The organism is Blautia caccae (assembly GCF_040095955.1).
GTDB lineage: Bacteria > Bacillota > Clostridia > Lachnospirales > Lachnospiraceae > Blautia > Blautia celeris.
Genome location: NZ_JBBMFP010000013.1, coordinates 1 through 115,343, shown reverse-complemented (window position 1 = coordinate 115,343; position 115,343 = coordinate 1). Strand labels below are relative to the sequence as shown.

Sequence of the window (115,343 nt, the reverse complement as noted above, 5' to 3'; positions counted from 1 at the left end):
TCTTTTCTACTGGCTCCAAGCCATTCTTCCCACCTACTACCAGTTCACAAAGTGAAAGAATAAAATCTGATTTCAGAGATAACGGATCGTCATCATCCGCATAATTGGTGTTAATATCCATCGGATTGATATAATCATGACTAGTTGGCGAAATACGAACAACCTGTCCATTGAATGCCCGGACTATGGGAAAATACTCGCCTTCTGGATCACAGATAATAATATCGTCCTTTGTCACGATAAAAACATTGGTAATTTCACGTTTTGCCGCAAAGGACTTACCAGCTCCCGGAGTACCCACGATCAAGCCATTCGGGTTTTTCAGTTTCTTCCTGTCAGCCATAATCAGGTTGTTAGACAAGGCATTCAGACCGTAGTAAATGGATTCTCCACCCATAAATAATTCCTGTGTCGTGAACGGAACAAAAATCGCTGTTGAAGTTGTCGTTAATGCTCTTTTAATAGGAATCCAGTTTTTTCCAAGTGGCAGACTGCTCATAAGTCCCGGTTCCTGCTGATAATCAAGCCTCTTTAATGCACAATTATATTTCTGTGCAATACCTGCGGTCTGAAATACCACATTTTCCAGTTCCTGTTTATTTTTTGCAGTATTTAAAAACACCACCGTCACAAGAAACATTCTCTCATTCCTGGATTGCAAATCTTCCAGAAGCCTCTTTGCTTCCCCTCCGTAAGTATTCAAATCAGACGGGATAATATCCATATCATATCCGGAACGAACTGCTTTTTTCTGCTCCTCAATTTTCATCCTGTTAATATCTGTAACCTTTGCTTTTACCAACTTAATCGCTTTCATCTGGTCGATGGACTGGATGTGAAGATTCACAAGCAGATTGCAGTCCATTTCCAGAAATTCCGCAAGCATTTTATCAGTCAGCTCCGGTGCCAAAATCTGCAGGTAGGATACTGCCCCGATAGTATCTCCCATCTGAAAATCTTTTCCGTTCTTAAACACAAAACTGGATGGTGCGATATAGTCCTTGGTATTCAGTCCGGTACGCAGCACATCGTCATAGCTGAACCGGAACGGAACTTTATTGTCCTGGTTGAACGTTTCATACATAATCTGCAAACGCTCCACGCCATTCAACGGATAAGCAGACACCCCTAATACCTTAAAGTTATTGAGAATATCCGTTTCGATACGCTCCAGTTTCGGTTTTGCTTCCCGGATATTGTCTGCTTCGATTCCAAATGTAAGATACTTTGTTCTGACAAGACCATTATTTCCCTTTGCCAACTGGTTTCTGAGCATCTGAGCAAACTCCATACGCAGATCATCAAAACTGTCATTCTGCTTCTTAATGCGAATCACATCTTCATATTCTGCCATATTGCTGTGATGATTGATAAAGGACAACTGGAAATGAATCGTACTGTCAAAATAGTTCAGGAAATCACACCAGTTTTCAAAAATCGCATTTTTATCTTCGTTCTGTGCCAACTGATAGTTAATATCATAAAAACGGATGGTCTTGGAATAATAACCATCTTCCACACGACAGATACCGTCTTTTCCCATTTCTCTGTATGGAATAGACTGTTGTGCGGTAATCTTCTTTTCTTTATTTCCACCACTCGTATTCCTGTTTACTTTTTTTACAGCTCCCTTTTTACCATTGGATTTTACAGAAGATGACACTGCTGGTTTCGTCTTCTTTTTATATTTATTCTCTTTTTTCGCCTGTTTCTTTGCTGCTTTTTCTTCACGAGCTGCCAGCTTTGCCTCCTGCTTTGCACGTTTTTTATCTTCTTTTTCGTGTGCCTTATGAAGTTTTGCTTCATACTTCTGTGCTTTTTCCCAGGCTCGCTGCTCTCGTCTGCTTAATTTACGTCTTGGTCTGCGGATACCCCGATGTCGCTCCAGTGCTTCATACCCTGTAACCATAGGTACTCCCTTCAAACGCTGTCTGTCCTTGACAAAATCTTCTGCTTCATCCATGGCAAACACTGGTAAACCATCAGCAGAATCTGCTTCATCTAACCACCAGTCCTCTGGATAAGAAGCATCTTTGGCATGTTCTGGCAGCAATTTATCATTTTCTCTTCTTTCCACGAACTGTACCTCCCTTCGATTTTGTTATAATTTTTCTTTTCTCATACATATTTTCCACCTCATACTTTCGCAACGGAGGACGGATAAATTTTACTGTAATCATATTTTTCAGGACTTTTTCTAAAGGAAGTCCGTCTTTCTCATACATGGCAAACAAAAAAGCCGGAAGCATCAACAAACACATTCCGGTTGCCGCATTACTTGAACCAATCAATCCTCTTGCCAGGAAATAAAATGGAAGCCCTACTGCCGCTGCAATGCCAAGACAGATAAGCTGACGTTTTGTGAGGTTCAGAATAATCTTATTTTTAACTTTCGTCAGATCTTTGGGTACTGATACAAAAGCCATTTTCTATCATCTCCTTTTTTATATTTAATGTGTGTTAAACACACTCTTTGAGAAATTGGCTGTTTTCATAAGGCTGAAGCAAAGTACAACCGTATAAGCCATTACACTGAGCAATGCTGTATGCACGTTATCTGATACCTGTATATTAGCAACCAGTACGGAATAAATGCCCACACACACCATGATAAAAAATCCCTGGAATGCCAATGCGAACAATCCTCTTAAGTAATTGCTGCCAATCTGTCCCCATTCCCGATTGCTCATTGTTGCAAACGGAATTGCACCGATTGACGAATACAAGTAAATCTCAATCATACGTCCATAAAGAATGACCGTTATAAAAACGGAAATAACCTTTAAACACAGGCTTGCCAGAAGTGTTTCCAGTGCCAGTATGACCAGTTCCCCTACTTCCATTGATTCCATTGCCGTTTCCATTGAAGTGACCACCGAATCAATATTAATTGCTGTCTGATGATTGATCACTCCTGATGCCCGGTTCACTACATTCTGTCCCACATCAAAAATTGCCATAGTAATTGTGAATGCATTACTTACGAACCAGACTGCAACCCACATTTTAAAAAAATATTTGAAGAACATCCACGTATCAATGTCATGCATGTTGTTCTTCTCTGTGAGCATGGAAATCAGCTCATAACACAGCACAAAGGTTATAATCATCCCGGCAATCGGCACGATCACAGAATCTGACAGATTCTGAATCAGACTAAATATACTGCCATTCCATCCCTGGGGCGTTTGCCCAACCTGACTTGCAATATCACCGGTTTTTTCATTTACATCGGTAAACATGTTCGTCAGGTTTGAGCTGACCATGCCTGTAAGGAGGTTACGCATCCATTCTTCTATGGACTCAAAAATCTTATCCATGCGTGTTCTCCTTTCTTACTGCCACGGCTAAAATAAATTCGCCAGTAATGGTACAAGCTGTGTACCGATTAAAACGACACCTCCACCTGCCATAAGCTGCTTGATTCCCTGTGACTTCGCACCCGGATTATCATTACCATAACCTTCCAGAAGATTGATAACTCCCCAAACTGCAAGTCCTGCTCCGATTGCGACAACGAGTGTCTGTAAAATATTAATTGCTGATGTAAAAAACGCCATAATCTATGTTCTCCTTTCGTAACTCCTGTTTTTCATTGTGATTTTTTACTGGTTACTACTCGGAGGGTTCCGCCCTGATGGGCGGTCTTTCATGCTTGTGCATATCGCTACCTCCCAAAAGGGCATAAAAAAAGAGCTATGTATGTTTTACGTTACATGCCCTGTGCCTTCATTTTCATTATTTGATTGTTCTTCCAGTTCACTGCCTTCATACATATAAAGGTCGAACTGTTCTTCCGGATCTAACCGGACTTCCATCTGATGTTTCATGTATTCTTCCACATGGAACTCATTCTTTTTATCATAATCGGATAACTGCTTATACCGTTTATGTTTTGTAATGTCAAATTTATCACTGTAAAACGGACGGACACCACGAAGCTGTAAAATACACTTGTTACCGTCCATGACTGCCAGTTCATCCCGACTCATCAATTCTTTTCCTGTTTTCTGATAGTTCAAACCGTAAGATCTGCTCTGTCCTCTTGTATCAGAAGTGTTATATAAGTCAATGGTTTCCTTACCCAGTGTTTCTGAAATTTCTTTCAGAGTGGTACTTTCCTTACCTCCCAGGAACAACATTGTGTCACAATTTCCCGTAATGGTTTCGGCTGCATCCTTGTAAATTGTCTTGAGCTGCGACTGGGACTGGAGTATAATGGAAGCAGAAATTTCCCTGCTTCGGATCGTTGCAATCAGCTTGTCGAACTTCGGAATCTGACCGATATTTGCGAACTCGTCACAAAGGATTCTCACATGATAAGGCAGTCTTCCATGATGAACATCATCGGCTCTGTCGCATAACAGATTGAAAAGCTGACTGTACATCATAGCAACCACAAAGTTAAAAGTATCGTCTGTATCCGAAATTACAATAAACAGTGCAGTTCTCTGATCTCCAATCATATCCAGTTCCATTTCATCATAAGAAGTCAGTTCCCTAAGTTCCGCAATATCAAACGGAGCAAGTCTGGCACCACAGCTGATCAAAATCGACTTCGCCGTTTTTCCTGCAGCCAGTTTGTATTTTTTATACTGCCTTACTGCAAAGTGGTTCGGCTCGTCCCTTTCCAACTCCTCAAATAACAGATCCACAGCATTTTTAAACTCTTCATCTTCTTCCCTGGTTTCACTGGCATTGATAAATTCCAGCAGGGTTGAGAAATTCTGTTCTTCTTCTGGTGCTTCATAATAGATATAACCAATCAAAGCACAATACAGCAGACGTTCTGCTTTCGTCCAGAAATCCTCGGAAGATTTTTCTCCCTCGCCCTTGGTATTTACCATGATTGTATTTACCAGTTTCAGAATATCTTTTTCTGAACGGATGTAATGAAATGGGTTATAGTGCATACTCTTGGCAAAATTGATGGTATTCAGCACCTTGATTTTATAAGGAGCCATTACCACTCTGCCATTTTTATCACGTAAAATCTTCCCATTTTTATCTTTCTTCGGTGTCCCTCGTGCTAACATTTTACCACATTCCACGATGATAGTCCCCTTTGGATCAGTTACCACAAAACTCACATTATCCGGCATCTGCATAAGCTGCGGTTTCACATAAAATCGAGTCTTTCCACTACCAGAACCTCCGATCACTATGACATTCTTGTTTCTGGCATACTTCGGTTTCTTTGGTCTGCTGTTCATGGTCAGACGTTCCGTTTGTGTCAGCAGAATATTATTCTCAAAGACCGGATCAATAAAAGGTGCTATATCCTTTTCATTTCCCCATCTGGCAGAACCATATTCCTCCCCCTGGCGAAACTTCTTTCCATTCTTTCCCTTGAAATATACCACTGCCCATATGCCAACTGCTGCGATTGTTCCCGCAACCAGACTTTTCAGCTTCATGCTTGGCAACAGCTTCTTAAAAGCTAATGGATAATTCATAAGAAGAACCATCAGCCTGTCTACTACTGTACTGCCCCTGCAATACTGATAAAGCCAGGTACATTTATTTACCACATAAAACACAACCACATACGGTATATGTAGCATAACCTTTTTTATTACTTCCACATTCGGGGGACGCACCTGAAAACCTTTCAGTTTTTTCTTTATATTTTTTATCCCACTCATAATGTTGGCTCCTTCTGCTTCTCTTTTGATTTCTCCCGTTCTCTCTGTTTGTCCTGGTTACGGGCTGTGATTGCCTGCTGTAATTTCTTACGAACAGATGGTTTCTTGGTTTTATTCAGTGTCTTTCCGGTAAACTCCCGAAATGCTGCTGTCATCACCTCCACATCTCTTGCCTTAAAGAAAACAAAATATCTTGGTGGATCTACAGACTTATCACGTTTTAGGCTGAAATCAATACCATATTTTTTTGCAACCTTTTCAAAAGCCTTAATGTTATTATCTGTAATCTCAATGTTGGAAAGTTGAATATTCTGCTGTGTCAGCTTCTTTAAACTCTGCTTTCCATGATATTCTTTATCCGGAGGTGCCTTTGTCTGCTGTTTTCTTGCTTTCTCTGCTTTTTCTTTCTCCACTGCCGCCAAAAAACGCATCATTGCCTGTTTCAATAAACGGACTGTCACTTTTCCACCAGTGATACATAACGATACGGTTTTCTCATTTACTTCTTCCTGCAATAGAATCACTCCCTTCCTGAAAATCTAAAATTCATATATTCCCTTCGTACATATCATGCTGCACCAAAGATGAGTAATAATTGCTGATGGTCAGCGGTGCATTATATAATACTGCCAACAAATACTGACGCATATTTACTACTTTACTGGTATTTTCTTTCATGCAATGCAATACGAACCGAATATGCTCTGCATCCAGTTTTAAAAACTGGCTTTTTACTACGGATAAAGGTTTTCTGTCCCCTCCAATCCGTATAAACTCCTGTTCCGAACACACCACATCTACCATTAACCCCACAATCTCATCCAACATATGCCGGTTGAAATCATCTACGATATAGTCATATCCAATGTGTTCAAGGATAATCTGCTGATAAGCATTCCTTTCAGCTTCTTTCCTTTTCACTTCACTGGCATCTGAATAGAAAGAAAGATACTCTGTATCGTTATTCTCAGTATTACTATCCTCTATATCATTACCTGGCAGTTTACACCTGTCTGCATCGGTCATTTGTACCTTTCCTGAGAAGTCATTTTGACCTGTCTGGAAGTTCTCTTTGAACCGTTCTGGTGATACGCATTTTTTTACATAGATTCTATCGGGATTTCCCAATCCCTGTCTGACTCTCGTAATCAATCCGATTCCTTTCCGGTCATCCAGTTCCTTTAACAAGCACCGGACTTTTTTTACTCCACATCCCATAAGCCCTGCTATCTGCTCCTGCGAAAAATATATATACACTTTTCCCTCCGAATCCATCCAGCGATTCTTCACAGATAACTGCATCCGGTCTAGCAATAGACCATACAACAACTTAGCTTCACAGGTCAGTTTTCCAAATACCGGACTGGTAAAGAGAATCTTGGGAATCCGATAGAACGTATACTGTTCTGCTTCCTCCCCGTAGTGATACGGGAATATGTATGTATCCTTATCCAGATTGTTTTTTCCTCTGCTCTTTTAGAATTTTAGCCATGCAATAGCCAATACAGGGATTTCTTCCATACGGACAGCCTTTGCATGGAACCCAAAACCTGTGTGCCGGATCTGGATCAGGTGGCTTTTCAGGAAGCTGATAAAAGCATCTCATCTGCCTGCATTCCTTTTTCTTTTCATTCCAGAAATAACAATATTCACAGGATTTCGGCTTGTCCTCTGCATATCTAATCGCCATCGCTTTCTGACTCCTTTCTCCTGCTCAGTTTTTCCAACATCTGATCTTCCTGTGATGCTACTCTCAGACAGCAATACATCACAAAATTAACTGCTGCAATAATTGCTACAACCGCTATAATTAATACCTGTTTCATAATACATTCTCCCTTCATTTTTCCTAGTATTAACCAGAAAGAGAGCATTTATGAATCTTTTTCGTCCATAAATGCCCTCTTAACTAACTGATTTTTATTTCTTCTTTCTTGCCACCCATACCGCTGACACTACACCTGCCATACCTGCTACTGCAAGCAGAATCCAAAGCAGCATATGTGTATCATCTCCGGTTTTCGGTGTATCTGTTACCTGTGTAGATGGTGTTTCCGGTGTTGATGTTTCTTCCGGTTTTACCTCATCTTTCATCACAACTTTCTGAATCTCTCCGGTATCTTCCACTGTGAACTTCACGTCCTCAGCTACCAGATAGCCCTCAGGGGCAGACTCTTCCCGAAGTGTATACTCCCCGATCGGAAGCATTTCAATGTAATGCGGTTTTTCCTCAGAAGTCCAGCTCTCTACCGTTTTACCGTCTTTGTCGAGAATTGTCAGTTTTGCGCCCGGCAGTTCTTTACCAGAAATATCCGTCTTGGAGATTTCCACCTTGGTCACATCGTCTTTCATCTCGATTTTCTGTGTTTCTGCGTTATCTTTAACGGTAAATGTAATGCTTTCCGCTGTCACAAAACCGTCTGCCGGTTTTGTTTCTGTCAGGGTATACTTCTGTCCGACTACCAGTTCTTTGATGATATGAGCTTCTTTGCCGGAAGTCCAGGAATCTACAACCTTACCGCTTTCATCCGTTACCTGTAACTTGGCACCTTCCAGCTCTTTTCCGTCTGTCAGGGAAGTCTTGGTAATCTCGATTACTGTCGGTTCATCCTCAAAAGTAAAGGAGTATGATACTTTTTCCTTTTCTGCACCTTCGTACTCAAATGTAAACTCCTGTGTTTCATCCGTCGTTGCAAATCCAGGTGCCGGGGAAGTTTCCTTGATATAATACTCAAAACCAATCGGTAAATCTGCTGTAAAAGTCAGTTTGCCGTCTTTATCCGTTGCCAGTTCTTCAATCACAGTATCCGCTTCCAGAATAACTTTTCCGTCTGCTCCTGTAATATCATTCTTAGCACAAAGGGCAAATACTGCACCTTCCAGTACACGATCAGAATCTTTCTCTTTTTTCACAACTTCCACTTCCGCTTTCTGGCGGTTGTTCTGCCAGTCAGCAGAGTAAGTGACTTCTGCAGTATCCTGGTCACGATATGTCAGATCAATCTCTCTTGCCTCATTATCCAGTACAAAACCATCCACTGTAGCTTTTTCTTTGACATAATATTTGCCAAGAGGAAGTCCTGATAACTTTGCAATGCCGGTATCATCCGTTGTAATGGTTGCTACCAGTTCGTCTTTTTTATAATAATCTTCACTTTCTCCGTCAGCAGATTTCACGTCCTCTAAAGCAAATACTTCAAAGGTAACATCTTTCAGACTGCCTGTTACATACTGGAATAAATGGCTGATCCATCCTCCAACAGAATCCAATGCCGTTACTTTATCCAGAAACTCTCCATTTTTATTGATGATGATCGTTCCTGCCGGCACATCATCTTTCATTTCCACTTTCTGGATTTCCCCGGTATCTTCAATCGTAAATGTGATTTCTTCTGCCTTGAGGTATCCATAAGGAGCCATTTCTTCCCTGAGAGTATAGGTTTCCCCTACAGTAAGCCGTTCAATCATATGCTGCTCACCTTTTACAGACTTCCATGTATCAACTACATTGCCATCTTTGTCCAGTACCGTAAGAGTAGCACCAGATAATTCCACGCCAGTAGTCAGATCAGACTTGGAAACCACAACTTTTGTAGGCTGATTCTTAAATACAGACGATAACTGCACGACCTTAACATCCTGTCCCTGGTACTCTGCTTTTACTTCCAGAACTTCATCTGAAGATACATAGCCATTCGGCGCTGCCAGTTCTTTGATATAATACTCTCCAAATGGCAGATCCTGTGTAAATACAGCTTTTCCATCTTCTCCGGAAACAGCTTTTCCAAGAAGTGTGTCTGCTTTCACAATCACAGTTCCATGAGCTTCCATATCATTCTTCGCATAAAGTCCAAATTCTGCCCCTGCAACTGCTTTTTCTGTATCAGCATCCTGTTTTTCCACCGAAATTTCTACCTTCTGGCGTTCATTCTCAAAAGTAGCTGTCTGCTCAATGACAGGTGTTTCCTGATCTTTGTAAGTAAAAGTGACTGTCTGTGCTTCGCTGTTTAAAACAAATCCTGTTGGCGCAGACGTTTCCACAATTTTATAACTTCCAAGTGGAAGATTCTTCAGGAGCGCTTTTCCCTCTTTATCGGTTGTAACAGTTTTTACAAGTGTTCCGGCTGCATATTCCAGAACACGGTTTCCATTGTCATCTTTCTGGAAATCAGCGGTATAAATATCCTCCGCAGCATAAATGGCAAACTCTGCTCCTTCCAGATTTTCTGTCTGATATGTAAAATCATCCTTGAATCCGTCCAGAACTTCGCCCTTTTTCACGATAGTCAGTTCTCCCTTAACTGGATGGTTCTCATAAATTGCTTCAATGATCACATCCCCGGAAGTTCCATCCATCTGATATGCAGTATTAGAATCCACTGTTACCTCATAATAATTTTTATTCAATGTGTAACCGAACGGGGCATTCACTTCCTCAATACGGTAATTTCCGATTTTCAGATTCTGCGGAAGAATCAAATATCCCTGCTCATCTGTAAAATAAGATTTGTGCTTAACCGTTGTCGGATAGGTTGTAACCTGCTCCACATACTTCTTATGATCCAGGTCATAAATCTTAAACTCTGTATTTTTCTGTAATACTGGTTTCTTAGTTTCATCATCCTGTTTGATGATTTTCAGCTTCGCTTCAAACTCATCATCCAGAAGTACTCTCCACGTCTGTGGCTGGTTCGGATTATTCTCTGTGATACGCACTGTAAAATCATCTACCGGAGTATAATTGTGAGGAGTTGTAGTTTCACGCACAATATAAGTTCCATATGGAAGTGCGATACTGCAAGCATAACCCTTTTCGTCTGTGAACATTTCTGTTGCACCATTTTCCCCGATCACAACTGGTGTTGCAGAAGCAAACTCATAGTTTCCGTCTGCTTTCTTTGTCAGGGAAGATTCCAGATATGCCGTAAATTCGGCACCTTTCAGCAGATCAGCATCTGTTTTTCCATTATTGGCTGCTTTGATGATCTGGAACGGCTGTTTCATTACCTGCTCCAGTGAAGTGCAGTCACGTTTAACCTCTGCTACCAGATCGCCTTCATAATTGCAGACCAGATCATGTTCTGTTTCGTCTGCCAGATAACCCACTGACGGACTAATCTCTTTCACATAGTAATCTCCAAGATACAAGCCATCTACAGAAGCCTGTCCATTCTTATCTGTTGTAAGAGTAGCAACCTGCTCCCCGGCTTTATAGATCACACCGGTAATACCGTCCGGATGAACAATATCATTACGAGCGTACAGTCCATAAACTGCTTTTTCCAGTGTCGCATCTCCCTGTGCAACCGCCTGTTTTGTTTCCGCATCTCTCTTTTCCAGAGAAATCTTTGCTTTGACTCTCTCATTTACAAATGTATGAGTGAATGAAACTTTCGGCTCACTGTCACTGGTATATGAGAACTTAAATGTATAAACATCTTTAGAATTTCTCAAATATCCCTGTGGTGCCTGTTCCTCTTTGACTACATAAGAAAATCCAATCGGAAGATCTGCGTTAAATGCCGCTTTTCCATCTGCTCCTGTCGTTAATTTTTCAATCAATGTGCCTTTCTTCACTACTACATTTCCGTCTGCGTTGGCAATATCACTGCCAGCATACAGAGCAAACACACCTCCAGATAACGGATTTTCGGTATCCTTGTCTTTCTTTACAACACTCACATCTGCCTTCTGTCTGTCATTTGTGAATGTCACATCAGAAAAGACTACTTCCACATTCTGTCCAGCATAGGAAAGTGTAACTGTCTTTTCCTCTCCAGCATTATAAAAGTTCTCCGGTGCCTGCATTTCTTTGACAACATAAGTTCCAAGATGCAGATTTTTCAGGATACAAGCACCGTTTTCGTCTGTCGAAAGGTTTTCTTTCACAAGATCGCCTTTGCTGTAAATCTTCGCACCATAGGCAGAGATAATATCTTCTCCTGCATATACATTATAAACAGCACCTTTCTGACGTCTGTTTTCATACTGGAATACTGTACCATTCTCGCTGACATCTGCCCCTGCAAGAACCTGTCCTTCTTTATATACAGTCAGTTCGCCAAGCTGCTCTTTATCCGGTACCGTTGTTGTCGTGGGCTTACTTGCTACCAGCTTCACATTGTAAGCGGTTGTATTTACCACATAACCTTTCGGTGCTGTGATTTCTTTCAGATATACCGTATCCTGTGTTTTTACAATCGTTGCAGAAGATTTGCCATTGCTGTCTGTTTCCGGCATTGTAGTAATCAGATTTTTGCAATCTGCATCACTGTAAATACCAAATACGGCTCCTGCAAGGTTTACATCTGCTGCTGAATCTTTCTTCATAACTTCTACAGTTGCAAGTTCAATCCAGGATACTTTAAAATCCACGTATTTTTCATCATCCACGCCTTCACCAAACACCAATGCCAGATCCTGATTTCCAGATCCTGTAGAAATCTTATAAGCTGAATAATCTTTAGTAATGCTTCCTTTCATTGTTGTAGACCAACTCTCTGCCACATCACTTACCTGTGTCAGTGGTGCTGATAGATAAAACTTCGTACCACCGCAGATTTCTACATTTGCTCCAGCTTTGCTTGTTTTTCCTGTTGACAGGTTATGAAGTTTTACACCTGCAGGGAGTTTCATAGTAATTGTCTGTAATGCATCTGCCTTAAATGTTATATCCTTTGTTCTCTGACTGTTACCCTCTACATAGGCTTTTACGTTTGCATCTGAAAAAGACATTGCCACTGATGGAATATCCGGTTGAGAAACGCAATAATTATAAAGTTTCTTTGCAAGATTCTGTGCAGTGCTGTTTGCACCTGAAAAAGCGTCCCCACTACCATTTGCATAAGATGCTGCAAGGTGTACCAGAATAAATCTGGCTCCGGCGCTTAAATTGCCGTATCCATTCTCTTCTGTGAAAAATCCATCATCTCCAGAAGCTTTTGTGCCATAATAACATACCTTAGCAAGTGCTTTTCCATCTCCCACCTTATTGATTGTATAAGTTCCACTTCCTGGTCCCGGCTTAGATGGCTGTACACAGTATGCTGTGGCAGATACATTACCAAATTTCACAGTATACTGATAAGTAAGGTAACTACCATATCCATAATCTGCGTAACGATACATGGTTCCCCTTGTAACAGAAACCTGCTGTGAACTTCTTACATTTCCTGCAGAAGCCATAAAGGTTACGGTTTCTCCTGCATCCATTGCATACAGATCAATTCCATTTGTTTCTGCCTGTTCCAGCACTTCAGGCACCGTAAGTTCAGTTTCCGTATCAACTGTGTTTTCCTGGTGCGACTCTGAATCGTCATCACTCTGCTCTGTATCTCCAGTGCCACTATCATCGTCCACTGTAATTTCAGAAGAACTCTCTGACTGCATTTCTGTTTCAGGTTCTTTTACAGTGATATTTCTGCTGATTCTGTAAGATGGATGACCACTTACCGGCTCTACCGCATATACTGCCTTGTAGGTGTCCGGTGTATGTGTATCGAAATCAGCTCCGGATTCATTTTTTGCTTCATAGAACATGATTTTTATTTTACTCTCATCCACTCCGTCAATACCAGACAGATCTACTTCCACTTCAAATTCCTGTCCATAGACAAGTTCAATGTCATTTGCTGTTACAATTTCATCTGGATCAAGCGAATCCTGTACCTCTTTTAATTCCGGATACTGCTGCTCAAACGGTATTTCTTCCGGTTCTAATTCCGATGCAGAAACAGCTACTGGCTGAACGATTACAGACGCTAATGTGGCAACTGCCATGACTCCTGATAAGAATCTTTTGAACTTCATTTTCATTTTGACTTAATCCTCTCTTTCTTCACTTATCATCGTTTTTCTTTTCAGCAGGTCTATACCTGCACTATTCAATCATTGGAACCACCTCCCGATGTTTTTGTTACTGATACCTGTACATTTCTGAAAAGATAACAGCACATGCATATAGCGGCACCTGCACGAAGCGAAGCACCGCCACATGGTATCTGCTGTCATCTCCATCAAATGGAAATAACAGTTTTAATAAGGATCAAGCATTTAAGCCGCAAGAGGCCGTTCCTTGTAAAAGTGCCTTTCATCCGTTTCCCTTTCACGTTCTCTCCGAATCCTGGCCGCTGGTTATTATGCGTAGCTGAGTTTCCGGGTATCCCCTCTTGCTATCTATATGAAATTGTCAAGGTACAAGTCCGGGCTTTTTCTTTTTGAAGAATTAACCCTTCACCTATAAAGCTCGGCAGAGGGTGTTTACCAACCCCTTTTGCAAACTTTTTTATTTTTTTCTCAGTTTCTTTTTCTCATTACTCTCTGCGAGTTCTTCTAAACTGGCTCTCAGCTTGGCAACTGCCTTATTTCTCATGTTGTTGACTGCTGCTGAACTGATTCCATGAATATCGGCATATTCCTGATAAGTCTGTTTCTCAAAATAAAGAGCATAAATAAGTTCTTTCTGCTTATCCGTCAGCATATCCATCATGTTTTCTGTCACCATCTGCTGAACAATCATTTCCTCCATGTCCGGTGCCACACTCTCTCCAAGCTGCATTTCTTCCATAGCAGAAGATAAGGAAATACAGCGTTTCTGATTGCAGCTATCCAGATTGATGCTCAGGCGATCTTCTCCTCGAAGAACAAAACGCAGATACCACTCAGCCTCTTCAAAGTAAGATTCCGTCAGATTACATCCATATCCATTTCCAGCCACAGAAGAATAGCGATAACCGGAAATATCTTCGATAGGAAATACTGTTACTCGATTCTGTGCCTGATAGACCACATATCCGTTCTTATAAACAGTGATCGTGACTACGCCTACCTCGTTCTTAATAATCTTCTGAGCAACAACCGGGTATTTCCCCTCCCGTAAACTTTTACAGCTCGGTTTCTTTTCGCCTTTCTTTGGAGATTCCACCATTTCTTTCAGTTTTCTAAGTGTCAGCATGACAACCACCTTTCTGCCTTTCGGCTCCGGGCTGTCAGCAGACAAAAAAAGCAGCAAAAAAAGACTCCGATCTGCCCGGTTTTTTTTATACCGAGCGACTTGCGAAGCCTCTCCTTGCTGCTTTATGTATCAATCAGCTATACAGGGCACTCCCTGCACGCAGATTAATCAGCGTTCATGTTTTCATTTTCTACCGTAGTGTTTTCAGCTTTATCAGACTTTTCATCCAACAGGAAACTAAAATCTCCCATTGCGTCATAGGGCTGATGTGCGATAAATTCCAGATATTCTTCTCGGCTCATAATCTGTTACCTCCTTTTTGATAATCTAATCCTATCAATTTTTTCCTCAAAAATCTGAACTCTTATGTTCGAATTGATTTTTACACCGAACAAATTTGTTCGATTCCTATCTGAAACACATAAAAAAAGCAACCATTCTATATGACATCAGAATGATTGCTTAACTTTTTAAATATATTTTTTTCATTTTAGATAGCAGCAGCTTTTAACATCAGTTCTATCTGTTGCACCATAATTTCTTTCTTTTTAACATCTTCAATATCCATAACTGAATTCATAGCTGCTTGTAACCTCCTCTCCAAATCCTCATTTTTACTACATTTACTCTTTATATTGGTAATCGCCTTCTGTTGCATTTCAGTACGATACCCTTTATTCAAATTCTGGGCATACTCAATACATCGTTCCCCCATGTCTGTTGGAATAAAAAAGTCCGCTGTCACATGGGGCATCACCTCTAACATTATTGCAATCTGAACCGAAGTTAATTCTTTCGTTCCCTTCCAAACTCTTCTGACTGTCATCGTGCTGACATCAAGTGCCGCTGCTAACTCAGTTTGATTCACTTTATTCTGTTTACACCAGCTTTTAATTTCGCTTCCAATAGAACTTAAAGTCCGCACTTCACAGTCAGATGCCATTTTGATCACCCCCTTCTAACAGATTTCGAATATTCATCTCTTAAAAATAAAGAGAATTATAGCCGGAACAAAATGACTTGCATTTCTATCCCGGCCTTCAAGATCTGTTATCCGTTTAGAAAAAGGTAGTGATTTTTACCATCTACGGTTTCATCTCATACAGTACTTCCAGAGCGAACTTTCTCTGTTTATCCTTAACACATAACTTCCTGCTGCCAGATTCTTCCCCAATCTTAGCAGAGAGTTTCCCCCAACTACCGTCATCATTTCGTTATTTGCTACTATAAAATTTTCAAGTATTTCTCTTCTTAAAACAGTTCCACCCACAACGTCGATAACAGCCTGGTCGAATGTTATCAGACGCACCGTTTCTATCTTCTTCTTTTTTTTCTTCATAATGTATTCTCGCATTCTTCTCTGTCTTCCAAGCTATATTAGCCTTAGAAATTGTATCTATTTTACATATTTTTCACACAAATTTAATATGTTTATCATCAAAAAAACTTGACTTCATTTTCTTTGCATGATATACTAATGAGCGTTGTATTTGACAACTTTTCCTATAACCATTGAAAAATGGGCATATGGAAAATAGAGCTAGAGGGAGCGAATCAACGATTGCTCAGTAATGATACATTAGTATTCGGGTTCTAGACGGATGTCTTGTACAACATGAAATAGTACTGATAAAGCCGACACCAAGCCCATAAAATCCGACTGCCAATCGGACTAGACCAGAGGGTTGATGTCGATTTTGTCTGTATAAGCGGTTTTTAGGTCTACTCCCTTGCCAGGGGAGTAGGTCTTTTACATTATAACATTACTGCCATTTATTGTCAATATGCACTATAACTAATGTGTTATGGTGCGTTTTTTTGTGCAAATTGCATTATTTGCGTGTCAATCATTTAACAGCGTAGTCCATTGCATGTTAAATATTTTTTTGTGCAATTTTTTGCGCTTTTATTATTTTCATCTCTTTCTGTTTGTGATACTATAGATTTAACCATTAATTTCTCTTTTTCTGAAAGGAGTCCTGTACCATGAACAATCAAGAAATCCTCCAAAAAATCGTCGCCTATATTGAAGCCATTATGGTCGATAAATCCATGACCTCTCGTGATCTCGCAGAGATATGTGCAAAAAAGTCAGGAAAAATGTCACCTCGAACGATTGACAAAATGTTTAAAACCCCATCTTCTACTACATTATCTACTTTGTTAAAAGTATGTGATGGTTTGGATTTAAACTTAAATGCGGTATTTCATTCCATCGAAATTGCAAAAACATCAGCAGAGAATGGGCAGCAACGTCTTGTCTATGAAATTGACAATCCCGCTTACAACGGTTATACAGGAAACTACCATGTGTTTTATCTGCCAACATCGGCTTACCCAGAAGACCATGCTGACCAGACTTTAGTACATGGAGTCCTGAAGTTGGGCGATTTCAATTCTATGCATGAATGTTCTGCAATTCTCGATATTGATTCAGGAGATTTAACTACGGAGGGTTCTCCTTTTTCCAAGCATTACGAGGGTACGTTAATCTATTCCTCTAACAGTCAGATGTTCTGCCGACTTGTTTGTAGTAAATACGGAGATATGTGGTTCATGGTTTTCAATCATGGCAATCTCAACAACAAAGAACTTGCCTGTGTTGTAGGTTGTGCTGCTACAGCTTCATCCGGACGTATCCGCCATCCAGCTATCCATCGCTTTTGTTTATGTAATATGCAGCAATATCCTGTGATAGATCCTGATACCCAATCATTAATCGAGGGGCTTCTCAGAATACAGGAAAAGCATATTATTATTAAAAAAGAAACTGTAGATACGCTTTTGAAACAGGGATCTTTTGATCCAGCCTTCCGCACAAATCTTGAAAATTATTTGAATATTGCTCAAGTATACTATGCTTTACCGAAAGGCACATTAAAGGAAGATATTCCGCTGGCAACATCAATAAAGGAACTGGCAAAATTATCTAACGTATCTTCCCTTGAAAAAACATACCATATTCTTCACGAAGATGATCGTGAGTTATCATGCATCCTGAAAAACTGCCTTACTGCTCCTACTGCACCAAAAGAGACATCTGAATCAGAATAACAAAAAAGGAGCCAGGAACATCCTTTTTTCCGAATGTTTCTGACTCCTATTAGTCCTTCGCTCAATACCAATTTATCAAACGGTTACAATATTCTTTTTTACTTCATATACAGTCAAAGAGCCATCCTTTTTGCGTCTGACCTCCGCATTATTTCCCCGATCTGTAATAGCACTGATTGTATTCAATAAATATAATGCTTTTTCTGCTTGTCCTGCTCTCTCTGTATTTTTCTGCGTATGACCTGTTTTCAAATCTGATCTCATCTCCAGTCCTCCAAGTAATATAAAATCACTCATACGGATAAGGGAAAGAAAACCGCTGATGAGTTTTGACGAGCCATCCCGAAACAGTATTTTACTGTTGCTCATCCAATAGATTTCATGCCAGGTAACAGGGCTGACCTCCTGTTTCCTTTCACATTTATGATTATACTATTAGAACATACGTTCGTCAATCTCTATTTTTCTTTTTCACGAAAATATTTGCAAAAAGGCAGCCTATCATACATCCCAGTCCATTATGAATCATATCGTCCCATTCAAATAAACCACGCATAAAAATCAACTGACTGACCTCTATTATTGCTGATACCAATATTCCTACAGCCAGAGCCTGATACCACTTCACTTTATGATTTGCAATTATGGGAAGCAGGACTCCGGCAGGTAATAACAATATGCAGTTCAGCAAATTCTCTTTTAATAACGTCCAATCATGGTAGCGAATAATATCTCTCCATGACCAGAATGGTACTAATTCATACTGACGAATAGTTCCCGTCCTGGTAAATACAGTTGATCCAAATACAATTCCCAGGAACACCACCAACGCCAATACTGCTGCTGCCTGAATTATATTCAACTTCTTTCTATGTACACACACTGCCATCGCTGTACATACCAGTATCAATACTCCTGTAAAAGCCAATATTTCATATCTTGACCATTGCTTATTATATGTTGTCCATATCTGGTAAATGTCCATTCAATTTCCTTTCTGTATCAATCAATCCAAATCTCAAGAACATCGGATACAAATAACTGGCACCGAATACTCCTAATTTTTTCGGTCCGTTTATATTTCCGTTCTTCTCTAACGTCGCTTTTAAAGCAACTTTCACACTACTTCTCGTTATAGATTTTTTCTTTCGATTAATCTGTATTTCATTTCCATTTACACCATATCGAAATCGTAATCCTTTTACCGTTGTAAAGGAATATCCTGAAAAAATTTCAATCGTACTCCACAAATATTTCTCCACACATTCCAAGGAAGCTCCCTTGCATATCTGTAATTGCTCAATAGCTTGCTTTCTTTTTCTGTACATTCTACAACGCTCTGCGTAAAGACTAAGTTCATCTACATTATAGATCATTTTGGTATATGGCAGATAGGAGTGTACAGATGACTTACTCAAACCAGTTGCTTTCATTATTTCCGGAATATTCATTCCCTGCTTTCGCATTGAGTTAATCTGCTCACTGTTTTCAGTATGATATATACCTGCAGTAATCAATATTTTTCGTGTTTTCATCAATGTAATGCCAAACTCTTCTGACACTTGCCTTAACGAAATACCTGTTCCATCAGCTATTCCCGAAGTATATGCCTCTACGATACAATTCTGGAACTGCTCCATTATTCTGTTCTGATCATACTCTGGTTTCTTTTTTGCTCTTCCCATTTTTCTTTACACCACTGTCATGATTGCTTTTATTTCTATTCTTCTCTCTCTTATATTCATCCCATGCATCCACTGCCTCTATGCCTGCCATCCATAGCACCAGGGTGTCTGCCCGAAGTGTTACTCCTAAATGCTTCAATATAAATGGTTCCGGCAAGAGCGAAAGCAAAAAAATCATCAATAGCATGTATGCTTTAAATAATTTAACTACATCTCTCCGCATACGTTTTCTCAAAAAACAATATCCCAAAACATAAAATATAATCACACCTGCTTTAAGCCATACTTTCATACTTTCTCCTTTTTTCGTGTCAATCCAATCATATTATACTAACACTCTGGCACCTGTCAGTGCCAGAGCATTCTTTCCTTATTCCACAGTAACACTCTTTGCCAGATTTCTAGGCTTGTCTACATCCAACCCTTTAGCTACACTGACATAATATCCCATTAACTGCAATGGAACAACTGCCAGACTTCCCACGAAGTGTTCATCTATCTTCGGAACATAAACTGCAAAATTTACCTGATCTTCAATCTCATACTTTCCATATGTTGTCAATCCCATCAAATACGCACCACGACTTTTACACTCAAGCATATTACTGATGGTTTTCTCGTAAAGATCACTCTGCGTCAGTACACCAATTACTAATGTTCCTGGCTCAATCAGACTGATCGTACCATGCTTTAATTCCCCGGCTGCGTATGCTTCAGAATGAATATAAGAAATCTCTTTCAGCTTTAAACTGCCCTCCAGGGAAATCGCATAATCAATTCCTCTGCCCACAAAGAACACATCATGAGCATTCGCATATTTCGCAGCAAACCATTGAAGTCTTTCTTTATCCTGCAAGATTTTCTGAATCTTATCCGGAATTGTCAATAACTCAGTAATGTAATTGCCATACTGTTCTTCTGTAATAGTATTTCTAACTCTGGCAAATTGAACAGCAAGACAATACATTGCCACAAGTTGTGCGCTGTAAGCCTTTGTCGTTGCCACTGATATTTCCGGGCCAGCAAGAGTATAGAATACTTTATCTGCCTCACGAGCAATACTGCTGCCAACAACATTTACGATTGCCAGAGTCGTTATACCTTTTTCCTTTGCCAAACGCAAAGCTGCTAAAGTATCTGCTGTTTCCCCTGACTGGCTGATGACAATAACCAATGAATTTTTATTTACTGGCATTTTTCTGTATCTAAATTCAGATGCAAGTTCCACTCTTACCGGAACATCAACTAAGTCCTCGATCACATACTGCGCTGCCACTCCAACATGCCAGGCTGAACCACATGCAACAATATATACCTGTTCAAACTGTTGAATCTCTTCTTCTGTAATCTCAACTGATGATAAATCAATACCATTATTTTTTATGACAGAACTTAAAGTATCCTGAACTGCTTTCGGCTGTTCATGGATCTCTTTCATCATAAAGTGTTCAAATCCCGCTTTTTCTGCTGCTTCAGCATCCCACTTAATTTCTGTTGTCTGCTTTTCAATCTCATCCCCATCAAGGTTAAAGAAATGAGCTTCTCCAGGTGTCAATCTGGCAAATTCCAGATTACCAATGTAATAAACATTTCTTGTATATTTCAGAATAGCCGGGACATCAGAAGCTACATAGGTTTCTCCGTCTGCCACTCCAATAATCATTGGACTGTCTTTTCTTGCTACCCAAATTTCTCCCGGATAATCTTTGAACATAAGTTCCAGGGCATAGGAACCACGCACACGAACCATCGTTTTTGCAATCGCATCAATCGGTCCGAGATTATACTTCTTATAATAATAGTCCACTAGTTTAATTACTACCTCTGTGTCAGTCTGACTGTAAAAAGTATAACCTTGCTTTAATAATTTTTCTTTAAGTTCTGTATAATTTTCAATAATACCATTGTGTACGCCAACTACTTCTGATTCTACTTCTCCAGAACCTGATCTTGTACAATTTCCAGATACATGCGGATGTGCATTAATCTGACTTGGCTCTCCATGTGTTGCCCAACGTGTATGTCCGATTCCACATGTTCCTATCAGTGCTTTTCCTTCATCTGTTTTTTCAATCAGATTGCCTAATCTTCCCTTGGCTTTAACCACCTGTGCCAAACGCTCCCCATCTCGCACAGCGATTCCAGCCGAATCGTACCCTCGGTACTCTAATTTAGACAAACCATTTAATAAAATAGGTGCTGCCTGCTGTGTTCCAGTAAAACCAACTATTCCACACATTTCAATCTCCCCATTCTTATCATTGTATTCTATATTATTCTAACAATCTATTCTTTATTTTTTTTGCAGGTGTTCCTGCAATAATAATATTGGACTCTTCAAAATTTTTTGTCACAACAGAATTAGCCCCTATAATATTGTTGTTTCCTATTTTGACATCTCCACATACTACTGCATTTGTAAATAATGTAACATGATTTCCAAGTCTTGGTTCTCTTTCGCCACCACCATTTGATACAATTGCAGAATTTACAAATAGCCTTGCATCTTCACCAACATCTCCATTAGTTATAATAGAGCCTAAGTGAACTATACATAACCCCTTTCCACAACTGTTCAATCTAACTTTCATACCATATTTAAATCTTAATCTATTTAATTTGACCAAGCTCAAATAGTACATCCATTTTTTCCCAGTATTAAGGTAATATTCCGTTTTTCTAAGTCTTTTTTGATACTTAAAAATAGCATCGTTTTCCGTTAGCGGAAATCCCCCCCCCACTAATGTTCTCTTTGGATATTTCGCACCTTCATATTTAATCCATTCTTTTAAATCCGATGCAGAACTAATTATCTCATGTTCCCATACGGTTGAAGTATCTCTTGCGTATGTTTCATTCATTTCTATGTTCATTATTTACTTCCTCCATGCAAAATAGTATCAATCCCGTCTATATAAATCCCTTGTATATACTTTATCTTTCACATCATCTAAACAATCATTATATCTATTTGCAATGATTGCCTGACTCTGCTCTTTAAATTTATCCAAATCATTCACAACCTTACTTCCAAAGAAAGTGCTTCCATCTTCCAATGTTGGCTCATAAATAATAACAGATGCTCCTTTAGCCTTGATTCTCTTCATAACTCCCTGTATAGAAGACTGGCGGAAATTATCTGAATTTGATTTCATAGTAAGACGATATACACCAATCACAACCTCTTTTTCCATAGAAGCATCATAAGTATTTTCATCTTCATAAGCATAATACCCTGCTTTCTGTAAAACACGATCTGCTATGAAATCTTTCCTGGTTCTATTTGATTCAACGATAGCAGACATCATATTCTGTGGAACATCTTCATAATTAGCCAAAAGCTGCTTAGTATCCTTTGGTAAGCAATAACCACCATATCCAAATGACGGATTATTATAATGCGATCCAATTCTTGGATCAAGACACACACCGTTAATGATCTGCTGTGTGTTCAACCCTTTCATTTCGGCATATGTGTCAAGCTCATTAAAATATGATACTCTGAGAGCCAGATATGTATTAGCAAATAACTTCACTGCTTCCGCTTCTGTAAATCCCATAATCAAAGTATCAATATTCTCTTTAATAGCACCTTCCTGTAATAATCCGGCAAATGTATTCGCAGCCTTTACAAGTCTAGCATTTTGAATATCCGTTCCCACAATAATTCTTGACGGATATAGATTATCGTACAATGCCTTAGATTCACGCAAAAACTCAGGGCTAAAAATAATATTGTCACAATGAAATTTTTCTCTAATACTTGCTGTATATCCTACTGGAATTGTCGATTTTATAACCATAATCGCATCTGGATTATATTCAATAACCAACTTGATCACAGCTTCTACTGCTGATGTATCAAAGAAATTTTTCTTACTGTCATAGTTTGTGGGAGCAGCAATAACTACAAAGTCCGCATCTTTATACGCTGATTTTGCATCTAATGTTGCCGTTAGATGCAATTTCTTCTCTGACAGATATTTTTCAATATATTCATCCTGAATTGGAGATTTTTTTTGGTTTATTAATTCTACTTTTTCTGGAATAATATCTACTGCCATCACTTCATGGTGTTGCGATAACAAAGTAGCTATGGATAATCCCACATATCCAGTTCCTGCAACTGCAATTTTCATATTCGCATACCTCCTGCTTTACACTTCTGTTTCTACTGAATTTTAGACTATATCATAAAATTCCTTTAAAATGGACGTTCCATTTTCTAAAATTTCTTTTGTCTTTTTATAATAATTTTCTGCAGTATTTTCTACATAATACGGATTAATTATTTTTTCATTTTTCCCGGTAATCTCTTTCATTGCCTGACCGATCATACTACTGTCGCAAGTGACATCAATAACACTGTTACCATGTACTCGTCCTCTTTGTCTATCTCCAATATTAATTGTATACCTTCCTAATGACGGTGTTTCAATAATTCCAGATGACGAATTTCCTATTAATGCCACAGAATTTTTTACTAAATATAAAAACGAATCTACATTCAAGTTTTCATAATAATACGCATTTTCATGTTCATCCACATAATTGAACCATGAAGAACGTATGATATCAGATTTTGTATCTGCATTCGTCCCCATAAAAATAACACTCATTCCATTCATATTTTCCTGCAATGCAGTCAATACTTCTTTCACCTGATCTTCCATTTTCACATCAGTTAGTGTTTCGGGATGAAAAGCTACAACCCAATATTTTTGTGGAATAAGTTCTTTTACTTTTTCAATTACTTTCTCTTCATCTATCTTGCAACAATTTTCTGCCCCTAATGCCCCAAGATAAAATACTCTTTTAGGATCTTCTCCCAACTGTATTACACGTTTTCTATATTCTTCTGTACTGGTAAAATGATACTGACTCATTTTGGTAATAGAATGACGTATAAATTCATCATAATTGCCATATGTAACTTCCCCACCATGTAAATGCAAAATTGGGATTCTTTGCATAGCTGCTGCAATCGCAACCGCCATCATTTCATATCTATCTCCAAGTATAATTAATAAATCAAATTTATTATTTTCAAAATAATTTCCAAAACAATCTAAAGCTGTTGCCATGCAATGCATCACATTCGCATTACTGTCATTCTCTATATTTAGCGGAATCTCCAAATCGATTTTAAATCCATCCTGTCGTATTATATCTACAGAGTGACCAAACTTATCTTCCAAATGTGAGCCTGTAACCAATACTGAAAACTCAATATCTTTGTCATTATCTAATAATCTTAAAAAATTTTTTACTATTCCATAATCTGCTCTTGAACCAGTCGCATACGCTACTCTATACTTTCCCATACTAACCTTCTTTTACTGATTTATAATAGTTTCGGCAATTTTAAAATCAAGTTCTGTATCTATATCTATACTGCGCTCTGCCGGCATTTTATATGCGTAACAATCTTCTCTATACAGATTTGTATTTTCCAAAAAAGCCTTCACATCTGCCATATAAATTGCCCCATTTATCCTATAAAACGTTTCTAATTTCTGTCTTTGTTTATTACTGTCTGCCCGCAAAAATCCGGATAACGAATTATTTTCTGGTAAAGTATTACTCCACAATGGCGAATGCTCCATTTCACAAACTGATACAACCGCTATTGCATCTTTCTCTTTAAATAATTCATAAGCTTTTTTTATATCTTCGTACTTTCGCAATGGAGATGTTGGCTGTAAAAGCGTAAATGTATCAAATACAATTCCCATCTCCTGATATTTTTTCAATACTTCTTTTACAACATCCCATGATGACGCTACATCTGATGCATTTTCTTCTGATCGATAAAAAGGTACTTCTGCTCCATATTGTATTGCAATCTCGCCATATCTTTCAGAATCCGTAGAAACCAATATGTGTGAATAAATCTCTGATTTCTTCGCTGCTTCTATGCTATATGCAATTAACGGTTTTCCATTTAATAATTTTATATTTTTATCTTTCAAGCCTTTCGAACCGCTTCTTGCAGGTATTATTGCTAAATTATTCATCTTCTCTATTCACTCCTTTACAAGAAATCAATTCATCTATTTCAAAATCTTTTTCAGCTTCTTTCCCCAACACCTCATACCAATGAATCGGAGAAATTCCATTTCCTGGTCTTTTACAAGTGATATTCTCTTCGGAAAACATTTCACCTCTCATGATTTTTCTTTTTGCTACAATAGATTTTCTTGCAACGAATATATTGCTTCGTTCAGATTCAGTCACTTCTTTCGTTTCATTTCCAAGCATAATTTCAGCTTTATGCACACCTACACACAATTCTTTTAGTTCTTCTGGTGTAATAGACGCTTTATGATCAGGTCCTGGCATAGCTTTATCTAAAGTAAAATGTTTTTCGATAAATTTAGCTCCCAATCCAACAGCCACAAGAGAAGCAACAATTCCTTCTGAATGATCTGAAAGTCCGATTTTCCAATCTGGTGCTAATTCTTGAAGCTTATTCATGGCAAGCAAATTCATATCTTCCGGCTCTGTTGGATATTGTGTATTACAATGTAATACCGTAAAACTTGTGTCTTTACTTTGTTGCAAAACATTTATTGCATATTTAACTTCATCAATCGTAGACATTCCTGTTGATAGAATTACTTGTTTATTTTGACATTCAATTGCTGCTACCCTCTGTAAATAAGGAAGATTTGTAATCTCTCCTGATGGTACTTTCCATATATTCTGACCGATTTTTTGCAAAAATGAAAAAGATTCAAAATCAAATGGCGTAGAAAAAATCTGAATATCTAAAGTAGAAGCATACTGTACCAATTCCAAATATTCAGTTTCCGTTAATGCCAATTTTTTTAACATATCTAGCTGTGAACCATTTCCATCATTTTTTTTCTGATATTCGGCTTTAGGGGCATATCTTGAAACAAGATTTTCTGGCACAAAACTTTGGAATTTAACTGCATCTGCTCCAGCTTCTTTCGCTTTTTTCATCATTTTTTTTGCCAATTCAACACTTCCATTATGATTGCAGCCAATCTCTGCAACAATTTGAATATCACTCATTTCTAATCTCTCCTCTTTATAACTCTAGCAGGTACACCTACTACAGTTACTTTCTCCGGTATATCTTTAATAATCACACTACCTGAACCAATAATTGCATTGGAACCGATTTTCAATTGACCGTTACACACAGATGAACTGCCCAAAAAAACACTATTTCCTACAATTACATTTCCATTTATGACAGAATTTGTTGATAAATGATTGTGATCACCCACTTTACATTCGTGTTCAATCAAAGCCTTTGTATTTATAACATTATTATTTCCTATCTCTGCATCAGCATTTATTACTGCCATTTTACCTACAAAATTCCCTATTCCCATTTTTGCACTGGCCGATATAATTGCTGAAGAATCAATAATATTGATTATGTTCAATCTTCGTTCTCTAATTCTGTCAAACCATAACTTACGGTATCCAACATCTCCAATAGAAACAAAATAACTATATTTTTCACAATTTAGAATATCTTCAAGTCCCGTACCCAAGATCGGTAATCCCATATGCATACCTTTTTTGTTGCTATCTATGAATCCACATAATTCATATTCTGATTTATTAATTGAATCTGCAACTGACTTTGCATGTCCACCAGCTCCTATTAAAATCAGTTTTTTCATCTAAAATCACCTCAAATCTATTTTCTAAGATACTCTCTCAGTTTATTCCAATTTTTTATACCTATTTTAACAAATGATGACACTATTCTTTTATTCATTTTTTACATATGTACATGTGGCTATCAATATAAACTTTTCCATTTAATCCACTCACTTTTATTCTATAAAATCGTTCTTTACTTTATCAAAAATTTCCTTACCCTCAAGACAAGATTGTGAAAAATAAATTTGTGAAACAAATTCCATACCATATCTCATTTCCAAAATATTTTTTATATCTCTTATCCTTTTTGATACAGCTTTACTATCCACAATCATGTATTCTGGTTCATCTAACGTAAACTGTATAAGTTTTCCTGCTTGATTAAGCTTTATACCCCCCCCCCCCCACGAATAATGGACTCTGTAATCTATATCTGTGTACACTTTTTATATTAACCATTAAATCCAATTCGGATAATTTTTCATTTTCAGGCACAATACAACAAAAAGTATCTCCCGTTTCAATTAACCATTCTTGTATTTGTAAATATGCATTATAGACTTTTTTCAAAAAATCTGCCGATATTTTCTTTTGTAAATACCAATCCAAATTACCTGGATTTTTGCTTTTTCTCTTCAAAACTCGAACATTTATTTTATGTTGATCTGTATATAAATTCATCCCCATTCTATGATTACCATCGAGAAGCCTCATATCCTTATCTACTATAAATAAAGAATTCGGATCATATCCTTTGCTTTGATATGATGTAATTAATTTTGAGAAAGCCATGTTCCCATCTTCCTCCCGATGTTTATTACCATATGCTGCCCTACTAACCGTATTTTGCCATACAAATGTTTGTTTATTATATTCTACATAATCCTTTATATCCAAATACCTCGTAGTAGCTAGAAACTGATTATGTTCTACATTTCTTCTTAAATTCATTATATCTCCAATAGAAGCACTACATGACTGAGCCGTTCTACTATCATATAAATCTACCAACATCTTTTTTATACTAAACATTTTAATTTTCTCCTCCCAATACTTTCCATTTTATACGATTCAAAATAGTTGGTTTTGCATACTTTTCTGTCCAGAAATGAATATTCGCATCTGACTTTTCTAACTTCTTTTCAAAACTCTTCTGAAAAGTATTTCGTGGCGCTGGTAATATAATTCTTGGATTATTACGAATTATTTCTTGGCTATCTACATTTCTAATTAAAAAGTACTTTTCTACTTCATTAAAAATTTTTTTTCCTTTTTCAGTCAACACTAATACCGCCGAACACCCAAGACTATCTGTAAATTCGGGACATACTTTTTCCATTCCCCACGCATCTCCTATCAATAGATCACTCATAATATTCTGTCCCTTATATTCGCAACTCAAACATCTATTTCTTTCAAACAAACCATCTGTAAAGCATTTCAAAAAGTAACCATCATTTTTTCTAAACGTTATATGTTCAGTTCCATTCTTAAATTGAAACTTCAATCCATAATTTAAGCATCCTTTTGTTTTATCTCTCATAGACACTTTAATAATTGAACTTTCACTCATTCTTTCTTCTTCAGCTAAATATTTTTTCCATATTTTACGTTCTATAGATCCATGACATACAACTGCCAGCGTAATTAATTTATCACTTTTAACACACTTTTTTACTGCTGCAACTTGACATGGGACTCCTGAAAAAAGTACTATTTTTCCCTTTTCTACAATCTGCTTGATTTGCACTATGCAATCATTTAAGTCACTTTTCACATATTTTGATCCCATCATTTTTTTGCAAATTTCTATCTCATTAGAAACAATATGTTTGGGCATAAACTTGTCATCATATATACAACCACAAACATATCCGTCCATTTCTAATACTTTTTGTGCTATTTGAAAAAAAACACCTCCTGACGAACTTACTTTTCTGATTTCATTGTTTTTGTTTTTAACTATATATCCCTCAATACAATTCAGTTCTTCTATATCTTCAGGTTTATTCAATTCAATACATACTTTTTCACATCTATTGCAATTAATACACTTTTGCAAATCAATTTCTGGATGTATGTTTTCATCAAATGATATTGCTTTGGTTGGACAAGCTTCTGCACATGCTGAACAAGAGTAACATTTTTCTTTAAAATCAAAATTTATCATATTATTTAAAACACTCACTTAAAGGAACTATTTCTGCACCATCTTTAATTACATAATTATATATTTGTTTAATTAACTTTTTCGCTTTTTCATCTGTATTTAATTGCCAATAATGAGTATATATAACAAATGGCACTTTTCTTGCTTTGCAAATATGGTACTCATAAATCAGCCGTTCATAATTATCTATTGTATATGCATTCAGTTCTTTATGCTTTCCATAGTTCATAATACCTGGATACTGTACTTTTTTTACTATCCTAAATCCCCAACGAATTATAAAATTATATATATATCTTAAATTTACTTTTCTATCTCTCACCCCAATAATGCCAGAGTAATTCATTTGAAGATCTTCTAATACTGAAATAGCTTTTTTATCAATACTATTATTAGGTGCAACAAATACTGATATATTCATACCTAACAATTTCTCTAAATGTCTTTTTCCTTTCGGTATTTCCTCTTTTAATTGACTACTACTTTTCCATTTCATTTCAGCAAGCCATTTGTTTTCACTTAGCTGATATTCATGTGAATAGCCATGTAACAATATATCAACTTTTCCCTGTTTATATTTTTTCTTTAAATATTCTAATAATTCTGTATTTTCAGCTATATCATAATATCCCATTCCAATTTCTTTTCCATATGGAAACACATCATCTCTATGAACTGGAACCGTATACGGCACAACTGAAAGAGATACACAATCATCCTCATTTAAAAAATCATATGCTCTTTGTAAATCTTTAGGTTTTGTAAAATATGATGTATCATCATCCCGAATAGCAACTTTCATTTTTTATCCTTTCGTCATCTCGAATAACATGTTTTCTAAATACTCAATCGAATCCCTTCTCTGTTCCTCCAAAATCGGAATCACATTTTTGTAATCTATAGAAATATCTTCTGCAGTCAAATTATCCATATTATGAATTATTCTATTTGATAATCCAAAGATATTTAAAGCACTATATAATCTGGAATTTTCAGATGATTCCTCTGAATCACTGCTTTTACAAAAAGAGAAAAAATTTCTTTGGAAATTTATCGAAAACATAGTTCCATGAAATGAATCTGTACAAATTAAAGCAGCCCCTCTTATCAATGATAAAAATTCTTTAGGACCTCCCCATACTTTTTTATAATCATTATTTTCCATTTCTAAATATGCTGCCGGAAGACTTATTATTTTCCAATTTGTTAATTTTTGTATCTTTTCTACAGCCCTTCTATGTTCTGATTTTTCTCCCAAAAAATAAACCAAAATATATGGCTCTTTAGGTATCTCAAACTCGCAATATTTTCCCCACTCCTTAGCAGATAATAACAATGTTGGATCTAATACACATTTAACTTCTTTTTGTGTAATACGGCTTAACAATTGCGCTCCATCCTGCTCTCTGCATGATAAAAAGGAAAAATTAGATAATTTTTTTCTATATTCCTTTTCTTTCTCGTCAGATAATGATTTTACCGCTAAGCTCGGACCATAACTGCCTTTTTTCGATTTGTTTTCAACAAATGGCAAAAAAAATGCTTCCGGCGAGTTCGCAACAAAAGGATTCCAAGTCTGGTCACTACCTACTACATATCCATCATATACTGGTGGATTTTCCATTAACTGCTGTGTGGTTGTATATTTCTTTTTTCCTACATGCAAATATGTTTTATAAAACTGTTCAAATAATTCATTCTTTTCATTTATTTTTTCTCTCGAATCAGCCAACGCTCGATATTTTTTTCTTTCTTTAATATACACTGGCATTCTTTTTATTCTTAATTTAAGCATTTCATATCTTGATAGAGAATTATCTTGTTTAAAATCTATTAACTCTGCCTGATAGCCTAGTTGTTCTACCTTTTCCTGCAAGGCAAGAGCCTGCAGCATTGTACCGTAATTATAATAATGATGATATGTAATTATTCCTATTGTTTTCATAATTTATTTCTCCTAACGATGTAAATATTTTGCTAACATTATTTTTCCTTTTCTCATTATATTAATTATCAATTTTCTATTAGCAGCAATCAAAGCAACAAGAATGATTAATTGTATTATTACAGGCACTATAGTAAATCCACCTAAACAAACTATGAATTGTACAACTAACAAGATATACATTATTGTATGTTTTAGAAAATTCACTCGTATATGTATATACCTTTTACTTCTTTGTAATCTAACTAGCCAAATAACAATGTTAGACACAAGTGTTGCAACTGCAGCACCCATTACACCAATATAAGACACTAATACAAAATTTAATATGGTATTTACGACTGCACCTATCATAGTTGAATATGAGAATATTTTAGTATCTTTTACTGCTGTAAAAATGCTCCCTAAAAAGCCAGCCAAACCACCAAAGACGAAAGAAATCATCAATGGAGGAACATATTTCCATGCTACAAAAAAGCTCTTTGCATATAAAATATGTGCAAATGGAATAGTTAATATAATTAACATTGAACAACACAAAACTAAAAAACCATTATATGCCTCATACATATCAGCAACAAAATGATCACTATCTTCTGGATCAAAATCTTTTATGGCTGATAACTGCCATGCCTGCGTAAATATATCACTACATGCAGTCAGCATAGTCGGTATTTTATATGATACCGTATAAATTCCATTCGCAGTTGCACCTAAAATCCATGTAACAATATATCTATCCGATGAACTATTAATCCACCAACCAATTTTATTAAAAATTAACGGGAACCCAAATTTTTGCAATTCCTTAACTGTAGTTCTATTTACTTTATTAAACTTAATGTGTTTATGTATTTTCAGTCGTACAGATCCCCAAGCTACAGCCATAAAGGTTCCTAGGTAATTAGCTATTAAATATCCATTTAACCCACACTTCAGCACAACCAACAAAACAACATTTAATACACATGATGCTATTGTGGTAATCAAACTCATTTCAACCATATATTGTACTTTATCAATACCTCTGGCATAATTAGTCAGTACATTATACAGCCCTGTAGACAATACCATTAAATAAAATGCAACTAAATATGATGTATTAATTTTAAAGAAAGGAATTATTCCTATTATAATTGTACAAATAGCACATAATACCATTCCTTTCAGGCAAACAAATAACCCGCTTGATATTACTTCATCGGATTCATACTCTTTATCAAAGCAAAATCTTAATATTGCACTTTCGATGCAAAGGATAATGATTGGTAATACCAAATTGGCAGAAGTACTTACTATGTCCCCGATTCCATAGTCTGCTGTGGATAAACAATTAGTATATAAAGGAACCATAAGGAATGCTATTATCTTAGGACCAAAACTACTTATCCCAAATAAAATAAAATTTTTCGATAAATATTTATATTTCTTATTCATATGAATTGCTCGTTACTCCTTGACCCAACGTCACTCTAATAAATGATGTCCTTTCTACTGAGCATAACATCACCGCAAATTGCGTTACGAAAAGACTATTCCAAAATACCGATTGACCAAATATTGAAATGATACATGTTAAAACATAACATTTACTATATAAATCTGATTCTTTCCATATATTCCAAAAAAGTTTCAAATATAAAAGCAATCCAAATACACCGTAAATTAACATACAATTTCCAATAGCATTAACAAAGCCTAAATATGAAAGATTAAGACTTAATTTATATTTACTTAATGCCACTTCTCCAGAACGCATATAATTCTCTACATTCATATATGGTATTCCTAATACTTTATAGATCAAAGGCGCAGCCCAAAATAATTGAAATCCCAACACAAGCCTAACTGAATTAGATGTATTTGTAATCGAAATATTCGTCAACTTATTTAATGCCATTGAAAAAATACTTAAGTTTGAAAATGCTCCTATACCTATTATCAAAACACCTACTATCATTAACGAATTAAAATATTTTCCTTCGCTTCTGGCACTTACAAACGCATAAAACAGCCATATTACTCCGGTCATTAATATTCCCGTTGAAGATGTTGATAATAAAATACTTATCGAAATAAATACCATCCAAATATGCTTTTTTCTTTTCATACACATGCATAAAAGTGGTAATATCCATGTACAGTAAGCAGCCGGTTCTAAAAAGAAAGAATGTGGTCTATCATAACCCAATAAATAATTTTCGCTATTTGACTGCAAAAATGGAAATATATTAATTGTAGACACTGATTGTCCCAATATATATACCTGGAAAGATTGGTAAAAAATTCCAGCCATAACAATGATTCCTATAATTTTCCAAACCCTAAATAGATTTTCTTCATCAACTTTTTTATATATACACGATAAAATTAATAAGTATAAAATTCTCTCTACCCAGAGCCCTGTATTAAATCCAGTTATAAACATCCTGAAAAAATCATGTACTATCATAAATAGAAAAAATATAAATAATGGTTTATATAAATAAAATTCTCTATATTTTATAAAATAAATAGCTACAGCAGCAATTACACAAATTAATCCTAAATGAAGACCTGCAATTTCATACTGATTGATCAGGCAAAACAATGGGATAAAAATTTCCATCAAACTTATCTTCTTTTTTCGTCTATTATTTATTCCTTCATTCATTATTTTCCCTCACATCAATAAAATCTTTCTAAGGCTTTGACTACGCCATGACCTCTTTGTACCAATTCACATATTTTTCAGACATAATATCAATCGAAAACATATTACCTATTTCAATAATCTCTTCATATTTCCAATTTTTATCCAATGCTGTCTTTAATATATCTGTAACTGATTCATTACTTCTATCTTTTACTTTTAACATTGCTTCTGGATAATATAAATCCTGGGTTGCATCTAAATCCTCAAAGGTAACGCATGGTACTCCATGCATATATCCCTCAACAATAGGCAATCCAAACCCATCATTTAAACTCAAAAATAAATTTACATCACAGAATTTCCAAAAAATATCCATTCGATCATTAAATCCGCCTAAAATAACATTTTTATGTAATTGATATTCCACAATTTTTTTTCGGACTTCTCCATTATCTACTTCTCTTCCCCAAAGCACCAACAGGGTGTTTTCAAATACTTTTGTATTTTTCAATATTTCTACTGCTTGCATTTGATTTTTGTTTTTGGTTATATTTCCCACGAAAAAGAGAATTTTCTTACCATTTTTTTTGCTATGCTGCAAATAAGCATATGTATCACTCAACTTTGGATATAAATCATTCTGATTCAAACAATCGCTATAATATTCCTGAAACTTTTCTTGCGTTAAAGTGCCTTCTTCTCGAATAAACTTTGTATCATTTTCATCGTTTTTTTTCGTTCCATTCGTAATAACAGTGATATTATTTGCTTTTTTTCCTAAATAGTTTTCTTCTATTCTGGCTTTCATACCACTACTAATTACACTAATTGGTATATTGTTTTTTTCTGCTTTTATTAAAAAATCACGTTCTATCTGCTTTTCATATACCGGTGCAGAAACCGAATCATTCAAACCAATTAAACCATGTAAAGTAACTGTATACCTTACTTTCATTTCTTCACAAATTCTAATATAGCTTTCTGTAATAGTTCCTATACCATGTATATGAACTATATCCGGTTTTTCCATTTGAATTTGTTTTCTAACATATCCACCATCTACTTCATAAAAAACATGTCTGGCTCTATCTTTTACTGTAACACCATTCGCAAAAAATGCTTTTATTCCTATTAACCAATCCTTTAATTTTGCATTAGAAAAGAACTGTCCCCATGTATGAGAAAGGATTTTAAAATTTTTTTCATTTTTTCCCTTTGTAATAACTCGTGTTAATAAAACAACATTTTCTAATTCAGCCACTGAACTTACTATATTTTGAACCATTATTCCAAATCCAGTCTTATTTTTAGTAAATTCAATTATATTGTCATCATATATATACGGAGCAATAATCATTACTTTCATTTATATCGTCACCTAAAAAAATTTGTTTTCTGATTTCAATTCATAATAATGTTGTTCGTTTCTCATTTTAAATACTTTCGCCGGATGTCCTCCTGCAATTGAACATGATGGAATATCCGATACAACAACGCTTCCAGCCTGAATAATAGCCCCTTCACCAATTTTAACCCCTTGTAAAATTGTAACATTTTGCCCAAGCCAAACATTATCTTCTATCACGACATCACCGTCTATAGTCGTTTCGTCATAAGGAATAGATTTTCCCTCATAGTTATGATTAGAGGTTAATATCAATATTCCTCCTCCTGAATGAAAATTATTTCCAATAGTAACATTTCCATTTCCTGTAACTTTCATCCCATTAAAATGACAATTATCTCCGATATAAGTCTTAGATGTAAATTTACTCCAATGGTTTATATGTAATCCCTTTCCATATTGCTTGGCTGTTTTTTTACATAGATTTGTATAAAAACCTGTTCGTATTTTTTTTATAATTTTTCCTATCATACTCTTTTCTCCAATACTTCTGATAAAAGTCTATGTTCCTTATAAAGACAAACATATCCCAATTCTTTCAATTTATTAAAATTTTCAGGATTACTCATATTATCTATTATTATTGGAATTGAATTGCATAATGCCTGATTCAATACCGTTGAATAAAGCGAAATTGCAGCACCAGATTGTAATAAAGATTGCTCTATCGAAATTTGGGTTGTATCCTCTACATCTGCAAAAGTAAATATCTTTTTAACAATATCCATATTAGAATATCTCGGATGTGGACGTATTGAAATTTTATTTCCACTCTTATATAACTGTTCTAATATTTTTGATATTTCCTTTAATACCTCTTCCGATTCTGCACCTAAATAATATGTATAATCATATTTCTGTGTTCTGATCAGCTCTCCATCGAATTTCAAAGAAGCCGGAACTTCAACAACAAACTGATTTTTATCTGCCTTCATAGAAGCTAATATTTTTCCATAGTATTCATCCCAAATATAGCATTCATCAAATTTAAAGAACGAATCTCTCATATAGTACATTTTTTCTCCATGCATGACATCTATATGCTTGATATTTCTTTGTTTACAGTAAGCTGTCAGTACTGAAGACGTAAAAGAGTATTCAGCACAAACCGCTATTGCTTCAGGCGAATATTCTTCAATGGCAAAACTATATCTTCCAATTTTAATCAAACATTTTAAAATAAACTGCCAAGAAAATGGATATCTACATATTATTCCTTTTATAAACTTTTTATCTTTTGCAGTTAATAAAGTTCCTTCTACCGGATTACTTTCAATTGCTTTATACCTTTTTTTCAAAGACTTTGGCAAAATGTTTTCCGGTTTACCATCTCTAAAAAATACCAAGTTTTTATGCTCTAGCCGATTCACCTGAACCTTTTTTCCATATTTGAACCAATAGAGAATCGCCACTGGAAATGAAACCAGATTTAACAAAAAAGTGATTCCTTTTCCATTAAACTGCATCTGACACTTATACTGAAAATACGATCTTTCAATCTCATCTCGTGGATTTCCTAATTTAGCAATGTATTTTTTTTGTTTACTGACATCATATGAGAATAATGCGTCTTGCCTTCTTTCCAAAAGAACAGCCATTTTACGCAGCATATCATTCATACCCATAATTAACTCACCTTTTTAACGTACCGCACCTTTTTCCAGCATCCATAAATTAAATTTTGTAAAGTCAAAAATAACGATACAATACTATTCTTATTATCTGCTTCCTTGAATAACTTATAGTGCCATTTTACTAATTTTAAATAGCCATGATTAGATATTGATCCTGACCGTTTTCTATACTGTGCCAGCACTTTATCATAATGATAACAGTTTGCCTTTTTGATTACTTTCAGCCACATGGCATAATCGTTATTCTTTTTAATATCTGCAATCTGTATTTTGCCAATCTTCTCCGCATCATACATTACGGTCAAACACCCCGGCCAACAATAACGATACATTCCCATTTTCGTAATCTTCTTAGGTCCGGTTACTTTCACTCCATTCGTCACATCATTTTCATCAATTTCTTCATAACTAGTATATGAAAAAGAGTATTTATTTTTTTTCATATACTTTATTTGTTCTTCCAGCTTAGTCGGATACCATAAATCATCACTGTCCAAAAATGCAATCCACTTACCCTTTGCATTTTTTAATGCTTTATTTCTTGATACAGCAGCACCAGAATTTTTTTTGTTTTTTAAATAAATAATTCGGTCATCATCATACTTCGATACAATCTCATCTGTATTATCAGTTGAACAATCATCAACTATCAACAGTTCCCAATTTTTGTATGTTTGCTCTAATACAGATTCTATTGTCTTACTAATAAATTTCGCAGTATTATATGAGGGCATTATTATTGAAACTAACTCGTTCATTACTTCAATCCTTTTAGTAGTTCTTTTGCTTCGTTCTGTTTTTTATCGTATTCTTCTTTACTTATCTGTTTTGTTTGGAGAAGATAATCCCCATAATCTGCAGCAGTTACACTACCTTCTTCTGTAATTCCCTCCTGCTTAATAAATGCTTTTTCAACAGTTTTAAAAAGAATTTTTAAATCACGCCCAAAAGAAACATGTTCAATATACTCCAAGTCATACTGCAATTTTCTATCCCATGAAATTGCATTTCTGCCACTTACCTGTGCAAGCCCAGACAATCCAGGTTTTGCAGTATGACGCATTCTTTGTTCTTCTGACATAAACACCATATCTCGAACTAACTGCGGACGTGGCCCTATCAGTGTCATCGTGCCATTTAAAATGCAAAATGCTTCTGGCAGTTCATCCAAAGAGGTAGATCTAAGCCATGCACCAAATTTTGTCAGACGCACTTCATCGGGCAGCAAGTTTCCCTCTGCATCTTTCTTATCTGTCATAGTCCGAAATTTATACATTTTAAAAATTCGTTCTTTTCCCGTTTTCGGATCAATCAGTCCAGGTCTATATTGAGTAAACAACACTGGACTTCCCAGTTTGATTCGAACCAGCAGAGCGATGATTGCATACAGCCAACAGAATACAATAATTGCCAATCCAGAGCAAAAAATATCAATCGCTCTTTTTATGTATCTTTCGTAAAATCCCATTTTACGGTACAATTTATGATTTTTTTCTTTCTTCATAAATCTCTCCTAAAACACTTCCTTATTCAAAGCAAGCCTTTATTACTTCAATAATTCTATCCTGCTGCTCTGCTGTCATTTTATTGTCACTTGGCAGACATAATCCTCTTGTAAAAATATCCATACCTACATCAGCTACTCCGCCTGCAATATACGCATTTGATCTGGCACGTCCGTTTCCATCTCTGACAACAAATGGATTCAAACGATAAATCGGCTGCATATGCATTGGTTTCCAAATTGGACGCCCCTCAGCATTAATAGATGCAATCGCTTCCAGAATTTCTGTCGGGCAAGACTTTCCTGTTTCTTTTACATAGCACACATCCTGCTCGCCACGAACCTGTTTGCACATTGCTTCCTTATCAATAATCAAACAAGACAGCCAGTAGTTTGGTTCAGAGTTTTCCATATCCATCGGATTCATAGATACTGGCAGTCCTTTTAATCCCTCTTTATATCTCTCATAAATTGCTTTCTTCTGTGCAATATGTTCGTTCAAATAAGGGAACTGACCACGCACTACGCCAGCAACTACATTACTCATACGATAGTTGTATCCAAGTTCTTCATGCTGATACCATGCAGCATTCTCTCTTGCCTGTGTAGACCATTTACGAACTTTATTTGCAGCCTCCTCATCGTCTGTCAGGAAGCAACCACCAGCACTGCCAGTAATGATCTTATTTCCGTTAAAAGAAATGGTGTTATATTTTCCAAATGTACCAGTCTGAATGCCTTTATATGTAGCTCCCATAGATTCTGCTGCATCTTCTACTAAAATGGCACCATGCTTTTTAATGATTGCATTTAACTCATCTACTTTACCCGGAGTTCCATAAAGGTGTGCAACAACCACAACCTTTGTATCCGGATAAATTTCAAATGCTTTTTCTAATGCAACCGGGTCCATATTCCAGGTGTCATACTCTGTATCAATAAATACTGGCTCTCCACCTTCATAAACTACCGGATTTACGGTTGCGTCAAATGTCATATCAGAGCAGAATACTTTCTTTCCCTCTAATGCACCATGCCCAACTTTTGGCATACCATATGCTTCAATACCTGCAAGTTTCATTGCCAGATGCAATGACGCTGTTCCTGCTGATAATGCAACTGCGTATTTGCAGCCGATATATTCACATGCCATTCTTTCTACTTCATTGATGTTCTTACCAACTGTGGACATCCAGTTTGTTTCATACGCTTCTTTCACATATTCAATTTCCGGGCCATGCATGGTTGGGCTGCTCAACCATACTTTAGACTCAAATTTTTCAAATTTATTATTTTCTTTAAACATGACTTTCTACCTCTTTTCGCCCAATCTCATTTTTTCAGAATGTATTAACTTGTTATTAAGCAATCTCTTTATTTACGTCTTCCGGTCTTTTAAATGTTGGAACAACACTCCGGAGAGCTTCTTTTGCAATTAGATCATCGCCTGTATCACACGCATCTCTAAGTACATCAATCTTTTTATAGATTTCTTCTTTACTCAGTGCATTATCTCTTTCAATGAAAATCATACTGTTGTCTGTTTTATCAAGTTCTTCTGTCTTAACTAACAGCTCCTCATATAACTTCTCTCCTGGTCTTAATCCAGTTTCAACAATTTCAATTCCCTGGACACCAGATAAACGGATCATGTTTTCTGCCAGATCCATAATCTTAACCGGCTGTCCCATATCCAGAACAAATAATTCTCCATTATTTGCAATCGCTCCACTCTGAAGAACAAGCTGTGAAGCTTCCGGAATTGTCATAAAATATCTGATGATTCTCTTATCTGTAACAGTAACCGGACCACCATTCGCAATCTGACGCTTAAACAACGGAATAACTGATCCTGCACTACCCAGTACGTTTCCAAATCGTGTAGCACTGTATTTTACTTTTCCATGTGTACTTGCACTCTGCACGATCATTTCACACATTCTCTTTGTCGCACCCATTACATTAGTCGGGTTAACCGCTTTATCAGTGGATACCATCATAAAGCGTTCTGCTCCATATTCTTCACAAAGCTCTACCAGGTTCTGTGTACCGAATACATTGTTGTAAATAGCTTCCACGCAGTTATGCTCCATTAACGGAACATGTTTATGAGCTGCTGCATTGATAATGATCTGCGGTTGGTATTTCTCAAACACTTTCTCAAGAGCTTTCCTATGTGTGATAGAACAAATTTCAATCTGCAGATCCAAACGGTTTCCGTAAGCAATCTTTAATTCCTGTTGAACATCATAAGCTCCATTCTCATAAATATCCAAGATGATAATCTTCTTTGGATTCATCTTTGCCAACTGTCTGCAAAGCTCTGATCCAATGGAACCACCACCGCCAGTAATAAGTACTATCTTGTCTTTGTAGTAAGCATTTGTTCTTTCATCAGAAACTACTAATGGTTTTCTAAATAAAAGCTCCTCAATATCAAATTCCCTAAGATGTCTCTTTCCTCCTGCTGCATACATAGTCGGATAATCATAAACTTTCAATTTGTATCCAGCATTTTTATAATATTCATAAAGAGCTTTCTTCTTTTCGGCATCCATAGATGGAATAGCAAAAATAATCTCCTGTACTTCAAACTCTCCTAACTTCTGAAGTGTTGCCTCATCTTCTGACCAAACTGGAATGTCATGAATTTCACGCCCAACTTTCTCTTTGTTTACATCAATAAATCCCCTTGGAATATAAGCTGCTTCTGAGTTATTCAAAAGTTCCTCAGCTAAACTGACTCCTACTCGACCAGCGCCAATAATTGCAACTTTGATTTTCTGAACTTCTTTTTCATTTCCTGCCTCTATACCAGAAAACATATGTAATAATGTAGAAAGAATTTTTCCTCTTGTTGTTTCCTGATTTCCGCACTTATATGCGTAGCGATACATCATACGAAGTGCTAAAGCCCCTAAGAGATTGAGGCAGACAAGCGAAAGCATTCTGGCAAATGTAATTTTTTGAACTGGAAGTAATAACTCCAGACACAGATAGGCAACAAAAGCAATAGAATCGGTAAACAGCAGCCGGATATAACATTGTATCCCACCATATCTCCATACCTGCCCATATACTTTACCAATAAGACGTGCTACAAAAATACACAGTACAGAGAGGCATACTTGTTGAAGTATTCCTGTAGTTGATAACTTATCCATTCCTCCGTACAGCACCAACAGTATTACTGCTACTACTGCATACACAATCAAATCATACCCGACCAGCATCCATCTGATATTTGGCGTACTGTTCTGCTTTGTACGATTCACGTTCATATTATTCTCATTCGCTCTATTCATTGTTTACCCCCCCCCCACGAAAATTGGGCGGGTTTCATCCTTTCATAATTCTTTTCAATTTCGTGATTTACTTCTTTTCAAGCGGTGTAAATAAAACAGTTCCCTGCTCTGTTTCAGTTCCCATTTCAAGTACACTTGTTGATTTCACAATCGTTCCAGATTTTAATGTACAGCTATCTCCAATAAAGCTATATGGCTCCACTACTGTATTAGCACCTATAACTGTTGCCTGACCGATAGTGCTTCCACAACCAACAACTGCTCTCGGCTCAACAATACAACCAGGCATTAAATTAGCTGATGGAGAAATTGTAGAATCCATATGGAATAAAACCGGAATATTATAAAGTGTTTCTAATTTCTTATTCCATTCAAGTCTTTCTGTTCCATCATCACATGCAGCTATCGCACAGTTATATTCTGGATAAAAAGTTTCTACTTCTTCCAGTTTTCCAATAGCACCTTCTCTGTCATTATCTACAAAGGAGATTTCTTCAAAGCAACCCATTGACTCTGCTATCTCTTTCACATAATCTCCATATCTTTTAGAGGCTACAATTAATAATTTTCTTCTCATTTTCAACACACTCCTCATAATTATTTATTTTTATTAGGTAAGCTCTTCAACACGACGACTAGCCTGTGAATGTTCTTATTAAAAAGATCATTCGCAGGCTAGGTCAAACCTCCTTATCATAATTTTTCAGCTTATAGTGTGGGTCAAAATAAGCATCCAAGAAACCATTCACTTTTCGCAGTTTCGCAACTTACTCGACACAACCATACAGAAAAATTATCATAACAAAATTCGACTAAGCCAGCGAAACCCTTGTAAAATCAAGGTTTTTCTTGGTTGTCCCTATTATACCGCTATCTCCGGAAAGAATATCAAGCAGCTGGGGCAGCTCATCTAATCTGTATTTTCTGAGAACAGCCCCTATTTTCGTAACACGCATATCGTTTGACACTGTTACCTGAGAACCTAATTTTTCCGCATCTGCTACCATTGTACGGAACTTATGAACCCTGAATTTTCTGCCATACTGCGTGATACGTTCCTGCCTGAAAAAAACTCCCCCTTTTGAATCTCTTGCAATCAGAACGGCAATGACAATCATAATTGGCCCTAAAATAGTCAGACCGATAACAGCTGCCAACAGATCAAACGCTCTTTTTGCAATCAAGCTCTTATTTTTCTTCTTTAAAATAACGTAATATGGACGAACTTCTTCTGTTCTCATAAAATCAGGTAATTCATCCCATTCTCTCAGCATTTTCATTACAACAATCCCTTATTAAATCCATCAAATGGAACTAACAATTTTAGAATAATGATCTATGATATAATCCACGTCATCGTCACTCAGTTTCGTATGCAATGGCAGCGTAATCTCAATAGCAAAATGATCGTATGCGTTCGGATAACATTTAATATTGAATCCTTGCTCTTTATACGCTGTCATCATCGGAAGTGGTTTATAGTGGACATTGCAGGATATTCCCTGTTCTGCCATCTTTACAATAATCTCCTGTCTTTCTTCCAGACTTATGCCCAGCACTCTGGTTATGTATAAATGACCGGATGACTGATACTCGTCTGTATAATGTGGGAGGACCTCGATACCAATGGGCTTAAAAGCATTATCGTAGCGTTCTATGATTTCTTTCCTTCGTTTTAACAATTCCGGGTATCTCTGCATCTGCGCCAGCCCAATCCCGGCAATCACATCCGTCATATTGCACTTATACCAGGTGCCAATGATGTCATACTCCCATGCCCCCAACTGCGTTTTTGCCAACGCATCTTTTGACTGCCCATGCAGGGACAAAAGCTGATACTTATGATAAATTTCTTCATCGTCTATTCCATCAATCTGCTTCCATGTAACAGCACCACCTTCCGCCGTGGTAAAATTCTTTACTGCATGGAAACTGAAATTAGAAAAGTCCGCAATGCTTCCTACCGGCTTGCCATGCCAAGTTCCACCGAAAGCGTGTGCCGCATCTGCCATGACAATCACTCTGCCAATCGCTTCCTGTATTTCATTTTCTGGATGAAACAGATGTTTTTTACTTTCTACAATTTCAAAAATCTTTTCGTAGTCACAAGGAATCCCTCCAAGATCAACTGGGATGATCACTTTTGTTTTTTCTGTAATCGCATCAGCCAGCTTATCATAATCCATCTCCAGGGAATTCTTCTGCGTATCTACCAAAATTAACTTTGCTCCCACATGGCATACAACAGAAGCGCTTGCGGTGTAAGTGTAAGCACTTGTAATCACTTCATCATCATTAGAAATCCCAAGAAGACGGAGCGTCATTTCTGCACAGGCGGTTTGTGAACCAAGACACACTGCACGGTTCACTCCACAATATGCAGCAATCTCCTTCTCAAGTTTTTTGGTTTTCAGGCCTGTTGTGATCCAACCTGAACGAAGTGCGTCCGTTACTTCTTTAATTTCTACCTCTGTAATATCAGGCGGGCTAAATGGAATTTTTTTCATAATTTTTTCTCCTCAAAATAGTTTTAAAAGAAAGTTGGTTCTGTACCGAAATCTGACTGATACTTTTGCACCCACTCGTCATCTGTCTTATACGAAGGCATTCCTGTTGACTTTATGTCAGACTGAGACTCTGCTCTATAAACCTCACCTGCTGGAATTTCCATCGGCTCCATTAACGCTGAACCTGATGGGATAATGCTTCCTGCACTAAGATTGCAAAAATCGGATACATAAGTGTTTGCGTCTACAATGCAGCCAGATGATACGACCACACTGCTGCCAACAAACGATCCTGATTGAACAGTGGCCATCGGTTCCACAATGGTTCCCTTCTGAATCCTTGCATATTTCCCGACAAAACTTCTGGGGTGAACCAAAACAGGAATGGTGTAGCAATTCTCCTCCAGTTTCATAATGTACTTTCGTCGAAGTTCCCATTGCTCCAACGCAACAACACCGAACCTGTACTCTCCAGCAAAACGTTCAATATCTGAAAACTTACCAATCGCTAAATCACTATCATCATCTAAAAAATCAATTTTCTGAAAGGTTCCCATTTCTTCTGCTATTTCTTCTGCTATTTCTTTTGCGATTGCTCCCAGAGAACCGGCTCCAATAATCAAAAGATTCTTTTCCATATCAGACTACTCCTCCCATTCTTCTCTCTATCTATCACGACAAAAAGCCTGCATCTGCTCCCAATGGGGAGTACAGACTCAGGCTCAAGTTAAACCTCCTTATCAGATTTTTACTCTTATTTTGGATTCAAAGAGTATTCAAGAAGCCAACTAATGATTTTCTGGTTTTTTGCGGCTTCTTTCCCAAATTTGTAAAAATCTCATAACAGGATTCAACTCAAGCCGCCAAAATCCTTGTAAAATCAATGTTTTCCTTGGTTGTTCCTATTATCTCTCTATCTCCAACAAATGTCATATCTCCCTTCAACACTTCAATAAGCTGCGCAATTTCATCCAGTCTACATTTTCGTACAATCTTGCCGATACGGGTAATTCTCGAATCGTTACCAACAGTAACCAACGTACCTTTTTTATCAGCCCCGTCGTACATTGAACGAAACTTATGAATCTTAAAGGTTCGACCATATTGTGTGACTCGTACTTGTCTATAAAAAACAGGGCCTGGACTATCAATTTTAATAGCTATAGCCAGAATCAGAATAACTGGTGAAAAAAATACTAGCATAATCGCAGAAACAACTATATCAAACACTCTTTTAAGCGTGAGACTCATTCTTTTCTTGCGAAGGACCTCATAATATGGCCTGATTTCTTCAATCTGCATTTCTTTAGGCAAATCTTTCCATCGTTTCATTAGATATATTCCTTCACAATCTCGCTATATTTAGCAATTACATACTCCACATCTTCCTTCTCCATCAATGTATGATTTGGAAGAGAAATCAAATTTGCATATCTGTTATATGCGTTTGGATAATTTATAATATCAAATCCTAAATTCTTATATGCTGTATGCATTGGAAGTGGTTTGTAATGTACATTACATGCAACTCCCTGCTCAGCCATTTTAATAATAATCTCATTTCTCTGTTCCGGTGTAATACCAGGAATTCTTGTGAGATACAAAAATGTCCTGTTGACTGCCAAACTTCTGTGTAATGAGAAATCACTTCAATCCCTAATAGCTTAAACACATTTTCATATGCCTGAAATATAGCCTTGCGTTCGATTAGCAACTCTGGATATCTCTCAAACTGCTTCAGACCAATCGCAGCTACAACATCAGTCATATTACATTTATACCAAGTTCCAATAATATCGTACTCCCATGCGCCAAGCTGTGTTTTAGCAAGAGCATCCTTACTCTGTCCATGAAGACTTAGCAATTGAAGTTTTTTATAGATATCCTCATCATTAATTCCTACAATTGTCTTCCAAGTAAGCGCACCACCTTCAGCAGTTGTAAAATTCTTTACAGCATGGAAACTAAATGAACTGAAATCTGCAAGAGCACCAGCCATCACACCATTTCTAGTTGCACCAAATGAATGTGCACAGTCTGCACAAATTGCTACTCTACCTATTGCTTTCTGAATATCTGTACTAGGCTTAAATATTGCTCTCTTTTTCTCAACAATTTCGTAAAGACGATCATAATCACATGGTTTTCCGCCAATATCAATTGGAATAATTGCCTTTGTTTTTTCTGTGATAGCTGCATCAACTTGATCATAATCAATATCAAACGAATCTGGAAGGCAATCTACCATAACAATTTTTGCTCCAACATGATCAATAACTGATGCAGAAGCAGTATATGTATAAGCACTAGTAATGACTTCATCACCCGGTCCAATTCCTAATACTCGAAGTGCCATTTCTGCACATGCTGTTTGAGAATTGAGGCAAACACATTTATTGACACCTATCCATTCAGCAATTTCTTTTTCAAGTTTTTTTGTACGAGGACCTGTTGTAATCACCCTGATCTAAGCGCTTCAGCAACCTCCTGGCCTTCCAATTCCGTGATGTCCGGCGGTGAAAAACCAATATTTCTTGATGTCAATATACTGTTTGTGCTTTTATTTTCCATTACTAAAACTCCTTACAACTGCATTATATTATATTGTATTAGTGTATAAACCGGTATTTTTAAAGGTAGCTCTGCCTCTTTTCGTCATTTACAATTTCGATCAAAATATCTACGTACACAACAAGTAACTCCCGACAAACCGTAGATTATCAGAAGGCTACCTGCTTTCATATCTTGTCTTTTCAGTTTTGGGTTTAGTAAAGACAATCCAGCTTACCGCCGTGATAAGCGTTTTCCTTACTTCCCACTTAGAAAAATCAAAAAGTATCAAAACAGGAAAGCCCGCAAAACCGCTTATTTCCAGTATCCTTGCTGGTTGTCCCTATTATATAATTATCGATAGACTTTTTAATTAAATCTTTCAAACGCGTTGCCGTCGAAATCAAACAACATAATACATAATTTTACACATTAGTTAAGTAAAACTACGTTAATTTAACCAAAACTTATAGTGAAATATCCCTATCCTGTTTATAAGTTGGCACTACACTTTGCACCAAATCACAAATATCCTCCCTATTCCCATAACTAGCCTTCGCCAAATCTTCCAAATCCCCCAAGAATTTCTCCAAATCAAACGGAATCGGACTCCCAATATGTATCAACTTATTCGGCGTAGTCTTCATCCCTTCCTCCGCCATTAGTTTCTCTTCATAAAGCTTCTCCCCAGGCCTCAACCCAGTATACACAACCGAAATATCCACATCCGGCTTATACCCCGACAGCTTTATCAAGTTCCTTGCCAACGTATCAATCTTCACCGGTGCACCCATATCCAGCACAAATATCTCTCCACCCTTCGCATACGTTCCCGCCTGCAACACAAGGCTCACCGCTTCAGGTATCGTCATAAAGTACCGAATGATATCCGGATGCGTAACCGTAACCGGCCCGCCAGCCTCAATCTGTTTCTTAAAAAGGGGAATCACAGACCCATTACTTCCTAAAACATTACCAAATCGAACCGCCACAAAATCTGTAGGCTTCCTATGACCTTCTTCATATTCCCCGAATTGTTCTCTGGTAGCAGCAACCATATCATAGTCTGCACCTTCATCATGCCCATTCAGATCCGGTAGAACAATCGGCTTACCCTGTTTACTCAGCCTGTCCATAGTCTGAATCACCATTTCACACAGTCTCTTGCTCGCTCCCATAATATTCGTAGGATTAACCGCCTTATCTGTACTGATCAGCACAAACTTCTCGCACCCACTCTGTAGTGCCGCACTGGCAGTCTTATACGTCCCCAGAACATTATTCTTTATCGCCTCACAAGGACTTGTCTCCATCAAAGGCACATGCTTATGTGCTGCCGCATGATAAACCACATCCGGCCTATACTCCGCGAACACACTGTTAATTCGTCTGCTATCCCTCACCGATCCAATCAAAACAACCAAATCAAGTTTCGGATATTTCCTCCTCAACTCCTGTTCAATGTCATAAGCATTATTCTCATAAATATCAAATATAATCAGCCGTTTCGGACCATGCGCTGCAATCTGCCGACACAACTCACTGCCAATAGAACCACCACCACCGGTAACAAGAATTGTCTTATTCCTTAACGCATTGAAGATCTCCTCCATGTTTACCTTAATCGGATCTCTACCCAGCAAATCCTCCACAGCCACAGCCTTCATCTTACTGATTGACACTTCCCCATTCACCAACTGGTAAATCCCCGGAAGTATCTTCATTTCACACCCAGTCTCCTTACAGATATTGAGAATATCCCTCTTCTCCTCAGCCGAAGCACTGGGAATCGCCAGTAAAATCTGGTCAATCTTATATTTTTCCGCACTCAGCAGAATATCATCCCTGCCTCCAACAATCGGAATACCTTCTATGTAACGCCCCATCTTATTCGGGTTATCGTCAATAATACAGCAAACCTTTGCCTTCACTTCACTGGCCCGGTTCAAATCCCTGATTATAATCTGTCCTGCGGCTCCTGCACCAATCAGCATCACCCGATGCAGCACGGCATCCTCTTCACTCTGTTTGTTCCTACTGCGTTCCAGTAAAATAAACCGATAAGAAAACCTAACCGCAACCGTAAACACAAACTGCAGCATTATCCCAAACAGATAATAAGAAATCGGCATTCTCTTAAAAAACAAAGTAATCCCAACGATCTGCACCAGCCCGGTAATCACATTCGCCGCCCCAACCCGGAACAGCTCACTGAAACTTGCAAACCGCCAAACGCTCTTATACAACCTAAGCGCCCAATACACCCCAATACAAACCACCGTATACCAAGGTGCAAACTTCAAAAACGCCCCCAGATAAACATCCGGAATCATAGAATATCTGCAGTCAAACCGAACCCACAGAGCCAGCATAAACGCCGCGTTCACAGCCACAACATCATACAGCATCAGCCAAAGCGCAATTGCCTGCCAATGTTCCATGAATTTTCTTTTCTTACCGGCCTTCCGCATCAGTTCTTCCTGAATCTTATCCCTCTCATCATTGGCCTCTGCTGCCTTCCATTTTCTCTCCTCGTCACCGGTCATACCAGAGCGGTTTCCCCTGCTCTCGTCATCTCCCGCATCCTTACCGCCTCGAATAAACGCTTCCTGCTCTTTATCCTCTCTCTTCCTGTCTCCGGAATTGATCTTCGCCAGAGCAAACACCATCACAAACAGAAACAGTACCAGCAGAAGCAGCAGCACAATGATTATCTGCCACATAATATCTCCCCTCGTATTTTCTATTTCTTTTATTTCTGTTATTCTTTTTATTATTACTTTGAATATTCTCTGCTCCCAAAGAGCAATTCTTCGCCGACACCAAAAGGAGCCGACCGGCGATATTCAACCGGAAACCATGCGTCACTGGCGCACAGCCTCTTGCCAGTTTCCCGGCATCTATATAAGAGTGAATATTCACACTTATTTCCGAATTATTTTCGTTTCCGCTCGAAATCTTTCTGGCATTTCACTCCAAGATTTCTGGCGCTGTTCAGGAAACGGCTTCCCTGATGTCCATTTTCACATTCAAACATAGCTCCGTTCTTCCTGATCTTCCCTCCGCAGACAAAACATCTGCTGCTCGTCCCTTCCGCACTGAGCTCCAGAACCACAATCCCGGCACTCCATGCCTTGTATTTCAGAAACTCTCTTATCCGGCTTCCCAAATACAGCGGTGAATACATCCCGGAACGATACTGCACTATCTTTGAAAATTCCTTGTCATAAGACGGAATCACAATGACCCTTGCCTCTTCCCTCACACAGAACTCCACGGTTTCCCTGCTCACCTGGTGCGCATAGTGATCAGAAAGATTTTTTAACCGCAAATAATATTTGTGGTTGGGCTGCGTCACATTATCTTTGTCCGTATAAACTCTGGACTTCTCAATCTTCTCCAGAAGGACTTTGCATTTGCTCCTGTAAGCATCCCCGCCTCTGCAGGAATACACTGCCTTCTGTTTCCCATCTGCATCCAACACACAGCACATGGCAAAAATGTCTGTGTTCGTAAACTGAACACTGCATACATTCTCCCGGTCCTTCATCCGCTCTTTCGCGTTCCTGGCATCCTCTGTCTGCTGTTTAACGGGCACGTGAAGCCAGTACTCCTTCTCCTTAAAAACAACCGTCGGAGAGAGCATCAGAGCTTCTTCCGGAATCGACTGCCCTTTTAACCTGCAGTCCATCCAATTCCACCTGTTTCCGTCCCATACCTTCAGGGAAATCCTGTTTTCCTTAAAATCCTTATACATCCCCTTAAAGTAGGTAACAGACGCATCAATGGTATCCGGTATGGTGTAGACCAGATCATCGCCGGAATTTTTATACTTTTCTGTATAACTCTTCAAACTGGCAGAGGCTTTGTTAATCGCCGAGCGCCTGAAATAGACAGGAACCCTGCCAAAAGGCAGCGGCCGCTCGGGTATTCTTCCGTCTCTTCCCGCAATCGTCAGGCGCTCTAATGCGCCCTGCATCTGAAGAACGTTCAGTTCCCAGATTTCCTCATGCTCCAGTAGCAGGTGGAAATAAAAATCCAGGACCTGTCTGTAGTATTTCTCAGTCTCTGTCAGCCACTCCGGATGAGAACAGCGAAGTTTGTATTTTATTGTCTTAATGCTGTATCCTGTTTTCATTCGTTTATTCCAATAAATGGGACATATTTTTTTAGAAATGCGACATCTAAAGACAGGAAAAAGTATTAACAAAAATAATATTCCGGTCTTTAGTCAAAACTAAGTTTAACGCTAAAAGTCTTTAAAGTCAATATGCCAAAAAATAATGGCAATTTTTTGGCTATTTTTAGTATATTCTGGACTTCTGGAAAACTTTACCGGATATAAAATGAAAACCACGGTATTTTTTCATTATTAATAGATAATCATTAGTGGTCAAAAAAATGGTCTGAATTCATTTAAGAAATTCTTAATTTTAAGGAGGTCAATATGCCAAGAAGAGGCGAAAATATCAGAAAACGAAAAGACGGCCGCTGGGAGGCCCGATATATAAAAGGGCGTGACATAGACGGCAAGATCCATTACGGATATCTGTACGGTAAATCCTACACGGAAGTAAAAGACAAGAAAGCCAAGATCATATCTGAGACTCCTAATTTGCCTATGTACACCAGCCGGTCCTCCGCCCCACCCCAGGATGACCGGATCCGTACAGTGAGTATACAGTGGAAAACACATATCCGCTATACCGTAAAGGAGAGCACATATTCAAACTACGAAGAGATCCTGGACAACCATATTCTCCCCATTCTGGGCAATATGCAGGTCAGAAAGATCACAAACCACACCATATCAGGCTTTGTACAGAGGGAACTGGAGCAGGGCATGGCATACGGCAGTATCCATGTTATCATAAGTGTGCTCAAAAATATCCTCCGATATGCCCAGGAGTTCAGCTTTTTCCCGGCTGAACCTCTTAAGTTCCCCCGTATTCCCTCAAGCAGCAGCGATATACAGATCATGAGCAGTGAGGATTACAAAAAGCTGGATACCTTCCTGCAGAGTGATATGGACTCCTTTTCCTTCGGCATCCTGCTGTGTATGTATACCGGCATCCGGGTCGGAGAACTGAGCGGGCTCAAATGGGAAGACATTGATTTCACCCGGTGCAGGCTCCATATCCGCCGCACAGTGACACGCGTCAAAAACCTGAACATGCTCATGACCGACGGGAAAAAAGAATGTTCCCGCACCCATTTAAACATCGGCACACCAAAAACAGCGACCTCCATCCGCATAATCCCTCTTCCCGACAGGCTTCTGGAACTGGCAGCTCCTCTGAAAAAAGACAGCAGATTTTTTATCCTGACAGGCACGGAAAAATGCATGGAGCCAAGAACCATACAACGACGATACGCAGCCCTGCTGAAAAAATGTGAGATTCCCCACATCAAGATCCACGCGCTGCGCCACCAGTTCTCATGCCGCTGGATCGAACAGGGTTTTGACACAAAGTCCCTCTCCGAAATCCTGGGCCACACTTCCGTAAAGACAACGCTGGACTTATACGTCCACATTCAGCCCGACACCAAGCGCAGATATATGAACCAGCTCACAAATCTGTGAAACCAACTCATTCATGGTCATCAAAGTGGTCAGAAGCCGCGAAATGCGCCTTCTGACCTGTCTTTTCCCTCTTATGTCGCATTTCTAAAATAATGCGGTTCAAAAAAGGAGCCCGCCTCCGCGCGAACTCCTGCAAATACCAATTACAACGTTACCAAAGTGAAAGCCCTCGCCGACATCTCTGCCGGCAAGGGCTTCCACTTTTTAAGACTATTCTTATTATCAACTTCAGTATCTCACACACCTGAAGTCCTTGTCAATCATTTTTCCTGTATTTTAAAGCTTCTCCAGGCATTCCACCACTTTTTCAAACTCCATGAAATGTGATGCCTTCACCAAAATGGTATCTCCATCCTGAATGATACCCGGCAGGGCCTCCAGAAGAGTTTCCTTTTTGGCAAAATGTACAATGTCTTTGGCAGGCGCCGCCAGCCTGGCTGCCTCAGCCATATCCCCTGCCAGTTCACCTACACAGATGATCTTATCAATATCTCTCGCCGCGGCATATACCCCGACTTCCCGGTGCATCTCCACCTCGTCTTTTCCAAGTTCACCCATGTCTCCCAGTATGGCCACTTTTCTTCCCAGCGCATCCTGCAGCACATCCAGGGAAGCCTTCATGGATACCGGATTGGCATTATAGCAGTCATCTACAATGGTCTTTTTTCCGGTCTCTATAATATGGAAGCGGCCGCTCAAAGACTGCAGACTCTCAATCCCTTTTTTTATCCCCTCCAGGTTCATTCCATAGATAAGACCTACGGCAGTTCCGGCCAGTGCATTATATACCATATGGCGTCCGGGAATAGGTACCAAAACCTGGAAACTCTCATTTCCTGCGTGGATACGGCAGGAAATTCCTTTTAATCCCATGCTCCTGATCTCATCCGCCCAAATCCCCTGATGGTTCATCACGCCGAAGAATACCGGCGCAATTCCGTTAACCTCTTTGACTGTGATCAGCTTATCGTCATCCCCATTCAGGACAACATGACCATCAGGCTCCAGGTAATCGAAGATCTCTGTCTTGGCTTTCAGGATACCGTCTCTGGATTTCAGAAACTCCAGATGGCACAGGCCGATATTGGTGATCACACAGGTATCCGGCCGCGCGATTTTAGCCAGGCGGTGCATTTCTCCGAAGTCGCTGATTCCCATTTCCAGGACTGCAATCTCATGCTCCGGGCGCAGGCCGAAAACGGTCAGAGGAACTCCCAGTTCATTGTTGAAATTTCCTTTTGTCTTTAACACCTTGTACTTCTGTTCCAGCACAGCGGCGATCATTTCTTTGGTGCTGGTCTTGCCCACACTCCCTGTGATCCCCACCACCGGAATGTCAAGCTGCTTCAGATAGAACTCCGCAATGTCCTTTACAGCCTGAAGAGAAGAATGCACCTTTATATAAGGAAAGCTTTTTTTTCCGATGTCCTTCTCCGTGAGGGTGCACAGGGCTCCATTCGCCATCACACTGTCAATAAAATCATGGGCATCCACACGTGCACCTTTAATAGGAACAAACAGGAACCCCGGCTCTGCTTTTCTGCTGTCCGTTACGATTCCCTGTACTTCCCGGTCCTTCATCTCTTCCCCGCCCACATATATGCCGCCGCAGGCTTTGGCTATATTTTCTAATGTCAGATTTTTCATGGCACACCTCTGGTTATTTATATTTTTTCAGGGAAACCTCGATCAGTTTCTCGCACAGTTCCGGATAATCCATTCCCAGTGCCTTTGCCTCCTGGGGAATCAGGCTTGTGGGGGTCATTCCCGGCAGGGTGTTTGCCTCCAGGCAGTACATATTTCCGTCTTTGTCCATGATGAAATCCAGTCTGCCGTAGGCCTGCAGTCCCAGTGCCTTGTAGCCCTGCTCCGCGTATCTCTGCATTTCCCTGGTCAGTGACTCGGAAATCTCCGCCGGACAGGTCTCAATGGTGGATCCGGCCTCATATTTGTTCTTATAATCATAAAATCCCTGCAGCGGAGCGATCTCAATGACCGGATAAGCTTTGCCGTCCACGACAGCCACAGAGAACTCACGCCCCTCGATAAACTGCTCCACAACCGCCTCATTTTCATAGGAAAAGGACTCCTCAAGAGCAGCCTCATATTCCTCCTGATTCTTGGCAATGCAGACACCCACGCTGGAACCTCCGCAGCACGGCTTCACGATCACCGGGAAGTCTATGTCATAGTCTGCCAGCTCGCTGCTGCATTTTCCCTTCTGCAGAGTTACGCCTTTTGGAGTGGGCACTCCCTTTGCCTCAAATACCATTTTCGTGATTCCCTTGTCCATGGCCATTCCGCTGCTCAGCGGACCGGAGCCGGTGTAGGGAATTCCCATGAGGTCGAATACGGACTGTACCTTGCCGTCCTCCCCGTTGGAGCCGTGCAGAGCCAGGAACACCATGTCTGCCGCTTTGCAGATGTCAAGTACGCCGGGACCGAAGAATTCTTTCCTGCTTTTTACGGTCTCCTCCAGTTCCCTGCTCTTTTCCTGCATGTAAACAACTTCCGCATCTATATCATATGTCTGGGGGAACAATTCCTCTCCCCAGCTTTCTTTTCCAAAATAAGCGTCTACCAGTACCGCTTTGTGATTTCTTCTGCGCAGAGCTGTGCAGATGCCCTGTCCGGACACAATGGAGACTTCCCTCTCTGTACTGCTGCCGCCTGCTAAAACAACTATATTCATACTCTTTCTCCCTTATGCAGCCATTCGGTTTCTTTGCTCTTTTTATACTAATCAATTTAAACTTTTTTGTCAATGATGATGCCGTCTAAGGACATGATCTGCAATAAATATGACACGGCATGTGCGTTACTTTTTTACCTGCAGAAATACTTTTTCACATATTCTCTCCAACATTTCTCCATCATTTTATCTATTATATCTATATTTACACCACCACTTTTATCCATATTTACCAACTTTATTACATATTTTTTCCGTCAAAAGTATATTTTGACATATAAACAGGATAAAAAGCCATATATTCTATGCATTTTTTACAGTAAACTATATGGTAGTCCAACAAGTCTGATACTGGTTGGGTCATATTCAGAATGGATACTGAAATGTATCGGGGAATATAAGGACATATGCACAAATGTGCTGTTTCCTTCCTGTCATGCATTTTTGGTATGCGACAAAACAAGGGTAGCTGAGGAATCCCGGAATGCTCTGGGGCTGGTTCCTATTTTCTGCTTAAACGCTTTGGAAAATACCAGTGCGTCTTTATATCCCACCATTTCCGCGATCTGCTTGATCGGCAGCGCGGTGGTCTGCAGGAGCAGGGAGGCTTTATTCATCCTGACACCCAGCAGGTAGTCATAGGGGGAAACGTGATGAACCTGTTTGAATATCTTTGTCAGGTAGCTGCGCGTAATGCCGATATAGCTGCACATGTCATTGACGCTGATATCTTTATGGTAATTTTGCTCAATATAGGCAGCTGCATAGTCCGCATATTCCTGCCGGTGGTAATCATTGAACTGCTGTCTGGTATTATGTGAAGTCTGATATTCCCGGATCATACCTGCCAGAAAAAGGGCAAGCTGGCTCTGGCGCACCAGGTCATTGGCATAGGTAAGCTGATGGGCTGCCAGCATGGCATCCACGCAGGCAGTCAGTGCTTCCTCCTGCTCAAAATGACCGACTCTCTGCTCAGCAGAAAAACCGGCATGTTCCAGGCATTCATACGCCCGGATGCCGTCAAATGCTGCCCAGACATAAGACCAGGGTTCTTTGGCATCCGCCCTGTATACAGTAGTCTCCTCCGGCATGATCAGAAACGCATCATGGGCTCCAAGCTCTGTTGTCTTTCCGTCTGCCGTAAAAGTGCCCTTCCCGCTTATAACATAGTGCAGAAGATATTCCTGACGGACAGCCGGTCCGTACGTATGCCCGGCCTCGCAGATTTCCCTGCCGCAGTAAGCCAGATAGAGCTCCACGGAATTCTTTCTGAGAAATTCCAGGCATTGATATTTTGGAGACTCCGTATATTTTACCTCGGTATCCTTATGTCCGCTGTCCATTCTGAATTTCCTCCTTTGCACCTCTGCATTCATAAAATCAGACTATATTTATTATAGCATTATGCATGTCCGGTGAAAAGGGTAATGTAAAGCAGTATTAAGAAAGGAGCGCAAGTATGAAAAGAAACAAGAAAGCCTCTAAAGCCCTGTCGTTCTTCATGGCACTGGCACTGACCGCCGGAAATCTATCACCTGCCGCAGTCAAAGCCGATACCATAACCGTGGATAAAAATATCCTGCAGGGTCTGATTCCCACCACAAATGCTGAGGGAGGCATCACGAATCCCGAAGCTGCCACAGACGGCATCAACTACGACAGTGATGTGGATGCCAACAACACCCGGATCGATGCCGGGGCCGAAATCGGCGGTGATGACAATGGCTATTCCCAGTGGAATCCGGTATACCTTCAGTATGATTTCGGTGATGTATACAGCGTAAAAGCTGTGGATCTGTACCGAAACACTTATCCGGCTGCAACTTCCACCTTCAAGGATGTAAAGGTAGAAGTATCAACCTCTGAGGATTTCTCAGACAGTACCATCCTCTATGGAGATCCTGACGGGGAAGACTTTTTGGAAACCGTTGATACCAAAGGCGAATCTCAGTATCTGGCGCCTGAAACAGAGATTGAAGCCCGCTATCTCCGTGTATGGGGAAAAGGCCACTACATAGAAAACACAAACAGTGCATGGAAAGGCTACAGCAGCGGCGTCCTCTTCACAGAGATCGAAGTCATCGCTTCTGTGGAACAGGAACAGCCTGCCCCTGATCCGGATCCCGGTGATGATGAGGAAATGGTAGACGCCAACATTATGACCGGCCTGATTCCTACCTCCAATACACCTCACCAGATCGTAACCGGAGGTTCTACGGTTCCCCAGGTACAGATTCTGAACCCGGAAGCAGCCACCGACGGTGTGAGATCAGGCAGTGAGGATGATTCCAACAATACCAAGATCATTGCAGGCCAGGAAATCGGCGGTAATGACAACGGCTATTCCGGATGGGACCACGTCTATCTCCAGTATGATTTCGGTAAAGTCCGGGACGTTAAAGAGATCGACCTGTACCATAACACTTATCCCAATGCGGTTTCTACCTTCAAGGATGTAAAAGTAGAGCTCTCCTCCACAGAAGATTTTGCAGAAAGCACCATCGTATCCGATACGGCTGATTATGAGGAAACCACCTCCAACAAGGGACAGCCTCAGGTTATCACACTCCCGGAAACCGTATCTGCACAGTATATCCGTATCTGGCAGAGAGGACATTATATCCAGAATACCAACAGCTCATGGAAAGGCTACAGCAATGGCATTCTCTTTAATGAAATAGAAGTCATTGCCAGCATTCCGAAATCCGAAGTTCCCGCTCCGCCTCCCGAAGAAGAAGCGCAGAACATCGCCCTGGGCAAACTTCCATACGTCCGCGGTCTGACCCCTACTAATATAGAGGCGATCACAGACGGCGCAGTGAATGACAACTATGCAGTTCACAACAGCACCGGTGAACGCTGGCTGCAGTTTGAATACAAAAACGCATATCAGATGAAAGAGATCTGCTTCAAGCTTGAAGAGGGCACCTACCAGTCCGTTAAGGTCTCCGTATCCTCTTCTCCGACAAGCGCAGGCCAGACTGTATTCCAGGAGTATAACTGGACACAGGGTCCTGACATGCAGACCATCACCCTGGACACACCGGTCACAGGAAAATGCGTGCGCTTCACAGTAAACAAAGACAACAACAGCCCCACCAAATATTCCGAAGTGGAAATCTGGGCTACGGGAAAATCCTACGACGAATCCAAACCGGAATACACCGCACCGGATTCCAAATATGATACCCTTGTATGGGCAGATGAGTTTGACGGCGACAGCGTTGATGAATCCAAATGGAATATTATTGACGGCATGGCAAACCATGCAGCCATCTACAACAAAGGCGCAGTCAGCATCGTAAAGGATGGAGACGAAAGCTGCCTGGCTATCAACTCCAAAAACTATGAATCCACAGACGCGCTGATCGACGCTGTAGGCTGGGATCAGTACGGCTCACAGGAACTGGCAGAGAAAGTCACATGGTCATCCGGCCGTCTGGAGTCCAAGAATAAGTTCTCCTTCCAGTTCGGACGCATGGCAGTCCGCGCGAAACCAAACGATTCCAAGGGTATCTGGCCTGCTATCTGGATGCTGTGCCAGGATGAGACAGGACATGACGAGATCGACGTGCTGGAATACCTGGGACAGGATGCATGGTCAGCCTGGACCACCAACCATTTCGGTATTCTGGGCTACAACAAAGGCTCTCACGGTATTGCCACCAACAATTATGAAGCATGGTGCCAGGATTTCCATGTATTTGAAGTAGAATGGGATCCGGAGGCTATCACCTTCTTTATCGACGGTAACCAGGTACACAAAACTACCCAGGCCAAAGATGACGGCAGAGACGGCATGCACACACGCCCCATGTTCCCGATTCTGGAAACACAGGTAGGCGACGGCTGGGTCGGCGATGTGGACTACAGCAAACAGGATACAAAACAGGACAGTGATTTCCTGGTTGACTGGGTACGCGTATACCAGACCGAATGTCAGGCAGTTGCACGCTTTGACGATCTGACAGATATTTCGGGCGGAACAAATGACGACTACTTTATCAGTGCATCCTCCGCAACAGACGGTCTTATGACACTCACAAAAGGAGATGCTCCTTATGAGGACAAAGACAACTTCTATTACGGCGGACAGCCAAGATACGAAGACAGCAGAGTTGCCGTAAAAGAGAACGCAGAAGATCAGTCCCTTGTATATAAAATCCCGGGTGTAAAAGACGCGCATCTGACAGCTTACTATCAGACGCTCAGCGACTATGCCGTATGGGACGGAAGCGCATGGACAGACAAAGGCAAATGCATAAGGGAAACACTGCAGAATGGCGCCTCCCTTGATTTCCGGGTATACACTTCTCCGAACGGAAAAGACTGGACTAAGTTTGAAAACGTAACAACTGTAAACAACTTCCCGGAAGCTTATCCGAGCTATGCCCGCATCACATTTGACGCTTACGGACTTCCGGAAGATACTAATTATGTAAAAGTTACCTTCCCGAATTATAAAGGTGTCACATACACTCTGAATTCAGGCGAAGTGAAAGAAGTACAGAACACAGATATCCAGCTTGCAAAGGTAACCTTCCTTCAGGATCAGCAGGAAGCGGCTGATAAATCTGCTCTGGAAGCAGTCATCGCAGAAGCTGAGGCATTAAATGCTGAAGATTATACCACAGAAAGCTGGAACAGCTTATCAGATGCCCTGACTGCGGGAAAAGCACTTATGGACGATGCTTCGGCTTTCGCTGAAGAAATAGAGGATGCTGCCGCAGCGATCCGCAGTGCCATCGACGGCCTGGAAGTTAAGCCGGAAGCAGACAAAACCGCACTGAAAACACTTCTGGACAAAGCGGCAAAATTAAAGAAAAGCGATTATACCGCTGCATCCTGGAAGACCCTTACAAAAGCTGTCGAAAAAGGCAGACAGGTTCTGGATGATAAGAAAGCTTCCGATAAAGACATTGCTGATGCAGCAACTTCTATCCAGAAAGCTATGGACAATCTCAAAAAAGTCACCAAGACAAATACTGCATCCTTAAAAGCCGCACTGGACAAGGCTGCAAAACTGAAACAGAGTGACTACACTGCATCTTCCTGGAAGAATCTCACTAAAGCAGTCGATGCAGGCAAAAAAGTATTAAATAACAAAAAAGCTTCTCAGAAAGATATTGACAAAGCTGCCAACAGCATTCAGAAAGCTATCTCTAATCTGAAAAAAGCCGCAAGAGGTGTTTGGAAACAAAATGCCAAAGGCTGGTGGTATGACTACGGCAACGGAAAATGGCCTGCAGGCAAATGGGAATCCATTGACGGCAAATGGTATGCATTTGACGCAGACGGATACATGCGCACAGGCTGGTTCCGCGAAGGAAATACCTGGTACTATCTGACAAATTCAGGCGCTATGGCTACCGGATGGGTCAAAGTAGGCTGCTACTGGTATTATCTCCACAATAACGGCGCTATGGCTACCGGATGGGTCAGCGTAAACGGTACCTGGTATTATCTTACAAATTCAGGCGCTATGGCTACCGGATGGATCAAATCAGGCCAGACCTGGTATTACCTCACATCCTCAGGCGCTATGGCTACCGGATGGATCAAACCGGGAAATGACTGGTATTATCTCACATCCTCAGGTGCTATGGCTACCGGATGGGCGAAAGTAGACGAAAGCTGGTATTATCTCACAAGCTCAGGTGCTATGGCTACCGGATGGATCAGACTGGGAAATAACTGGTATTACCTCAACGCATCCGGCCGCATGGCTACCGGATGGGTCAAACTCGGCAGCAGCTGGTACTATCTCACATCCTCAGGTGCTATGGCTACCGGCTGGATCAAAGACAGCGGAAAATGGTACTACCTGACATTCTCAGGTGCTATGGCTACCGGATGGATCAAGGTAAACGGAACCTGGTATTACTTAAACGGCTCAGGCGCTATGGCTGAAAACACATGGATTGGCAATTATTATGTCAACTCAAGCGGTGCCTGGACGAAAACCCGATAAATAAATTTTGGCAGCACCACTCACTTTCCCGGGGGAAACGGAATCCACAAAGTTCCCTTCCTCCGGGGAACATGAAAGCAGGCAGGCAGGTGAAAATTCACCTGCCTGCCTTTCTATCAGTATACCACAACCGGCACACCTTTTTCTATGTTGTTATAAATCTTCTCCGCATTGGACGGCGGCGTATTGACACAGCCGTGGGAGCCGTTGTTGATGTATTCAGAACCTCCGAAGCTGTCTCTCCAGTCCGCGTCATGGATTCCCGTGTTGGCATAGAAGGGCATCCAGTATTGAACCGGTGAGGAATAATTTTCGCCTACCAGTGTGGCATTTCTTTCTTTATACATAATGCCGTAGATTCCCGTATGGGTATCCCATCCCTGATTGTGGTTTCCTGTGACTACATCGGTGCTCACCAGAAGCTGTCCATCCTTGTAGAACCACATGTGCTGTGCCTGAAGGCTGATCTCCACGTATGTATTTCCAATATCATTGGTATCCCTCACATAGCCTCTGTAGGTATACTCAGGCTCCATGGTCTGGGACTGGCCGCTCTTTATAGCCTCAACCAGTTTGGCAGTGGTGTCATTTCTTGCGATGAGCCAGCCGTAATCACCGCCGCTGACTGTGATGGTCTCCCCTGTGGAGGTCACAAACTGACGGGGATAGCCGAAGGTGTCATATTTCTTTGCCATTTCCACCACATACTCTTTTGCTTTCTCCTCATCCAGAACCACATCACCGTTCTCGTCCGTGGTAAGCCAGTTCTTGATCACATCCTTGTTCACCACTTCCTGCCTGTCAGAGAAATCAAAGGTCACGGTAACGCCCAGATATGCATTGCTCTGGTCCCGCTGTTTGATCAGATTCTCGTCCGTGCTGTATACTGTGGGCTTCAGATAACAGTCCTCAGCCTCCAGATCCAGCTCCGTCTTTCCTCCGTCAATGGCTTTCAGGATCTGTTCTTTTACCTTGTCCTTATCCAGGGCATTTCCCATCACCTCAGGGACAATCTCATATCCCGTATCCGTATCACCCAGGTAAGCATCTGCGGGCTGCGTGATATTCGCCTCCTGGAATGCCTCCAGGGCATCCACTGCCGCGTACAGCATATCTTTGTCATAGGTCGTGGTGGCTGACATATCATAATCGTTCTGATGCGCAAATGACAGGAACCATAGAAACGGATTCTGCTTGTCCTTCAGCTCCTGGATCTTGCCGTCATCCACATACTGCATGTTCATCTGTGACGCCACTATGGATTCTGTCCTGCCGTCCCGCTCCTTTAAATGCAGGGTATAGGATGCGATCTCATCCACAATGCTGTCCTCTACAGCCTCCACGCTCTTGCCGGAGGCATTCATTCCGTTTATCTGGGAACCCAGATAGAAATGTTTGGTAAAGTATACGACACCGGCTATGTATCCAAGCACCATAAGTGCAATATATCCAATCAGTATGCCCAGTACAATTTTCTTTGCCTTCGTGTACTTACCCTTTTTCCCTTTCTTTTTTTTCATAACCTCTACCCCTTATGTTATAACTTTTTCTATCCGTAACGGTTCAGACGTCTGTTCCGCCACGTGTATCCGCCCATTGTAAATTGCTCTGCAACGGGACAAATACCTGTCCTTCGTTTTCTATTCTATTTCATTTTGATTGTCGAAGTAAAGTGTTTTATGCAAAATTCATTAAAATATCACATTTCTGTAAATTATCCGAAATTTACAGATACTTCTGTAACGAAATAGAAATACTGCTTCACACAATAAGGCAGAACCTCTGCTGTTCTGCAAAAGTTCTGCCCTGTTTTATCATACGCTATGTCTGTTCTGCAGGATTTATTCTGCCAGAAGTTTGTCTATGCTGACCAGTTTTACACTGAGTACAAAAATCTCTGTAGCAAGCTGCAGTTCCTCCGGTGTAGGGAAGCTGGGTGCAATACGAATGTTGCTGTCATGAGGGTCAACGCCGTATGGGAAGGTTGCGCCTGCCTCTGTCATCTTCACGCCCGCCTCTGCTGCCTTGGCTACGATATCCTTTGCACAGCCCTCCATGGAGTCAAAGGAGATGAAGTATCCGCCCTTGGGTGTGGTCCATGTTCCGATTCCTGCCCCGCCGATCTCTTTCTCCAGTGTGTTCTCCACTGCCTCGAATTTCGGACGCAGAATCTCCGCGTGTTTTCTCATATGCTCGTGCATGCCCTCAATGTCCTTGAAGAAGCGCACATGTCTTAACTGGTTGATCTTGTCATGGCCGATGGTCTGGATCGCCATATGTTTTCTGAAATCAGCCAGGTTTCTCGGAGAAGACGCAACGGCTGCAATACCGGAGCCAGGGAAGCTGACTTTTGAAGTGGAAATGAATTTGTACGCCAGGTCCGGATTGCCTGCTTTCTCACATTCCTCCAGAATCTCCAGAAGGAAATCCTGCTCCTCATATAAATGATGGATGCAGTATGCATTATCCCAGAAAATACGGAAATCTTCCGCTGCCGGTTTCAGTCTGGCAAAGCGTTTTACAGTCTCCTCAGAGTAGGTGATACCCTGCGGATTGGAATATTTCGGCACACACCACACACCCTTGATGGCCGGGTCAGCGCTTACCAGTTCCTCTATCATATCCATGTCCGGGCCTGTGGGAGTCATGGGAACTGTGATCATCTCTATGCCGAAATATTCTGTGATCTTAAAGTGACGGTCATATCCCGGTGCAGGGCACAGGAATTTTACTTTATCTAACTTGCACCACGGAGTGCTGCCGCATACACCGTGAGTCATGGAACGGGAAACGGTGTCGAACATAACGTTCAGACTGGAATTGCCGAAGATCACAATCTGGTCTGCGGAAACCTCAGTCATGGCTCCCAGCAGTCTTCTTGCTTCCGGAATACCATCCAGCAGACCGTAGTTACGGCAGTCAATCCCTGTTTCACATTTCAGTTTATCGGTGCTCTTTAACTCCTCCAGCATATCCATTGCCAGCTCAAGCTGCTTCTTGGACGGTTTTCCTCTGGACATATCCAGATTCAGTCCTTTTGCTTTTACTTCCTCAAATTGTTTTTCCAAATCGGCTTTCATAGCCTGCAGCTGCTCTCTGCTCAGTTCTTTATACGGCGTCATGGCTCTCCTCCTGGTAATCTTCATAATTTTAATCACTGCCCCGGTAAAGTGTTCCGTGCAGCTCTTCTGCAATTATGCTTCGTTATGTGGTATTGTATGATAGAATATGACTTAATGTCAAGAACTTCTTGCATTTTTGGTAATTTTTTCCCCTTTTTATCGGGTTTATGGTTTTTTATATGCAATTTAACAAATGAAATCCTGCATTTTCCTCACTGTCGCTTTCTTCTGCCGCTGATAAGCCCGGGCAGGAGCAGTATCTCGTGCATAAGAAGCGGAATAGCGGAAATGCCCAGCAGCCACTGCCACTCCCCAAAGGAGAGCTGCACCGTCTGAAATGCCTGCACAAAATACGGTACCTCCGTGACCATGACCTGAAGGGCAAGCCCCAGGAAAAATGCCAGTATCATGAATGGATTATCCAGATGGTTCATTCTGAGTACGGACTTATCCCTGTCACGCATTCCTATGGCGTGGAAGAGCTGGGATACCCCCAGTACGGTAAAGGCATAGGTCTGCCCGCCCCTGTGGAAGGCATAAAGAGTAATGGCGCTGATCAGCATACCGTAAAATACAGTGAACAGCCAGCCCCCATGGGCAAACAACCCTTCATTGGGGTCTCTGGGCTTCTTCCTCATGAGAGACGCCGGATCATTTTTATCAACTCCCAGGGCCAGCGCAGGCAGGGAGTCTGTGATCAGGTTCACCCAAAGGATATGACTTGCCTTCAAGGGCGTCTCCAGGGAAAGCAGGACTGCCACAAACATAGTGATGATCTCGCCAAAGTTGGAGGACAAAAGGAACAGAATGGATTTCTTGATGTTCACGTAAATGCCTCTGCCCTCTTCCATGGCCTTCTCAATGGTGGAAAAGTTGTCATCTGTCAGCACCATATCCGCCGCATTTTTTGCCACATCCGTGCCGTTTCTGCCCATAGCAATCCCGATGTCAGCGGCCTGCAGGGACGGCGCGTCGTTGACACCGTCTCCGGTCATGGCTACAATCTGTCCGTTTTTCCGGAAACGGCTGACAATCTTCACCTTATGGGCCGGGGTCACGCGGGCAAATACCCGCAGGTCTTTCATTTTTTTAGCAAAGCGCTCCTCGCTCATATTGTCCAGCTCCGCGCCGGTGACGCACTGGTCCATGGAGTCCGCGATACCGATTTTTTTGGCAACTGCCAGAGCTGTGTCTTTGTAATCCCCAGTGATCATCGCCACCTGTACCCCTGCCTTTTTCAGAGTGCGGATGGACTGGGTGACTTCTTTTCTGGGCGGGTCCATCATGCCGGCCATTCCAGCGAACACCAGGCTGCCTGTGAGGGCTGACTCGCTCTTATCTTTTACATGTTCCTTATAAGCAAGGGCCAGCACACGCAGTCCGTCCTGAGCCATTCCCTCCATTGCCATGCGGATCTTCATGCGCTGCACTTCTGTCATGGGAACCGCTTTGCCCCGGACTGCCACAAACGCGCAGCGTTCCAGAAGGTAATCACAGGCCCCCTTCACATAGACCGTCTCGTTGCTGCCGTCTCTGTGTACGGTTGCCATGTATTTTCGTTCTGAGTCAAAGGGGATTTCATAGGTACGTGGATATTGTTCCTTTAATTTCTCCCGGTTATACCCCATTTCCTCACCCATATGGAGAAGGGCAAGTTCTGTGGAGTCACCAATCTCCTGTTTTCCCAGCATACTGTTGTTGCACAGAAGAAAGCCCTCCATCAGGCGGGGAAATTCCCTGCGGCGGACTTGTGACAGAGGAAGCTTGCGGTCATCGCCGTAGATTTCCACTACCTTCATCTTGTTTTCTGTGAGGGTACCTGTTTTGTCGGAACAGATGATGCCCACTGAGCCAAGAGTCTCCACTGCGGGAAGCTTCCTTATAATGGTGTTGACCTTTACCATGCGGGCAACGCCCAGAGCAAGGACAATGGTAACCACAGCGGGAAGGCCCTCCGGTATGGCTGCAACAGCCAGGGAAATGGCTACCAGAAGCATCTGCAGAATGTTCCTGTGCTGGACAACGCCCAGAAGGAAAAGGGCTGCGCAGAGGACAACTGCCACAATGCTGAGGATTTTCCCCAGGTCACCCAGGCGTTTCTGCAGTGGTGTCAGCTCTGTCGGGGTGTCGTTGATCATGCCGGCTATCTTGCCAAGCTCTGTCTCCATGCCGGTGGCTACCACAATGCCCTCGGCGCTTCCCTTCATGGCTTCGGTTGACATAAATGCGATGTTCTTCCACTCTGCCATGGGGATTCCCTGGGACAACACGGTATCTGTCTTTTGGACCGGCATGGACTCGCCGGTGAGGGCTGACTCGTTTGTGTGGAAACCTTGTACTTTTATGAGACGGATATCTGCCGGTACCTGGTCTCCTGCCTCTATCTTGACCAGGTCTCCGGGGACGACAAAGGATGCGGGAATCTTCTTGTAAATACCGTCACGTTTGACGACTGCGGATGGGGCTGTCATTTTCTTTAAGGCATCCATGGCTTTTTTTGCTCTGCCCTCCTGGATGACGCCTACGGTGGTGTTCAGGGCTATGACTACAAAAATAATAGCTGTATCGCTGAACTGGCGGAGGAGCATGGAGATTGCGGCGGCCATGAACAGGATAAATATCATGGGGTCGTTGAGCTGTTCCATGATCATGTCCAGAATTGTCTGGTCTTTGCCTTTTTTGAGTATGTTTTCTCCGGACTGGCGGAGTCTCTCGTCAGCCTCGGTGGAGGAGAGGCCGGTGGATGAGTGGGTGTGGAAGGTTTCTTCTAATTGGGGGGTTGTAAATGATTCGTACATGGGTTCACCTCCTTGGATAATGTATGCTTGACTTTTTTGGGTTAGACTAGGTATAGTTATATAGATAAGGGGGGACGGGAGCTTGCGCGCGGGAGGGAGGGGGATGTCGTTTGCTTTCGTATGAAGCCGATTTCTACACTTTGCGGAGATTGTGCGTCTGTATCGGACTTGAAAGTCCGCTTCAGACGCACAATCTCCGCAAAGTGTAGCCTCGGAATACATACAGCAATGCAAATGACATCCCCCTCCCTCCCGCGCGCAAGCTCCCTGGTTACGATAAACTGGAGGAAAAAGAAAAAGAGAAAAGATTTTTTAGATTCTGGTTTTGCAGAAGATAGGGCGTAGTGGTTGAGGAGCTTAAGGTTTTTGAAAGATGAAAAGGGAATGGAATGCTTGTAGGGAAGAGGGCAGTTTTGAGCTGCGGAATAAAGAATAAAAGAAGATTGAGAGGATTATAGTATGTGGATTGCTGATGGATGGAAGGATTATGAGATTATTGATACTTCTGATGGGGAGAAGCTGGAGAGATGGGGGGATTATCTGCTGGTGAGGCCGGATCCGCAGGTGATCTGGGATACGCCCAGGAAGAACAGCGGGTGGAAGAAGATGAATGGGCATTATCACCGGAGTAAGAAGGGGGGAGGGGAATGGGAGTTTTTTGATCTGCCGGAACAGTGGTGTATTCGGTATGGGAAGCTTACGTTTAACCTGAAACCTTTCAGTTTTAAGCATACCGGGCTTTTTCCGGAGCAGGCGGTGAACTGGGACTGGTTTTCCAAAAAGATCCGGGAAGCCGGAAGGCCGGTTAAAGTGCTGAATCTCTTTGCCTATACGGGAGGGGCAACTCTGGCTGCCGCCGCCGCCGGGGCTGCGGTCACGCATGTGGATGCCTCTAAGGGGATGGTTTCCTGGGCTAAGGAAAATGCTGTGTCCTCCGGGCTTGGAGATGCGCCGATCCGGTGGCTGGTGGATGACTGTGTGAAATTCGTGGAACGGGAGATACGCAGGGGAAATCATTATGATGCCATTATCATGGACCCGCCGTCTTACGGAAGAGGACCTAAAGGCGAAATCTGGAAGATTGAAGAAGCGATTCATCCGCTGATCAAGCTGTGTGCACAGCTTCTCAGTGACAAACCGCTTTTCTTCCTGGTGAATTCTTATACCACCGGACTTGCGCCGGCAGTGCTGACTTATATGCTGGCTACAGAACTGAAAAAGTCCCATGGCAGGGTGGATTCCCAGGAGATCGGGCTGCCCGTCAGGGAAAGCGGACTGGTGCTGCCCTGCGGCGCTTCCGGTCGCTGGGAATGTGTTGATAAATAAGTGTTATGAGATGAATTTCAGGCCCTGCCTCAGAAAGTCCATGACTTTTTGACCGCGGAGCAGATACTCATCACCGGCGTTTTCTATATGCCGGTAAAATTCGTTGAACTGATCTATGAGTTTCTTTGAGAAAAAACGGTAGTAGCCGGATATTCCATTCTGGACAGCCATGGCAAATACGGTGTCCCGGCAGAAGTAAATGGTACTCTGCAGGTCGTCGTATCCGATATATGGATTGTTGTTTTCCAGAAGGAAAATCCGGATGCTGCTGTTTTTTTCTAACTCTTCTATGAGGTGGGTGATGTGACGAACACGCCATTCCCGCTCCACTTCCGCCTCTTTCCCGAAAATGTTGATCTTGCCGTCAAAGATATAGTCCATGAGTGTGGACTTATATACCACCGCTGTGACCGGTGCCTGAAAGGAGTTCCTGTTCATGTTGTACTGAAGAAGGGCACTTTCCTGATCCCCGGTGTATTTCCTGCAGAGCTCCCAGAGCATGTCATCGGGCAGATGGATGATATGCATGGAGCGCAGAAGATAGCGGTATTCGTTCTGCATCATATAGTCAAAGATATATTTTTCCTGGTACATTTTATGTACGGAGTATTCTTCCACCAGAGGTTTCCTGGAGATGAGGCAGGCATATGCCGCTTCGTAGTAGGCATTGACCAGAGGGAGGCTTCTTATGACCGTGGTATATTTTTCCCTGGTGAACGGCTCCTGTATCTCAGTGACAAGAAGGCCGTTCTTTATGACCAGCACGGGAATGTCCGCGTGCTCGTGGGGCAGTTCGTAGAAATCATACCGGACGGAATGGATGGCATTCAGGTACATGGCTATACAGCGGCAGTAGGCGTCTGTCTGGTTTTTGAATTTCTCCATGTCTATAAACTGGTGGATTCGGACTGTGATGCCTCTTTTCTCAAGCGCCTCCAGCTTTTTAAAAAAGTCATTTTCCTTTGTCACGTACTCCTGGAAGGGGCAGGTCACTATAATGTCCACGTCCCTCTCCGCACGGCTGCAGAGCTCATAGATCATTCCGCCCACGGCACCGGCCACAGTCTCCTGGTCCTGCCAGAGGGAGTCATAGGAAATCCGCTCCTGCACCTTTCTGTGCTCTTCCTTTTGTTCCTTCTGCTTCAGGAGCGACTGAAGAAGGCATTTTTCCAGGGCCTTTTCCAGTCCTGCTCCGTCATATTCCAGTCCCAGAACTTCTTTTATTTCTTTTTGCTGGGCTGCCTCTGTGTTGACGGCAAAGAAATGAGCCATTTTCCCAAACAGCTCCTCTGCATTTCTGGACGAGGGCAGTTTTGCACCGCTCTGCCATTTGCTGATATAGGAGACATCGTATCCCATTCTGTCTGCCAGAACCTGCGGTTTTACATTCGAGATACGAATCAATTTCTGTAGTAGTGCACTGAATTCCATGGCGTTCCTCCTCCTGATACATCAACCGGCTCTTTAATTGGAATTATATCAAATTCGTGTGATAAAAGCAATTTCACCTGTGAAATTATTGACAATTATTGACTTAAATGAAACTTTGACAATTCATTTTCCTCTGCTTTCCTTCATCCTCAGTCCTTTGTATTTCCGCCGCGCCTGGGATATGCTTGGTACATAGGGAAAATAAAGCAAAATATCTTCCCTGACAATGCTGGACTTCAGCAAACATAAAAAATGAGGAGGTAACTATTATGGGTCGTATGGAAAACAAGGTCGCTGTCATTACAGGTGCCGGCGGGGGACTGTGTGAAGGGATCGCCAGAAGCTTTGCCAGAGAAGGGGCAAAGGTCGTATTGGTGGACAAGAAACCCGTTGTTCTGGAAAAAGCTAAGGAAATCTGTGAAGATGGGGGCGAAGCTCTTGGACTGAACCTGGACATATCCGTGGAAGCGAACTGGAAAATCATTCTGGAAGAGACGCTCAGGAAATTCCAGACCTGCAATGTGCTGGTGAACGGTGCCGCCGAATTCTCACTGACAGGTGATTGGAACAGCGGACATCCCGGATTCCTGGAAAACTGGGATATTGTCTATAAGGCAAATGTTATGGGGCTTGTGTACTCTGTTCAGACCTTTGTGCCGTATTTTATCGAACAGGGAGGTGGAACTGTCATGAACTTCACTTCCTCCACGGGTATCACTTATGTGGGAAGCGGCTGCCAGGCTTACCCGGCTTCCAAAGCTGCCATCAAGATCATCACTCAGGATATGGCTGCACAGCATGCCAAAGACCACGTGCGCTTCAACTGTGTGGCCCCTAATTTCTGCTATACACCGGAAAATGATGAGATCTACACAAAGTTCCACGACTGGTTCCTGAAAGATACCCCTCTGGGATTCCTTGGTTCTGTGGAAGACGTGGCAAACTGCGCCCTTTACCTGTGCTCAGATGAATCCAAATATATCACAGGCGTATGCATTCCCATCGACGGCGGATACACAGCCTGCCATTAGGCGTTCATCACGAGGGAGGATACTTTTATGGCACAGACAAAAACTAAGAATTTCTATGGGTGGAAGATCGTAGTCTGCTGTTTCTTGATTTCCATGTTCGCCATGGGTATCATCAGCAATACCATATCCTTTTATATGAAACCCGTATGTGAGACACTGGGATGCTCTTATGTACAGTTTTCGTTCATCAATGTGGTGAGCTGCATCACCAGTATGCTGGCTGCCATCCTGCTGGCTCCTAAGATCGAAGGCGGAAATGTAAGAATGATCATGCTGGTATCCGCGGCAGCCGCCGGGCTGGGGTTCGGACTGCAGGGCATGGCTACACATATCTGGCACTTTTATGTATTATTCGGTATCACCAATCTGGGAATCGGGGGACTGACCTCCCTTCCTATCAACTACCTGATCACAAACTGGTTCAAGGACAAAAAGGGACTTGCCGCTTCCCTGGCCTTCTCCGGAGCCGGCATCGGCGGAATCTTCTGGTCCCCTGCAGTGTCGGCTATGATCGGGAAACTGGGCTGGCGGAATTCCCTCTTCCTGTCAGGTGCGGCTGTTGTGATCGTCAGTGTCCTGGCATGTCTCTTTATCCGGAAGACGCCGGCTGAAATGGGACAGGAACCTTACACCAACCGTGATTCACAGCCGAAGGAAACACAAAAAGCTGCCAGGGCACCCGCATGGGAAGGTGTTACAAGAAAGACAGCAGTGGCCTCCCCGGCATTCTGGGTCTTTGTCCTCTCCCTGATCTGCATGGGAATGCTGGCCGCAGGCGTCATGACCCAGGTTCCCACCTATTTCTCAGAGATTGGCCTCAGTTATGCGGGAATCATGGCCCTGTTCAGCGGAGTCTCTATACTCGGCAACATACTGGGCGGTATGATTTTTGATAAACTCGGCCTCATGGGGGGCATGGCATTTACCTGTATCTGCAATGTGCTGGCACTTGTATGCCTGCTCATCTCAGGTAAGAACACATTCTTTGCATACCTGTTCGCCGCAGCGATCGGTATGGGCATGGTGATCTCCATGCTGGGGCCGCCGCTTATGACCTCAGGGCTTTTCGGTACAAAAGAATACGCCAGGATCTACAGCATCAGCAACGCTTTTTTCCTGGCCGGCTGCATGATCGGCCCCATGCTCTCCAGCGGACTGCGGACAGCTACCGGCTCTTACACTGCAGCGTGGAGTGTTTACATAGCTATTTCTATTTGCTGCTTCGTATTTGCGTTCATTGCGCATGGACTGAGCAGGTCATTTAAAAATAAGGGATATACAGACAACATATAAAACAGTGATTGATTAAGGAGGAAAATATTATGAATATACCGGCTGACGAACAGATCATGAGTTTGGCAAAAGAGGTTCTGGCATTTGCAGGACACGACTACACCCCGGAACAATTAACAGAGATTCCCAAGATTCTGGCTACCAAGAACAAATATTGGTGGTGCGTGGATATGCAGCTCTGGGATATGATGCCTGAGGTTTATGTGGAACCCTTTGAATTTTATTCCAACGGGCATAAGGTTCCCGTCAAAGATATCGCTGACCAGGTAAAACGCGCCAGCACCGTATGCGATGATTCCATGGTCCCCATACATATGGGCCACAATCCCATCGTGCAGTTCACCGGTGAAAAAACAGCCCGCGTACTCACCCGTCTCAATGACTACCACACCTATAAGGATGACGATTCCACTTATGAGGGATGGGCATTTTATGTAGATGATTTTGTAAAATGTGATGACGGCGTATGGCGCATACAGACCCTGCGCCTGACTTACAGAAAGATCCTCGGCGCGCTGAGGACACAGGGATAAAGGAGGAAATCTAATGAAGCTCACACAGCCTGTTTCTATTGGAAACCTGACACTGAAGAACCGCATGGTCATGGCCCCCATGGGGGTTGACCTCGGGAATTATGACGAACGCACCAGGGCTTATTACCTGGCCCGGGCAAAAGGCGGTATCGGCATGATCCTCTGCAACACACTGGCCACACCGGAAATCGAGGGGATGTGCCCCTCTTCCCTTCTCGATGCGGACAGTTATGAAGATTTCCGGGACATGACAGAGAATGCCCATCGTTTTAACTGCCGGGTCTGCGTACAGATCCATCCCGGCAACGGAAGGATCACCACACCGCCGCCGGGAAGAGACAAACCCCTCGGTGCCTCGGCTGTACCCTGGATGGACCCCAGGGTCATCTGCGAGGAGATCACAAGAGATGAGATCCGAATCATTGAAGACGGATTTCGCAGGACTGCCCGCTATGCCAAAAAGGCCGGCGCAGATGCCATTGAAATTCACGCTTACGGCGGATATCTCACTGACCAGTTCCTGACAAAACGCTGGAATGTCCGTACAGATGAGTACGGCGGTGACCTGACCGGAAGAATGCGCTTCCTTACGGATCTGATTGAAATTGTAAAGACCGATCTGGGAGAAGATTTCCCGTTGATCGTAAAATTTACGCCATGTCATTATCTGCCGGCGGAAGCAGGTTACAGGGATATGGACGAGGGTCTTGAGATTGCAAGACGGCTGGAAGCCCTTGGTGTACATGCACTCCATGTGGATGCCGGATGCCATGACAACTGGTTCATGGCTATGCCGCCTGTATACCAGCAGGAACAGGTACTGCAGCTTCGCAGTGCGCACGCTGTCCGAAATGCAGTGGGCATACCGGTCATCTCCCATGGCCGCCTGAACAATATCTCCAAGGCAGAATATGCTCTGGAACATGGAGATCTGGATATCGTAGCCATTGGCCGCGGACTGTTAGCTGACCCGGAACTCCCCAATAAACTGACAGCCCATGAAACGGATAAGATTCGTCCCTGCATCTCCTGCAATGAAGGATGTATTGCCAGAGTCTGCGCAGGACAGAGCGTCCAGTGCGCTGTCAATCCCAATGCCGGGCTGGAAGGCGTTAATGATCTGAATCCTGCCGAGGCACCAAAGAAAGTCCTCGTTGTAGGTGCCGGCCCCGCAGGCTGTACGGCGGCAATCACGGCGGCTCGGGCCGGTCATCAGGTAGAACTCTGGGAAAAGAGGGAGCGTATCGGCGGAAATGTACTTGCCGCATCCCGTCCTTCTTTTAAAGCAGATATGGCAAACCTGCTCTCCTATTACCAGAACGAGCTGACAAGACTGCAGGTTCCGGTGAAATTCTGTATGGAAGCTGACAAGGCTGCTGTGGATACTTTGAAACCCGATGTGGTCATCTGGGCAGCCGGAGGCAGACCAATCGCTCCCGGCTCCATCGAAGGCATTCACGGAGACAATGTGTGCACAGCCATTGACGCCCTGCTCAATAATGCGCTTCTGGGCGAAAATATAGCCGTTATCGGCGGAGGCCTTGTAGGACTGGAGACAGCAGTTGATCTGACCCAGAGAGGCAAGAAGGTGACTGTAGTGGAAATGGCACCCAAACTTTTGCCGGAACCGGTATTTATGCAGAACATGATGATGATCATGGGACTGGTGAAAAAATATCAGATACCTTCACAGGTCAATACAAGGCTGCTGAAAATAGAACCTGACGGTATTGTTGTCCAAAAGGAAAACGGCGAGGAGAAAATCCCCTGTGATACCGTAGTCCTTGCCATGGGCTTCCGGCCGGATGACTCTGTATATGAGGAAATTGCCGGAGACTACAAGACTGTGAAAGTGGGAGACTGCGTATCCGCAAGAAAGGTTTATAATGCGGTACATGAAGCTTATGACGCAGTGAGAGAACTGTAATAATTGACACTTTACATACGACAGGGGAGGACTCCCGTATATGGAGATCCTCCCCTGTTTTTTGTTGTTTAATTCCGCTCCTCGCTCCATTCCAGGAAGTCACCGGTGGCGGCGTCAATCTCGAACTCATATTCCGTACCGTTGTAGTAGATATCACCTTCGTAAATCATCTTTCCGTCATCATCATCCAGCTTTATGCGCAGATCCTTCTCACTGGCTCCCTGCACCTTTGCAAGAGCTGCCGCGGATGCCTCCTCCTGGCTTACTGCCGGGTTCAGGTCTGATGCGCTGTCCTTGTTAAAATCATTTTCAATCTCAAAATCAGAGCTTAATATTTCGCCTGTAGAAGCGTCGATCTCATAATCATATTCCTTATTATCGGAATAAAATTCCACATCGTAGACCTGACGTCCGTCATCATGGTCTTTTTTCACGCGGATTCCCGTGATCTGTTCCTCCGTCACACCGGCATCGGAGAGAGCTGTCTTCCTGGCCTCATCCTCGGTGACTGCAGAGGCTGTGCCGCTCTGGGAACCCCTGCCGGCTGCCTGGCCTGCTCCATTCTGGGAATCACTGCCGGCTGCCTGACCTGCTCCATTCTGGGAATCACTGTCGGCTGCCTGGCCTGCTCCATTCTGGGAATCACTGCTGTTTCCTGACTCCTGGCCTGTTTTCTTCCGGGAACTGCTGCTGTTCCCAGACTCCTGGTCCGTTCCATTCTGGGAACCACTGCTTTCAGACGTCTGGTCTGTGCCCTGCATGGCATTCTGGTTGGTTCCCGTACCGCCGCAGGCTGTCAAAAGCGCTGCGGAAATGACTGCTGCCATCATAAATGTAATATATTTTTTTCTCATACGATAAACTCCTTTCATACTTTGTATATCCAGCGGACACATCCGCTATTCTTTGTATACGGTAAGTTTATCAGAGAAAGATTAAAAACAGATTAAAATCCTTAACTTTTTTTCTCTTTCGGAATTCGGAAGGTAAATCTGCTTCCCCTGCCCGGCTCACTTACAGCCTGTATTGTCCCCTTATGCACACTTATGATCCACTGCACCATGGAGAGCCCCAGCCCTGAGCTGCTGTTATTGTCCTGCGAGCTGTCGTTATTGTTCTGCGAACTCCCGTTATTACTCCGCGAGCTGTCGGCCCGGTAAAAACGTTCCCAGATGTGGGGCAGATCCCGGGCACTGATCCCAATTCCGTCATCTTCCACATATCCGGTAACCATATCCTCATCTTCCCAAAGCCCCATATGGATGCAGCCTCCCTCTTTCCCATATGTGACCGCATTCTGAAGAAGGTTGAGCCAAAGGCGGATCAGCAGGGTTTCATCTCCGCGCACCATGATATCGGGGCTGATTGCCGTTTCCAGCCGTATCCCTTTAGCCGCCGCGATACCTTCCATCTCCGCTGCTGCCATCTGGGAAAGCCCGGTAAAGTCCAGTATCTCCATTGTCACCTTCTCACGGCCCTGGTCTGCTCTGGACAGGAGAAGAAGCTGGGAGATCATCCGTGACAGGCTGTCTGCTTTTCTCTGGATAACCGTGATTTCCTCCCGCACCTCCCCGGAAAGCCCATCACGGGCAAGAAGGGCATCACACTGCATCAGAATAACGGAAAGAGGGGTGCGCAGCTCATGGGAAACATCCGAAGTGAACTGTTTCTCACGTTTCATACTGTCTTCAATCTGCCCAAGCAGACTGTCAAAAGTGGAGGCAAGGCGGTATATTTCATCCCTTCCCTCCCCCAGTCCGATCCTTCTGGACAGATCCTCCTCCTCCCGGATGGCAAGGACTGTCTCCGTTATATGGGCCACCGGACGAAGTGTTCTTCTTGTCATAAAGTACCCCAAAACGGCAGTGAGCACCACCAGAAGCGGAAGACAGATAAGCGCCAGGCGCAGGGTGATTCGGAAGCTCTCCTCCGCATCTGTTATGGAAATGGTTCCTCTCACCATCAGGTTCACATTCTCTTCCGGCGCATAGGACATATCAAGGACATAATATTCCACGCTCCCGGTCTTCTGTCTCCGCACCTGACCGTCCCGAAAATCCATGGACTGGTCAAATCCGTAAGGGATCTTGCCGTACAGCAGTGCTCCATCCATATCATACACAGAGAGATACACGCCGTTTTCCAACTCCAGGATATCCGAGTCAAAATCCAGCCTTCCATCTTCCCAGTCAATGTCATCAAAAGCTCCGGTCACACTTTCCCGCAGCCGGTTCTGGACAGAACTTAGTATCTCCCTGTTGCTGAGAGAAAACAGGACCGCCAGTACTGCACAGATATTCACGGTCATCAGAACTGTATAGAGAATCGTCAGTTTTTGTTTCAAAGACAGATTTTTCATATGGGTTCCCTCAGAACATACCCGGCACCCCGTACCGTATGGATGAGTTTTGGCTCAAATCCCTCGTCAATCTTCTTCCGCAGATACCGGATATAGACATCAATTACATTGGATCCCCCCGCGTAATCATAATTCCAGATATGCTGTTCCAGCTTCTCCCTGGACAGAACAATGCCCGCGTTCTGTATCAGATATCTGAGCACGGCAAATTCTCTGGACGAAAGGGTAATCTCCTTCTCTCCTCTGAAAACACGGCGGGTATCCAGATGCACATGCAGGTCCGCCACAGAGCACACGCTGCTCTTTTCCTTCTCAGGCTTCCGCAGCATGACGCGTATCCTGGCGGAAAGCTCCTCAAAGGCAAAGGGTTTTACCAGATAATCATCCGCCCCCAGATCCAGCCCTCTCACCCGGTCCTCCACGCTGTCCCTTGCGGTGAGAAGCAGCACCGGCGTGGTGTCCTTTTTCCTCCGCATGGTTTTCAGAACCTCCAGCCCATCCATCTTCGGCATCATAATATCCAGGATCACCGCATCATAACGGGCACAGGCCAAACAGTCCAGTGCCTCCTCCCCGTTGGTACAGGCGTCCACGCTGTAGCTCTCAGCGGTCAGCTTTTTCACCAGCAGGCGGTTCAGATCACGTTCATCCTCAGCGATCAATATACGCATCCTGTCACCTCTACTTTCCTATGATGTACCCTGCCGCTGCCCGGAGAACTTTCCTTTCATCTCCGTGTCATCTGCTGTACCACAGCCATCCCGCCGCAAACAGGACCTGGACAGCCAGGATAAGGGGCAGGCCCAGCCTGAATTTTTTATGCAGGGTCTTATGCCGGAAGAAATCCATGCCGCAGACAGCTCCCACAGAACCGCCAAGTACGGCCAAAAGCAGGAGCGTGGACTCGGGTATCCGGTACTTTTTATGTTTTGCCTTCCACTTGTCCATACCAAACATGGCAAAAGACACCACGTTTATGACAAGCAGCCAGGCGGCTATGAATTTTATCATTCCATCTCTTTCTCAGGTATTTTGATCTCACCTGCCAGATTTTTATAGAACATCTCCTCGATTTTCTTTCTTTCCCAGTGTTTGCCCAGTATCCACATAACCTTGGTGACAATGGCCTCTGTGCTCATATCATATCCCTGGAAAGCACCGGCCTTGAGAGCCGCTTTGCCGGTCTCATATACGGAAAGGTTGCTGCCCTCATAAGGACACTGGCTTTTCACTACAACAATCATTCCCTTGTCGATCACCAGGCGCAGCTCGTCCAGCACCTCGGAGGACAGAGTGGGAATCCCTCCCATTCCAAATGCCTCTATGATCAGTCCCCGGTACCCCTGTTCATACAGAAACTGAAATATCTTACCGTCAAATCCCGGTACCAGCTTGATGAGAAAGACCTTCTTCTCCAGCCTCCGCTCCAGAACGCAGGGGCCTGACGGGGCCGGAATGATATTTTTATAGATTTCCAGTCCCCTGGAATCCACCTCACCCACATAGGGATAATTGATACTCTCAAAAGCGTGGAAACTTCTCGTGCGCATCTTGCTGGCCCTGGTCCCCAGCATGATCTTTCTGTCAAATGCCAAAAATACGCCGGGCATGCCGCTGCCTGCCATATGGATAGCACATCTGCAGTTCTCCACCGCATCCGCCAGAGGATTTGTAATGGAGAGCTGGCTTCCGGTGATAACTACCGGAATAGGGATATTCAGCAGCATAAAGGACAGCACAGAGGAGGTGTAAGCCATGGTATCCGTGCCGTGGAAGATGACGATCCCGTCGTATTCCTTATATTTTTCATAGACAGCCTCTGCCATGGCCTGCCAGTTCTCCGGCTGGATGTTGGCGCTGTCAAGCTGGAACAGTTCGTAGAAATCCACCTGATAAAGGCTTGTGATATCAGAGATATAGGACAGGATATCTTTGCTGTTCAATCCGGGCAGCAGGCCGTTTTCGCTGCTGACACAGGCCAGAGTTCCACCTGTTGTTATTATCAGTATTTTCTTTTTCATTCGTCTTTTCCTCTTATTTTTTACTGTCCCCCCGGCCACGGGGATATATACATCCCAAAGCAGGATGGAAACCCGGCGGCCAAGGGGAATACTGCCTCAGGAATTTCATGTCTTCGGCCTGAAAACACCCCGCGGGGCAGTGATGTGGATAGCGGTCAATATATTTTAGTGTAACGTAACAACAAGCAGTTTTCAATGGATTTTATATAAAAACCATGCTAATATAGGAAAATAAAGATAAACTTATTACATTCACAACAGGAAATATCAGAAAGAATTCAGAAAACGAGGTGTATAGTATGTATGGTTCCACATTCGGAAATATATTGAAAATATCGACCTGGGGAGAATCCCATGGTGCGGGGATCGGCGTTGTCATTGACGGCTGTCCCGCAGGACTTCTGCTCTCCGCGGAAGACATTCAGGCTTACCTGGACCGCAGAAAACCGGGCCAGTCACGTTTTACCACCCAGAGAAAGGAAGCGGACGAGGTAGAAATCCTCTCCGGCATTTTTGAGGGGAAGACCACAGGCACCCCCATCTCTCTCATGGTCCGCAACACAGATCAGCGCTCCCACGATTACAGTGAGATCGCCAACTATTACCGCCCCGGACATGCGGACAGAAATTATGATATCAAATACGGATTCCGGGACTACCGGGGCGGCGGACGCTCCTCCGGGCGTGAGACCATCGGACGTGTGGCGGCAGGTGCCGTGGCCGCCAAAATACTTGCAGAGCTGGGCGTGGAGATCACCGCCTACACCCTCTCCATCGGCCCTGTCACCATTGACAAGAGCAGATTCGACAAGGAGGAGATGGGACGCAATGCCCTCTATATGCCGGACGCAGAAGCCGCGAAGAAAGCCCAGGCATATCTGGAAGGCTGTATGAAGGAAAAAAATTCCTCCGGCGGTATGGTGGAATGTGTCATTAAAGGTGTCCCCGCAGGTATCGGAGAGCCTGCCTTTGAAAAGCTGGACGCCAATCTGGCGAAAGCCGTCTTTTCCATCGGTGCGGTAAAATCTTTTGAAGTGGGCGCCGGCATCGCTGCCGCCTCCTCAGATGGTTTACATAATAACGATGCATACCGCATGGACGAAGAGGGAAATGTAAAGAAAAAGACAAATCATTCCGGCGGTATCACCGGAGGGATCAGTGACGGCACGCCAATCCTCATACGGGCTGCCTTCAAACCCACACCTTCCGTGGCTGCGGTCCAGGAGACAGTGAACCGCCAGGGAGAGAATATTGAAATATCCATCAAGGGCCGCCATGATCCTATTATTGTACCGAGGGCTGTTGTAGTGGTGGAATCCATGGCTGCCCTTGTGGTGCTGGATGCCATGCTGGGCAGTATGACCACACGCATGGATGCGGTCAAAGGTTTCTTTAAAAATCTTTAGAATTTTTTTCGATTTATACCACGTCACTTTTTAATTTTGATTCCTATACTCAGTATAGTAACAGCAGGAGGACCGCAGCGTAAGCGGCCTTCTGAACACAGGAGAAGAGATACCATGGAAATGAATCACATTTTAATCGTAGAAGACGACAAGGACATCCGGGAGGCAGTTGCCATTTATCTGAAAAGCCAGGGATATGAAGTATTTCAGGCAGGCGACGGCGTAGAAGGGCTGGAGATGCTGGAGCGGGAGGAGATCCATCTCGCAATTGTGGATATCATGATGCCCCGCATGGACGGTATCACCATGACCATGAAACTCAGGGAAAAACACGATTTCCCGGTTATCATGCTCTCAGCCAAATCCGAGGAGGTGGATAAGGTTATGGGGCTGAACATCGGCGCCGATGACTATGTCACCAAACCATTTACCCCAATGGAGCTTATGGCAAGGGTGAACTCTCAAATGCGTCGGTACAAAAGATTCATGGAAAAACTGCAGCAGAAAGAACAGGAAAACACAGATACCATTTACACCATGGGCGGGCTCGAGCTGAACGAGAGTACCTTCGAGGTGCGGGTAGACGGAGCCCCTGTAAAAATGACCCCCATGGAATTCAAAATTCTCCTTCTGTTAATCAAAAATCCTGGAAGGGTATTCTCCGCGGATGAAATTTATGAACGTGTGTGGAATGAGCGTGCTGTGAACACAGAGACGGTCATGGTGCATGTCCGCAACATCCGTGAAAAGATTGAGATCAACCCTAAGGAGCCAAAATATTTAAAGGTGGTGTGGGGAGTTGGATATAAAATTGAAAAATTCTCGTAAACTTGCAGTCGTGCTGGTGTTCCTCGTCATATTGCTGCCTTCACTGGCTATGATGATCATCCGCCCGCACTATATCAAAGGCCAGGGTAATTCTGAGCCGAATTTCAACACTTCCAGCTTCATGAGCACACTTGTGCAATCCAATTATGTGCTCTATGCGGAAGAAAAACAGAGGGAAAACCAGGCGGCTATGATCCCGTTTGACATCTTTTTCCCTTCTGCAATAAACGACAAACAGACAAAAGAGAACGAAGAGGACAAAAATTCAGGTTCCAAATCCAATACTTCCTCCCGGGAAATATCAAAGGAATCCCTGGACGAAGAGAATTTCCCCTCTTCCAAATACAAGAACAGCTACGGAGATGAATACGGAGGATACTCTTCAGAGGAAGCCATCATCGCATCCGCCAATGAGATTTCCAACTACTTCTCCAGATGGGAGCATAACTTCTCCACCCTGCGCTCTTATCTTCAGTATGAAGTGAGGGATGAAAACGGAAAAGTGATAGACTCCAACGCAACAGAGGAACTGGATCCGCTTCTCTCCCAGACAAAACCCGAGGCGCTGGATAAGAAATACGCTTTCGGCGCTATTGTCAAATATGATGAGAGCGGAAATGTATCGCAGGCAGAGTTTTTCTACGGAAAACCCGGCAACGCCACACAGCTTCTCAACGAACAGGTCCGTCAGAACCCATGTTCCAGCTTTGACGACCAATACGGCATGGATGCGCCTTTCCAGAAACCACAGGGCCGCACCTATATCTATCTGATGACAGCAGAAAATCTGGCATCCTTTATGGAAAGCTCAAACGGATATATGGAATACCTGGGCGTTGACACTTACCGCTCAACCGCCGATCTGTCCATTGTCTTCATTACTCTGCTGGGTCTGGTAGCCGCTGCAGCACTGCTTCTGCCGTTTATCAAACCCCTGCAGCTGGGAGACGAGAAAATATTCCAGGTACCTTTTGAACTGGTCTTCATAACAGCCAGCTTTGTTCTGGGATTTTCCCTTTCCATGTCCGTGAACGGCAATACCATGAGCAATGAACCGATTTACAATGTACTGCACAGCATCGGTGTACCCAAAGGGCTGGCCTCTGTGCTTCAGTATTTCTGGGGATTCATCGGATGGGCATTTATCTTTGCAGTGTGTTACTGGGCGGCAGGATGTATCAGAACCGTCTTTGTCATAGGACCGAAACGATACATCCAGGAACGGGTGATCATTTACCGCATCTGGCCCTGGGCAAAAGGCACGGTCAAAAACATTTACAACAGTATGCTCCATATCAATCTGAAAGATGATACCACAAAAGTTCTAATCAAAGTGGTACTGATCAACTTTATCATACTGGGATTTATCAGTCTGATGTGGGTCTGGGGCATCGGAGCACTGATTATTTACTCCCTTGCACTGTTCTTCCTTCTGAGGAAATACTGCAATGACCTGCAGAAACAGTATCACAGACTGCTGGACGCAACCAACCAGCTTGCCGAGGGCAACTTGAACGGTACGATTCCTGAGGAACTGGGCGTATTTGAACCGTTCCGCGGCGAGATCACCAAGATACAGAGCGGCTTCAAGAAGGCTGTGGACGAAGAGGTCAAGAGCCAGAAAATGAAAACGGACCTGATCACCAACGTATCACATGACCTGAAGACGCCTTTGACAGCCATCATCACTTATGTGGACCTTCTGAAGGATGAGAATCTGCCGGCCGAGGAGAGACGTCATTATATTGACGTTCTGGAACAAAAATCCACACGGCTGAAGCTGCTGATCGAGGATCTCTTTGAGATCAGCAAAGCGACCAGCAGAAATGTAACACTGAACATTATGGATGTGGACATCGTAAGTCTGATGCAGCAGGCAAAACTGGAGCTTCATGATAAGATCGAGGCATCCAACCTGTACTTCCGCTGGCGTCTGCCCGAGGATAAAGTAGTCCTCCCTCTTGACAGCCAGAAGACCTACCGTGTATTCGAGAACCTGCTGGTGAACATCACCAAGTACGCCATGCCGCGGACCCGGGTGTATGTGGATATGGAGAACGACGAGAAACGGGTACGCATTTCTATGAAGAATATCTCAGCCTCAGAGCTGACCTTCAACCCGTCGGAGATCACCGAACGGTTCGTCCGGGGTGATGCCTCCAGAAATACGGAGGGAAGCGGGCTGGGCCTGGCGATTGCCAAGAGCTTTGTGGAACTTCAGGGCGGAAGCCTGCAGATTATGGTGGATGCGGATCTGTTTACTGTGGAGATCGTGTTCCCGAAACCTTAATATACTAATGCAAGACAGCCATTACTGGATATCGTTGGTAATGGCTGTCTTTATCTATTCCATGATTTATTATTGCAAAACCTTTTCTTTTGTGCTAATTTAAAAAGTATTGAAAAAAAGAGCAGCTGTTTTTATGTACAGCCAGCGCAGCAAATGTGCAGACCTGATCAAGCAGCTGCGGGAAAGGACCAAAAAATGGCAGACATACTAACCAGGGCCGCTGCACTTATCTGCATGATTGCCCTGGCGTTTACATTGAAAAAGATACATATTTTGAAAAAAGAGGACTTCCGTGTGGTGTCCGCACTGGTGGTTAAGATCACACTGCCGTGTGCCATCATCAATAATTTCAGCCAGATGGATTTTGACACCTCTCTCTTTTTTCTGGTTCCCATTGGATTTTGCGGAACCCTCTTTCTGATCGGAACGGGATATTTTATGGCGAGAAAGAAAAGCCCGGATGAGAAGGCTTTTCAGATGATCAACCACTCAGGGTTCAACATCGGCACCTTTGCCATTCCCTATCTGCACAGCTTTGTAGGTCCCTCCGGGGTGATCGCCGCTTCCATGTTTGACATCGGCAATTCCCTGCTGTGCACAGGCGGAACCTATGCCTTGGCCTCCAGTGTGCAGAACCCGGATAACAGAACCACCATAGGCTCCCTGTTAAAAAAGACCTTTTCCTCCGTACCCACCCTGACCTACCTGCTCATGACACTTTTAAGCCTGCTGCATCTCAGGCTGCCGGGGGGCATACTCACCTTTGCGGGAATCGGGGCGGAGGCAAACGCATTCATGGCTATGACAATGCTGGGAATCGGCATGGAACTCACCTTAAACCGCAGACATTTTTCATCCATAACCCGTATCTTAAGTGTCCGCTACCTGGTGGCCCTCATATTCTCCCTTGCCGCCTGGTTTCTGCTTCCCTTTGACAGAGCCCTGAAAAAAACACTGGTCATCCTGCTCTTCTCACCGCTGGCATCCTTTGATCCGATCTTTACGGAAAAATGCGGGGGTGATGTGGGACTTTCCAGTGAGATCAATTCCATCAGTATTATTATCAGCATTGTGTGTATGACACTGCTTTTGATCATTTTGTAAAAAATAACGGTGAACATAGCTGCCTTCCGGGTACGCTGTGTTCACCGTTTTCATTTTCTCTATCCAACCTGAATCTGGCAGACCTTCATGGCCTCCAGTGCATTCTCATGGCTCTCTTTTGTAACTCCCGCGCAGCAGGACGCATCCACAGAGATCACTGCCTCGGGGAGCGCGGCTTTCAATATCATGGCATTTGAGATAATGCAGATATCTGTGCACAGACCCACAAGTTCAATCTCATCATACCCTTCCTTTCCTGCCAGATGCGCAAGAACCGTACTTCCAAATGTAGGCTTCTCCACCAGTCTGCATCCGGCTGCAAGCCTTTTCAGCTCCGGTATCAGCTCCCACCCTTCTGTATCCCTGATGCAGTGCGGAACGGGCAGATTCTTTCCCTCCTGGGTGTCCATGTAATTCTTCTCATGTGTATCAAGGGTAAACACCACTGTTTTCCCCATCGCCTTAGCTTCTTTGACCTTTTTAACCACATTTTCCACAATGGCTTTGGCTTCCGTTGTGCCCAGAGCACCGGTCACGAAATCAACCTGCATGTCAACCACCACTAATAACTGCTTCATTGTCCTCATCCTCCATTTCTCATATGATACCACAGAATATCCGGCTTTACCCATAAAGGGCATCCCTGTAAATATTGGCTTTCTCCTGTCCCTGCAGGATCCGAAGGGCGCCGTAGGCCAATGCCTCCAGTTCCATCTCACCGGGCATGATCCTGACCGGTCCCAGGAAATCAATATAATCGGTAATCCAGTCCGTCAGCATTTTGGAGTGTGCCATACCGCCTGTGAGAATTATGGCATCCACATTCCCCTTCAGTGCAGGGGCAAGCTGTCCGATCCCTTTTGCCACCTGATAGGCCTGCGCCTCATACAGAAGCTCAGCCTTTTCATTTCCCTGACGTATCATTTTCTCGATTTCCCGGCAGTCATAGGTTCCCAGATACGCTTTCAGTCCCCCGTCTCCGCGGATTTTCCGCATCAGCTCTGCCTTGGTATATTTCCCGCTGTAACACATGTCTACAATATAAATAATGGGCACACTCCCGGAACGCTGCGGGGAAAAGGCTCCGCCGTCGTCACTGAGGGCATCCACTATTTTCCCGTGTCTGTGTGCTGAGAAAGAGATCCCGCCGCCCATATGCGCCACCAAAAAATTCATCTCCTCATAGGACTTCCCCGCTTCCTCCGCTGCCTTTCGTGCCATTGCCTTACTGTTTAACACATGGCAGAAGCTCTGCCGCACCACCTCCGGAATGCCGGTGATACGCGAAATTTCCATAAATTCATCCGAAGACACCGCATCATAAATGTAGGCGGGAATCCCAAGCGGTGCAGCCACCGCATCTGCGATCAGTGCGCCCATATTTGATGCATGGGGACTGATGGGGCCTTTTAAGATCCTGTCTTTCATTGCCTGATTCACGGTATATCCGCCTGCTTTTACAGGAGGAAGAAGTCCGCCCCGGCCAACAACAGCGCTTAACTGTTCCACCTGATAGGAATGTGCCTCCAGACAGGCCAGAACCATATCTCTTCTAAAAGGGAACTGTTCTTCTATATCCGGATGGCTGTCCAGAAACGCAGAATCATGCTCAATGTCTTCCCGGAACATTTCCTGCCGGTTTCTGAATACAGCTATTTTCGTAGATGTGGAGCCCGGATTTACTGCAAGTATATCGTATACCATTTCCTTACCTTCCTTTACAAATGCGTCTTTTTCCTCAGCTCCTCGCCCAGGGCCCTGCCCTTAAATATAGCCAGCGCGGACAACATGAGCACCGCCCCTGCCACACACAGCACCGACGGAAGTCTCACGCCGACTGCGCCGCACAGAAGAAGAATCAGGGGGATCAGACTTCCCACGGACACTATGACCATGTAAATCATATAATGTGAGACCGGCGCCCTGGTCACGAACACCACCACCCACAAGATCACATAGACAGCCAGCAGCACAATAGGTATCCCGAAATCCACAGACCATCCTCTCCACCCTGTAATAAAATCCCAGAACAAAAAGACTGCCCACAATAGCACTGCCTCCCAGACTGCATTCTTGAACAGATTCCTGCGCTTTACGATAGCAACCGCTGACAGGATCCACATGCAGCCCACACCGGCCAGCACATAGCCTGACCAGAAACTGTGAAAACCCATGGTCCAGTTCACAGAAACCGCAGCAACACATACCGCAATGCAAACAAAAGAAAATATGCGGAATCCCATGGCCATGCGGGAGTTTTCCCTGGTGAAATCCGGGAACATCTGATTCTCTTCCTCCGGGATTCCCTCCAGATTCCCCTGGCAGAGAGGGCATTTTCTGTGGGGATTCCTGACTGTAATTTTGCAACGTTTACAATACTGCATCCTCAATCCCCTCCTTTTTCCCCGCCAAGTGCTATGATCTCCACCGGGATACCCTGTCCGGTCAGCATCCGGAAGAAATTCCGTTCAATCCTTGTATTGGCATAACCGGATGTAAAGCTGACAGTCAGCCTGTCTTTCCAGGAACACATACACAGCTCCATTTTAGGTGTGCTGGTGTAAAAGTCAAACCAGTCGATATAGGGTTCACACTCCCGGGGCATCTGTATTTTTCCGATATTGGAGAAAACGGCTGTGTCCGCGGAGGTGGAGAAGGCAGCTCCGGCCTGCATGCCCCACAGCTTGAGGGGAAGGGGCAGAATGCGCATAAAAGGATTTTTCTCCATCCGCATAAACCCGTTCATCCGGGCTGCGATGCGCTCCGGTGTCAGCTCCCTTTTGAAAAAATCCGAGGTGAACGCAATGACATCCTCCAGCTTTTCACTCTGTTCGGAAAAATTATATCCGATATCGATCCATCCAAAGAAGTTCCGCACAGAGGAGGAGGGAAAGTAACTCCTGAGATTCACAGGTATCATGAGCGCCACCGGGCGTTTTTTCTGTCTCGGACTCATATCCATGGCAACCGCGCAGAGAAAAACAGCGGTAAGGTATACGGTTATGGTAGTCTGAAAACTGCGCGCAGCCCGGATCAGGGCTTCTGTGGGCACAATTCCCTCCACAAGTCTCATCTGGCCGTATTCCAGGCGGTGATATTTCAGCTGATGGGATTTGTATTTCGGAATGTCCTTCACCAGCGCCTTGTCGGAATAGTATTTGTCAAAGCTGTCCTCTGCCATCTCCTCATCCGTGGCATCTGCCTGTACCTGGGAGACAGGGCCTGTGACCATATCCGGATATGCCTCCATCAGATAATAGTACACAAGGGTTCTGAGAAACTGAAGGGCCCCGGTGCCGTCCGTGAGGGCATGGTATGTCTCGAAATTTATGCGTTTTTTATAATACGTGACCTCAAACAAAAGATTTTTCTGGTCCCTCACATAGATCTGGCTGCAGGGCGGGCGGTATTCCTCCCTGACAACAGGCTTAAGCTCCGACTCCTCCAGATAATTCCAGAAAATGCCGCAGCGAAGGACACAGAGAAAAAGGCTGTAGTCCTCCATACACAGATCAAGGGCTTTCTGCAGCTTTACCTGGTCGATCTCTTCGGTGAGCTGACAGGAAAGCCGGAAGACGCGCTCATCCTTCTTCCCGCTGGTAGCAGGAAATATCTTTGCTGTATTCTCCAGGGTTCTCCACTTTTTTCTGCTGAAATGGGCCATTCTCTCACTTCACTTTCCATAACCTAACTTTTTAAAAATGCATTGATGTAATCATACGTCTCCCGCACAGCGGAATACACGGGTTCCAACAGGAAAAATCCATGGATACCGTCCGCGATCCGGTGCAGTGTCACATCCACGCCTGCTGCCTTCATCCGCCGTGCATAATCCTCCCCCTCATCCCGCAGCGGGTCCAGTTCCCCTGTGATCACCAGGGCTCTTGGAAGGTTTGAAAAATCCTCAGCCAGAAGAGGCGCAAAATAAGGGTTCTGCCTGTCCGCTTCACAGCTCTGGTAAAAATCCAGATAATCTGCCATGTTCTGTCTGGTCAGAAGATAATCCCTGCCGTTTTCCAGAACGGACGGATACGCATTTTCCTCACTATAATCATTATTGACACAGGGATAGATCAATATCTGTCTTTTCGGAATAAATTCCCCTCTGTCCCTGGCCATCTGGCAGACAGCCGCAACAATATTCCCCCCGGCGCTGTCCCCCATCAGGGTGATCTGGTCAGGTTCCGCATTTAAAATCGTCCTGTCTCCAAACACAGCCTTTGCCGCAGCATAACAGTCCTCTATCTGGGTGGGAAATCTATGCTCAGGTGCCAGAGGATAGTCTATAGACACTACCACATGGGCCGTGTTTTTCGCCAGGTTCCAACACACCCGGTTATAAGATTCCACGCTCTCTGTCACAAATCCGCCTCCGTGTATGTAGAGGATGACCGGATAGATATTGTCTGACATTTTGCCTGTATCAAGGGATTTATTCTTTTCCTGGAAGGCTTCGATATCCACGGTGTCGTAGGATTCCTCATTGGGAAAATAGATGCGCACAGGCACTTCCCTTCCTTCATTGTAGATCTTCGTGTCCAGTGTCCGGTAAAAGGGCTTGAAGGGATCCAGGATCTTCAGATTCATGATCCGTCTGGATTTCTGCAGGTCCAGTTTCGTCTCAGGGTCAGACAGCGCTTTCAATACCAGGTGCATTGCTTTATTCATAAATTTTCCTCTATTCTACTAATATACATCCAACCAGTGTCAGTGTCCCCGGACCGTAATAATAAAGAATATCATTTTTCTGGCACACCTCACTGACAAGCATGCCGTAGGCCTCCATTGCGGATGACTGGCGCTCCGGAAACCGGCACGGCGCATGGGGGTAAGTGCACTCCTTACAGTTTTCACAGGCCCCGTCTCCCAGAACAAGAGCACCGGGATATTCCTCACGGACCATCGCAGCAAACTTGTGGAATGCCTCCTTGTGGCGCTCTCCAAGCTCCTGCATTCCCTCTATATCAAAGCTGTCCTCCAGTTCCCCTGTTGTCTGTACGATCAGTCCTCCCGCATATTTGTGGATCTGCTCGCTGCACTCTTCCAGTGTACCGCATCCGGGAGGACAGACCCAGTTCTTATTGTAATGCTGACATTTGTTCTCCGCACATGCGCTGCGGACCTCACTTCTCACCTGGATTGTGGATGCATCCAGATCTCCTACGTGTGAAAAACCGCAGGAAAGCGCTTTTTGTTTTAATTCCTCATACTTTTCCGGCATTGTTTGCCCTCCTTTATCTGTGGTAATTTCAGACAACTGTAATGAGCAGGTTTGACCTGTATTCTTATATTGATTGTTGCAGATAATCGGGCTGGTGTCAATGTGAAATGCTATTCATTATTTTTCTCATTTCCGGCAACACTATAAAATAAATCGTAACTTTTCAGCCATCTGAACAGTTCCGATCAATCAAACCATTGGAGGCCAGAAATGAAATTATGTAAACTTATCCCCATATCCCTTGCCGCCTTTCTTCTGCTGACCGGATGCGGCTCCGGCAAATCCAACATCGAAGATTACCTGAAGGAGGAAAATGCCATCATGGGCAGGATGATGGAGGAAATGGACAGTGCCCGGAACACCGGCAGCGCTGAGCTTGACTTTCTGCACGGCATGATTCCCCACCACCAGTCAGCCGTGGAAATGTCCAAAAGTTATCTGGAATACGCCGGAAAAGGCGGAGAGTTCAAAGGCCTGGCAGAAAACATTATAAGTGCCCAGAATAAAGAGATTGATCAAATGAACACCATGATAGAACGCTTTGAGAAAGCGGAAAGCCCTGATTCCGACAAGGAGGAGGCCTATCTGGAAGAATACCGCGCCATGATGGATACACACCACAGTTCCCACACAGCAGCTGAGACCACTGACCTGGAGGCAGCATTTGCCCAGGGCATGTCCATGCATCACCAGATGGCAGTGGATATGGCAGAGATCATCCTTAAATACACGGATGACGAGGAGCTGACCCGGTTTGCCGACAATATTGTCACACAGCAGGAAAAAGAAATTGACGAAATGCAGTCCTATCTGGATAAAAATACAGACAGCGGCAGCCATGAGCACTGATTTGGTCCTGTAAAATAAGATAAGAACTTATCTGTTATTGATTTTTGATATCTCTGTGTTTGATTTTTTTGTATTATTATAAGTAATGTTACGGAATATAGAAATGGAGACAGTCTGTTTGGGAGTTAAAAAAACGACATGTAATAAGATTTCAAATAAATATGGATTATCGGGATCTTTAAATCCAAGAAAAACAATTGATTTTCCGTTGTTTTTTCTTATAACCTATGCTATATTATGTATAGAGAAAGGTTTAGCCATATCCATTTAGATGGCAGCCTTATTGGATGATTGGAGTCCTTATGGACTTCCGCCTACCTTGTTTTGGGGAACAGGGTAGGCTTTTTTATTTTCGCTTGTTTCTACTCTCTATGTAGGCAAGCAGTGCTACGACAAACAAAGCAAAAGATATCATTAATGATATAGCTTCAAAAACTGTCATTTTCACACCACCTCCCTTCTTTTCAGTTAGGGAGGCTGCAACCCTGTATATGGCTAAACCTTATTAACAGTCTATCATGGATATCGCAAACATTGCAATCTCTTTTTATACAGACAGCGCTACTGCCTCTCCTTATACTGCGTAGGCGTCATCCCCTTATTCTTCTTAAAAGCAATGCAAAAGCTGTTCACACTCTGGAACCCACAGGCATATGCTATCTCCTTTACGGGCCTGTCCGTTGTCTTAAGATAATATCCGGCCTGCTGCAGACGCACTGACACAAGGTAGGCATGGGGAGTCAGACCAGTCTCCCGTTTGAACAGTCTGAGAAAATAGGAGGCATCCAGGGATACATGATCTGCCAGCTCTTGAAGCGTAATATTGGACCGGAATCTTTGCCGTATATAGGATACTGCCCGCTCACACGGGGTCATTGACTCTGTATACGGCAAAGTATAATCAGGCAGTCCCAAAAGAAAGGACAGCATATCCGTAATATATTTTGCCATCCATATTTCCTTGTAGGTTATCTTACTTTCCAGAAGCTCCAGCATATACCTGAGCGGCCGCAGCACCTGCGCCGCCTGCCTTTCTGTAAGCGAAAAAACATTGCCGCTCTGTTTTACTATCATATCATAATAGCTTCCGGCGCATCTGCCGTCAAAATGAATCCACTCTATCTCCCATCCGCTGTCCGAGCCGTAGGCGTGGGGCTGATAACAGTCTATCAGACATGCCTGCCCCTTGCTTAAATGATACTTCCTGCCGTCAAATTCCAAATATCCTTTCCCCTCCCGCACGTAAAAAAACAGGTAGCTGTCGTATGCATTTCTGGCAATATGGTAATCCCTTTCATATGTAAAATCCCCCAGACACAGCGGATACAGCACTTCTCTGCAGGCCGCTGTGGTGGGAACACAGAAGTATATTTTCTCTATCATCTTTCTCCTCCTAAATGTCAATTTTTTTATATAGAAAGTCAACTGCCGCTGATGAAATTCTCCCTTGTTTTTTATAGAATAACTATAAGAATACACCAGGCAAAGGAGAATGTAAATGAAATATGAAATAAGCGCCGAGGACAGAAAGATCCTCCGGGAGACAGCAAAAAAGCAGATGGATTTCGCCTGTCAGGAGCGCAACAAAATCCTGAAAGAAAAATGGTACCTCCACAATGCCCTCCGGGGCGAAACACCCATGGTTGTTCTGGAGTCATGGGGATTTAATGATGAGGTCATCACTCCACGCTTAAAATGTACCGGAGAATTTGCCAGAAAAACCGAGTTTGAGCTGTACCAGAACTTTGTAAACCAGGAGCTCTTTGACGATGACCGGGTAACGCCTGACCGCTTTGAGATGGGATACCATACGGAATTCAAGCTGTATGACCTGGACATGCACAAAGAATTCGCAACCGGCAGAGAGGAGGAAGACACCTCTGGTGTCAGCATGCGTTTTCTGCCTGTGATCGAAGACCTGGAAGATGACTTCCATAAAATCAAGCCCAGCAGATTTTCTGTAGATATTGAGGGCACCGAACAGGAATTTCAGCTTCTCACAGATACGTTTGGCGATATCCTGCCGGTAAAAATGAAAATGGACTGCCTCTACAGTGTCCCCACACAGTTGATCATCCATCTCATGGGAATGGAAAATATGATGCTGAATCTGGCACAGTATCCCGATCTCTTTAAAAAACTCATGGACCAGGCCGCTGATGACACGCTTGCATACTACGATATGCTGGAAGAAAACCATCTGATCCTGCCCACCACAGAGTACGAAAGCGTGGGACAGGGAACCTTCGCATTCAACCATGAACTGCCGGACACGCCCACTGTGGACGGAAGATACCTGACACGCCGCGATGTATGGGGCTACATGGACTCCCAGGAGACACTGAGTATCTCCCCTAAAATGTTTGAGGAGATCATCTTCCCGTGCTACGAAAAAATCGGTTCCCAGTTCGGCCTTCTGTCCTATGGCTGCTGTGAACCCGTGGACAGGGTCTGGGATAACTGCATCAGCAAATTCAAAAATCTCCGCAAAGTTTCCATCTCCCCATGGTGCAATGAAGAGTTCATGGGCGAACGCCTCCGGGGAAGCAGTATCATCTACCACAGAAAACCTGCAGCTACCTTCCTCGGTGTCAGCGGCAGGGATCTGGACGAGGAGGCTTTCCGCAAATATATCCGCAGAAGCCTTACCGCCGCCAGGGGCTGTAAGATGGAAATCACGCAGAGGGATATCTATACGATTGACAATAATGTACAGAAAGCCCGGAGATATATTCAGATCATCCGGGAAGAAATTGAAAATAACTGGAAATAGATATCTGCCCGGCCAGCGAGGCCGGGCAGATATCTTTTTGCTGTATCAGTTGATTTTATAAGTACCGCACCTGTCACCATTTCCTCTGTAAACAGAAACACTGCTGCAGTCTGCATCTATTATCCATTTATCTCCTGGTTTCAGATCCGGAATATTGCTTCTGCCGCACACCTCTTTATCGGCATCCATCCATTCCACATAATATCCTCTCATCTCGTAACAGGGCAGATCCTTTCTGCATCTGATGGCAGTCCTCCCTGCCTTCCATTCTATAGCAAATGAAGCGCACTCCTTTTGCTATGATTTGTGGGAAATTTCTTCCAAAATCTGAGCATTGCTGTAATCCGGATGTCGTTCCTGCAGTTCTGCAATTCTCATTACAAATCCCTCTTCCGCATCAAGCCAATGACAGATCGTTATTGCCGTAAGTCTTTTATTCAGCATTTTACGAATGATATTGACTTCCTCTTCCTTCTTTCCTTCTATCTTACCTTCTGTCTTTCCTTCCTCTTTTAACTCTTCTAATGCCCTGCACACTGTGGTTCCCTCCTTCCCCTCATTTGTATCAATATCCTGCCCCAGCATTGTAAGTAACGCTCTGCTGGCCTCTGCAGACAATTCCTCCAGTTCCTTTCTATGGTTTTCTACATATCTTTGAAGATCTTTTTTATGGTTTCCGCATTTTAAAGTTTCCAATATCAATCTCCAATCACCCGGAAATTTACTCGGATCTATATTCCTGGGATCGATCAGATGTACTTTATATTGGGGGAAATACTCCTTTAACTCTGCCGCACCATCCGGCAGCCGGATCATCTCCTCCACTGTGAGCGGACCATCCCAGGGCCTGTCCCCATAATAGAAAACAATACTTACCACCGGCATGAGCTGTTCCCCTTTATGAAGTCCTGACAAAAACTCCGCTGGTGTTTTCAGATTTCCCGCTTTCCTGTTTTCTTTTTGTATTTTCTTCATCTGGTCTCCGTACTGAACGGAATCATATAAAAGCATGCGCACCGGCATCCCATAATGTATCTCACTCTGGTTTTCACAGATAAAAATCACATACATCGTGTGAAAATATGCCTGTTTAACCGTATCTCTTATCAAGGTTTTTTTATTGGATCTGCCATCGGCTTCCCAGGGAAGCTGATGAATCATTTCTCTCGGAAGCCGCTCTGCATATTCCGGCCTAAATACCTGTTTCCCTCCGAAAACCGCACCGTTCATAAAATCACAGAACACCTGGGGGTTATCAAAATACGGCGTAATATTATCATCCTTTACTCCCATTTTTCCTCCTTATATAATTTTCATTTTCCGGAAATCAACTGGCCGAATGGCCGGAATAGATAAATATACATGCTGCCTGTCGCGGCGATTTGTTGATTCCAGAATATCACAAAGAGGGTAACAGGGCAAATGAACTTTTTATAAATTCAATAAAAATACACGAAAACATTTTTATGTTATTATCAGTATATAATGCAACTATACATTTTGCAATACCATATTCACATATTAAATATTCCCCAAAGCTATACACCAAATGATCCTTAACAGCCCAAAATCACTGCTTTCTCGCATATATCACTGTAATATTGTCCATCAATAACCAGAATATGATATTCCTATTCAACAGGCAGGATAGTAAAATAATGGCAGAACAAATGGAACGGCGGATACCTTTCAGCCCCTCCGCCTTATCAAAAATAAAGAAGTCAAACATATGTCACAAAAATCACAAGTAAAAATCTGGGAAGCCCCCTGCGTTATCCCCACCAATAAAGTCTATCCCCCCGAAAAAAGCCCTCTTTTCATTGAAAAACGAGCCTACCAAGGCAACACCGGAAAGTTCTACCCCCTTGCGGGGCTGACAGGCCCCTGAATCTCCGGCGGGATCGAGTTCAACCGGCCCCAGCACAGAAGACACTGGTGGGGTACAAAATATACCAGAAAGAACTGATGCCTCCCCCAGCCAGCCGAGCCGCTGAAAGCGTCAAAGGACATGAAATCCCTGGAGGAACTGTATCTGGCCGCCTCTCATCTGGAGTAATACCGCCATGCCACCTGTGACCCTGCGGATTACTATCAGGAGGGACTACGGCGTGACGCTGCAGATACCCACCTGAACAACGGCTATAACCTGCTTCTCTACCGCAGGGCCACATTCATGAGAACATTGCCCACTTCCAGGCTGCCGTAGACAAACAGACCATGAAAAATCCCAATCCCTATTCCGGAGAATATTATTTCAACCTTTGCCTGGCTCTGGAGGCGGACGGGCAGGATGAAAAGGCCTTTGATTCCTAGATCCGCACCTTAAAAGCCGCTGCTGTCGGTACCGGGAAGGCGCTTGAGGAATGGAAACGGCTAATGCGCGGAAAATACGAAAGCTGCCTCCTGTGATTATTGTTTTCCGAACAAAACCGAAGAGATTCGTGTTCTGGGGACGGCCATTCAAATGCTGAACTCTGCACCGATGGCAAAATATTACCTTGGAAATCTGCTCTACGATAAAAAACAGTATGACAGGGCAGCCCCCCTGCGGGAGGGCTGGAATATGACCAACTGGCAGCAAAACTGAACCAACCTGTAGAGCAGCGGCTTGCCGTATCTGGACAGACAGGCTGATTATCAGGAAGCTATTATGCTCCTGGATAAATAAACAGAACACAAAAACCGGAAAACCACATTCTCCATATGGTTTTCCGGTTTTTTACATCCATTTCTTATGCCGTTTTAACGCTCTTTCCAAAAAGTGTTCTGATTCCATCAATAGCCATAATCACTGCCAGAACCACAATGGGCACAATCAGCACACATTGCAGGCCTTCCACCAGCGCCTGCCCTGTTCCGCCTGCCAGTTTCAGCACATTATTCTTAAATGTGAGTACCAGCGTGCTCAGGGTAGCTGCCAGCATAAAGAACATGGGGAAGTAGAACATCCTGTTGTTCTTCCCGATTCTCTTTAACCAGCATGACACAGCCAGGAATGCGGGCACAGATACAAGCTGATTGCAGGCTCCGAACAATGCCCATATCTTCTGATATCCCGCGATCGTCAGAAGGGCTGCGCAGGCAATTGTGATAACAGTCGCCACATACATATTGCTGAGAATATTCTTCTCCCCGTTCTTCTTTGAAGCAAACAGCTCCTGGAACAGGAAACGACCCAGACGTGTTGCCGTATCCAGGGATGTGAGGGCAAATGCGGAGATCGCCAGAAGAATGATCGTCTTCATGGTAGTCACAGCCATATCCCCCATTCCCATGTTTGCGAAAAAGGTACTGATTGCTGTCGCAAAGACAACAGGCGGCGTGCCAATCTCCGCATAGGCACCGTCGGAAGTCAGATAGCCCACTGCAATTAAAGCAATTACAGCGAGGACACACTCGATCAGCATGGAGCCATATCCGATCATTTTGGCATCCTTCTCACTGTTGAGCTGTTTTGATGTGGTGCCGGAACCAATCAGGCTGTGGAACCCTGACACTGCACCGCAGGCAACTGTGATAAACAGGAAGGGGAACAAGGTCTGTCCTCCGATATTCCATCCGGTAAATGCCTTGAGCTGTACATTCGGATTGGTGAAGAAAATACCAATGGCAGCGGCGATCATCATAAAGTACAGCAGAAAACTGTTCAGATAATCGCGAGGCTGCAGCAAAATCCACACAGGTGCCACTGAAGCGATAAATATGTAAATAAAGATGACCACGAGCCATGCTGTCTTGGAAAAGTAGATTGGGCTTTTCAATCCCACAAAGATGCACAGCGCCAGAAGAAGGACACCCACAATTGTGGAGACACCCAGATTTACATTCTTCCGGTTCAGGAATCCGAATCCCACAGCCAGAGGAATGAACAGCATGGATGCCATCGCAACAGAACCGTTAGCTGCATTCTTCACCATCTCCCCGTCCGTATTTGCTGTAAATCCGGCAAATGTTCCTGCCACAATATCCGCAAACGCCGCAACGACCAGTATCAGCACCAGCCAGGCAAACACAGTAAAGCAGACTTTGGACTTGTAAGAAATATTTTCCTCTATCACCTCTCCCAGGGATTTTCCTTTGTGGCGGATGGATGCAAACAATGCGGAAAAGTCCTGCACTGCTCCAAAGAAAATACCGCCGATAACAATCCACAGAAGCACAGGCACCCAGCCAAAAATAGCTGCCTGAATGGGCCCGTTAATAGGACCTGCCCCTGCAATCGATGAAAAATGATGGCCCAGCAGCACAGGCGCTTTTGCGGGAACAAAGTCCACGCCGTCCTCCTCTGTGTGGGCCGGTGTCTCCCGTTTCGGATCCACGCCCCACTGCTTTGCCAGCCAGGAACCGTAGGTCACATAGGCAATCAGAAAAATCACAATTGCCGCACCCAGAATGATTACTCCACTCATAACTCTTTGCCTCCTCTTTTTTGATGAATATTTGATAATGAAAAAAATAGCAACATCTTTTGTACCTATTCAGCAGGCCTGCGCATTTACTGCACTGGCCGTAAGAAAAAGTTCAGCAGCGGGCAAAATTCCTATCACCAAAGGCGATTCTGCATGGATTTTGCTCCTAACTGTGAGGGTACTGAAAAGTTACCATCTTTTTATATCCTTTAATCAAATCCTTTGCCGCAGGATTACCGTATATCCTCCTGTTTTCCATATCAAGAAGCACAAGCCGCTCCTCTGAGAACCCTCTCACGGCAAAACGATAGTTTTTCCGGAACTTTAATTTTTTCAGTGTCTGTAATGTCTCAGGAGATACCGCTTTTTCTGAGACGAACACACCTGTCAGATATGTATACATGTGGTCCTTAACAGGCTCTGCCTCCCCCCCCTGACCAGCTCCGGCTCCATATGCTCCAGGAGCTGCTCCTGGAAACGCAGAAGATCTCCAGCGTGTATCTCCTCCCTGCACTGAAAAAATGCGTGTTCAAAGCAGTGGGCACGCCACAGCTCCGCGCGTTTCACCAGCACATATTTGGCGCTGGTCATGCTAAACCCGGCATAGGCATCATAGACTTCACCGTGAAACTCATACGGCTCCTCCACATCAAAATTCGGCCGGTAAGTATCCATTATTTTATCAAGTACCATCTGTCCATTCATTTTATTCTCCACATGAAATCAGTATACGATTTAAAGTAATATCCTATTAACTTTATAAAGTAATTATAAAATTTGTATAAAAATATAACATTATATTCCCTTTTTTACAACCCCTTTGTTTCATTTTTCATATCTGCCATAACTTATGGTTATATCTTTTCAGCGCACAATAAGCACCGAAAAAAACCGGGAAACCACACTTTTCTATGCGGTATCCCGGTTTTATGCGGTATTTCTGAAGGCTGACGCCTGTTCCCAAACGGCGGTTACATAATCTGCTGCACATACTTTGAACCCTTAACGGACTTCAGCCTACTCTGCTGGAAACAGGGAAGGATTATGCCGGAAACAGTGCTGTCTCACTTGGCCTTCCCGGTTATTTCTTCTATATGAATCTTCCATACTCCCGTTATCTTAAGGCTCCTCGCCACTTCCTTGTCAAATTGTCCCATATTTGCAGGCGTATGCCGTTCACAGAGGATTCTGAGTGCATGGATTTTTTCTTCATCCTCCGTCACCTCACAGATGGTTCCGTTTATGACTGCCGATTCATACAATGTGGTAAAGCTGTCCGTCTGCCTTTCCGTATCACCTACACAGACAAGGCATACCTGCGGATGCCTGTTTAAAATATCTATTTTTTTACCTGCCTTTGCCGTATGGAAATAGACGAAGTCTCCGTCTCTTACAATGGTCACAGGAACTGCATAGGGCATTCCCTCCTGATCTGTCATGGATAATACCGCCCATTCACATTTGTCTGTTACCTCCAAAGCAAATTCCCGTGATTTCTCCCTGTCTTTCCTTCTCATGTGAATCCTCCTTATCTTTTTGTACACAGTTTATAACTGTTCAGCCTTTGGCTGCCCCGCCGGATGCTGCCCTGAGATTTCAAGGCAATTGCAAGACAGATGTGCACAGACCACATAAAATGCAGTCTGTGCACATGCCTTTTTGCTGTAGAATTTTATAACCGGATAGCAGCCTGGCTTTTGTTAGGATGATTCTATCATATTCTCACAAAAATGTGTGATTTTTTTATAGGGAGTCCACCCCTAAACGGATATACTGCTCCTGCGGTGCCTCAGCCTCCTTCATTCCTCTCACCAATTTTTTGCACATTATCATCTCCAGTTTTTCATCCTTCAAAGGATGCATTTGATAGTAGTCCTCCTCCTGGTCAAATAGCTGCGATTCTGAAACAAATGCGATATCTCCCGAATAATCCTCCGGTTTCTTGATTGGTATCTTATAGACCGGATATCTTGTATATGAGAGATATCTCCCCATCTCAATCTCTTCCGCATACTCCTCCCCAAAATAACGCCATACCGTACTTGGAATTCCGCAATACTGGTGAAGAGGCTGGTTCTCCAAGCTCTTAGGTGCCCGGAAATATACATATTTTCCGTCACAGACGTTTACCGCACGTCCGAACCATCCATATATCACCTGTTCTCTGGCTTCTGCTCTGCCATCCATAGTTTTTACCAGGGAAATGCCTTTTACCCGTTCAGGTATCCTGCAGTTGTGATGTTCTAAAATTGTTGGCATCAAGTCTATATTTTGTGTCAGCTGTGTCACCCTTTTCCCCCTGTTCTCTTTTCCGGGCCTCTTCATCATCAGAGGAATATGGGCCATCTCATTATAAGCATGCATAAAATTTTTTCCTGTAAATCCGTGTTCCCCAAGCATATGCCCATGGTCCGTGGTGAGTATGATCAGAGTATCTTCATACAGGCCATTTTTCTTCAGAGAGTCTATGAATCTGCCAAACCATCTGTCCGTCATGGTAAGTGTAGCAAGGTAACATTTTTCAAGATGCGCTACAGCATCAGGCGGTTCTGTAACCGGCGCATAGGAAGACCAGTTAAACTCCCTGCCCTCATAAGTATCGTGGTACATCCTGAGATATTCTTCCGGACAGTCAAAGGGTTCATGTGGGTCAAAGCTTTCCACCATCAAAAAGAAGTCATCACACCCCCTGTTGTCCTCCGCCCAATCACAAGCTGACCGGAAAGTCTTGGGCGTAGGAAATTCTTCCTCTGTCAGGAAACGACTCCGGTTCAACAGATACTGCGGCGATTTCCTCCCATATCCCTCCGGGTCCACCCACGGCTGCCTGACACTGGATACCCAGGCATCAAACTCCTGACCTCTGTGATAGTCCCATGTGTTGAACAGATCACAATAATTTTCTCCCCCTATCTCAAAATAGTGAGTATGGTCTGTTGTAATATGTGTGTAGACACCATTCTCCCTGAGGACCTGGGGAAGCGTGATATCAAAAGGTTCAATACCTCCCCATCCTCTCTCCAGAAACTGCATTCTGCCTGTAAAAATATCACGCCTTGCCGGCATACACGGTGCGGAACCGATATAATGGCTGTCATATATCACGCAGTCTCGGGAGAATCTGTCTATATTCGGTGTGATTCCCACCGCATTTTCATCGTAAGTCTTCAGATACCGCCTGTTCAGTGTATCCATCAAAACAAGAACTGTCCTCAAATCCTTTTCCTCCTATCCTTTGATTCCTGTGGTCACGATGCCCTCCACAAAATATTTCTGCATAAAGATATAGAGCACCAGAAGCGGCAGCATGATAAGTGTCGTAGCTGCCATCAGATAATTCCACTGGGTCACAAATTCCTCCTTGAACACGCTGAGCGCAAGCTGGACTGTCCACATATCCTTTTTAGCTGTTATGATCAGCGGCCATGTATATTCATTCCATGTACTCGTGGTCTTAAAAACGATCAATGTGGCAAATATCGCCTTGCTGAGTGGAATATAGACTCTGACAAAAGTACCGAATCTGGTCAGTCCGTCTATCTTTGCCGCTTCATCGAGCGCCTTTGGAAAATTGAGGAAGAACTGACGGAACAGGAACACACCGAAAGCCCCAGCAATATACGGGGCGACCACTCCCGCATATGTATTGATGAGTCCTGTTCCTCCCTGCCCCAGGATATTGTTGCCGCCTGCCAGCGGAAAGTATTTCATAGCTACAAAATTCGGAAGCATTGTAACCTGCTGCGGAATCATCATTCCCACAAGTGCCAGCATAAAAAGCATATCCCTGCCCTTAAAATTTAATCTGGCAAAAGCATAACCCGCCATAGAATTGATGACAAGGCTGATGCCCGTTGCCACTACAGTGACAAAAAATGTGTTATAGAAGAATCTTCCCCAATCCGACGACTTCATGGCGTCTGCATAATTGGAGAACAGCCATTTCTCGGGCAGCAGACGGAATACAGGAGCTGCAATCTCCGAGGAGGTCTTCAGGGAAGTAAAAAACATGATCAAAAACGGCAGCATGATGACTGTACAGAAAAATACCATTAGCAGGAGCAGCAGCCCCTGTCTCACTCTACTTTTTTTCATTTACCACCCTCCTGTCAAATATCCAGATCCTGGCCCTGGTTGCCGTATTTAAAATTCAGTATTGTGAATACAAACACGATCAGCAGTAAAAATACCGCCTCAGCAGCTCCATAACCCATCTTATATTCTGTAAATGCCCTTATATAAATCTGATGCACAATTGTCGTCGTTGAGTTCATAGGGCCTCCTGATGTCATTACATTCACCTGCTCAAATACATTAAAGGCACTGATCACTCCTGTGATCATTATAAAAAAGGTCACAGGTTTCAGCATCGGCAGTGTGATATGCTTAAAACACTGAATGGCATTGGCCCCATCTATCTTGGCAGCTTCATATAAATACGCCGGGATATTATTCAGCCCTGCCAGGAATAAGGTCATGTAATAACCAATCCCCTTCCAGATGCCCATGACGATCACAGCACCGAGAGCCAGCTTTTCGTCATACAGCCACTGCTGTGCCGAAATTCCCAGCATCTCTGTCAGTACATTGATGACTCCGTGGGTCGGGTCATACATCCACAGCCAGACCATGGACATAGCCACCATGGATGTCACATATGGCATATATATGATCCCTCTGAAGAACTTTGTCCCCCACAGCGCCGCACTTCTCAGCGCAAGTGCCAGCAGAAGCCCCAGTACCATGGTAAAAAACACAGTAAACACCACATATATCAGCGTATTCTTCACTGAAATCCAAAATAAACTGTCTGATATCATAGTCACATAATTCTCCACCCCCACAAAAGAGATGGATTTAAGATTAAAATCCGTAAAACTAAGCCCGATATTCACCAAAATCGGAAACAGCACGAACATCACAAAAAATATATAATAAGGTGCAATGAACACATATCCGCAGCGGTCATCACCAATCCTCTTTGTCCTCCTCATAATCCGTCCTCCCAGCCAAAAAAGCGTAAAAATAGACTGCGGACAAGCATCCGCAGCCCGTTTCACATGATTTATTTTGATATCTCTTTCGTAAGCAGATCATTTGCGTCATTGAGTGCTTCCTGTGCTGTCTTCTTTCCGTTGATGACTTCCTCATATGCCACAGATACGTATTTGTTCAGCTCGCTTACCCACGGTACCGTTGCCTTTCCCTTTCCGTTCTCCACATAATTCAAAATAGCGCTCTTCAGCTCCTTATCACCGGATTCCATATATTTGTCCTCCAGGGATTTCTTGACAATAGGAGTATTGAATGTCTCGGTCCTGTCCCACACTACATCATTTGACATCATATGCTCCATAAATAGCCATGCCTCATCTTTATGCTTGGAACTTCCGCTCATGGCTATGAGCTGATATCCGCAGAAACAGACGCCGTCACCGGAATTCTCATCCTTTTTCAGAATCGGCAGGTATCCCAGTTCCGCGTCAGGATAATTTGCACGGAATGCCTGGATATTGGCAGTGGAGAGATTACTGATCGCTGCGTTTCCGTTTACAAAAGGATGCTCCTCCCCTTTCTGCTGGTCGTGTGGTATAGAGATGTTCATCTGTGCCATTTCCCCAAGGAAATTCAGAGCTTCCACAGCCGCCTCATCTGTAAATGCCGGCTCCCCCTTTTCCTCATCCACCACCTTGGAGCCTGCGGTACGCATATAAGGTTCTGTGAATACAAGAGAACTGTCTATGGATGGGATGTCCAGCCCCGCGAATACAACCTTATCCCCTTCGCGTTTTGTCAGCTTTTCCGCAGTGTCCTTCAGTTCTGCCCAGGTTGACGGCGGATCTTCCGGGTCCAGACCTGCCTCCTTAAAGACATCTTTGCGGTAAGTATAGATCTGCGGATTCGGCAGCACACCCAGTGCCACCTGAGTCCCCTGGTATTTCCCCATCTCGTATGCACTGTCGAACAAATCCTCTTTTTCTTTCCATTTTTCTATATATGGCTCCAACGGCTCAAAGTCTCCAAGAGACCCTCTTGATCCCACCTCCGCCAGGACCACTGCTATCACGTCAGGATAGGTGTCACTGAGCGTCGCTGCATTCAGCTTTGTCTCCTGGTCTGAAATAGTGGTAGACATCCCCGTGGCCTCCACCTTGATATCCGGATATTTTTCGTTAAAAGATTCCACACAACGCTGGGCAAATTCTGTGCTCAGCTGGTCTGTACCCTGATACCAATACTGCAGTGTAACCTGTTCTTTCTCATCTCCCGTCTTTTCCTCCTGGCTCTGTCCGCACGAGCTCAGAAGTCCGGATACGACGATTGCTGCCATAGCAACGCTTATTGTTCTTTTTCCTTTCATAACTTACGCTCCTTTTCATCAACTTGATGATAATATCTTACCAGATGTGATACGGGAATCACGTGAATTTTTTCGGCAGATTTATTCTTATTTTTTGATTGTGCCGTTTTTTCCTACACAGAAACAACTGTTTCGGTAAAATCTTCAGGTTCATTTATAATTTTTTTGGTTTTGTGCATTTTACACAATTTAACAGCTATTTTCATTTGATTTTCGTATATTTATATTATATAATGAATTCGGTTCCTGAAAAGTCGTATTTTGTCGAAAGGGGGAGAAAAATGAAAAACAGCCGCCGGATTTCTTCACAAATTCTATGTATTGTAATCATTGCTTTTCTTCTCTTCTTTCTGTTCACCACCTCCATCATTTCCTATCAATACCGGAAGAATACGTCTGAACTGATCACGCTTTCAAGCCAGCATTCTGTCCAGCAGCTGAATGAGGGTTTTATTACCTTTTATCAGCAGCTCATATATATCATGGTACAGCTCTCTTCCGACAGCACGATAAAATCCTATCTCGAGGAGACACCGGAAGATACTTTCTGTTACTATCAAATGCAAAGATATGTCAATACCTATCTGCAGAGTTATAACGGTTTCTTCAGCTATTCCAATGTAAATATCATCCTATACGGAAAAAACAACTGTACTTACACTACATATAATGAAACCGTGGCCCTGGAGGATACTGGTATTATAGATGAAGATTTCATGCAGAAGGTACAGAAGAATCCTAAAAGAATGGGAATAGACTACTATCACAGGGGCATCACCAGAGAGACCCGGGATAAGTATTATACGTTTACCGCCTGCTCCCTTTTTGATCCGTATTCCCAGTCTCCCTATGGATATATCCTGATTGCCATTGATGAATCCTGTTTTTCCAGCTTATATTTCAATCTAAGGCAGGATGACAACCGCTTTTCTGTGATGACGCATGACGGACTGATCCTGTCCGACTCCGACCCCAGACAGATTGGAAGGACGGACAGAGAACTCCTTGACATCTCCGGTTCAAAAACAGCCGGCATTGCAGTGGATTATCAAGACAAGAAATACATTCCTGTCTCCGCTGAAAATGCTTTTTTCGATGTCAGGATCGTGCAGCTCACAGACTATTCCACTATAACATCAAAAGTATTTTCCAACACCTTGATCGTTGTCTGCATTACCGGACTGATTCTGGCTGCGGCACTGCTCTTTTTAGTCTTTGCCGTGCGGCGTATCACCCGGCCCATACAGAATCTGACAATGGCCATGTACAACATTGACTGGGACAGAGCCTCAAAACGACCTGCTGCTGTAAACTGCGGCGGATGTCTGGAAGCGGAACAGCTTGGTGCCGCATTTGACAAGATGTTCCTGGAACTGGACACATATCTGGATAATCTGGCCCGGGAACAGAACGCCAGAAGACTGGCGGAACAGAATGCCCTCCAGAGCCAGATCAATCCTCACTTCATTTATAACACTCTGGCCTCCATAAAGTATCTGTCAGCAGCCGGCCGCAGCCAGGATGTCATAAGCGGTATCACTGCCCTCATAGATATTCTCAGAAAAACCATTGGAGATACCAGAGAGACGATACCGCTGGAGGAGGAATGTGCCCTGTTGGAGAGCTACTTCAAGATACAGCAGCTCCGATACGGAAACGGCATACGGCTGATGCTTCAGATATCTGAAGACTGCCGTAACTTCCTGGTCCCCAAATTATTCCTGCAGCCCCTGGCCGAAAATGCTATTTTCCACGGATTCACCGATAATAATCCGCTGGGGGATATCAGTATCTATGCAGCCAAGATGGAGGACACACTGATCATAGAGGTCATCGATAACGGACAGGGTATCCCCTCCCATATCCTTGCTACCATACTATCCGATGATGCAGCCCTAATCCGTAATAAAGGGTTCACAGGCATCGGTGTAAAGAATGTAAATGACAGAATAAAACTGATTTACGGCGCTGCCTATGGCCTGCATATCGCCAGCCTGGAAGGCTATGGCACACAGATTACTATAAAACTGCCTCTGATTGAACCCGGTACAACCCACTGTATATAAACTGCCGTTTGGTCACTGCTTTAAAGGGAGGAAACTGGAAATGGAACAGCATCTGACTAAAATATTGATCATCGACGATGAACTGCTATTGAGAAATGGAATTAAATACCTTTGCAACTGGGAAGAAAATGGATTTACCATCGCCGGCGAAGCCTCCAACGGTCTGGAGGCCCTGCACATGATAGAGGAAATACAGCCCGACATCATTTTGACAGATATCATCATGTCTGTCATGGACGGAATTGAATTCACAAAGAAGCTGAAAGAACAATATCCATGGATACATATTATCGTTCTGAGCAGCTACGATGACTTCGAGTATGTGAAATCCCTGTTTAAACTCGGAGTTGCCGACTATCTTTTAAAACCTGCTCTCGATAAGGATGAACTGCTTGCCCTTATGAACAGGCTCAGGTCCGCCTCACCCGGTATCAGAAGCCATGCATCTGCCGCCCAGACATTAAAAGAACTGCTCCATGGCGGTACTCTGTGCTGTCCTGATGCCCTGCAGCGTTTCCGTGATGCGCATACGGATTTCCTGGAAACAGAACCCTATCTTCTTCTAACCGGAAAAATCCTGAGCGATATCTCTTTCTACACTTTGGAAAAAAAGATAGCCCCTGAAATTGCCGGACAGTTTGCCCCTCATTCCCACGCTTTCTGTATTTCCGACGAGGGGTATCTCTGCATCCTTTTGCAGACAGTTCCGGAAAACAAAGACCTGGTGCCCGCTCTGTCAACTGCACTCGTGACAATGCTTGAACGGAAGACAGGCAGAAAAATGATTTTTACCCTGTCCGAACCGTACAATGACCTGTCCTGCACACTCACCAGATATAAGGATTGTATCAGGCTTTTGGAATACAGCTTTTATTTTCCGGAAAGAGAATTACTATACCCTGAGGATATAAAGGCTTCTGCACTTCCATTCCCTCAACAGGAGTATCAGAAAAATCTTGATCCCCTGTATCTCCCCGGGGTCCGCCACCTGCTCAGACAATATGTACGCCGTACTGTAGAAAGCCCCTCCACAGAGGTATTTGTATTTAAAAAACAGATTGAAAGTGCTCTATACTCTCTGATTCTGGCGCTGACTATGGCCGGTTTTGACACTTCCGGCATTAATATGGAAAAAGTGAAATATTTCAAGATGATAGACAAAGCCCCTGACTATGCTGTCCTTGACAAGATACTGGATGACTTCTTCCTGCTTGTGAACAATCTGGTGCAGCGTGAAACTGCCAGACGTGACCTTGACCTTTTTTATCAGATCAAAAGTTATATAGCTGATAACTGCAATCAGGACCTGAAGCTGTCTGATATCGCCCAGGCATTTCATCTGAACTATACCTATCTGTCCACCCTGTTCTATCAGAAGACCAACGAGCATTTTTCGGATTATTTGAACAAGGTGCGTATAGAAAAAGCCAGGCACTTGCTGCAGACACAAAAATTGTCCATCGCTCAGGTCAGCGAACAGGCGGGTTTCATAAATCAGGGATATTTTTCTAAGATTTTCAAAAAATATACAGAAATGTCACCAAGAGAATATCAGAAAATATACCAGCGGGGCAAATGAATGCTCCGCTGGCCCTTATCTGCAGTAAGACTATCCTAAAATCTTCTTCAGATCTTCCTCCGGCGTACTAACAGGCGAAATCTGAAAATTCTCCACCAGATAATTTAACACATTCTCAGAAACAAAAGCAGGCAATGTCGGCCCCAGATAGATATTCTTGATTCCCAGGTGCAGAAGTGTCAGCAGAATGCTCACGGCTTTCTGTTCGTACCAGGAGAGCACCAGAGTCAGAGGCAGTTCGTTGACGCTGCAGTGAAAAGCTTCTGCAAGGGCGACTGCCACCTTGATAGCGCCGAATGCGTCGTTGCACTGGCCCATATCCATAAGTCTTGGCAGACCGCCGATCTCACCCAGGTCCAGATCATTAAAGCGGTATTTTCCGCATGCCAGTGTGAGGATAATGGAATCCTTCGGCGCCTTCTGTACAAACTCTGTATAGTAATTCCTTCCTGTTCTGGCGCCGTCACATCCTCCTACCAGGAAGAAATGGCTGATCTGTCCTGCTTTGACAGCCTCCACAACCTGACCTGCAGCACTTAAAATGGTATCGTGTCCGAAACCTGTAGTCAGTGTGCTGCCCCCGTTGATGCCTGTGAACGTTTTCTCCTCTGTAAAACCGCCCAGCGCAGCAGCCTTCTCAATGACCGGTGTAAAGTCCCGGTCCTCGCCTATATGCACCATACCCGGATAGCTGACAACACCTGTGGTAAATACCCGGTCCCTGTAGCTGTCCTTAGGCGGCATAATGCAGTTGGTGGTAAAAAGCACCGGGGCCGGAAGTCCGGCAAACTCTTTCTGCTGGTTCTGCCATGCAGTGCCGAAGTTTCCTTTCAGATGCGCATATTTTCTAAGCTCCGGATAAGCATGGGCAGGAAGCATCTCTCCATGTGTATAGATGTTGACGCCTTTACCCTCTGTCTGCTCAAGAAGCAGTTTCAGATCCCTCAGGTCATGACCTGAAATGACGATAAACGGGCCTTTCTCCACTTTCATCTCCACTTTAGCCGGCGCAGGAATTCCGTAAGTCTCTGTGTTTGCCCTGTCAAGCAGCTCCATGCATCGGAAATTCACTGCGCCTGCCTCCATAACAAGAGGGAGCAGATTGTCCATATCCCTGTCCTCCCCAATGGCAGCCATCCCCTTGTAGAAAAATGCATTTACCTGTTCATCCGTATAACCCAGTACCATAGCGTGATAAGCATAAGCCGCTGTTCCTCTGAGTCCGAAAAGCAGGAGAGATTTCAGGGAACGGATATCCTCCTGGTCTTTCCAGAGCATCTCCATGGGATAGTCTGATGTGCGGCCGCAGGGTTCCTGGCAGGAATTACAGCCGGGTACATATTTTTCCTTCTCCTGATGCACGGAAGCGATCTGTTTTTTCAGGGATTCATCATCAAAATTAACATTTGTAAGGGTTGCAAAAAGTCCTTCCATCATCAGACGGTCTGTCTCCGGTTCTGCCTTATCCTCTCCCACGGCATGTGCAAGTCCAATCAGGGCGCCTGTCAGCTCGTCCTGAAGCTTTGCAGTGGTTTCCTGCTTGCCGCACACTCCTCTGTTTCCTTTACATCCGCTGCATCCTGCAGTCTGCTCACACTGAAAACAAAACATTTTTTCTTCCATAATTGATTTCCTCTCTTTTCTTAACTTTTTTATTTGTACAGCACTTTTTCCATTCAATACCGCATAACTGCTATATCAAATCTCCCTGTGTCGTTACTGTTACCACCTGAAATGGTATTTCCTGTTCTGATCTTGAAAGGGCATTTTTCACTGCGCGCTCGATTCCGCCGCAGCATGGAACCTCCATACGCACCACTGTTACACTTTTTATATCATTTATCCCCAGGATCTCCCCCAGTTTTTCGGAGTAATCCACACTGTCCAGCTTCGGGCACCCGATCAGAACCACTCTGTCTTTCATAAACTCCCGGTGGAATCCCGCATAGGCATAAGCCGTACAGTCAGCCGCGATCAGCAGGTCGGCCCCTTTAAAAAAGGACGCTGCCGGAGATACCAGTTTTATCTGTACGGGCCAGGGGCGGGAGCCGCTCTCCTCAAAGGCTATGGCCCCTGTGGGACATACCGGAAGGCAATCTCCGATGCCGTCGCATAATTCTTTTTTCAAAAGCTTTGCCTTTCCGTTCACCATACCGATGGCACCCTCATGACAGGCACTTGCGCACAGCCCGCAGCCGTTGCATTTGCTCTCATCTATCTGAACCAGTTTTCTTGCCATTGCAATTCCTCCTCTGTTCTTGTCTTTTCATGGATAATATACTATAATTAAAAAAATCATTCTGTTGTAGGTACAACAAATAAGAAAGGATTCTAACATTTATGAGTGAATTTCCCGTAAAAGAATTAAAACACTCCCCATTATTCAGAGGAATCACCGAGGATGAACTCACCGCCATGCTGGACTGCCTGTCGGGAAGTATCCGCCAATATAAAAAGGACGCCTCCATCTTCCGGTGGGGTGACCGAATCTCACAGATTGGACTTATCCTGAAAGGTAATGTACACATAGTCAGGGAAAGCTACTGGGGAAAGGAATCTCTTCTGGCCAGACTCGGCCCGGGGGACCTGTTCGGTGAAACCTATGCCTGTGTTCCTCAGGCAACCTTTGACGGGACAGCGCTTGCCGCTGCTGATACGGAGATCCTGTTTCTGGATCTGAAGCGCGTGCTGACCACCTGTTCCTCTGCATGCCGCTTTCATACCAAACTTATTCAGAATCTGCTGGGCGTTCTGGCGGAAAAAAATCTGCATTTCTCCCGGAAAATAGACTGCCTGACGCCGCACACCATCCGTGCCAAACTGCTGGAGTATTTTTCCCAGCAGATGAGGCTTCAGAGCTCCAAAAAATTTACCATTCCCTTTAACAGACAGCAGCTCGCTGACTATCTGTCCGTTGACAGAAGCTCCATGACCGTTGAATTATATAAAATGAAGGATGAGGGGCTGATTGACTTTGATAAAAATAATTTTACGGTCTGCTGAGATTCCCTTTTGCGGCACAGGTACAAAAAAACTGCCATAAAATGAAAAATAAACTTTCACATTTTATGGCAGCTTTACTGCTGTACGTTTCCGTTTTTTCTTTTTTAATCCAGCCAGCACTGTCCCTCACCGATTTTGCTGGTGAAGATACGTCCTCTGTCCTTCTCGTACTTTGCCTGATGATACTTGAACAGCATATTGCCGTCCCCTGTCTCACCCAGAATCTCAATCTTGCCCGTCACATGGGAAAGGACATAGCGGAAGCATTTTCCCTGGCCGCTCTGCATCTGTTTTGCACCTTCCACTACACGGTAAGCTTCATGGAGAGGTACCTGGAACTGGCTGTGTACGCCTGTTACCGGCCTGCACTGGAATACGTAGTAGGGAATAATCCCCATGGCTGTAGTTTCCTGCAGAAGTTTTCCCAGAACCTCCGGCCTGTCATTCACCCCTTTTAACAGCACGGTCTGGTTTTTCACCACGATCCCCGCACGCATCAGTGTATGTACTGCTTCCCTGGCCTCAGAGGTCAGTTCATTGGGATGATTGAACTGGGTCACAACGTAGATCTGTATTTTCTTTCCATACTCTGTCAGCATGTCCACCAGTTCAGGGTCTGTTGTGATCCTCTGGGGAAGCACTACCGGTGTCCTGCTGCCGAAGCGGAGCAGGTTCAGATGTTCAATCCCTGAAAACTCCTCCAGATACTTTCTGATGGTCCCGTTGCTGTTGAGGAATGCATCACCGCCGGACACAAGTACATTGTTGATCTCCTTGTGCTCCCGCACATACTGTGCCATATCACTGATATACTCCGCGATCTCATCCCCTGACAGGCCCACAAGACGCTTGCGGAAACAGTGGCGACAGTACATGGCGCACTGGTTTGTGGAGAGTATCAGCACTGTGGCATCGTACTTATGCTGCATTCCTGTCATGACAGTGTTGTCGTGTTCACCGCTGGTATCCATCTCACCCCCTGCTTTCAGCTCCGCGTCCGCCGGGATGCAGAGTTTCCTCACAGGGTCCTCCGGGTCATTTTCATCCACCAGAGACAGGTAATAAGGATTCACAAACATGGGAAACATATCCTGAATCTTACAAAGCGCAGGGAGTTCCTCCTCCGTTATATGCAGGCGTCCTGCAAGCTCCCTGACATCATCGTATCCGTTATCCAATAACTCTTTCCAATCTGTCATAATCATGTCTCCCCTTTCATCTTCCTGACAGCCGAATGCTGCCTTTTATCACATTGTAAACACTGTATAAAAGTATTGTACTAAATTTCTTTTAAGATTTCATCTATTTTCCTTTAATTTTTATGCAATATTTACAAAATGTTTATATTTTCCTGCATGATTATGGCAAAAGTACCGTTTTTCAACGGTCTGTTACGCCCGCCGGACCATGGTTCCTTCCCCGTAAATGTCCCGCGCCCGGTAAACTGAAAGCCGGCCTAAAAGTTATATTCATATAAATACATCTCCAGTCGGAACCTCTGTCCGCCCGGGCTTACCAGCAGTTCTCGGCAGTCCAGGCGCTCAAATTCCTGACTTTCATAGAATTTATAGTTACAGGTATTATCCGTATAGACATAAATGCTCTCCGCGCTTTTTGCCCGGAAATAGCCTCTTAACTGTCCCCACAGTTCTTTTCCCACACCGCAGCCCCTGACTGCCTTTGACACGGCAAAGAACACCACCTCACCGTCAAATTTCTTTCCGCAGCTCTCCAGCATATCCCTGTCCGTTTTCTCAAATCCCCGGAACTGCTTTGCCACTTTCCTTCCGTCTCTGGCCATCATCAGCCTCAGGCCGCTGAAAAAACTGCTTATATGCATTCCCGGATTCATTTTCCTGTCCTTCCCGTATTGTCCCACAATGATTCCCACGACCCTGTCCCTGCAGACTGCCACCCTGGCATAGGTTTTCTGTGCCAGACAGCCCCGCAGATATACCTTTGCCATCTGTTTTGCCGTGGACGGCCTGTCGCAGATACTGTCATAGTTCCATGTGTCTCTGATAATCTTCTCGATATAGGGATAATCCTTTCTCTCCAGATCCCTGTATGTTACATTCAGCTTTCTCTGTTTCATCTTTCCACCTCATTAAGTGCCGCACCCGTTTTTTCCGGTACCCGGCTTTTTTGCTGTTATATGACATTCTAAATGATACAGCTACTGTAAGGTCAAGAAAAAAACTATGAAAAATGCATGAACGTAACGTAAAAAGGCATGGAGCCCGGCTATACCGCCGGGCCCATACCCTTATCCCACTTTCTCTCAGGAACAGTAAATGTTCAGCGCATCTCTGAGAAATTCCGCCGCTCCGTCCTGAACCTTGTCGTAATATGCCTTAAACCTCTCATCCGCGGCGTACATCTCACCCATCTCTCTGTGAGCCTCCCTGGAATACGCGCCGTCTCCCCAGAACATGCAGAGCCACTGTCTGTGCAGGTCGCAGGCCTTCTGCGCAGTCTCTCCTGCGGGACTGCCGTCCTCCATGGCTGCCTTCAGGGTTTCCAGGATCTCCTTACTCAGCTCCTCCTGTCTGTTCCACTCTTCCCGGCTCATACCTGCAAGCCTTTCGTTGGATGCATCAACAGCATCCTCCCCATAGGCCTTCCGCACCTCCCTGCCGTATTTTTCTTCATTTTCCTTTATCAGATCACGTTTAAATCCTTCAAATTTTTCTTCGTCACTCATCATCGCTCTTCCTTTCATAGAATCCAGAGTCTTCTTTACATTTGATATGAGAATCTCTGTCTGCCTTTTTTTCTGCAGAAGGGCTGTAAGATGGTCCTCCAGAGCCTTTTCCCTGTCAAATCCGGGATTTTTTATGATCTCCCTGATTTCCTCCAGCGGCAGGCCCAGCTCCCGGTAGAACAGGATCTGCTGCAGCAGATCCACCTGCATCTGCCCGTAGATGCGGTAGCCGTTTGGATTTACCCGTTCGGGCCTGAGTAATCCAATCTCGTCGTAATACCTGAGCGTACGCTTGCTGACTCCGGATATCTGTGCCAGCCGGTTCACTGTATATTCCATCTTTCCACCTCCTTCACCTGAAAGGATAAGGGTTTACGCAGCGTAAATGTCAATACTTTTTTTCAGGTAATTTTATTTCTTCTGTTTTCCAGGGCGTTTACCATGGCTCCATGCTTCTTATCCAGGTCAAAGAACAGGGCTGCCAGTATCCCCAGGCCGGAAAGGAGCACGGGGATCCAGAAAACATTTCCCTTGATGGCTGCCAGCGCTCCTGCTGACTGCACACCGCCCGCCGCATAACCTCCCGCCCCTAAAACAATGGAAGAGATAATGGGCGCAAAGGCGATTCCCAGCTTATTGGTGCACATCATCACAGATGTCATGATTCCCTGGGGACGTTCCCCTGTCAGGTACTCCACCTCATCCATGGTATCAGAGCACGCAGAGTACAGCGGCCCTGTACAGAGATTGGAGGCCACGCCGCAGAGGAAGTTGAACACGACCTGTCCCGCTACATTGCTGCCGGAAGCAGCCATGCCCAGTATGGAAAGTATCATGCCCAGACTTCCAAGCACCATGCATTTCCGGTTTCCCACCCGGTCCAGTACCTGTCCGATGAACGGCGAGCTGACCAGCATGGAAATAGGTGACATGGCAAGAAGCAGGGTTGCCAGGTCTTCATTTTCCAGCACATATCTGGCATAGTAGACGATTCCGGAAGTCCGCAGCGTAAGCGCGCAGGTGATGAGAAGTGCGACCACACACAGAGCCATCCAGGAACGGCTTCTGACCGCATAGCGCAGCTCGTCCGTGATCTTCACCTTGTCACTCTGCACGGCGATCCTCTCCCGGCATTGTACAGTACAGTTCATAAGAAACACTGCACTGATCACCGCAAATACAAGTCCCGTAAAAATATACCCTTTTCTGCCGCCCCCCAGAAGCGCTACAAGGGGAAGGGTACAGGCATTGGATATCATGGTTCCCACCCCGATCCCCATAAGCTTGTAATTATTGATGCTTCTCCTCTGCTTCACATTTCCGGTCATCATGGACAGAAGCGTCCCGTAAGCCGTGTTGTTCACCGCATACAGCACACAGAATGTCAGATAGGTAAAAAAAGCGAACGCCGTCTTTCCCGCTGCCGATACATCCGGTACCGCGAACATCAGAAAGAAAAACAGCATGAGCGGTATGGTCGTTGCATACAGAAAAGGCTTTGTCCTGCCCAGCCGCGAGTGTACTTTGTCAATCGCCACGCCGGTAGCGAGATTGGCAAATGCCTCTATGATTCTGGCCGCACCCAGAATAAGCCCCACTGCAGCCACAGAGATGCCCACTGTGTCTGTGTAATAATAGGACAGGTACGCCGACGTAACCCCAAAAGTAACGCAGTTGGCAACATCGCCGCCGCCGAAACTCAGCTTCTCCATTGTTGTAAGCTGTCTCATTGTCATGGTTGAATCCCCCGTATCATTTCCTGTTTTGCCTGCGCATTCCTGATAAAAGCAAAGGCCTCCTCCTCCGGAAGCGGTTTTGTAAAATAAAAACCCTGGATGTAATCAATCCCGCAGCTTTTTACAAACGCCTCCTGCTGGGCATTCTCCACTCCCTCCGCAAGAACCTGGAGCCCCATCTCGTGAAAAACAGTTGACAGGCTCTTAACCTGATATGCCCCCTGTCAAGTAGACAGGTTAAATATCTAAAATGAAATGCAGATGAACGATCACACAGATTTGTGTGG

The 115,343-nt window shown here is 43.5% G+C and carries 99 protein-coding genes and 2 pseudogenes (1 of these 101 running past the window's edge); 18 read left to right on the top strand and 83 right to left on the bottom strand.

What is annotated here, in order from left to right:
- The 14 genes and pseudogenes from WMO65_RS15300 to WMO65_RS15235 all read right to left on the bottom strand — a co-directional run.
- On the bottom strand, positions 1-2,077 hold the 5' portion of the coding sequence (locus WMO65_RS15300; protein ID WP_055282534.1) for a VirB4-like conjugal transfer ATPase, CD1110 family. Its footprint begins 749 nt before the window's first position; only the first 2,077 of its 2,826 coding nucleotides appear in the window; its start codon is at positions 2,075-2,077; its stop codon lies beyond the left edge, outside the window.
- Positions 2,058-2,426, bottom strand: coding sequence for a PrgI family protein (locus WMO65_RS15295; RefSeq protein ID WP_029730837.1), 369 nt, complete (start codon positions 2,424-2,426; stop codon positions 2,058-2,060). Before WMO65_RS15295 ends, WMO65_RS15300 begins: the two co-directional genes overlap by 20 nt.
- Positions 2,427-2,450: 24 nt before the next feature.
- On the bottom strand, positions 2,451-3,320 hold the full coding sequence (locus WMO65_RS15290; RefSeq protein WP_055282538.1) for a VirB6/TrbL-like conjugal transfer protein, CD1112 family: 870 nt from the start codon (positions 3,318-3,320) through the stop codon (positions 2,451-2,453).
- Between the two features lie 27 nt (positions 3,321-3,347).
- Positions 3,348-3,560, bottom strand: a complete 213-nt coding sequence (locus WMO65_RS15285) for a Maff2 family mobile element protein (protein ID WP_005421639.1) — start codon at positions 3,558-3,560, stop codon at positions 3,348-3,350.
- A gap of 147 nt (positions 3,561-3,707) precedes the next feature.
- A complete protein-coding gene (locus tag WMO65_RS15280; protein ID WP_435380252.1) occupies positions 3,708-5,564 on the bottom strand; it encodes a VirD4-like conjugal transfer protein, CD1115 family in 1,857 nt (618 codons plus the stop codon).
- Positions 5,565-5,641: 77 nt separating this feature from the next.
- Positions 5,642-6,160, bottom strand: coding sequence for a PcfB family protein (locus tag WMO65_RS15275; protein WP_029730832.1), 519 nt, complete (start codon positions 6,158-6,160; stop codon positions 5,642-5,644).
- A gap of 31 nt (positions 6,161-6,191) precedes the next feature.
- Positions 6,192-6,671: a DUF6017 domain-containing protein gene (locus tag WMO65_RS15270; protein WP_349064407.1), complete on the bottom strand. Its 480-nt coding sequence runs from the start codon at positions 6,669-6,671 to the stop codon at positions 6,192-6,194.
- Positions 6,672-6,746: 75 nt separating this feature from the next.
- A pseudogene (locus tag WMO65_RS15265) lies at positions 6,747-7,031 on the bottom strand (replication initiator protein A); the annotation flags it as partial.
- A 293-nt stretch (positions 7,032-7,324) separates the two neighbouring features.
- Positions 7,325-7,471 carry a hypothetical protein gene (locus WMO65_RS15260; protein ID WP_172677208.1) on the bottom strand — a complete coding sequence of 49 codons (147 nt, stop codon included), beginning with the start codon at positions 7,469-7,471 and terminating at the stop codon, positions 7,325-7,327.
- Between the two features lie 94 nt (positions 7,472-7,565).
- Positions 7,566-13,460 (bottom strand): SpaA isopeptide-forming pilin-related protein, encoded by a 5,895-nt coding sequence (locus WMO65_RS15255; RefSeq protein ID WP_349064405.1) that lies wholly within the window; start codon positions 13,458-13,460, stop codon positions 7,566-7,568.
- A 469-nt stretch (positions 13,461-13,929) separates the two neighbouring features.
- Positions 13,930-14,655 carry an RNA polymerase sigma factor gene (locus WMO65_RS15250; RefSeq protein ID WP_117650442.1) on the bottom strand — a complete coding sequence of 242 codons (726 nt, stop codon included), beginning with the start codon at positions 14,653-14,655 and terminating at the stop codon, positions 13,930-13,932.
- A 107-nt stretch (positions 14,656-14,762) separates the two neighbouring features.
- Positions 14,763-14,900, bottom strand: coding sequence for a hypothetical protein (locus WMO65_RS15245; RefSeq protein ID WP_349064403.1), 138 nt, complete (start codon positions 14,898-14,900; stop codon positions 14,763-14,765).
- A gap of 188 nt (positions 14,901-15,088) precedes the next feature.
- A complete protein-coding gene (locus WMO65_RS15240; protein ID WP_055282548.1) occupies positions 15,089-15,541 on the bottom strand; it encodes a helix-turn-helix transcriptional regulator in 453 nt (150 codons plus the stop codon).
- A 150-nt stretch (positions 15,542-15,691) separates the two neighbouring features.
- Positions 15,692-15,937: a hypothetical protein gene (locus WMO65_RS15235; RefSeq protein ID WP_349064401.1), complete on the bottom strand. Its 246-nt coding sequence runs from the start codon at positions 15,935-15,937 to the stop codon at positions 15,692-15,694.
- Between the two features lie 647 nt (positions 15,938-16,584).
- On the opposite strand from WMO65_RS15235, the gene WMO65_RS15230 reads away from it, so the two are divergent.
- Complete coding sequence (locus WMO65_RS15230; RefSeq protein WP_349064399.1) at positions 16,585-17,652, top strand: helix-turn-helix domain-containing protein; 1,068 nt, start codon at positions 16,585-16,587, stop codon at positions 17,650-17,652.
- A 75-nt stretch (positions 17,653-17,727) separates the two neighbouring features.
- Here WMO65_RS15230 and WMO65_RS15225 read toward each other — a convergent pair whose 3' ends face one another.
- From WMO65_RS15225 to WMO65_RS15070, 32 genes and pseudogenes are all read right to left on the bottom strand, one after another.
- Positions 17,728-17,916: a hypothetical protein gene (locus tag WMO65_RS15225; RefSeq protein WP_181977584.1), complete on the bottom strand. Its 189-nt coding sequence runs from the start codon at positions 17,914-17,916 to the stop codon at positions 17,728-17,730.
- A gap of 187 nt (positions 17,917-18,103) precedes the next feature.
- Complete coding sequence (locus WMO65_RS15220; RefSeq protein ID WP_118031471.1) at positions 18,104-18,637, bottom strand: VanZ family protein; 534 nt, start codon at positions 18,635-18,637, stop codon at positions 18,104-18,106.
- Positions 18,606-19,337, bottom strand: a complete 732-nt coding sequence (locus WMO65_RS15215) for an AraC family transcriptional regulator (RefSeq protein WP_022004698.1) — start codon at positions 19,335-19,337, stop codon at positions 18,606-18,608. The genes WMO65_RS15220 and WMO65_RS15215 overlap by 32 nt, the downstream gene beginning before the upstream one ends.
- A complete protein-coding gene (locus WMO65_RS15210; protein WP_118031469.1) occupies positions 19,306-19,629 on the bottom strand; it encodes a hypothetical protein in 324 nt (107 codons plus the stop codon). The genes WMO65_RS15215 and WMO65_RS15210 overlap by 32 nt, the downstream gene beginning before the upstream one ends.
- A 78-nt stretch (positions 19,630-19,707) precedes the next feature.
- Positions 19,708-21,576 carry a glutamine--fructose-6-phosphate transaminase (isomerizing) gene (gene glmS / locus WMO65_RS15205; RefSeq protein WP_349064396.1) on the bottom strand — a complete coding sequence of 623 codons (1,869 nt, stop codon included), beginning with the start codon at positions 21,574-21,576 and terminating at the stop codon, positions 19,708-19,710.
- 34 nt (positions 21,577-21,610) lie between these two features.
- Positions 21,611-22,210, bottom strand: coding sequence for an LbetaH domain-containing protein (locus WMO65_RS15200; protein WP_349064395.1), 600 nt, complete (start codon positions 22,208-22,210; stop codon positions 21,611-21,613).
- Positions 22,211-22,237: 27 nt separating this feature from the next.
- Positions 22,238-23,476 carry a nucleotide sugar dehydrogenase gene (locus WMO65_RS15195; protein WP_117636414.1) on the bottom strand — a complete coding sequence of 413 codons (1,239 nt, stop codon included), beginning with the start codon at positions 23,474-23,476 and terminating at the stop codon, positions 22,238-22,240.
- Positions 23,477-23,518: 42 nt separating this feature from the next.
- Positions 23,519-24,661, bottom strand: a complete 1,143-nt coding sequence (gene neuC / locus WMO65_RS15190; RefSeq protein WP_268806762.1) for a UDP-N-acetylglucosamine 2-epimerase — start codon at positions 24,659-24,661, stop codon at positions 23,519-23,521.
- 12 nt (positions 24,662-24,673) lie between these two features.
- Positions 24,674-25,354 carry an acylneuraminate cytidylyltransferase family protein gene (locus WMO65_RS15185; RefSeq protein WP_055282569.1) on the bottom strand — a complete coding sequence of 227 codons (681 nt, stop codon included), beginning with the start codon at positions 25,352-25,354 and terminating at the stop codon, positions 24,674-24,676.
- Entirely contained in the window at positions 25,347-26,378 is a 1,032-nt protein-coding gene (gene neuB, locus WMO65_RS15180) for an N-acetylneuraminate synthase (RefSeq protein ID WP_055282571.1), read from the bottom strand. The genes WMO65_RS15185 and neuB overlap by 8 nt, the downstream gene beginning before the upstream one ends.
- A 2-nt stretch (positions 26,379-26,380) precedes the next feature.
- Positions 26,381-27,001: an acetyltransferase gene (locus WMO65_RS15175; RefSeq protein ID WP_117636411.1), complete on the bottom strand. Its 621-nt coding sequence runs from the start codon at positions 26,999-27,001 to the stop codon at positions 26,381-26,383.
- Positions 27,002-27,365: 364 nt separating this feature from the next.
- Entirely contained in the window at positions 27,366-28,016 is a 651-nt protein-coding gene (locus WMO65_RS15170; protein WP_349064392.1) for a hypothetical protein, read from the bottom strand.
- Position 28,017: 1 nt separating this feature from the next.
- Positions 28,018-29,154, bottom strand: a complete 1,137-nt coding sequence (locus WMO65_RS15165; RefSeq protein WP_349064390.1) for a Coenzyme F420 hydrogenase/dehydrogenase, beta subunit C-terminal domain — start codon at positions 29,152-29,154, stop codon at positions 28,018-28,020.
- A 1-nt stretch (position 29,155) separates the two neighbouring features.
- Entirely contained in the window at positions 29,156-29,956 is an 801-nt protein-coding gene (locus tag WMO65_RS15160) for a DUF2334 domain-containing protein (protein WP_349064389.1), read from the bottom strand.
- 3 nt (positions 29,957-29,959) lie between these two features.
- On the bottom strand, positions 29,960-31,099 hold the full coding sequence (locus WMO65_RS15155) for a polysaccharide pyruvyl transferase family protein (protein ID WP_349064387.1): 1,140 nt from the start codon (positions 31,097-31,099) through the stop codon (positions 29,960-29,962).
- Between the two features lie 12 nt (positions 31,100-31,111).
- On the bottom strand, positions 31,112-32,536 hold the full coding sequence (locus WMO65_RS15150) for a lipopolysaccharide biosynthesis protein (RefSeq protein ID WP_349064385.1): 1,425 nt from the start codon (positions 32,534-32,536) through the stop codon (positions 31,112-31,114).
- A complete protein-coding gene (locus tag WMO65_RS15145; RefSeq protein ID WP_349064384.1) occupies positions 32,529-33,752 on the bottom strand; it encodes a hypothetical protein in 1,224 nt (407 codons plus the stop codon). The genes WMO65_RS15150 and WMO65_RS15145 overlap by 8 nt, the downstream gene beginning before the upstream one ends.
- 40 nt (positions 33,753-33,792) lie before the next feature.
- The gene (locus WMO65_RS15140; RefSeq protein WP_268806756.1) at positions 33,793-35,100 is read right to left on the bottom strand and encodes a glycosyltransferase family 4 protein; all 1,308 of its coding nucleotides are present in this window, start codon (positions 35,098-35,100) and stop codon (positions 33,793-33,795) included.
- 12 nt (positions 35,101-35,112) lie between these two features.
- Entirely contained in the window at positions 35,113-35,610 is a 498-nt protein-coding gene (locus tag WMO65_RS15135; protein ID WP_055282588.1) for an acyltransferase, read from the bottom strand.
- Positions 35,607-36,764, bottom strand: coding sequence for a hypothetical protein (locus WMO65_RS15130; protein WP_268806755.1), 1,158 nt, complete (start codon positions 36,762-36,764; stop codon positions 35,607-35,609). Before WMO65_RS15130 ends, WMO65_RS15135 begins: the two co-directional genes overlap by 4 nt.
- A 2-nt stretch (positions 36,765-36,766) precedes the next feature.
- On the bottom strand, positions 36,767-37,531 hold the full coding sequence (locus WMO65_RS15125) for a glycosyltransferase family 2 protein (protein WP_349064382.1): 765 nt from the start codon (positions 37,529-37,531) through the stop codon (positions 36,767-36,769).
- A complete protein-coding gene (locus WMO65_RS15120) occupies positions 37,531-38,277 on the bottom strand; it encodes a sugar transferase (RefSeq protein WP_272491531.1) in 747 nt (248 codons plus the stop codon). Before WMO65_RS15120 ends, WMO65_RS15125 begins: the two co-directional genes overlap by 1 nt.
- A 22-nt stretch (positions 38,278-38,299) precedes the next feature.
- Positions 38,300-39,583 (bottom strand): DegT/DnrJ/EryC1/StrS family aminotransferase, encoded by a 1,284-nt coding sequence (locus tag WMO65_RS15115; protein WP_349064381.1) that lies wholly within the window; start codon positions 39,581-39,583, stop codon positions 38,300-38,302.
- 55 nt (positions 39,584-39,638) lie between these two features.
- Positions 39,639-41,582 (bottom strand): polysaccharide biosynthesis protein, encoded by a 1,944-nt coding sequence (locus WMO65_RS15110; protein ID WP_349064379.1) that lies wholly within the window; start codon positions 41,580-41,582, stop codon positions 39,639-39,641.
- A gap of 67 nt (positions 41,583-41,649) precedes the next feature.
- The gene (locus WMO65_RS15105; protein WP_117636401.1) at positions 41,650-42,159 is read right to left on the bottom strand and encodes an LbetaH domain-containing protein; all 510 of its coding nucleotides are present in this window, start codon (positions 42,157-42,159) and stop codon (positions 41,650-41,652) included.
- Positions 42,160-42,394: 235 nt separating this feature from the next.
- Entirely contained in the window at positions 42,395-42,862 is a 468-nt protein-coding gene (locus WMO65_RS15100; protein WP_349064377.1) for a sugar transferase, read from the bottom strand.
- A 24-nt stretch (positions 42,863-42,886) separates the two neighbouring features.
- Positions 42,887-44,089 (bottom strand): DegT/DnrJ/EryC1/StrS family aminotransferase, encoded by a 1,203-nt coding sequence (locus WMO65_RS15095; protein WP_349064376.1) that lies wholly within the window; start codon positions 44,087-44,089, stop codon positions 42,887-42,889.
- Between the two features lie 23 nt (positions 44,090-44,112).
- A complete protein-coding gene (locus WMO65_RS15090) occupies positions 44,113-44,727 on the bottom strand; it encodes an LbetaH domain-containing protein (protein WP_118743715.1) in 615 nt (204 codons plus the stop codon).
- A gap of 217 nt (positions 44,728-44,944) precedes the next feature.
- Positions 44,945-45,421: a sugar transferase gene (locus WMO65_RS15085; protein ID WP_243107828.1), complete on the bottom strand. Its 477-nt coding sequence runs from the start codon at positions 45,419-45,421 to the stop codon at positions 44,945-44,947.
- Positions 45,421-46,660: pseudogene (locus WMO65_RS15080) on the bottom strand (DegT/DnrJ/EryC1/StrS family aminotransferase). Before WMO65_RS15080 ends, WMO65_RS15085 begins: the two are co-directional and overlap by 1 nt.
- Positions 46,661-47,106: 446 nt before the next feature.
- Positions 47,107-49,110 (bottom strand): polysaccharide biosynthesis protein, encoded by a 2,004-nt coding sequence (locus WMO65_RS15075; protein ID WP_349064435.1) that lies wholly within the window; start codon positions 49,108-49,110, stop codon positions 47,107-47,109.
- A 464-nt stretch (positions 49,111-49,574) separates the two neighbouring features.
- Positions 49,575-50,777 (bottom strand): zinc ribbon domain-containing protein, encoded by a 1,203-nt coding sequence (locus WMO65_RS15070; RefSeq protein WP_118743712.1) that lies wholly within the window; start codon positions 50,775-50,777, stop codon positions 49,575-49,577.
- Between the two features lie 309 nt (positions 50,778-51,086).
- On the opposite strand from WMO65_RS15070, the gene WMO65_RS15065 reads away from it, so the two are divergent.
- The gene (locus tag WMO65_RS15065; RefSeq protein WP_118743711.1) at positions 51,087-52,223 is read left to right on the top strand and encodes a tyrosine-type recombinase/integrase; all 1,137 of its coding nucleotides are present in this window, start codon (positions 51,087-51,089) and stop codon (positions 52,221-52,223) included.
- A 276-nt stretch (positions 52,224-52,499) separates the two neighbouring features.
- Here WMO65_RS15065 and WMO65_RS15060 read toward each other — a convergent pair whose 3' ends face one another.
- From WMO65_RS15060 to WMO65_RS15050, 3 genes are all read right to left on the bottom strand, one after another.
- Entirely contained in the window at positions 52,500-53,870 is a 1,371-nt protein-coding gene (locus WMO65_RS15060; RefSeq protein WP_148393337.1) for a UDP-N-acetylmuramoyl-tripeptide--D-alanyl-D-alanine ligase, read from the bottom strand.
- 13 nt (positions 53,871-53,883) lie between these two features.
- The gene (locus WMO65_RS15055) at positions 53,884-54,915 is read right to left on the bottom strand and encodes a D-alanine--D-alanine ligase family protein (RefSeq protein WP_118743709.1); all 1,032 of its coding nucleotides are present in this window, start codon (positions 54,913-54,915) and stop codon (positions 53,884-53,886) included.
- A gap of 434 nt (positions 54,916-55,349) precedes the next feature.
- Positions 55,350-56,258: an AraC family transcriptional regulator gene (locus WMO65_RS15050; RefSeq protein WP_158587271.1), complete on the bottom strand. Its 909-nt coding sequence runs from the start codon at positions 56,256-56,258 to the stop codon at positions 55,350-55,352.
- A 116-nt stretch (positions 56,259-56,374) separates the two neighbouring features.
- On the opposite strand from WMO65_RS15050, the gene WMO65_RS15045 reads away from it, so the two are divergent.
- Complete coding sequence (locus WMO65_RS15045; RefSeq protein ID WP_118743708.1) at positions 56,375-60,886, top strand: family 16 glycosylhydrolase; 4,512 nt, start codon at positions 56,375-56,377, stop codon at positions 60,884-60,886.
- A gap of 116 nt (positions 60,887-61,002) precedes the next feature.
- Here WMO65_RS15045 and WMO65_RS15040 read toward each other — a convergent pair whose 3' ends face one another.
- The 3 genes from WMO65_RS15040 to WMO65_RS15030 all read right to left on the bottom strand — a co-directional run bounded on the left by WMO65_RS15040 (position 61,003) and on the right by WMO65_RS15030 (position 66,806).
- The gene (locus WMO65_RS15040; RefSeq protein WP_033139810.1) at positions 61,003-62,406 is read right to left on the bottom strand and encodes a L,D-transpeptidase family protein; all 1,404 of its coding nucleotides are present in this window, start codon (positions 62,404-62,406) and stop codon (positions 61,003-61,005) included.
- Positions 62,407-62,727: 321 nt separating this feature from the next.
- Positions 62,728-64,008: an aspartate aminotransferase type Ic gene (locus WMO65_RS15035; protein ID WP_033139811.1), complete on the bottom strand. Its 1,281-nt coding sequence runs from the start codon at positions 64,006-64,008 to the stop codon at positions 62,728-62,730.
- Between the two features lie 212 nt (positions 64,009-64,220).
- Positions 64,221-66,806 carry a cation-translocating P-type ATPase gene (locus tag WMO65_RS15030; protein WP_103731222.1) on the bottom strand — a complete coding sequence of 862 codons (2,586 nt, stop codon included), beginning with the start codon at positions 66,804-66,806 and terminating at the stop codon, positions 64,221-64,223.
- A gap of 459 nt (positions 66,807-67,265) precedes the next feature.
- Here WMO65_RS15030 and WMO65_RS15025 point away from each other — a divergent pair, with 459 nt between their 5' ends.
- Entirely contained in the window at positions 67,266-68,132 is an 867-nt protein-coding gene (locus WMO65_RS15025; RefSeq protein ID WP_118743707.1) for a class I SAM-dependent methyltransferase, read from the top strand.
- 3 nt (positions 68,133-68,135) lie between these two features.
- Here WMO65_RS15025 and WMO65_RS15020 read toward each other — a convergent pair whose 3' ends face one another.
- Positions 68,136-69,563 carry a hypothetical protein gene (locus WMO65_RS15020; protein ID WP_118743706.1) on the bottom strand — a complete coding sequence of 476 codons (1,428 nt, stop codon included), beginning with the start codon at positions 69,561-69,563 and terminating at the stop codon, positions 68,136-68,138.
- Positions 69,564-69,832: 269 nt separating this feature from the next.
- Here WMO65_RS15020 and WMO65_RS15015 point away from each other — a divergent pair, with 269 nt between their 5' ends.
- Genes WMO65_RS15015 through WMO65_RS15000 form a run of 4 tightly spaced genes read left to right on the top strand, consistent with a single transcriptional unit; the run spans position 69,833 to position 74,347 of the window.
- Entirely contained in the window at positions 69,833-70,594 is a 762-nt protein-coding gene (locus tag WMO65_RS15015) for an SDR family NAD(P)-dependent oxidoreductase (RefSeq protein ID WP_054351520.1), read from the top strand.
- A gap of 27 nt (positions 70,595-70,621) precedes the next feature.
- The gene (locus WMO65_RS15010) at positions 70,622-71,887 is read left to right on the top strand and encodes an MFS transporter (RefSeq protein WP_349064371.1); all 1,266 of its coding nucleotides are present in this window, start codon (positions 70,622-70,624) and stop codon (positions 71,885-71,887) included.
- Positions 71,888-71,916: 29 nt separating this feature from the next.
- Positions 71,917-72,420, top strand: a complete 504-nt coding sequence (locus tag WMO65_RS15005) for a nuclear transport factor 2 family protein (RefSeq protein WP_033139817.1) — start codon at positions 71,917-71,919, stop codon at positions 72,418-72,420.
- Between the two features lie 13 nt (positions 72,421-72,433).
- Positions 72,434-74,347, top strand: a complete 1,914-nt coding sequence (locus WMO65_RS15000; protein ID WP_118743704.1) for an NAD(P)/FAD-dependent oxidoreductase — start codon at positions 72,434-72,436, stop codon at positions 74,345-74,347.
- A 68-nt stretch (positions 74,348-74,415) separates the two neighbouring features.
- Here WMO65_RS15000 and WMO65_RS14995 read toward each other — a convergent pair whose 3' ends face one another.
- The 5 genes from WMO65_RS14995 to WMO65_RS14975 form a co-directional block, all read right to left on the bottom strand.
- A complete protein-coding gene (locus tag WMO65_RS14995; protein ID WP_243107827.1) occupies positions 74,416-75,201 on the bottom strand; it encodes a PepSY domain-containing protein in 786 nt (261 codons plus the stop codon).
- Between the two features lie 101 nt (positions 75,202-75,302).
- Positions 75,303-76,706 carry a sensor histidine kinase gene (locus tag WMO65_RS14990; protein ID WP_349064369.1) on the bottom strand — a complete coding sequence of 468 codons (1,404 nt, stop codon included), beginning with the start codon at positions 76,704-76,706 and terminating at the stop codon, positions 75,303-75,305.
- Positions 76,703-77,377, bottom strand: coding sequence for a response regulator transcription factor (locus WMO65_RS14985; protein ID WP_054351515.1), 675 nt, complete (start codon positions 77,375-77,377; stop codon positions 76,703-76,705). Before WMO65_RS14985 ends, WMO65_RS14990 begins: the two co-directional genes overlap by 4 nt.
- A gap of 67 nt (positions 77,378-77,444) precedes the next feature.
- Positions 77,445-77,717: a DUF1294 domain-containing protein gene (locus tag WMO65_RS14980; protein ID WP_118743702.1), complete on the bottom strand. Its 273-nt coding sequence runs from the start codon at positions 77,715-77,717 to the stop codon at positions 77,445-77,447.
- The gene (locus WMO65_RS14975; RefSeq protein WP_118743701.1) at positions 77,714-78,727 is read right to left on the bottom strand and encodes an asparaginase; all 1,014 of its coding nucleotides are present in this window, start codon (positions 78,725-78,727) and stop codon (positions 77,714-77,716) included. The genes WMO65_RS14980 and WMO65_RS14975 overlap by 4 nt, the downstream gene beginning before the upstream one ends.
- A 299-nt stretch (positions 78,728-79,026) precedes the next feature.
- Between WMO65_RS14975 and aroC the strand changes: the two genes are divergently transcribed.
- From aroC to WMO65_RS14955, 4 genes are all read left to right on the top strand, one after another.
- Complete coding sequence (gene aroC, locus WMO65_RS14970; RefSeq protein WP_118743551.1) at positions 79,027-80,133, top strand: chorismate synthase; 1,107 nt, start codon at positions 79,027-79,029, stop codon at positions 80,131-80,133.
- Between the two features lie 114 nt (positions 80,134-80,247).
- Positions 80,248-80,961 (top strand): response regulator transcription factor, encoded by a 714-nt coding sequence (locus WMO65_RS14965; RefSeq protein WP_033139824.1) that lies wholly within the window; start codon positions 80,248-80,250, stop codon positions 80,959-80,961.
- Positions 80,933-83,251: a sensor histidine kinase gene (locus WMO65_RS14960; RefSeq protein ID WP_148393338.1), complete on the top strand. Its 2,319-nt coding sequence runs from the start codon at positions 80,933-80,935 to the stop codon at positions 83,249-83,251. Before WMO65_RS14965 ends, WMO65_RS14960 begins: the two co-directional genes overlap by 29 nt.
- Before the next feature lie 195 nt (positions 83,252-83,446).
- The gene (locus tag WMO65_RS14955; RefSeq protein WP_033139832.1) at positions 83,447-84,355 is read left to right on the top strand and encodes an AEC family transporter; all 909 of its coding nucleotides are present in this window, start codon (positions 83,447-83,449) and stop codon (positions 84,353-84,355) included.
- A gap of 59 nt (positions 84,356-84,414) precedes the next feature.
- Here the strand turns inward: WMO65_RS14955 and WMO65_RS14950 are convergent, their stop codons facing one another.
- From WMO65_RS14950 to WMO65_RS14925, 6 genes are read right to left on the bottom strand one after another with little or no spacing between them, the layout of a single operon-like run.
- Positions 84,415-84,933: a cysteine hydrolase family protein gene (locus WMO65_RS14950; protein WP_148393339.1), complete on the bottom strand. Its 519-nt coding sequence runs from the start codon at positions 84,931-84,933 to the stop codon at positions 84,415-84,417.
- Positions 84,934-84,979: 46 nt separating this feature from the next.
- On the bottom strand, positions 84,980-86,059 hold the full coding sequence (buk, locus tag WMO65_RS14945) for a butyrate kinase (protein ID WP_148393340.1): 1,080 nt from the start codon (positions 86,057-86,059) through the stop codon (positions 84,980-84,982).
- A gap of 14 nt (positions 86,060-86,073) precedes the next feature.
- Positions 86,074-86,739: a DUF6320 domain-containing protein gene (locus tag WMO65_RS14940; protein WP_103731014.1), complete on the bottom strand. Its 666-nt coding sequence runs from the start codon at positions 86,737-86,739 to the stop codon at positions 86,074-86,076.
- Between the two features lie 2 nt (positions 86,740-86,741).
- The gene (locus WMO65_RS14935; RefSeq protein ID WP_148393341.1) at positions 86,742-88,019 is read right to left on the bottom strand and encodes a hypothetical protein; all 1,278 of its coding nucleotides are present in this window, start codon (positions 88,017-88,019) and stop codon (positions 86,742-86,744) included.
- A gap of 23 nt (positions 88,020-88,042) precedes the next feature.
- Positions 88,043-89,023 (bottom strand): alpha/beta hydrolase, encoded by a 981-nt coding sequence (locus WMO65_RS14930; protein WP_033139836.1) that lies wholly within the window; start codon positions 89,021-89,023, stop codon positions 88,043-88,045.
- A gap of 10 nt (positions 89,024-89,033) precedes the next feature.
- Complete coding sequence (locus tag WMO65_RS14925; protein ID WP_148393342.1) at positions 89,034-89,576, bottom strand: DUF2284 domain-containing protein; 543 nt, start codon at positions 89,574-89,576, stop codon at positions 89,034-89,036.
- 210 nt (positions 89,577-89,786) lie between these two features.
- Between WMO65_RS14925 and WMO65_RS14920 the strand changes: the two genes are divergently transcribed.
- Positions 89,787-90,425: a DUF305 domain-containing protein gene (locus WMO65_RS14920; RefSeq protein WP_033139848.1), complete on the top strand. Its 639-nt coding sequence runs from the start codon at positions 89,787-89,789 to the stop codon at positions 90,423-90,425.
- Positions 90,426-90,771: 346 nt separating this feature from the next.
- On the opposite strand, the gene WMO65_RS14915 is transcribed toward WMO65_RS14920, so the two are convergent.
- Positions 90,772-90,840, bottom strand: a complete 69-nt coding sequence (locus tag WMO65_RS14915) for a putative holin-like toxin (RefSeq protein ID WP_242980865.1) — start codon at positions 90,838-90,840, stop codon at positions 90,772-90,774.
- Between the two features lie 146 nt (positions 90,841-90,986).
- The gene (locus WMO65_RS14910) at positions 90,987-91,808 is read right to left on the bottom strand and encodes a helix-turn-helix domain-containing protein (RefSeq protein WP_148393343.1); all 822 of its coding nucleotides are present in this window, start codon (positions 91,806-91,808) and stop codon (positions 90,987-90,989) included.
- 115 nt (positions 91,809-91,923) lie between these two features.
- On the opposite strand from WMO65_RS14910, the gene WMO65_RS14905 reads away from it, so the two are divergent.
- Positions 91,924-93,198, top strand: coding sequence for a uroporphyrinogen decarboxylase/cobalamine-independent methonine synthase family protein (locus tag WMO65_RS14905; RefSeq protein ID WP_033139850.1), 1,275 nt, complete (start codon positions 91,924-91,926; stop codon positions 93,196-93,198).
- A 45-nt stretch (positions 93,199-93,243) separates the two neighbouring features.
- Here WMO65_RS14905 and WMO65_RS14900 read toward each other — a convergent pair whose 3' ends face one another.
- Both WMO65_RS14900 and WMO65_RS14895 read right to left on the bottom strand, forming a co-directional pair.
- Positions 93,244-93,396, bottom strand: coding sequence for a hypothetical protein (locus WMO65_RS14900; protein WP_187370661.1), 153 nt, complete (start codon positions 93,394-93,396; stop codon positions 93,244-93,246).
- Positions 93,397-93,495: 99 nt separating this feature from the next.
- Positions 93,496-94,491, bottom strand: a complete 996-nt coding sequence (locus tag WMO65_RS14895) for an Rpn family recombination-promoting nuclease/putative transposase (protein WP_118743553.1) — start codon at positions 94,489-94,491, stop codon at positions 93,496-93,498.
- A 1,171-nt stretch (positions 94,492-95,662) separates the two neighbouring features.
- On the opposite strand from WMO65_RS14895, the gene WMO65_RS14890 reads away from it, so the two are divergent.
- On the top strand, positions 95,663-95,785 hold the full coding sequence (locus tag WMO65_RS14890) for a hypothetical protein (RefSeq protein WP_255786224.1): 123 nt from the start codon (positions 95,663-95,665) through the stop codon (positions 95,783-95,785).
- Positions 95,786-95,930: 145 nt separating this feature from the next.
- Here the strand turns inward: WMO65_RS14890 and WMO65_RS14885 are convergent, their stop codons facing one another.
- The 8 genes from WMO65_RS14885 to WMO65_RS14855 form a co-directional block, all read right to left on the bottom strand.
- The gene (locus WMO65_RS14885; RefSeq protein WP_054351481.1) at positions 95,931-97,607 is read right to left on the bottom strand and encodes a carbon starvation CstA family protein; all 1,677 of its coding nucleotides are present in this window, start codon (positions 97,605-97,607) and stop codon (positions 95,931-95,933) included.
- A 166-nt stretch (positions 97,608-97,773) separates the two neighbouring features.
- Positions 97,774-98,010: a DUF8052 family protein gene (locus WMO65_RS26705; RefSeq protein ID WP_256157882.1), complete on the bottom strand. Its 237-nt coding sequence runs from the start codon at positions 98,008-98,010 to the stop codon at positions 97,774-97,776.
- Positions 97,995-98,312 (bottom strand): DUF8052 family protein, encoded by a 318-nt coding sequence (locus WMO65_RS14880; protein ID WP_243107816.1) that lies wholly within the window; start codon positions 98,310-98,312, stop codon positions 97,995-97,997. The genes WMO65_RS26705 and WMO65_RS14880 overlap by 16 nt, the downstream gene beginning before the upstream one ends.
- 359 nt (positions 98,313-98,671) lie before the next feature.
- On the bottom strand, positions 98,672-99,124 hold the full coding sequence (locus WMO65_RS14875; protein ID WP_052099008.1) for a pyridoxamine 5'-phosphate oxidase family protein: 453 nt from the start codon (positions 99,122-99,124) through the stop codon (positions 98,672-98,674).
- Between the two features lie 226 nt (positions 99,125-99,350).
- Complete coding sequence (locus WMO65_RS14870; RefSeq protein ID WP_033139854.1) at positions 99,351-100,823, bottom strand: sulfatase; 1,473 nt, start codon at positions 100,821-100,823, stop codon at positions 99,351-99,353.
- Positions 100,824-100,835: 12 nt separating this feature from the next.
- Positions 100,836-101,702 (bottom strand): carbohydrate ABC transporter permease, encoded by an 867-nt coding sequence (locus WMO65_RS14865; protein WP_118743554.1) that lies wholly within the window; start codon positions 101,700-101,702, stop codon positions 100,836-100,838.
- A gap of 14 nt (positions 101,703-101,716) precedes the next feature.
- Positions 101,717-102,601 (bottom strand): carbohydrate ABC transporter permease, encoded by an 885-nt coding sequence (locus WMO65_RS14860; RefSeq protein WP_118743555.1) that lies wholly within the window; start codon positions 102,599-102,601, stop codon positions 101,717-101,719.
- Positions 102,602-102,672: 71 nt separating this feature from the next.
- Positions 102,673-103,968 carry an ABC transporter substrate-binding protein gene (locus WMO65_RS14855; protein WP_033139856.1) on the bottom strand — a complete coding sequence of 432 codons (1,296 nt, stop codon included), beginning with the start codon at positions 103,966-103,968 and terminating at the stop codon, positions 102,673-102,675.
- Positions 103,969-104,249: 281 nt separating this feature from the next.
- Between WMO65_RS14855 and WMO65_RS14850 the strand changes: the two genes are divergently transcribed.
- Positions 104,250-106,034, top strand: coding sequence for a cache domain-containing sensor histidine kinase (locus WMO65_RS14850; protein ID WP_158588569.1), 1,785 nt, complete (start codon positions 104,250-104,252; stop codon positions 106,032-106,034).
- Positions 106,035-106,074: 40 nt separating this feature from the next.
- Complete coding sequence (locus WMO65_RS14845; protein ID WP_118743557.1) at positions 106,075-107,613, top strand: response regulator; 1,539 nt, start codon at positions 106,075-106,077, stop codon at positions 107,611-107,613.
- A gap of 30 nt (positions 107,614-107,643) precedes the next feature.
- On the opposite strand, the gene hcp is transcribed toward WMO65_RS14845, so the two are convergent.
- Both hcp and WMO65_RS14835 read right to left on the bottom strand, forming a co-directional pair.
- Positions 107,644-109,236 carry a hydroxylamine reductase gene (gene hcp, locus WMO65_RS14840; protein ID WP_187370662.1) on the bottom strand — a complete coding sequence of 531 codons (1,593 nt, stop codon included), beginning with the start codon at positions 109,234-109,236 and terminating at the stop codon, positions 107,644-107,646.
- Between the two features lie 70 nt (positions 109,237-109,306).
- Positions 109,307-109,852, bottom strand: coding sequence for an ATP-binding protein (locus WMO65_RS14835; protein ID WP_118743558.1), 546 nt, complete (start codon positions 109,850-109,852; stop codon positions 109,307-109,309).
- Positions 109,853-109,953: 101 nt separating this feature from the next.
- Here WMO65_RS14835 and WMO65_RS14830 point away from each other — a divergent pair, with 101 nt between their 5' ends.
- Positions 109,954-110,616 (top strand): Crp/Fnr family transcriptional regulator, encoded by a 663-nt coding sequence (locus WMO65_RS14830; RefSeq protein WP_033139859.1) that lies wholly within the window; start codon positions 109,954-109,956, stop codon positions 110,614-110,616.
- A 104-nt stretch (positions 110,617-110,720) separates the two neighbouring features.
- On the opposite strand, the gene WMO65_RS14825 is transcribed toward WMO65_RS14830, so the two are convergent.
- The 5 genes from WMO65_RS14825 to WMO65_RS14805 all read right to left on the bottom strand — a co-directional run bounded on the left by WMO65_RS14825 (position 110,721) and on the right by WMO65_RS14805 (position 115,256).
- Entirely contained in the window at positions 110,721-111,815 is a 1,095-nt protein-coding gene (locus WMO65_RS14825; RefSeq protein WP_052099016.1) for a KamA family radical SAM protein, read from the bottom strand.
- 257 nt (positions 111,816-112,072) lie between these two features.
- On the bottom strand, positions 112,073-112,711 hold the full coding sequence (locus WMO65_RS14820) for a GNAT family N-acetyltransferase (protein WP_118743559.1): 639 nt from the start codon (positions 112,709-112,711) through the stop codon (positions 112,073-112,075).
- Positions 112,712-112,897: 186 nt separating this feature from the next.
- Positions 112,898-113,659 (bottom strand): MerR family transcriptional regulator, encoded by a 762-nt coding sequence (locus WMO65_RS14815; protein ID WP_033139861.1) that lies wholly within the window; start codon positions 113,657-113,659, stop codon positions 112,898-112,900.
- Positions 113,660-113,721: 62 nt separating this feature from the next.
- Positions 113,722-115,056: an MFS transporter gene (locus WMO65_RS14810; protein WP_148393344.1), complete on the bottom strand. Its 1,335-nt coding sequence runs from the start codon at positions 115,054-115,056 to the stop codon at positions 113,722-113,724.
- Entirely contained in the window at positions 115,053-115,256 is a 204-nt protein-coding gene (locus tag WMO65_RS14805) for an EAL domain-containing protein (protein WP_148393345.1), read from the bottom strand. Before WMO65_RS14805 ends, WMO65_RS14810 begins: the two co-directional genes overlap by 4 nt.
- Positions 115,257-115,343 lie beyond the last annotated feature (87 nt).

Excerpts from the sequence above, each read along its gene's own strand:
- WMO65_RS15135 (WP_055282588.1), bottom strand. The coding sequence starts at position 35,610 with ATGATAGGAAAAATTATAAAAAAAATACGAACAGGTTTTTATACAAAT.
- WMO65_RS15070 (WP_118743712.1), bottom strand. The coding sequence starts at position 50,777 with ATGAAAACAGGATACAGCATTAAGACAATAAAATACAAACTTCGCTGT.
- glmS (WP_349064396.1), bottom strand. The coding sequence starts at position 21,576 with ATGTGTGGAATAGTTGGTTTTACTGGAACACAGCAGGCAGCACCTATT.
- WMO65_RS15240 (WP_055282548.1), bottom strand. The coding sequence starts at position 15,541 with ATGGCATCTGACTGTGAAGTGCGGACTTTAAGTTCTATTGGAAGCGAA.
- WMO65_RS14955 (WP_033139832.1), top strand. The coding sequence starts at position 83,447 with ATGGCAGACATACTAACCAGGGCCGCTGCACTTATCTGCATGATTGCC.
- WMO65_RS14990 (WP_349064369.1), bottom strand. The coding sequence starts at position 76,706 with ATGAAAAATCTGTCTTTGAAACAAAAACTGACGATTCTCTATACAGTT.
- WMO65_RS15055 (WP_118743709.1), bottom strand. The coding sequence starts at position 54,915 with ATGAATATAGTTGTTTTAGCAGGCGGCAGCAGTACAGAGAGGGAAGTC.
- WMO65_RS15145 (WP_349064384.1), bottom strand. The coding sequence starts at position 33,752 with ATGAATGAAGGAATAAATAATAGACGAAAAAAGAAGATAAGTTTGATG.
- WMO65_RS15000 (WP_118743704.1), top strand. The coding sequence starts at position 72,434 with ATGAAGCTCACACAGCCTGTTTCTATTGGAAACCTGACACTGAAGAAC.
- WMO65_RS15095 (WP_349064376.1), bottom strand. The coding sequence starts at position 44,089 with ATGAAAAAAATTCCATTTAGCCCGCCTGATATTACAGAGGTAGAAATT.
- WMO65_RS14830 (WP_033139859.1), top strand. The coding sequence starts at position 109,954 with ATGAGTGAATTTCCCGTAAAAGAATTAAAACACTCCCCATTATTCAGA.
- WMO65_RS14865 (WP_118743554.1), bottom strand. The coding sequence starts at position 101,702 with ATGAAAAAAAGTAGAGTGAGACAGGGGCTGCTGCTCCTGCTAATGGTA.
- WMO65_RS14860 (WP_118743555.1), bottom strand. The coding sequence starts at position 102,601 with ATGAGGAGGACAAAGAGGATTGGTGATGACCGCTGCGGATATGTGTTC.
- WMO65_RS15050 (WP_158587271.1), bottom strand. The coding sequence starts at position 56,258 with ATGGACAGCGGACATAAGGATACCGAGGTAAAATATACGGAGTCTCCA.
- WMO65_RS15175 (WP_117636411.1), bottom strand. The coding sequence starts at position 27,001 with ATGAAAAAACTGATTTTAATAGGAGCTGGTGGACATGCAAAGTCAGTT.
- WMO65_RS15130 (WP_268806755.1), bottom strand. The coding sequence starts at position 36,764 with ATGGGTATGAATGATATGCTGCGTAAAATGGCTGTTCTTTTGGAAAGA.
- WMO65_RS15285 (WP_005421639.1), bottom strand. The coding sequence starts at position 3,560 with ATGGCGTTTTTTACATCAGCAATTAATATTTTACAGACACTCGTTGTC.
- WMO65_RS15200 (WP_349064395.1), bottom strand. The coding sequence starts at position 22,210 with ATGAACATAGAAATGAATGAAACATACGCAAGAGATACTTCAACCGTA.
- WMO65_RS14935 (WP_148393341.1), bottom strand. The coding sequence starts at position 88,019 with ATGGCCCATTTCAGCAGAAAAAAGTGGAGAACCCTGGAGAATACAGCA.
- WMO65_RS14920 (WP_033139848.1), top strand. The coding sequence starts at position 89,787 with ATGAAATTATGTAAACTTATCCCCATATCCCTTGCCGCCTTTCTTCTG.
- WMO65_RS26705 (WP_256157882.1), bottom strand. The coding sequence starts at position 98,010 with ATGTATACATATCTGACAGGTGTGTTCGTCTCAGAAAAAGCGGTATCT.
- WMO65_RS15220 (WP_118031471.1), bottom strand. The coding sequence starts at position 18,637 with ATGGACATTTACCAGATATGGACAACATATAATAAGCAATGGTCAAGA.
- WMO65_RS15280 (WP_435380252.1), bottom strand. The coding sequence starts at position 5,564 with ATGCTACATATACCGTATGTGGTTGTGTTTTATGTGGTAAATAAATGT.
- WMO65_RS14995 (WP_243107827.1), bottom strand. The coding sequence starts at position 75,201 with ATGAGAAAAAAATATATTACATTTATGATGGCAGCAGTCATTTCCGCA.
- WMO65_RS14975 (WP_118743701.1), bottom strand. The coding sequence starts at position 78,727 with ATGAAAAAGAAAATACTGATAATAACAACAGGTGGAACTCTGGCCTGT.
- WMO65_RS15255 (WP_349064405.1), bottom strand. The coding sequence starts at position 13,460 with ATGAAAATGAAGTTCAAAAGATTCTTATCAGGAGTCATGGCAGTTGCC.
- WMO65_RS15100 (WP_349064377.1), bottom strand. The coding sequence starts at position 42,862 with ATGAAAATGCTGAGAGAATGGGATGAATTACCTGATTTTATGAGAACA.
- WMO65_RS15125 (WP_349064382.1), bottom strand. The coding sequence starts at position 37,531 with ATGAACGAGTTAGTTTCAATAATAATGCCCTCATATAATACTGCGAAA.
- WMO65_RS15210 (WP_118031469.1), bottom strand. The coding sequence starts at position 19,629 with ATGAAAGTATGGCTTAAAGCAGGTGTGATTATATTTTATGTTTTGGGA.
- WMO65_RS14850 (WP_158588569.1), top strand. The coding sequence starts at position 104,250 with ATGAAAAACAGCCGCCGGATTTCTTCACAAATTCTATGTATTGTAATC.
- WMO65_RS14895 (WP_118743553.1), bottom strand. The coding sequence starts at position 94,491 with ATGGGAGTAAAGGATGATAATATTACGCCGTATTTTGATAACCCCCAG.
- WMO65_RS15235 (WP_349064401.1), bottom strand. The coding sequence starts at position 15,937 with ATGAAGAAAAAAAAGAAGAAGATAGAAACGGTGCGTCTGATAACATTC.
- WMO65_RS15105 (WP_117636401.1), bottom strand. The coding sequence starts at position 42,159 with ATGAGAAGAAAATTATTAATTGTAGCCTCTAAAAGATATGGAGATTAT.
- aroC (WP_118743551.1), top strand. The coding sequence starts at position 79,027 with ATGTATGGTTCCACATTCGGAAATATATTGAAAATATCGACCTGGGGA.
- WMO65_RS14985 (WP_054351515.1), bottom strand. The coding sequence starts at position 77,377 with ATGCGTATATTGATCGCTGAGGATGAACGTGATCTGAACCGCCTGCTG.
- WMO65_RS15270 (WP_349064407.1), bottom strand. The coding sequence starts at position 6,671 with ATGACCGATGCAGACAGGTGTAAACTGCCAGGTAATGATATAGAGGAT.
- neuB (WP_055282571.1), bottom strand. The coding sequence starts at position 26,378 with ATGAGTGATATTCAAATTGTTGCAGAGATTGGCTGCAATCATAATGGA.
- WMO65_RS15075 (WP_349064435.1), bottom strand. The coding sequence starts at position 49,110 with ATGCGGAAGGCCGGTAAGAAAAGAAAATTCATGGAACATTGGCAGGCA.
- buk (WP_148393340.1), bottom strand. The coding sequence starts at position 86,059 with ATGGTATACGATATACTTGCAGTAAATCCGGGCTCCACATCTACGAAA.
- WMO65_RS14875 (WP_052099008.1), bottom strand. The coding sequence starts at position 99,124 with ATGAGAAGGAAAGACAGGGAGAAATCACGGGAATTTGCTTTGGAGGTA.
- WMO65_RS14910 (WP_148393343.1), bottom strand. The coding sequence starts at position 91,808 with ATGATAGAGAAAATATACTTCTGTGTTCCCACCACAGCGGCCTGCAGA.
- WMO65_RS14940 (WP_103731014.1), bottom strand. The coding sequence starts at position 86,739 with ATGCAGTATTGTAAACGTTGCAAAATTACAGTCAGGAATCCCCACAGA.
- neuC (WP_268806762.1), bottom strand. The coding sequence starts at position 24,661 with ATGGGAAAGTATAGAGTAGCGTATGCGACTGGTTCAAGAGCAGATTAT.
- WMO65_RS15215 (WP_022004698.1), bottom strand. The coding sequence starts at position 19,337 with ATGGGAAGAGCAAAAAAGAAACCAGAGTATGATCAGAACAGAATAATG.
- WMO65_RS14965 (WP_033139824.1), top strand. The coding sequence starts at position 80,248 with ATGGAAATGAATCACATTTTAATCGTAGAAGACGACAAGGACATCCGG.
- WMO65_RS15085 (WP_243107828.1), bottom strand. The coding sequence starts at position 45,421 with ATGAAACGATGGAAAGATTTGCCTAAAGAAATGCAGATTGAAGAAATC.
- WMO65_RS15090 (WP_118743715.1), bottom strand. The coding sequence starts at position 44,727 with ATGGAAAAGAATCTTTTGATTATTGGAGCCGGTTCTCTGGGAGCAATC.
- WMO65_RS14880 (WP_243107816.1), bottom strand. The coding sequence starts at position 98,312 with ATGAATGGACAGATGGTACTTGATAAAATAATGGATACTTACCGGCCG.
- WMO65_RS14835 (WP_118743558.1), bottom strand. The coding sequence starts at position 109,852 with ATGGCAAGAAAACTGGTTCAGATAGATGAGAGCAAATGCAACGGCTGC.
- WMO65_RS15260 (WP_172677208.1), bottom strand. The coding sequence starts at position 7,471 with ATGAAACAGGTATTAATTATAGCGGTTGTAGCAATTATTGCAGCAGTT.
- WMO65_RS15150 (WP_349064385.1), bottom strand. The coding sequence starts at position 32,536 with ATGAATAAGAAATATAAATATTTATCGAAAAATTTTATTTTATTTGGG.
- WMO65_RS15230 (WP_349064399.1), top strand. The coding sequence starts at position 16,585 with ATGAACAATCAAGAAATCCTCCAAAAAATCGTCGCCTATATTGAAGCC.
- WMO65_RS15170 (WP_349064392.1), bottom strand. The coding sequence starts at position 28,016 with ATGTTTAGTATAAAAAAGATGTTGGTAGATTTATATGATAGTAGAACG.
- WMO65_RS15120 (WP_272491531.1), bottom strand. The coding sequence starts at position 38,277 with ATGAAGAAAGAAAAAAATCATAAATTGTACCGTAAAATGGGATTTTAC.
- WMO65_RS14885 (WP_054351481.1), bottom strand. The coding sequence starts at position 97,607 with ATGAGTGGAGTAATCATTCTGGGTGCGGCAATTGTGATTTTTCTGATT.
- WMO65_RS15005 (WP_033139817.1), top strand. The coding sequence starts at position 71,917 with ATGAATATACCGGCTGACGAACAGATCATGAGTTTGGCAAAAGAGGTT.
- WMO65_RS14950 (WP_148393339.1), bottom strand. The coding sequence starts at position 84,933 with ATGAAGCAGTTATTAGTGGTGGTTGACATGCAGGTTGATTTCGTGACC.
- WMO65_RS14905 (WP_033139850.1), top strand. The coding sequence starts at position 91,924 with ATGAAATATGAAATAAGCGCCGAGGACAGAAAGATCCTCCGGGAGACA.
- WMO65_RS15140 (WP_268806756.1), bottom strand. The coding sequence starts at position 35,100 with ATGAAAGTAATGATTATTGCTCCGTATATATATGATGACAATATAATT.
- WMO65_RS14815 (WP_033139861.1), bottom strand. The coding sequence starts at position 113,659 with ATGGAATATACAGTGAACCGGCTGGCACAGATATCCGGAGTCAGCAAG.
- WMO65_RS15185 (WP_055282569.1), bottom strand. The coding sequence starts at position 25,354 with ATGAATAATTTAGCAATAATACCTGCAAGAAGCGGTTCGAAAGGCTTG.
- WMO65_RS15020 (WP_118743706.1), bottom strand. The coding sequence starts at position 69,563 with ATGGAATTCAGTGCACTACTACAGAAATTGATTCGTATCTCGAATGTA.
- WMO65_RS15290 (WP_055282538.1), bottom strand. The coding sequence starts at position 3,320 with ATGGATAAGATTTTTGAGTCCATAGAAGAATGGATGCGTAACCTCCTT.
- WMO65_RS15025 (WP_118743707.1), top strand. The coding sequence starts at position 67,266 with ATGTGGATTGCTGATGGATGGAAGGATTATGAGATTATTGATACTTCT.
- WMO65_RS15015 (WP_054351520.1), top strand. The coding sequence starts at position 69,833 with ATGGGTCGTATGGAAAACAAGGTCGCTGTCATTACAGGTGCCGGCGGG.
- WMO65_RS15030 (WP_103731222.1), bottom strand. The coding sequence starts at position 66,806 with ATGTACGAATCATTTACAACCCCCCAATTAGAAGAAACCTTCCACACC.
- hcp (WP_187370662.1), bottom strand. The coding sequence starts at position 109,236 with ATGGAAGAAAAAATGTTTTGTTTTCAGTGTGAGCAGACTGCAGGATGC.
- WMO65_RS15010 (WP_349064371.1), top strand. The coding sequence starts at position 70,622 with ATGGCACAGACAAAAACTAAGAATTTCTATGGGTGGAAGATCGTAGTC.
- WMO65_RS15115 (WP_349064381.1), bottom strand. The coding sequence starts at position 39,583 with ATGTTTAAAGAAAATAATAAATTTGAAAAATTTGAGTCTAAAGTATGG.
- WMO65_RS15035 (WP_033139811.1), bottom strand. The coding sequence starts at position 64,008 with ATGACGCCGTATAAAGAACTGAGCAGAGAGCAGCTGCAGGCTATGAAA.
- WMO65_RS15110 (WP_349064379.1), bottom strand. The coding sequence starts at position 41,582 with ATGAATAGAGCGAATGAGAATAATATGAACGTGAATCGTACAAAGCAG.
- WMO65_RS14930 (WP_033139836.1), bottom strand. The coding sequence starts at position 89,023 with ATGAATAAAGCAATGCACCTGGTATTGAAAGCGCTGTCTGACCCTGAG.
- WMO65_RS15045 (WP_118743708.1), top strand. The coding sequence starts at position 56,375 with ATGAAAAGAAACAAGAAAGCCTCTAAAGCCCTGTCGTTCTTCATGGCA.
- WMO65_RS14980 (WP_118743702.1), bottom strand. The coding sequence starts at position 77,717 with ATGATAAAATTCATAGCCGCCTGGCTGCTTGTCATAAACGTGGTGTCT.
- WMO65_RS15225 (WP_181977584.1), bottom strand. The coding sequence starts at position 17,916 with ATGAGATCAGATTTGAAAACAGGTCATACGCAGAAAAATACAGAGAGA.
- WMO65_RS15060 (WP_148393337.1), bottom strand. The coding sequence starts at position 53,870 with ATGAAAAATCTGACATTAGAAAATATAGCCAAAGCCTGCGGCGGCATA.
- WMO65_RS15160 (WP_349064389.1), bottom strand. The coding sequence starts at position 29,956 with ATGAAAGTTGCTATTCGGGATGATGATACATCATATTTTACAAAACCT.
- WMO65_RS15165 (WP_349064390.1), bottom strand. The coding sequence starts at position 29,154 with ATGATAAATTTTGATTTTAAAGAAAAATGTTACTCTTGTTCAGCATGT.
- WMO65_RS14810 (WP_148393344.1), bottom strand. The coding sequence starts at position 115,056 with ATGACAATGAGACAGCTTACAACAATGGAGAAGCTGAGTTTCGGCGGC.
- WMO65_RS15065 (WP_118743711.1), top strand. The coding sequence starts at position 51,087 with ATGCCAAGAAGAGGCGAAAATATCAGAAAACGAAAAGACGGCCGCTGG.
- WMO65_RS14925 (WP_148393342.1), bottom strand. The coding sequence starts at position 89,576 with ATGCCGGAAAAGTATGAGGAATTAAAACAAAAAGCGCTTTCCTGCGGT.
- WMO65_RS15295 (WP_029730837.1), bottom strand. The coding sequence starts at position 2,426 with ATGGCTTTTGTATCAGTACCCAAAGATCTGACGAAAGTTAAAAATAAG.
- WMO65_RS14855 (WP_033139856.1), bottom strand. The coding sequence starts at position 103,968 with ATGAAAGGAAAAAGAACAATAAGCGTTGCTATGGCAGCAATCGTCGTA.
- WMO65_RS14825 (WP_052099016.1), bottom strand. The coding sequence starts at position 111,815 with ATGACAGATTGGAAAGAGTTATTGGATAACGGATACGATGATGTCAGG.
- WMO65_RS15155 (WP_349064387.1), bottom strand. The coding sequence starts at position 31,099 with ATGAAAACAATAGGAATAATTACATATCATCATTATTATAATTACGGT.
- WMO65_RS14845 (WP_118743557.1), top strand. The coding sequence starts at position 106,075 with ATGGAACAGCATCTGACTAAAATATTGATCATCGACGATGAACTGCTA.
- WMO65_RS14890 (WP_255786224.1), top strand. The coding sequence starts at position 95,663 with ATGCTGAACTCTGCACCGATGGCAAAATATTACCTTGGAAATCTGCTC.
- WMO65_RS15040 (WP_033139810.1), bottom strand. The coding sequence starts at position 62,406 with ATGAAAAAAAAGAAAGGGAAAAAGGGTAAGTACACGAAGGCAAAGAAA.
- WMO65_RS15195 (WP_117636414.1), bottom strand. The coding sequence starts at position 23,476 with ATGAAAATTGCAGTTGCAGGAACTGGATATGTGGGATTATCCATAGCT.
- WMO65_RS14820 (WP_118743559.1), bottom strand. The coding sequence starts at position 112,711 with ATGAAACAGAGAAAGCTGAATGTAACATACAGGGATCTGGAGAGAAAG.
- WMO65_RS15245 (WP_349064403.1), bottom strand. The coding sequence starts at position 14,900 with ATGAGCCGAGAAGAATATCTGGAATTTATCGCACATCAGCCCTATGAC.